This is a genomic window from Corynebacterium sp. MSK004 (assembly GCF_030232515.1).
Classification (GTDB): Bacteria; Actinomycetota; Actinomycetes; order Mycobacteriales; family Mycobacteriaceae; genus Corynebacterium; species Corynebacterium hesseae.
The window spans coordinates 112,365-227,707 of the sequence record NZ_JASPKB010000004.1 but is presented as its reverse complement, the minus strand read 5'-3'; the positions used below and the strand labels follow the sequence as shown (position 1 = coordinate 227,707).

Genomic DNA, 115,343 nt, shown 5'->3' with positions numbered 1-115,343 from the left:
CGGCCCGTCGGTATCGCGGGAGCCAAACAGGGGCTTGAAAATCGAGGACACCAGCGGGACGCGGCCGCGGCGGTAGGAGGAGTAGGCGATGGCGCCGCCGACGAGGGCGTAGGCCGCCCAGGGAGAGACACCCCAGTGGTAGTGCGCCTGAGCCATTGCTTGGTGGAGGGCTTCGACGCTGTTGCCGTCGACAGTGTGGGGAGGCGGGGTGATGTAGTGCGACAGCGGCTCCGAAGGACCGTAGAAGAAGATGCCGACGCCGATGCCGGCACCGAACATCATGGCCACCCAGCTGAACCAGCCGAACTCGGGTTCCTCGTCATCGGTGCCGAGTTTGATGCGGCCGAGGCGGGAGCAGCCGATATAGAGCATGGTGACGACGGCCATCATCATGGTGATGTTGAGCAGCCACCCGGCGTTGGTGATGGCCCAGGAAAAGGCCGTGGAGGAGGCGGCGGAGACGGACTCCGGTGAGGTGATGCCCCAGATGATGAAGGCTACGACGAAGGTCGCAGTGCTGAAGAAGGTGATTTTATCGAGGGTGAAAGCGTTGCGTTGATCCTCCACACCGATTCCGGGAACCAAGCCCGGGTGCATGTTGTGGGGATAGAGGCCAACGGGTGGACCGGTAGATTTTTCGAGTGTTCACCCTCACCATTATCGCAGGTGCGCGAAATGACAGTGGTGTGAGCTAGGATGAAGGCACTTATTTCTGCGTCGATTGGAATGCCATGCCGCTGCCTAATTTTGATGAGAATGTCCGTGAGCTGGAGGAAGCCTTTGCCCTCTTTGAGCTCGTGGAGGAACACGTCCTCGACCCGAACCTGCTGTTCACGGTGAAATAATCCGCCTCTTCTGTGCGCCCGCGAGTACTCCGCGGCGGGTGCGCACTATGAGGTCATTGGCGCATTTCCGCTGCGGTGATCTTCTCAATGAGCGTGTCGAGCTCCGCGCGGCTGGGCTGTGAGAGCGGGTTGACCACGCAGAAGTCGAGGAGGAAGTAGCCAGCGGCCTGCAGAGCCGTGTGGCGCTGCCAGAACTGGCTGATATCGGAGTGGTTGGTGGCCAGCGACTGGATGCTGCGCCGCTCCGAGAGTAGCTCGTAGTGCAAGTCGCGGCGCTGCGCCAGCGCCTCCTCCGGGGTCTTGATAAGCAGGGAGCCGAGCAAGGCTGCCATCGCCTCGAAGCAACGCGTTTGCAGGCGGTAGTGGTTGGTCATCTGAGCCCGCGGCTTCCACAGCCACAAGAAGAGCATCGCCACGACCACGGAGAGCCCAATCTCCGCCATGCGCGAGCCGATGGTGTGGGCCAAATGCTCCGAAGAATTACCCATCAGCAGCGCCAGCGGGGTGGAGAAGATAACGCACAGCGCGTAGTTCTTCACCACCAGAATCTCCGCGCAGAACTGGCAGAAGGCCAACGCGAGCACCAGCCCCCAGCCGTGCGGGCTGAAGGAAGCGATGAGAGCGAAGAGGCACACGCCCAAGACCGATCCCAGCATGCGCTGCACGCCGCGAATCGTTCCCGGCACCCGGTCGGGGCCCCACTGCAAGACCAGGAGCACCGACACCGCGCCCCAGTCCGGGCGGTTAAGCCCCAGCGCCAAGCCGATGAACGCGGTGACCAGGCCGCCGAGCGCGATTTTCTCCGCCGTCACCACCGCGTGGGAATTGCCCACCGCAGCGCGGTAGAAGCGGTAGCGCATCGTCGGCTTGGTGTGCGGGATGGCGGTGCGGTCAGGGTCGACGTAGGTGGGGGAATCAGAGAGCTGATCCGAGTTGCCGCCCACCTGTTTGTGGTGCGCCACGATGCGCTGTTGCGCGGCCAGCGCGCGGTGAACCAGCTCCGCCTGGGCGGGGCGGCGGATGCGGCGGCCGCGGATGATGCCGGCGTCGGCAAGCGCTTGCCAGGCGGTGGAGATAGCGGATTGCGCCTGGTGGTGGCGGGCCAAGAAATCGGTGTCCGAGTGAAGGAAGGCATCGGCGGCCTTCTCTAGCGCGGCCACCGCGCGCGTTTCCGGGCCGTGCGGATCCCTAAAGCGCGGCACCATGCCCAGCACGTAGCCCGCCGCCACGCCGGCCAGGCTCCACGCGGCAACCTCCCACGGGGAGACCCCGCGCAGCATGGTGGAACCACCGGCCACCATCACGATGAAGAAGGAACCCGGCGGCGGCAGCCGCAGCGCATTCTGCACGAACGCGCCGATGGTTGCCAGAGCCACCGTAAACACCGCAGACAGCGCCAGGCCATGCACGCCGACGAGGGAACCGGCCGTAGCCGCCAGCGTGAGCAGCCCGCCAGCGGTGAGGATCACGCGGCGCCGCGTGCGGTAGGGGTGCCCCTCGCCGTAGATGACGGAGAAGGCGCCGGCAGAAATGAGCAGCACCGCATCCGGGTGGCCCGTTAAAACAGCAATCCCGCCCGGGATGATGATCGCCAATGCCGCGCGCAGGGCACCGGGCCAACGGCGCGCGGAGGTGTTGAAGGCGGTAAAGAGCTGAAGGGCGTTAGGGCGTTGCGGCAGAGGGTGTTCCATATCGGGAGAACACCTTACTCGCTTCGCCGCGCTCGACCAGCCGGCCGTCCTGCAAGACCGCCACCGTGGGGCATAAGTGGCGCACGACGTCGATGTCGTGGGAGACAAACACCAGCGTCATGTCCTTCGTCACGCGCTGCAGCAGCTCCAGGACCTGGGCCCGCGAGGTGGCGTCCAGCGCCGAGACGGCCTCGTCCGCCAGCAGAATATCCGGCTTGCCTACCACGGCGCGCGCCAGCGAGATGCGTTGGCGCTGCCCGCCGGAGAAGTCCCGGGGATAGCGCTCGAAGCCCTCGATGCCGACCTCCCGCAGCACCGCCTCGGCCTCCTCGCGGGTCCCGCCGCCCTCGGCCACGATCTTCCAAATAGGCATGCGCGGGTTGAGCGAGGCTTTGGGGTCTTGGAAGACCATGTGCACGCGCTTGGCGACGTCCACCGTTCCCGAGGTCGGCTCCGCCAAACCGGTGAGCAGCTTGAGCAGCGTGGATTTGCCGGAGCCGGAGCCGCCGACGATGCCGAGGCGCTCGCCCTCGCGGACGGTGAGGGAGACGTCGTCCAGCGCGGTCACCCCGCGGTAAGTCTTGGTCACGTTCTTGAGCGTGATGACGGGCTCGCCCAAGGTAGGTACGGGTGGTGGGGTGAGATCGGGCGTGGTGAGCTCGCCGATGCGCACGACGCGGTCGCACACGCGCTTGACGACATCCTGGTCATGGCTAATAAACAGCAGCGCGGTGTCCTCGTTATCGGCGGCATCCACGATGGCGGTCAGGATTTCTTCCTGGGTGAAGGGATCCAGTGCGGTAGTCGGCTCATCGCAGATGAGGAGCTTGGGGCGGCGGGCCATGGCCATCTCGATGAGTGCGCGCTGGCGCTGCCCGCCGGAGAGCTGGTGCGGGAAGCGGTTGAAGCCGGGCACCTTCATCAGCGGGTCGAGCGCGGTCATGGGTTCTTGAAAGACCATGGCCAGCGGCAGCGTGCGCAGATCGCGGTCGCGCATGCCCAGCAGCTCCTGGCCGTTGAACTGGATGGATCCGGTGGCTTGCAGGTGATCGGGCAACAGCCCCATGATGGCCAGGGCGGTCAGGGACTTGCCGCTGCCGGAATCCCCGACGAGGCCGACGCGCTCGCCGGGTGCGATGGAAAAGGAGAGGGGGCCGACGGGGCCCACGCGCAGATCAGTGACGGTCAGCATGGCTTCCTAGAAGGTTGAATCCGAGGACGGTGCCGGCGATGGCCAGCCCGGGCCACAGCGCCTGGAGGGGGTGGGTGGCCAGGAGGGGCTGGGCGTCGTGAAGCATGCGGCCCCACGAGGCGGTCGGCGGGGCAGTGCCCAGGCCGAGGTAGGAGAGACCGGCTTCGGCGAGGACGGCCAGCGCAAAGTAGACGGAGGCCTGGATGGCCACGATGCCGCCGAGGTTGGGTAGGACGTGGCGCCACGCGATGAGCGCCGGCGGCACGCGCGAGATGCGGGCGGCCGCGATATAGTCCTGCGTCATGATTTGCAGCGTGCCCGAGCGCGTGACCCGGATAAAGGAGGGGATGCCGGCGATGCCGATGGCGATGGTGGCCGTGAGCGTCGACGAGCCCCACACCGCGCCGGCGACGATGGCCAGCAGGAGCGCGGGGAAGGCGAGCAGCAGGTCGGTGGCCGCCATGATGAAGCCACCACCGCGCATCCCGGCGATAATGCCCAGTGGTACCCCGATGAGGGCGGCGATGGCTACCGCCACCACGCCCACCAGCACGGTGATCTGGGCGCCGGCGAGGATGCGGGAGAAGGTATCGCGCCCGAAGCGGTCGGTGCCCATGAGGTGCTCCAGGCTGGGGCCGGCCAGGCGGTCTGGGGAGATGAGGTTGGGGTCATAGGGCGTCCACACCAGGGAGATAAGCGCGAGCAGGACGGTCAGGCCCACCAGAATGTAGCCGGGTTTCATCGTGCCTCCTTCAGCCGCGGGTCGATGACCCGGTAGGCCAGGTCCGTGAGCAGGTTGACGGTCAGCGTGAAGGTCACGAAAACCATGATGAGGGTCTGGACGGTGGTGAGGTCGCGGGTGGAGACGGCGTCGAGAAGCAGCGAGCCCAGACCTGGAATGACGAAGACGTTCTCGATGACCACCGCGCCCACCACCAGGGTGCTCAGCTGCACGCCGGTGACGGTGAGCACCGGCAGGGCGGCGTTGCGCAGGCCGTGGCGGATGAGCGCCCCGGTGCGGGATTCACCCAGGGAGCGGGCGGTGCGGATATAGTCCTTGTCCATTTCCTCGCGGAGGGTGCCGCGCACGTAGCGCGTGAGCATCGCGCCTTGCACCAGCGCCAGCGAGATGACCGGCAGGACCAGGTGGCTGAGGCCCTCGCGCGGCAGCTGCCAGCCGTTGGCCGGCAGCCAACCCAGGTGCACGGAGAACACGGCAACGAGCAAAATACCGACTAAGAAGCTGGGCACCGCGATGCCCAGCTGCGTGGCCGCATTGAGCACGGGGAGTTTAAAGCGGGCGAGCAGGATGCCCATGGGAATAGCCCCGGCTAGGGCGAGGACAATGGCCAGCCCGATGAGCAACAGCGTAACCTGCGCGCGGTCAATCACCAGCGGAGTGATGTCCTGCTGCGAGGACAGCGAGACGCCGAAGTTGCCGGTCAACAGCCCTTTCATCCACTCCAGGTATTGCACGAGAAGCGGGCGGTCTAGGCCCATGGCGTGGGTCAGCTCCGCCACGGATTCATCGGTGGCGTTGACGCCCAAGGCCACGCGCGCCGGGTTGCCGGGCACGGCCCGCATGAGCAGGAAGATGATGATGGAGGCGGCCCACATCGTGCCGAGGAAGCGCAGGATTCTCATTGCACACCTTTAAGCTCGATGGCATCGGTGATCTGGTTAGGCTGTAGGCCGGTCAGGCCCTCGCGGTAGAGCACGATATTGGGCATGTTCATTAAGGTCAGGGCGGGCATATCTTCCATGATCTGGTCGACCGCCCCTTTCATGTCATCCTGCTTCAACAACGTGCGGGTCTGCGGCGAATCATAGCCGATGTAATAGTCCGGGTTGCCAAAGATGGTGGGGATATCGCGCGGTTCGACGTGCGCGACGAGCGACATCTGATAATCCTTGGCCCCCATCACCTGGCTCAGCCAGACGGCTGGGAACTCGGCGGTTTCCAGCGTGACCTCGAATCCCATCTCCGTCAGCTGCGAGTAGAGGAACTCGGAGAGCGTTTGCGTATAGGGCAGGCTTGGCACGGTGAGCGTGAGCGGCGTGCCCACGGCCCCGGCCTCCTCCATCAGCGCGCGGGCGCGCGCGGGGTCGTAAGGGTAGTAGTCCTTGGCGCTAAACCACGGGTCGGTCGGCGGCACCGGAGCGCCGCCGGTGTCTTTCGCGCGGCCCTCCCAGAGGATGTCGTTGGCGGCCTGGCGGTCGATTCCATAAGCCACGGCGCGGCGCACGCGGGGATCGTCGAAAGGCGCTGCCTGGTTATTCATGGACAGCAGCACCTCGCCGTTCGTGGTGCCCACGGCGGTTTCGATGGAGTCATCGAGGGTGTCGAGCAGCTCGGGGTTCTGCACGCCCCACACGGCGTCGACTCCGCCGGAGCGCAGGGCGTTGACCGCGGTGAGGGAATCCGGGAAGTAGCGGATGGTGATGTCTTCCTTCGCCGGGGTTCCCCAGTAGTCCGGGCGGGCGCGCAGCGCGATGTACTCGTTGGGGGAGAAGCCGGCGACAGCGAAGGGGCCGGTGCCCACAGCTTCAGTGGGCGTGCGCATGGCGCCGATGACGGTACCCATGGACCACAACCAGCCGGCGGAGGGGCGGGATAGCTCGACGACGAGCGTGTGATCATCCACCGCCGTGGCGGATTCCACCACGTCCATCTGCTTCTTGAGCCCGTTGGTCCACTCCGTTTTCACCGCGTTGATGGACCACGCGGCGGTGTGCGCGGTGAAGGCCTCGCCGTTGGAGAAGGAGGCCTCGCGCAGGCGGAAGGTGTAGCGCGTGGAGTCCACCTCCCAGGACTCGGCCAGTCCCGGTTCGATGTCGCCTTGCGCGGAGATACGCACGAGGGTTTCGTAAACGTTGCTCATGAGCGCGGCCGGGATGGCGGCGCCGCCGACGGTGGTGAAATCCAGGGACGTCGCGGGCGTCGTCGTGGCCAGCGTCAGCGCGGAGGAATCAGAATCAACAAGCGCCGTGGAACCGGCGGAGCAGGCGCTGAGCGACGCCCCCAGCACCACCCCCAGCGCACCTAACCAGGCCTTCATCCTTCGGACAACTTGACCTCGAGCGGGGAGGTGGTGCCGCGCACACTCGTCATGCCAAGTGTGAGGCGGTCCCCGAGGTACAGGATTTCGGTGCACTCGACGGGATGCCCGGAGTGATCCGAGATGTCCAAGTGCAGGCGCCACAGCGGGGTGGCGGGCTCGACGTTGAGGGAGCGCGCATCCTCCTCACTGGCGGAAGCCAGCGAGAGCTCGCGGTTGACGTTGTCGAATTCCACGCCTTGCTTGCGCAGGTGATCGTGGATGGACTCATTATCGGCATCGAAGTTGAGGATGTGGCTGCCCACGTCGACTGGGAAGAACATGCGCTCGATGGCGATCGGCATGCCATTGGCGCTGCGCACGCGGTGCACAAAGATAACCGGGGAGCCGGGCTCTACCCGCAGGAACTCGGCCTCCCTTTCGGTAGCGGGGCAGCGGCCCAGCCACAGGGTGGAGGCGCCGGGCTCGAATCCGCGCTCGCGCAGCCAGTGTGTTACGGAGTAGATGGAGTCGAAGGACTCCGAGGTGAAACGGCCGAGAACGACAGAGCGGCGGCCGCGGCCGGAGGAAATGAGGCCTTCCGAGCGCAGCGCCGCGACGGCCTGGCGCACGGGACCGCGGGATGAGGAGAATTGCTCGCACAGCTCGGCCTCGCTGGGCAGAAAATCACCGGGAGAAAGCTTCTTGCTGCGGATGAGATTGCGCAGATAGTCAGCGATAATACTGTGCTGCTGTGTACCGCGAAGGGCCACGGTGATGCTCCTCTATGTAGAAAACGCTGTGATGGGTAGTGATGTGTTGAAGCGCGGATGCGCGAGGGCGCGTCCGCCTACAGCTGCCACGCTTGAGCCAGGTTAACCATGTTACCCAAGGCGGCCTCGTGGCTTGTGGATTGCAGGGAGATCATGAGTTCATCCGCCTGGGCCAGATTTTGGAATTCCGTGAGGTAGTCGCGCACGTGCTCGATACTGCCCACGGCGGAGTACTTCAGCATGCCGATGATTTGCTGGCCCTGCGGGGAATCGATGATGCGGGCAACGTCGGCGTCGCTGAGCTGCTTGCCACGACCTGCAAAGGCCTTGACGCGGCGGAAGCAGACCTTTTCAAATTCCTCGTCGGCGTCATCACCCGCGGTGACGTTGACACCCGCGATGACATAGGGCTCCGGGTGGGCTTCGGAAGGCTGGTAATTCTCGCGATAGTAGGCCGTGGCGGCCTCGAGGTGTTGCGGGGCAAAGTGCGAGGCGAAGGCATAGGGAAGCCCGTACTTGGCGGCGAGCGAGGCGCCGAACAGCGAGGATCCCAGGATGTAGATGGGGACGTTGGTGCCATGGCCGGGGATGGCCTTCACTCCGGGGATGAGGGACTTTCCGGAGAGGTAGCCCTGTAGCTCCTTGACGTCCTCGGGGAAGCGTTCGGCGGCGTGGCCATCGCGGCGCAGGGCGCGGCCTAAGGTCTGCATGTCGGTGCCGGGGGCGCGGCCCAGGCCAAGGTCGACGCGGCCGGGGTAGAGCTCGGCGAGGGTGCCGAATTGTTCGGCGATGACATAGGGCGCGTGGTTCGGCAGCATGACGCCGCCGGAGCCCAAGCGGATGCGCTCGGTCTTCGCGCCGATGTGTGCGATGAGTACTGCCGGGGAGGAGGAAGAAATGGAGGGCATGTTGTGGTGCTCGGTGTACCACATGCGCTTAAACCCCAATGCCTCCGCGCGTTGCGCCAGCTCGACCGACCTGGCCATGGACTGGGAGGGAGATTCCCCCGGGTAGATGGTGCAGAAATCGAGGACGGACAAAGCGGCGCGGGACGTCATGAGCTACTCACTTTTCTTCGACGAGCCTGTAGATACAACGTCGATGATAACGCCGATGGCAAATGCGAGGAGCGTGGGAACCACCCAGCCCAAACCAACGTCTTGGCCAGGGGCGAAATCAAGCGGCACACCGAAGGAGGTGGCGGCGGACCACAGCACGGAAACCCACAGCGCCAAGCGGAATCCCCAGTAGAAGGTGACCCACTTCTTGACCACCGGCTGCAGGAGGGTCAGCGCAATCAGCGAGATAGCCGGCGGGTACAAGAACACGATGAAGGGCACCGCGATGGCAAGCACCGTGTCAAGGCCCTGGAAAGCGAAGGCGATGGACAGCGCGGTAAACAGGCAGGCCCACAGGTGGTAGGTGGTCTTCGGCACAAGGAGGGCGAAGAACTCCGAGGTGGCGGAAATCAGGCCCACGGCGGTGGTCATGCACGCCAGGATGACGATGGCGGAGAAGACGGCCTGGCCGATGTTGCCCATGGTGAGATTGGAGGCGTCGGCAAGCAAGGCGGCGCCGGACTCATAGGAGGCACCGTTCGGCATGGTTTGGCCGATCCACGCCAGCCCCAGGTAGATGGCGGCGAGCAGGGCGCCGGCGATGACCGCGGAGAGAATGGTTCCGCGCAGCAGCTCACTGTTCTTGGAAAAACCCTTGGAGCGCAGGGAGGTCACGATGACGATGGAGAAAGCCAGGCCCGCGATGGCGTCCATGGTGTTATAGCCCTCAAAGAGGCCGGTAACGAAGGGTGCGGAGGCATACTCTTCGGTCGGGGTGCCGGGAACGCGGGGATTCGCCACGGTAGCGAGGGTGATGAGGACCGCGAGCAGGATGACCAGCGCCGGGGTGAGGAACTTGCCCAAGGTGTCGATGATGTCATTCGGGCGCCAGGCCAAAGCCAACGCGATAAGGAAGAAGACGACGTTGAAGGCGCCGTTGGCGAAGGTCCCCTCCCACCCCAGCAGCGGGGTGATGGCGGTTTCCATGGACACCGCGCCGGTACGCGGCAGGGCGTAGAAGGCGCCGATGGCCAGGTAAGCAATGACGGAAAAGGCCACGCCGAAGATCTTGCCGCCGTGGTTTCCGATGTCCCGCACGGACTGGCCGGAAATGGCCACCGCGACCACAGCCAAGACCGGCAGCGCCACGCCGGCGGCGAGGAAGCCCAAGGTGGCGGGCCAGAAGTTGGTGCCGGAGGAGACACCGACTTCCGGCGGGAAGATGAGGTTGCCCGCTCCAAAGAACATGGAGAAGAGCATGAGTGAGGCAACGATGACGATGCCGATGGGAGAACCCGTCTTCGAGGCGGACTGAGAGGGAGCCTGAGCGTCATTAATGGACATTTTTCTAAGAATAATGCCCATGACATGAGATGTAAACTCTAGCTGAAGGCCTTCTCTAGCCGATCCAGCGCTTCTTCGAGCAGCTCGCGGGAGGTGGCGAAGTTCAAACGCGCGTGGTGCTCGCCGCCCGTACCGAAGGTCACGCCCTCGTTGAGAGCCACCTTGGCGTGCTCGCGAACCCACGCTGCGGGCTTCGGGTCATCACCAATAGCGGTCTCGGAAAAATCCAACCACAGCAGGTAGGTGGCCTGCGGGTGGGAAGTCTTTAGGCCCGGCACGCGCTTGGGCAGCTCCTCCACCAGCCAGTCGCGGGTCTTCTTCAGGTACGCGATCTCCTCGTCGAGGAACTCCCCGCCGTCGCGGTAGGCGGACTCCGCCGCCAGAACGCCCAGCGTGCCGGTGCCGTCCTTGGCCACACCGGTCAGCGAATTCCAGCGCTCCACGTCCACGGAGTTGGAGAAGATCACCTGCGCGCACTTGAGACCCGCGGTATTCCACGCCTTGGACGTGGCGGTGACGGTGATGACGCGGTCGGACAAAGCACCCAGCGGGATGTGGCGGCCCTCGTAGACCAGCGGGGCATGGATCTCATCGGAGAGGATACGGGCATCATACTTATCCGCCAGTTCCACGAGCCCCCGCAGCCAGTCCTCGTCGAAGACGATGCCCAGCGGGTTATAAGGGTGGGAGAGCAGGATAGAGCCGGCGCCAGCCTTAAAGGCACGCTCGATATCGTCTAGCTCCAGCGAGGTCTCTATCTTCTCGCGCCCCGCGGTCTCCGGCAGCTCCAACAGCGGCGGGTAAGACGGAACCGGTACGGCCACCGCGCCCTCAGTAAAGTACTGCACCCCGAGCAGCAGCCCGCGCACGACGTCCCCAATCCAGAAGACGTGCTGTGGGCGCCAGCCGTAGCGCGATTCATAGAAATCCGCCAGGGCCGCGTTGAGCTCGGAGGCCTTGGGGGCTGGGGTGTAGCCGAAGGATTCGGCGTCGACAGCCTCCTGTATTGCTTCCTTCACCGCGGGGGCGGTGAGGAAGTCCGATTCAGCGATCCACAGGGGAATGATGTCCTCGTCATAGACGGTCCACTTGCGGGTGCCGCGGGCACTAAGTTCTTTCAGGCTAGGGAAATGCATGCGCCCCACCTTACTCGTCGGTGGGCTGCACAAATCCGTATTTTTTCAGCCGCTGGCGGTCGGCGGCGGAGGCGGATTGGGTCAAACGCAGCAGCTCGGCGTAGATGCCGCCGGACTGTGCCAGCTCGGCCGGAGAACCAATCTCGGAGATGCGGCCGTGGTCGAGGGTGATGATGGTGTCCACGTCCGCGATGGTGGACAGGCGGTGCGCGATGATGAGCGTGGTGCGGTCCTTCATGAGCTCGTCCAGACCGGCCTGGACGGCGCGCTCGGCCTTGGTGTCCAGCGCCGAGGTGGCCTCGTCGAGCACGAGGATGGGGGCGTCCTTCAGCATGGCGCGCGCCACGGCCACGCGCTGCTTCTGCCCGCCGGAGAGCTTGAGGCCGCGCTCACCGATGACGGTGTCATAACCATCGGGGAATTCCTCGATGAAGTCGTGCGCATTGGCGCGCTTGGCGACGTCTAAGATCTCCTCCATCGTCGCCCCCGGCTTGCCATAAGCGATGTTTTCCTTGATGGTGCCGGAAAAGAGATAGGACTCCTGGAAGACCACGCCGACCGAGGCGCGCAGGCGCTCGGCGGTAAGCTCTGCGGCGTCGTGCCCGAGCACAGTCAGCTTTCCCTCCGTAGGCTGGTACAGGCCCAACAGCAGGTTGACCAGGGTGGACTTGCCGCCGCCGGACTCGCCGACAAGCGCGACCTTATGGCCCTCCTGGGCGGCGAAGGAAATACCGGCGACGACCGGCTTATCCGACTCATAGGAGAAGGACACGTCCTCGAAGGCAAAGACCGGGCCTTGCGTTGGGCGCAGCGGCTCGGCCGGGGTGAGGTCCAGCTCGGGGACGTCGGAGGCGTCAGCGGCGGCGACCAGCTGCGGGTTTACCGTCGGCTCCGGGGTCTCCTCCATGACCTTGAAATAGTCCTTGGAGCCGGCGATGGCGCGCTGGCTGACATCCACGATCCAGCTCATCATGAACACCGGCTGCTTGGCCATGTTCACCAGCTGCAGGAGCATGACCATGTCACCGATGGAGAAGTGGCCCTCCAAAGTGCGCCAGAAGATCAGGCCATAGATCCCTAAGAAGATCAGCGCCATGGCCGCGCCACGCGCGGTATCCATGGAATGCCACCAGCGCGATTGCGGCTTCGTCGTATCCACCACTGTGCGGTAGCGCGAACCGAAGGAGGCCAACTCGCGGGCCTCGGCCACGAAGGACTTGGTCACCTTCACCTGGCCGATGACCTCTGCGAAGCGCCCATTGGCCACGTCAATGTTTTCGTTCTTGATGGCCTCGAATTTCTGCCAGCGCTCCGAGGTCAGCGCGGTGAGCCACATATAGATAGGGAAGAGCGCTGCCAGCAGGATGGCCAGCGGCCAGTAGTAGACCGTCGTGATGACCAGCACCGCTGCGGCCTGGATGAGCATGACGAAGAAGTTATTGGAGAAGGACTGCAGGAACTGCGTGATATTCGCAATCGAGCGGTCCAAGCGCGCAATGATGGTGCCGGTGACCTGGTTGTCGTAATAGCCCTGCGGTACGGAGAGCAGCTTGGCAAAGTAGCGCGTCGAAAGAATCTGGCGCAGGCGCGCCACCATGACGTCGCCGATATAGCCGCCGATATTCTTCACCACATTGCCCAGCGCGTCCGCCACAAAGAGTGCCACGACCCACCACAGGATGGTGCGCAGCGGGCCGCCCGCGACGACGGTGTCGGTGGCCTCGCGGAGGATGAAGGGAGTCAGCAGCGAGAGAATCGCGGTGACTGACGCGGTGATTAGGACGCCGAGATAGAACGGCCACAGCGCAGACGCGCTGCGGACGATGCGGAGAATAGAGTTCATCGTCGGCCGATGTTACGCCCTTAATAGGAATATCCAACCCGTCGACTAAGGTAAGGGAGAAACCGAAGTCGTGATGGAAAAGGATTCGCGGTGAAGAAGTACCTCCCCCTAGCGTGTGCCCCGCTGTGCCTGGTTGCCCTCTCAGGCTGCAGCATCCTCCAGCCGCCGGACACGGGCCCGCAGGACAACATCGTGGTGTCCAGCTCGGAGCCGCCGACCTTTGAGGCTAAAGACGTGGACGCCGAAGAGGTGACCTCTAACCTGGCGGCACCTGTCAAGGACAAGGGACTCAACGTGGAGTATGAGCTGCAGGGCCTGTACTCCGGCGGCGGTGGAACGGTGCTCACGGTGAAGATCCACAACCTCAACGAGGTGCCCATGCCTGCCGACGCCCTCCCGGAACCCACCCTCGAGCGCGCCGATGGCAACGGCGGCTGGGCCACCGTGGATTCGATTGATGTTGACCCCGCTGTCCACCCAGATGTAGCCGCGCCGGGCTTGGACCACCCGCTGGGGGCAGGCGCGTCCACCAACCTCCAGTATGTCTATGACGTTGCCCCCGGCAACCTCTGGAACGCGCGCTTTAACATCGGCAACGTGCGTTTTGTAGGAGACCTCAATCTATGACGGAACTCGTCGTTCTAGCCTCGCCCGAGGGCAAGCCCGCAGGCGTAGCTGAGAAGGCCGCCGTCCACACCGCGGATACTCCGCTGCATTTTGCATTCTCCGCCTGGGTGGTGCGCGGTGGCGAGCTGTTGCTGACTCGCCGCGCCCTGTCCAAGCTGACCTGGCCTGGTGTGTGGACCAATTCCTTCTGCGGACATCCCGGGCCGGATGAGCCGACTGCCGACGCCGTCCTGCGCCGCGCCCAGTTCGAACTTGGCCTCAGCGGCACCCCTCACTTAGTGCTGCCGAACTTTTCCTACCGCGCCGTGGATTCCTCCGGCGTGGTGGAAAACGAAATCTGCCCGGTCTATCTCTTTGAGACCACCGACGAACCCACACCTAACCCGGATGAGGTGGACTCCTTCGCGTGGGTACCGGTGCGCGATGTCCTCGCTGCCGCCGATGCCACGCCATTCGCCTTTAGCCCGTGGATGGTTGAGGAGCTGGCCCACGAGCCGCTGCGCGAGGCCCTCCTGGCCTAAAGCAGGCTGCCATCCTGGGCGAAGGCCGCCGAGATATAATCCAGGCTGGAATAGGCCACGCGGTTTTCGCCGTTATCCAGGTTGTATTCCCAGATGGCGTGCTCAGGGCGGTAGGCCTCGAAACCGGGCTCGCCGGTGCGCACGAAGTCCCGCAGCCACTGCGCTAGCTCCGTGTCCCCGAAGAGCGGGCGCAGCTCCTCGCAGTGCAGGGCCGGGCCCGAGGAGCGGGTGAACTCCACCATCCAGGTCTTACCTGGTGCCTTCTCCGCCACCTCTGCCGCCCAGCGGCGGATGATGGCATCACCCACCAACCGGCCCATAGGGCGGTCCTTATCCATGTGCTGTGCCACCTGATACCACGGCTTGAAACCATTGCGGGGAAATCCAAAGCGCGGGGCCACATAGCGCAGGATGAGGCTGCGGAAAGGGGAGCGATCGATCTTCTGCGTGGCCGGGATGTTGTAGAACTCGTCGCGGGTGCTGGCGAGGATGAGGGGGACGTCGGCAAGCTGCCCACACTCCAGTGGGGTAGGGCCCAGCGCCATATCGAGGCTGTACTTCTTGCGGAACTTGGCGTAGCCGGCCGCGAGCTCCTCTTGGCTCATCGCCGCGAGGGAGGAGCGCGTGATGGGCTTCTTCATCACCTGGCGCAGCGTGGCCTTGCGCTCCTCGAAGCTCTCCCGAGGGAAGCCCGGGGAGAGCGCCACGGCGCGGCGAAAAGCCCCGCGGTAGTGGTCGCGCCGACACAGCCAGAGAACGGCATTGGCGCCGGCGGACTGGCCCACGACGGTGACGTTGGTGGGATCGCCGCCGAAGGACTCGATGTTGCGCTGAATCCATTCCAAGCCCAGCTGTAGGTCCTCGATGGCGCGGTAGTGGTTGGGCTCATCATCGCGGAAACGGGCCAGGCCCGGCAGCCCCACGCGGTAGTCCAGCTGCACGTGGACGATGCCCGCCTCCGCGGTCGGCGTACCCTCCGCCCGGGGGTCCTCGTGGGAGCCGTGCTCGTAGCGGCCGCCGTGGATGTAGACCAGCGTGGGGGCTAGGGCGGCGGTGCGTTTGCCGGGCGCGGGGGCGGTGATGGTCAGCGCGACCTTCTCCGGATGCGGTTCGCGCGCGTCCTGGTCACGCGGCGGGGCGGGCTCGGGGTTATCGAAATCTCCCGGGATGTGGGAGTACTCGATGGAGTGGAAATGGGCCACGTCCCCATCGAGGTAGCCGGTGATGGTGCCCGCGGGGCAGGTGACGTCGAAAGGTGCACTGCTCATGGACAACAGGCTACCCTGAGGGCATGGAATGGCTCGTGCAGGCGCCAGTGTGGGCGCAGATGGCGGTGCTCGCCGTGACCGCAGTGCCGGCCGCGACCGTCATGGGGTGGGTGCTGATGTGGGTTATCGACCGTGTGAATTCGTGGCTAGCGCCCGCGACTAGGATGAAGAAACATGACTGACGATGATCACCGCGAAGGCCTGTGGGACCCCGAGCGCCCGCAGCCTCCCCACCGCAAACGCGCACTGCCTAAGTCCCGAGTGAGCGTGACCCTCTGGCTGATGATCGCGCTCATCGTCGTGGTGGCCATCGTCGGCGTCGTCGTTTAGCGCCCGGCGCCCGGCCTCGTGGCGGCCTGGGCGAGGCGCTGGTAGAGCTCCTGCTTCGGCAGATCCTCCAACAACACCGGCTTGCCGGCGGTATCGCACAGCGGGATGCACCAGTTGGGGTACTGGTCCTTCGTCGTGCCCGGCTGGTTTTGGGCGCGCACGTCACCGACCATGTCCACCAGGTTGGTCACCGTCAGCGCCGACGGGGTTCCCGCGATGTAGCGGTGCAGGGCAACGAGCATGTCCTCTTCGCTCTCGCGGTTGTCCAACATGCCATAGGCCTGCAGGTTGTCCTTGACCTTTTCCTGCCACGCGCGGTCCTCGGCTTCTTCTTCTGCCACCGGGCGGGTGAGCAGACCCAGGCGGGCGCGCAGCGCGATGTGGTCGCCGCGCAGGAAGGCGAGCGTCGGCGGCAGATCGTGCGTGCCCACCGAGGACATCGCCATCTGGCGGTATTGATCCTGCGGGCGCGGGGTGGGGCCGTCCTCGGCGTGCTCAAACCAGATGATGGTGGTGCCCAGCACCCCCATATCGCGCAGAGCGTTTTGGACCCACGGCTCCAGGGTGCCTAGGTCCTCGCCCACGAGGACCGCGCCGGCGCGCTCAGCCTCGAGCGCCAAGATGCCGAGCATGGCCTCCCAGTCATAGGACACGTAGGTGCCGTTGAGCGGGGTGGAGTGGCGCGGGATCCAGTACAGGCGGAACAGGCCGAGCACGTGGTCAACGCGCAGGCCGCCGGCGTTGCCCAACATCGTGCGCAACAAGTCACGCCACGGCTGGTAGCCGGATTCCGCCAGGCGGACTGGGTGCCACGGCGGCTGGGACCAGTCCTGGCCCTGCTGGTTGTAATCATCCGGCGGGGCGCCCACCGAGCACTGCGGGGCGAGGTATTCCGCCAGGTTGACGGCGTCGGCACCGGCGGGGTGGATGCCCACGGCCATATCGGTGATAAGCCCGATGCTCATGCCGGCGTCGAGCGCGCGGCGCTGGGCGGCATCCAGCTGCTCATCGCAGAGGAACTGCAGCCAGGAATAGAACTCGGCCAACTCGCTGACGTCGAGGCTCAGTGCGTGACGGCGGCCGCTGTGGCGTTCGAGCTCGGTCTCGGCGCACCACAGCGCGAAGTTACGCAGGCCACGGCCCTCGCGGCGCTTGTACTCGCTAAAGGCGGTGCGGCGCTCTGGGGTCATCCCCTTGTTGAAGAGCTCCTGGAGGACCTGCAGCTTGGCCTCGAAGATGGAATCACGATCAATCTCTTCTGCAGACAGGTTGCGCTCGCGGAACTCGGCGGCCAGCTCGGCCACGTCATCCTGGAGTTCCGGGCTGAGCAGTTTCAGCTCCGGGACGTCCTCGATGCGGATATAGATCGGATTGATGAATCGCCGCGTGGTGGGTAGGTAGGGTGAGTCTTCCACCGGCGGAATCGGCTCGCCAGCATGCAGCGGATTAATAAGGAGGAAGTCGTAGTCCGGTGCTAAGACCTCCGCCAGCTCTGCTAAGTCACCGAAATCACCCATGCCCCAAGACTTCTCGGAACGCACCGAATACAGCTGCGCCATCGCACCCGCCGCGGGGCGCTCAAGATAACGGTCGGCCGTGCTCAGGTGGTTCGGCACGACGATGAGCGGGCACTCGTGCTCTCCGATGCCGGGAGAGGACAGGAGCAGCCTATGGAATCCGAGAGGCAGGTCGCCGGGGACGTGGAAGCTTGCCTCGCCCCACATGGTTCCGGAGACGTCGGCAGCCGGGGCATCGTTGGGGTCCTGGTAAGTCGGGCGGGTCTCGCCGCTTTCCAATTCGATGGTGACGGCGACCGGATCCCCGTCGTGGACGTGGACGGCGAAGGACTTTTCGGTGCCTTCGTGGGCCACCACGCAGGGCGGCAGCGGGCGGGAAGCCCGAGCGAGGTAGTCCTCGAAGAGGGCTTGGGTTAGCTCCTCATCGTCCGGACGGTCGGAGATAGAGACGCCGAGTGCGCGCAGCGTGTAGGTGATTGTCTCCTCGCTGACGTACACAGGCTGTCCGTTCTGGGCGGTGTACTCGCAGGCCACACCGTGGCGTTGGGCAAGTTCTTGAAGCAGATCACGGGTAGTCACATCCCCCAATTGTGCCACGCCCTCCCCACGCGCGTAATAAATCAGGTTGGTAGAGTGGGCTGGAATTTAGTTTTTGTGGGAAAGGACACAACTGTGACTTTGAATGAAGCGCACACCAAAGCGGAATTCGAGATCAAGGACGGCGAAACGTGCCTTACCGCCATGATGGCTACGGCGCACGCCCGCCCACATGGCGTGCTGTTTACCCGCCCGGCGAATTACGAGTGGGTCAACGTCACCGCCAAGGAGTTCGTCGAGGAAGTCTACGCGGTGGCCAAGGGGCTCATCGCCTTCGGCGTGGAGCAGGGTGACCGCGTGGCGCTCATTTCCACCACCCGCTATGAGTGGTCCTTGCTGGACTACGCCATCTGGGCCGCCGGTGCGGTTTCCGTTCCGGTGTACCCCTCGTCGTCGATGTCCCAGGTTCAGTGGATCATCGAGGACTCCGGCGCAATCCTCGCCATCACGGAAACCCGCGAGCACTCCGAACTAGTGAAGCACCTGAAGCTGCAGGAGGACGGCACCCCGCAGCTACACGGTTCCCCCTCTCAGCTGCGCCGTGTTCTGGAAATCAACTCTTCGGCCATCGACACGCTGAAGTTTGAGGGACGCGACATCAGCGACGACACCGTCAACCAGCGCATCGAAGCTACGCACACTGACGACGTCGCCTCCCTGGTGTACACCTCCGGCACCACCGGGCGCCCCAAGGGTTGCATGCTGACCCACCGCAACTGGCTGGCGGAAGCACGCGGGTTGCTGACCAACCCGATTGGCGCCATCGCAGTGCCGGGTGCACACGTCCTGACCTTCCTGCCGCTAGCACACGTCTTCAGCCGCGCGGTGTCGCTGGCCGTCACCATCGGTGGTGCGTCCCAGAACCACTGGGCGGACTTCAGCACTATCACCGTTGAGTTCGCTCGTTCCCGCCCGAACCTGATTCTCGGCGTGCCGCGCGTGTTTGAGAAGGTGCGCAACGGTGCGTCCGCCAAGGCGCATGGTTCCTCCGCGTTCAAGGGCGCGATCTTCGACAGCGCGGAGAAAGTCGCCATCGAATACTCCAAGGCACTGGACACCCCGGAGGGTCCCAACCGAGTCCTCAAGGCCAAGCACAAGGCCTTTGACAAGCTGGTCTATTCCGCCATCCGCCAGGCAATGGGCGGCGAGGTCAAGTACTGCATCTCCGGTGGTTCGGCCATCTCGCAGGATCTGTTGCACTGGTACCGCGGCATCGGCGTGACCATCTATGAGGGCTATGGCCTTACGGAGACCGCAGCGGCCGCCGCCGTGGACTTCGTGGATCAGTCCATCGGCACCGTCGGCCCGCCGCTGGGCGGAACGACGATGCGCATTAACGAGGACGGCGAGATCCTGATCAAGGGCGATATCGTCTTCAAGGGCTACTGGCAGAACCCGGAAGCCACCGAGAATGCCCTGCAGGATGGCTGGTACAACACCGGCGACCTCGGTGAGATCAACGAAGAAGGCAAGCTCGTTATCACCGGCCGCAAGAAGGACCTCATTGTGACTGCGGGCGGCAAGAATGTCTCGCCCGGCCCGATGGAAGATATCCTGCGCTCCCACCCGCTGATCTCCCAGGCCATGGTGGTTGGTGACGGCAAGCCCTTCGTCGGCGTGCTGCTCACCCTGGATGAGGATGCGCTCAAGCGGTGGAAGGCCGACCACAACATCGCCGCGACCAAGGGTATGCGCGAGGTAGCTGCGGATCCGGCGCTGCGCGCGGATATCCAGGACGCCATCAACCAGGTCAACGCCACCGTCTCCCACGCGGAGGGGATTAAGAAGTTCGTCATCCTGGACCAGGACCTCACCGAGGAAAGCAACGAGCTCACCCCAACCCTGAAGGTCAAGCGTTACGTGGTGGCCCAGCGCTATGCGGCCGACATCGAGCGCCTCTACGCCGGCAAGAAATAAGGCTGGGCGGAGTCTGTGAATTCCTTCGGAGTGTCGCGCAGCCGAATCCGAGGATCTCTAATAGAGTCAGCGGGGTCAGAAAAACTCTAAACCTCAACTAGAGGTTCTCACGGGAAGGGCGGCCTATGCACAAGATCGCAGCCGAGCTGCGCCACCGTGAGCTGACCCAAGAAATCTATAACATCGGCGATGAAGTCGTCGACTACATCGAGCACCTCATCGAGGCCATCGAGGACTGGGACGATGAACTCTCCCTCGACTGCTTGGCCGAGCTGGGGGATATCGTCGAAGACGCCCGCGTGGATTCCGGGCGCTGCGTCGGCGAGCTCATCGGCCTGCGCCAGGCGCTGGTCTCCGGCCTGAAGTCCGGCACCATCTCGGCTGCCTCCTCCGGCGACAATGACGTCGAGGAACCGAAGCAGCTCACCGCCCGCGCACTCGCTGAGCGCCTGCCCATCTCCGGCCCGCCCGTCGTGGTCTCCGAGCTGGCAGAAACCCTGCGCGGCCGTACCGCCGCGGTGGCTGCCTACCTGCGCGAGCTGGTGGAGTACGTGCTGGCGCAAACCGACGCGGTGGCCCGCAACCTCGACGTGGTCTCCCTGCCGAACCTGTACAAGCGCGCGGGAGAATCCTCTCTTATTGCCGTGCAGGCCTGGCGCCACACCGTCGTCGAGGCGCACCCCGCCTTCGTGCGCACCATGCGCGGGCACAATCCGCCGCCCTTCCTCGAGGAGCGCGCGCGTATCGACGCCGTCGTCGCCCGCGTCCGGGCTAAGCGCCAGAAGCAGGCCGCCACGACCGCTTAAGGAGCCGCATCACAGACTTCCTTGTTGCCAACACACAAGGACAAAAGGAAAGCGCCACCGAGATTCCCTCTCTCGGTGGCGCTTTTCGTTGCTTAGGCGTGCCACGCCAAGCTTTCCGTGTCACTTCTTACGTTTAAACCGTTTTAGGTTTAAACCCCCGGGTTCTTGGCGGCCGGCGCGGCCTGGTCTAGCTGCTCCGTAATCTGCGGCCACAGCTGGCCCATGATGTCATCCCAGGTCAGGATCCACACCGTCTTGTCCTTGGTGGGTTTGCCCACCATGACGAGCTGCTCGTTGCGGGCGCGCATCTGATCCAGAGTCTTCTGCACGGTGGAGGAGGAGCTCACCGCTAACGCGGGGCGGGAGAATTCCAGCACCGGGGTTTCCGGATCCGCCAGCAGGGTATCGCGGACGTGGACGATGCGCGGTATGCGCGAGGCGCGTGGGTAGACAAGCACGCGCATGATGGACTTGTGCACGACGAGGTCGTGCAGCTCAGCCACCGTGGCATCGGAAGACAGCGGCAAGATTTCCGAGCCGTGCTCGCGGGCCAACTGTGCGGCGGTGGACGCTTCCAGCTCGATGACGCCGGTGATCTGGTTCGCGGAGTCGTCGTCAAGCGTGCCCGTCTGCCGCGAGTGCTCGACGAGGTGGCGCAGGGTTTCCGCGTCATAGCCGGCCGCACCGGCGCGATCGACGGGTTCCTCGCCGGTCATGAGCACCAGCTTGTTCGCCATCTTGTTGATCCAGATCAGCAGCGGGCGGAAGAGCCAGATGAAACCGCGGGCAGGAACCGCAATGAGCTGCAGGGCCGTCTCCGGGTGGGCGATGGCCCAGGACTTCGGCGCCATCTCACCGATGACCAGGTGCAGGAAGGTCACGACGAAAAGCGCAAGGAGGAAGGAGACGACGTCAGCAACGCCTAGCGGCAAACCGAGGGCCTCCAGCGGGCTCATGAGCAGGTGATGGACCCACGGCTTGGTCACGGCACCGAGGACGAAGGTTGCGGCGGTAATGCCCAGCTGGGCGCCGGCCAACATGATGGTCAGCTCGTTGAGCGAGCGAAGGCCCGCGCGCGAGGCAGCGGAGGATTCCGCGGTTTCCTCCAGACGGTTGCGGCGCGCACCCATGAGGGAGAACTCGATGACCACGAAGAAGCCGGAAGCAGCAATGATGAGAATGGTGATGAGGAGGTTGAACCACCAGGTATCAGTCATTAGTCATCCTCTCCTTCCGGGAATTCCTCCACCAGCTCTAGGGCTAGAACGGAGGGCACGTGGCGGTCGATTTCCTCGACGCGCACGTTGAGCGTGCGGGTGGGGGCTTCATCGCCGTCGACCCAGTCTTCAGGCTCTGCCTCCAGCTCGATGGCGAGCTCTTCGCCTTCCTCCGGCAACGTGCCGGAGTGGGCGATGAGCAGGCCGGCGACGGTTTCGAAATCACCCTCGGGCAGGTCGTGGCCGATGGCGCGCTCGATCTCGTCGATGGGGGTGTCACCGTCGACGATCCAGTGCGTCTCGTCCTGCTCGGTGATCTCTTCGGTCTCTTCGAGGTCGTGCTCATCGGTGACATCGCCGAGGATCTCCTCGGCCAGGTCCTCCATGGTCACGATGCCCACGAAGCCGCCGTATTCGTCGATGACGCAGGCGAGTTTTTCGTCGGCGTCGCGAAGCTCCGTGACGACGTCGGGAAGCGGCATGAGCTCCGGCACTACCACGGGTTCCTTCATGATTTCGCGGGCCGGGGTGGCCACGGGCAGCTCGGTGCCCAGCACGTCGTAGAGGTGCACCACGCCGATGGGATTGTGCTCATCGTCGATGATGGGGTAGCGGGTGTGGTTCTCCGACATCATCTCGCGCACCTCGCCGATGGTGGTCTCCGGCTCAATGACATCCACGCGCGAGCGCGGAATCATGGCGTGTCCCACGTCGTGTTCGGGGAAGTCGAGGAGGCGGTCGAGCACCAGGTAGGTGTCCTCATCCAAGTCGCCGGCCTCGTGGGAGGCATCCACGATGGACTCCAGGTCATCGGTGGTGGCAGAGGAATCGACATCCTCCACCGGTTCGATGCCGAAGACCTTGAGGATGGCGTTGGAGGAATACTCGAAGAAGTGGATCAGCCAGCCGAAGATCTTGAGGTACCACATCGTGGACGCGGACAGCCACAGCGCTGTCTTCATGGGGGCGGCGATGGTGTAGTTCTTCGGGAAGAGCTCGGCAAAGAGCATCGTGAGAACCGTCGACACGGCCAGCGCGGTCACCGTACCGATGGCAACGGACACGCCCGTGGGCACGCCCACGCCGCCGAGCAGCTGGCCCAGGCCTTGGCCCACGAGGGGCTCGGCCACATAACCAATAAGCAGGCCCGTAATCGTGATGCCCAGCTGTGCGCCGGAGAGCATGAAGGAGGTTTTCTGCGTGATTTTGAGCGCGCGCTCCGCTGGTTTATCCCCAGTCGCAGCGCGCTGGCGCAGCTGCGTGCGGTCCACGGACATGAAGGCGAATTCTTGCGCGACGAAGTACGCGTTGGCCACGATAATGAGAGCGATGACGGCGAAACCCGCCACAATCATCAGGATGGCAGATAACACGGCTTACCCCACCGCCTTAAGGAGACGGCGGGGACATCGACTCGGAGGTTCCACGAAAAAGGGGGCCTTTCTTCACTATCGGGGTTGCAAATCTGCACTATAGACTACCGCTTCAACGGTTTAGTCGGTTATTTTGTTCCCCATGGATCCCTTCGGTCTTTATATTCACGTTCCCTTCTGTGCCTCGCGCTGTGGCTACTGCGATTTCAACACCTATACGCCCGGTGAGCTGGGAGGGGATCTGACCAGCGATTATCTGGCTGCGCTGGAGAAAGAGCTGGAGATGGGGGCGGCCCAGGTAGGCCGCGAGGCCGAAACAGTTTTTATCGGTGGCGGCACGCCGAGCTTGTTGGGTGCCGAGGGGCTGGGCCGTGTGTTGAATCGGGTGCGCGACACCTTTGGCCTAGCCCCAGACGCGGAGGTCACCACGGAATCCAACCCGGAGTCGACCTCGCCGGAGTATTTCGCCGGGCTTCTCGACGCCGGCTTCACCCGCCTCTCCCTCGGCATGCAGTCCGCCTCACCGGGCGTGCTCGCAGTGCTCGAGCGAGCCCACACCCCGGGCCGTGCCTTCGATGCTGCCCGCGAGGCTAGTGCCGCGGGCTTCGAGCACGTCAACCTGGACATGATTTATGGCACGCCGACGGAAGAGGACGCCGACGTTGCCCTGACCTTGGAGCGCGCCCTGGAGACCGGGGTGGACCACATCAGTGCGTATTCGCTCATTGTGGAGGACGGCACGCGCATGGCCCGCAAGGTATCGAAGGGCCTGCTTCCGGCTCCGGACGAGGACGTTCTGGCCCGGCGCTATGAGATGATCTCCTCCACGCTCGAGGCCGAAGGCTTTGAATGGTACGAGGTCTCCAACTGGGCCAAGCCGGGTGGGGAGTGTCAGCACAATCGCATCTACTGGGTGGACGGCAATTGGTGGGGCGCGGGCCCGGGCGCGCATTCGCATTTGGGCAACGAGCGCTTCTTCAACGTGAAGAACCCGCGGACCTATATCAAGGCCGTGGGCGAGGGGGAGCTGCCCATCAAGGATCGCGAGGAGCTCAGCGCCGCCGATCGCCACACCGAGCGCATCATGCTGGGCCTGCGCCTGCGCGAGGGCATCCCCGCGTCCTGGCTAGCGCCGGCGGCGGAGCCAGTCATGGCTGACTACATCTCTCGCGGCCTGCTCGAGCGCGCCGGCGACCACCTCCGCGTGACCAAGGCGGGACGCCTGCTCGCGGATGGGATCATCACCGACCTCCTTGTCGCCGAAGATACCGCCGAAGGCACCGCTCGCTAGGGGCTTGCCCCGCCTGCGGGCCGACCTCCGGATCCGCATCAGCTGGCTCATTAGCGGCCGTACCCTGCTCGTGGCCTGTCCTCAGCCTTCCGCACATGGTTCCAGTGGAAAGGTTCTAGTCATAAGGTTTGTTTGGGGGCAAACAAACCTTCCTTAGGCTGCTAGAAGGTTCGTTTGGGGGCAAGTAAACCGTATGACCTGAACCATCTGAGTAGAACCAGCTGTGTGATGCAACCGCGAAGCTGCGAAGAAGTGGCTAGGCCTTGGCCTTTCGACGTCGAGGAGACATGGGGACTTAAAGTTAGCTCCGCCGGGAATTTGTTAGTTTTGCTCCTGTCGTCGGGAAGTTTGATAGCGGTGTTAGTCGGTGTTAGTTTCTCTCTCCACGTCGAGAAACCTGTTAGTCGTCCTCGATACGGTTAGTCTTTTTAAGGGTCCTTCTAGTTTGGTCCCGTTAATTTGGTCCCTTTACGGCGAAAAGGGACCATCTATCGCAGGAATCACGCCCGCAGATGGTCTCTTTGCTCTCAAAAGAGACCAGACTAAAGGGACCATCAGTTTTCGAGCCACCTGGAAGCGCATGATGAACCCTTTTAAAGCACATTATGGAACCACCTGGAAGTGGTGACGGACTGGCAGCGCACCGAGGCAGATTGGCACCAGCTTCCACACTTGCCCGCCAGAACGGATAGCCTTAAAGACATGTCCAGCTCCACCGATGCCCGCCGCCAAGAGGTCCTGCGCGCCATCGTCGCGGACTATATCGCCTCGCAATCGCCCGTCGGCTCCAAGGCCCTGCTCGAGCGCTACCAGCTGGGCGTGTCCTCGGCGACGATTCGCAATGACATGGCCGTGCTCGAAGCCGAAGGGCTCATCGCCCAAGAACACGCCAGCTCCGGGCGCGTGCCCACGCAGAAGGGTTACCGCCAGTTCGTCGATACGCTCCACGACGTCAAACCGCTGTCCACACCCGAGCGCCGCGCCATGCTCTCCTTCCTCGAAGGCGGGGTCGACTTGGAAGACGTTTTGCGCCGCTCCGTCCAGCTGCTGGCCCAGGTGACCAAGCAAGCTGCGGTGGTGCAAATGCCAAACCTCAAGGTCTCCCGCGTGAAGCATTGCGAGGTTGTCGCATTGTCACCGGTGCGTCTGCTCTTGGTGTTGATTACGGACAATGGGCGCGTCGATCAGCGCAATGTGGAGCTCGATGATGTCATCGACCCCGAGCAGACCCACCGCCTGCGCGATATCCTCAACACTGCTCTGGAGGGCAAGACGCTCACGGAAGCCTCGGTGGAGCTGGCCGCGCTTGTCGACGACTCCCCGGCCGACATCCGCCCCTACCTCCTCAAGGCGGCGACGACGCTGATTGAAACCCTCGTGGAGCAGCCCTCCGATCGCCTGATTATGGCCGGCACCTCCAACCTCACCCGCGTGGCCTTGCCCGAGGGCCTGCCCTCTATCATCGAGGCTCTTGAAGAGCAGGTCGTGGTGCTGAAGTTGCTGGCCCGCGTGCCGGACCTAGGCAATGTATCGGTCTCTATTGGCGAGGAAAACGAGGCCGATGAGCTGCGCCAAACCTCCGTCGTGGCCACGCGCTATGGTCTCGGCACCGGCTCGGAGGCTGCAGCACTCGGCGGGCTCGGTGTGGTGGGGCCGACGTATATGGATTATTCGGGAACAATCTCCAAGGTCTCTGCCGTTGCACGCTATGTGAGTGAAATTTTGGCGGGCGAGTAAGCTGGCCCGTCGGATTAGATTTAGTATCAACGAGATATAGAAGGATGACAGTACGTGGCTCGTGACTACTACGGCATTCTTGGTGTAGAAAAGTCGGCGTCGGATGCCGAGATTAAGAAGGCCTACCGCAAGCTGGCGCGCAAGTACCACCCGGACGTCAACCCGGGCGATGAGGAGGCCGCGGAGAAGTTCCGCGAGGCTTCCCTTGCACAGGAGGTTCTGCTGGATTCGCAGAAGCGCCGGGTTGTGGACATGGGTGGTGACCCCATGGAGGAGCGCGCGGCCCAGGGCGGCGGCTTTGGTGGTTTCGGTGGCGGCGGCCTCGGCGATATCTTCGCCGAGTTCTTCGGCGGGGGAGCTGCCTCCCGCGGCCCGCGTTCCCGCGTGCAGCCGGGCGATGATGCGCTCCTGCGCACCACCATTACCCTCGAGGAGGCCTATAGCGGCGTTAAGCAGCAGGTCAAGGTGGATACCGCTGTGGTTTGTGACCGCTGTGAGGGAACCGGTTCTGAGTCCAAGTCCAAGCCGGTGACCTGTGATCACTGCGGCGGCATGGGCCAGGTCCAAGAGGTCCAGCGCAGCATGTTGGGCAACATGATGACCACCCGCGATTGCCCGAAGTGCTACGGCTTCGGCGAAGTAGTCACCGATCCTTGTGGCCACTGCGGCGGTGATGGCCGCGTGCGCAAGCGTCGCGATATTACGGTGAATATCCCCGCCGGCATTGGTGATGGCATGCGCATCCGCATGGCGTCCCAGGGCGAGGTCGGCCACGGCGGCGGCCCCGCTGGCGACCTGTACGTTGAGGTGCACACCGAGCCGCACCCCGTCTTCGAGCGCAACGCCGATGACCTGCACCTGACCGTGCGCGTGCCCATGGTGGATGCCGCGCTGGGTGCTTCGTGCACCGTCGAGCAGCTCGACGGCGAGGAGCTCACCATCGATATCGCGCCGGGCACCCAGCCGGGCGAGTCCATCACCCTCCAAGGAAAGGGCATGCCGCGCCTGCGCACCGACGGCTTTGGCAACCTCCACGCCCACGTGGATGTTGTTGTCCCGACTGACCTGGATAAGAAGACCCGCGAGGCACTGGAGAAGGTGCGTGACGCCGGCCACGGCGGCACCGAGGTGCACCACGCCGGGGATGACCAGGGCGAGTCCCTCTTTAGCCGCTTCCGCGATAAGTTCCGCCGCTAATGTCTCTGCCCGTCTTCCTCCACCCGGACCTGTCCCACGCTGAGGTCGGCCAGCCCGTGGGCCTCGATGGTGCGGAGGGCCGCCACGCGGTCACCGTTAAGCGCATGACCCCGGGCGAGAGCCTGGTGCTTATCGACGGGTCTGGGCGCCGCGCTACCGCCACCATCACTGAAACGCAGGGCAAGGACACGCTGGTCGCGCTTGTCGACGACCTCGCGATCATCCCCGAACCCTCCCCGCGCGTCATCGTGGTCCAGGCCATCCCGAAATCGGAGCGCGCCGAACTCGCCGTCGACCTGGCCACTCAGGCAGGGGCGGATGAGATCATCGCCTGGCAGGCGGATCGCTGCGTGTCCAAGTGGGATGCGAAGAAGGCCCCGAAGGCGCTAGCAAAGTGGGAATCCGCGGCCGTGGCGGCTGCCAAGCAATCGCGCCGCGCGCGCGTGCCCGCGGTGCGTGGTCCTTTGACCACCCGCCAGTTGTGCCAGGAGATTGCGGGCGCACGAGCCTTGGTCCTCCACGAGGAAGCCGAGGTTCGGCTTAAGGACCTTGCTGACCTCGACGTCGCCGAGACCATCTACCTTCTGGTGGGCCCGGAAGGTGGCATCGGCGCGGAGGAACTAGCCCGCTTGCAGGACGCCGGTGCGACGGCGATCAAGTTGGGGCCGGAGGTGTTGAGGACGGCGTCGGCAAGCATGGTGGCGTTGGCCAGCATCGGCACCCTGACCTCGCGCTGGTAGCCTTTTGGGCGTGCCTATTATCACCACCAAGTTTGATCTCGATTCCGCCTACCTGGCCACGGTGCTCGGCCCGGCGGACGATAACCTGCGCGTTTTGGGAAACCTTCTGGGCGTGGACCTCTTTGCTCGCGGCACCACCATTACTGCCGCCGGCCCCGATTATGAGGTGGCCCGCGCGCACAAGGTCTTAGAGGAGCTCGAGGCCATCGCGCGCCGCGGCCATCCGGTGAGCACGGATACCGTGAAGCACACCCTGGACCTGGTCACGGTGGATGCCCCAGCCTCTGTGTCTGAGACGCTCGCGGCGGATATCGTTTCGCGCCGCGGTAAGGCCGTGCGCCCGAAGACGGTGGGCCAATCACGCTATGTGCAGGCCATCGATGAGAACACGATTGTCTTCGGCATCGGCCCCGCCGGTACCGGTAAGACCTACCTGGCGGTGGCCAAGGCGGTGCAGGCCCTGCGCGCCAAGCAGGTCAGCCGCATTATCTTGACCCGCCCGGCGGTTGAGGCGGGGGAGAAGCTGGGCTTTCTGCCCGGCACACTCAACGACAAGATTGACCCCTACCTGCGCCCGCTGTATGACGCTTTGCGGGACATGATCGATCCGGAGATGATTCCGAAGCTCATGGAGGCCGGCATCATTGAGGTCGCGCCGCTGGCTTATATGCGTGGCCGCACGCTCAACGATGCCTTCGTCATCCTGGACGAGGCCCAGAACACCACGCCGGCGCAGATGAAGATGTTCCTGACGCGCTTGGGTTTTGGCTCCACCATCGTGGTGACCGGCGATATTTCCCAGGTGGACTTGCCGGGCGGGCAAGTTTCCGGCCTGCGCCTGGTGCGGCGCATTCTCAAGGGTGTGCCGGATATCCACTTCGCGGAGCTGGGCGCGGCCGACGTGGTGCGCCACCAGCTGGTCGGGCGCATCGTGGAGGCTTACGATAACTTTGCTGAGCAGGAGGAGAAGAAATGAGCATCGAATTTATTAACGAGTCCGGTTATGACGGCGTGAACGAGGAGATGCTGATCGACGTCTGCTCCTACGCCCTCGGCCGCCTCGACGTTAACCCGGATGCCGAGTGCACGATTACCGCCGTGGATCTGGATACCATCGCGGACTTGCACGTGCGCTGGATGGACCTAGAAGGCCCGACCGACGTGATGAGCTTTCCCATGGATGAGCTCACCCCGGGCGCTACTGGCGGGCGCCCCGACGCCGCCGAAGCCGGACCGGCCATGCTGGGCGATATCGTGCTCTGCCCGGAATTTGCGCAGCGCCAAGCCACCGCGGCCGGCCACTCTTTGGGCCACGAGCTGGCTCTGTTGACCGTGCATGGTTGCCTGCACCTGCTGGGCTATGACCACACCACCGCGGCGGAGGAGAAAGAAATGTTCGGCCTGCAAAATGAGCTGCTGGCGGACTGGTACGAGGACCTGGCGGCGCGTGGCGTGAGCTACCAGCCCAAGCCCTCGGGCCCGAAGGCCTTCCCGGATGCCGCCGAGCGCGCGAAGCTCGATGAGGAAGTTCCCGGCGGCGGAATCTAAAGCGGCCCAAACGTTGAGGTGCTACGTGGGGCGTAGCACAATGGAGGACTATGAACATCCTCTCCATTCAGTCCCATGTCACCTTCGGTCACGTGGGCAACTCCGCAGCAGTCTTTCCACTTCAGCGCGCTGGCCATGAGGTATGGCCGATTCACACGGTGAACTTCTCCAACCACACCGGTTATGGCGATTGGGGCGGGCCGATGATCCCGGCGGAGGAGGTCACGGCGATTGTGGATGGCATCGAGAAGCGCGGTGCCTTCCCACGCATCGATGCGATCTTGTCTGGTTACCAGGGCGGACCGGATATTGCGGGCGCCATCGTGGATGCAGTGAACCGAATCAAGGCGGTTAACCCCAAGGCCCTCTATGCCTGCGACCCGGTGATGGGTAACGCTAAGTCCGGCTGCTTCGTCTCCGATGAAATCCCGCCGCTGCTGCGCGATAAGGTGGTGCCCGTTGCGGACATCATCACCCCGAATCAGTTTGAGCTGGGCTACCTGACTGATTGTGAGGTGGGCACCCTGGAGCAGACCCTCGCGGCGGTGAAGCGCGCGCAGGAGATCGGCCCGAAGACAGTGTTGGTGACCTCGGTGCAGCGCCCGGAGACCAGCGAGGACGAGATTGAGATGCTCGCCGTTGATGGCGAGCGCGCCTTCTTGGTGGCCACCCCCAAGCTGCCGTTCAAGCGCAACGGCTCGGGCGATGTCACGGCTTCGCTCTTTACGGGGCACTACGTGGAGACCAACGACGCCAAGCTGGCCCTCAAGCGAACTGCGTCCTCCGTCTTCGACCTGCTCCAAAACACCTACGAGGCGGATTCTCAGGAGCTGCTGCTCATCGAGTCGCAGGATGTCTTTGCTAACCCGCAGCTGCAGTTCCGGGTGGAGGAGCTCTAACTATCACGCCTCGGCCTCGGCCTCGCGCTATTACCTTGGCACGCCAAGGTGCCCGGCAAACGGCATTTCGCAGAAGGCATCTGTCAAAAGGCGTTTTCACGTCTAAAAACGCCTTTTGCTGCGTCTAGAAGGCGTTTTTGCGGTCAAAGACGCCTTTCGGAAGACACCATTTGCAAGATGCCATTTGGCGCAAGCTTTTTCGCAGTCGCCATGCGGCGGATAACCTCGCGTCATCAGCTTTCACCCTCACCTTTCCTCACCGCTGCTTTCGCGGCCCACCTTCAACGATGTCGTTTCCAGCCATAAGGTTCTACTCAGATGGTTCGGGTCAGAAGGTTCTCTTGGGGGCAAACAAGCCTTCTGGAGGTCGCTAGATGGTTCGTTTGGGGGCAAAGAAACCTTATGACCAGAACCGCCTGACTCAAACCATCTGCAGGCCAGACAAACCCCGCGCGAGCACAGAAGGTCCCTTTAGTCTGGTCCTTTTGAACACTAAAGGGACCATTTCGTACGCGAAAACCGCCACCAGACGGTCCCTTTGCACAGAGAAGGGACCAGAGTAGAAGGACCAAACTGAAAGGACCATTCTTAAGCGCATCGGCAGGAAGCTCTCGGGGCCGCACGTCGAGAGTCAGAGCAGGGCCATACAACAAGAACGGGACTCGGCAGCTCGTGCGTTATGATATGAGGCGATATGAGCACTGATTTCGATGCCGCCTTCGCGGACCTGCCGGCTGAGGGCGAAGCCAACGCCGCTGACTATTCGCAATACACCGACACGCCCGAGGGCTTCCGCTCCGGCTTCGTGTCCTTCGTCGGCCGCCCCAACACCGGCAAGTCCACCCTGACCAACGCCCTGGTGGGGCAGAAGATCGCCATCACCGCCGACCAGCCGGAAACCACCCGCCACCCCATCCGCGGCCTCGTACACCGCGAGGATGCGCAAATCGTCCTCGTCGACACACCCGGCCTGCACCGCCCGCGCACCTTGCTCGGCGAGCGCCTCAACGAGGTAGTTAAGGACACCTACGCAGACGTCGACGTCATCGGCCTGACCATCCCTGCCGATGAGAAGATCGGCCCCGGCGATCGCTGGATTCTGGAGAACGTCAGCAAGGTCGCCCCGAAGACCCCCATCATCGGCATCGTCACCAAGCTGGATAAGGCCTCCAAGGACCAAGTCGGCGCCCAGCTTGTAGCTCTCCACGAGCTCCTCTCCGAGGAGAACCCAGACGCCGTGGTCATCCCCGTCTCCGCCACCGAGCGCGTGCAGCTGGATGAGCTGACCCAGGTCATCGTGGACCACCTCCCCGAGGGGCCTAAATTCTATCCGGATGACCACATCACCGACGAGGATCAGGCCAAGCGCATCGCTGAGCTTATCCGCGAGTCTGCGCTGTCCGGCCTGAAGTACGAGCTCCCGCACTCCGTCGCCGTCGAGGTCGATGAGATCCTGCCCAGCCAGGAACGCCCCGACGTCCTCAACGTCCACGCCATCCTCTACCTGGAGCGTCCCGGCCAGAAGCGCATCATCGAGGGCAAGGACGGCCGCCGCTTCCGCCGCATCGTGGGCACCGCCCGCAAGGAAATCATCCAGCTGCTCGGCCAAAACGTCTACCTTGACCTGCGCATTAAGGTCCTGAAGAACTGGCAGTCGGACCCGAAGGCGCTGGGCCGCCTGGGCTTCTAGAAGCGGGGGTGCTTCTACATGCGGGAGAATTTCCGCGACCGCGCCCTCGTCATCCGCTCCTATGATTTCGGCGAGGCGGATCGCATCATCGTGCTCTTGACCCGCCACCACGGCCTCGTGCGCGGGGTGGCCAAGGGTGTTCGCCGCGCCAAATCGCGCTTCGGCTCGCGCCTGCAGCTCTTCGTCAACCTCGACGTGCAGCTTTATCCCGGCCGCAACCTCTACACCATTTCCCAGGCCGATACCGTGGACTACTTCGGCGCGCGCATCATCGAGGACTACGAGCGCTACACCGCCGCCTGCGCCGCCCTCGAATCCGCCGAGCGCCTCGCCGCCGCCGACGCCCCCGGGGACCCCTATCTCTACGATGCCTGCGTCGACGTCCTCGACAACCTTCAGCACGGCGATCCGCTCATGCTTCTCGACGCCTTCCTCCTCCAAGCCATGTCCCACGCCGGCTGGGCACCCAGCCTTTTCGATTGCGCCCAGTGCCAAAGGCCCGGCCCTCACCACGCCTTTCACCCAGCCGTCGGGGGTGCTGCCTGCCACCAATGCCGCCCGCCGGGAGCCGCGGAGGTGGACCCGGAAACCCTGCACCACATGTGGCTTATCGCCCACGGCCACCCCAGCCAGCCGACGAACACCCAAGCCCAAGAGGCCCACCGGCTGACCCGCGCCCACCTGCAATGGCACCTCGAGCGCTCCGTTGGCGCGTTGGGGATCATGGAACAGTAGACTGTAATGCGTGATTACGCCTGACCCGAACCGAGTCCTTCATCCGCCCGCTATCCCGCAGGAGTTCCTGCCGCGCCACATCGCGCTGGTCATGGACGGCAACGGCCGCTGGGCAGAGGAGCGCGGCATGAAGCGCACCGAAGGCCACCGTCGTGGGGAAGCAGTGCTTCTCGACGTCGTCGATGCCTGCCTCGCCCTCGGCGTTCCTTACCTTTCCGCCTACGCCTTCTCCACCGAGAACTGGCGCCGCAGCGCGGAGGAGGTGCGCTTCCTCATGGGCTTTAACCGTGACGTCCTGCGCCGTCAGCGCCATTGGCTCAACGATAGGGGAGTGCGCGTGGTGTGGGCCGGCCGCCGCCCGCGCCTGTGGCGCTCCGTTATCAAGGAGCTTGAGGCTGCCGAGGAGCTGACCAAGGACAACACCAAGATGACCTTGGTGATGTGCGTAAATTACGGTGGGCGCGCCGAGCTTGTCGACGGCATCCGGGAGCTCGCCGAGCAAGTCTCCCGTGGCGAGCTCGACTCGCGCTCCATCAACGAGAAGACGGTGAGCTCGGTGATGTATGACCCCGATATGCCGGACGTGGATTTGTTCTTGCGCCCCTCCGGTGAGAAGCGCACTTCGAACTTCCTGCTGTGGCAGTCGGCCTACGCAGAGATGATTTACCAGGACAAGCTTTTCCCGGACTTCACGCCGGAAGACTTGTTCGCCGCGGTGGAAGAGTACGCGCGGCGTGACCGCCGCTTCGGCGGCGTCAAATAGCCAGCATCGTTTCTAACGCCCGAAACTTTAGTTTCGGGCGCGGCACTCAGCGCAGATGCCGAAGATCTCGGCATCGTGCCCGGTGAGCTCGAAGTCGTGCTCCTTGGCTATAGAGGAGGCCCACTCTTCAATCGGGCCGCCATCGATCTCTTCGGTGCGGCCGCACTTGGTGCACACCAAGTGGTGGTGGTGCGCATCGCTCTCGCAGTGGCGGTAAAGGGTCTCGCCGGAGGGCATGTGGAGCGCGTCGACTGCGTCAATCTCCGAGAGTGATTGGAGCGTGCGATAGACGGTGGTGAGGCCGACTTTCTGGTTACCGTCGATAAGCGCCTGGTGAATGTCCTTGGCGGAGACGAACTTGTCGAGACTGCGCAGGACCTCAACGACGGCGGTGCGCTGGCGGGTATTGCGAGCGCCGAGTTTGGGAATACTGTCGTGGATGGCCATGGGGCTTAGTTTATCAACACACTTCCATTAAGAGGTGGCCAGTGAGGCGTCGCGAAGTAAAGGCAGCACCTTAGGGGCCACCAAAGAGTAACGGACTTCACGGCCGGTGCGTTCACTGTCGACGATGTTCGCGCGCTTGAGAACCCGCAGGTGCTGGCTGATAAGCGGCTGCGATTTGCCGGTCGCGGCGACCAGCTCGTGGACGTAGTGGTCGCGCTCGGAGAGGCGCTGAATGATATCGATGCGCAATGGTGAATCCAAAGCGCTAATCACGGTGGCAGCCGCCGCCAGATCAAAGGAAAGGGTGTCAGTCTGGGTGTTGGTCACGCCATTCACCTTCAGTCATATCTATTGATGGAGAGTTAAAAAGAGAGCTATCGGTACTATAGCCGAAGAATGCGGAAATGTGTATAAAATGCACCACACTTTTGGGGTGAAGGCACGCGGCGATGAGGGGCACGCTAGACTAGGCCGCACTGTATAAAGACTGTCCCCTACCAGAGGAGTCCCATTAGCTATGGCATCCGTCATTGATACCGTCGTCAGCCTGTGTAAGCGCCGCGGCTTGGTCTACCAGGCAGGTGAAATTTATGGCGGTTCCCGCTCTGCGTGGGACTACGGCCCGCTTGGCGTCGAGCTCAAGGAAAACATCAAGCGCCAGTGGTGGCGCCACATGGTGCAGTCCCGCGATGACGTCGTGGGCGTCGATACGTCCGTGATCCAGCCACGCCAGGTGTGGGTGTCCTCCGGCCACGTTGAGGTTTTCACCGACCCGCTGGTGGAGTCCAAGCACACCGGTAAGCGCTACCGCGCGGACCACCTGATCGAGGCCTACGAGGAAAAGCACGGCCACGAGCCGGCCAACGGCCTGGCTGACATCAACGATCCGGAGACTGGCCAGCCGGGTGACTGGACCGAGCCGAAGGCCTTCTCCGGTTTGCTTAAGACCTTCCTGGGCCCGGTCGACGACGAGCAGGGTCTGCACTACCTGCGCCCGGAGACCGCGCAGGGCATCTTTGTGAACTTCAAGAACGTGATGACCTCGGCGCGTATGAAGCCGCCGTTCGGCATTGCGAACATCGGTAAGTCCTTCCGCAACGAGATCACCCCGGGTAACTTCATCTTCCGTACCCGCGAGTTCGAGCAGATGGAGATGGAGTTCTTCGTCAAGCCGGGCGAGGACGAAGAGTGGCACCAGTACTGGATCGATGACCGCTTCAACTGGTACATCGACCTCGGTATCAAGGAAGAGAACCTGCGCCTCTACGAGCACCCGCAGGAGAAGCTCTCCCACTACTCCAAGCGCACCGTGGACGTCGAGTACGCCTATAACTTCAAGGGCTCCAAGTGGGGCGAGCTGGAGGGCGTGGCCAACCGCACGGACTATGACCTTTCCGTGCACACCAAGGGCTCGGGCGAGGACCTGTCCTACTTTGACCAGGAGGCTGGCGAGCGCTGGACCCCGTACGTTATTGAGCCGGCTGCCGGCCTGGGCCGCGCCATGATGGCCTTCCTTATCGATGCCTACGACGAAGAGGAGGCCCCGAACGCCAAGGGCGGTACCGATAAGCGCGTGGTGCTGCGCCTGGACCGCCGTCTGGCTCCGGTCAAGGTGGCCGTGCTGCCGCTGTCGAAGAAGGAAGAGCTGTCCACCCCGGCCCGCGAATTGGCGAACAAGCTGCGCGCCAACTGGAACGTGGAGTTCGATGTCTCTGGTGCGATCGGCCGCCGCTACCGCCGCCAGGATGAGATCGGCACGCCGTTCTGCGTGACCTATGACTTCGACACCCTCGAGGACAACGCGGTCACCGTGCGTGAGCGTGACTCCATGGAGCAGGAGCGCGTCAAGCTCGACGAGCTTGAGGCTTACCTGGCCGCCCGACTGGCTGGCTGCTAATGCATTACACCAGCTGGGACCGCAGCGACCGCAAGAACCCGGTCCTCCTCGTGGGGGAGGGGCCGGCGTCGTTGGGCATGTTCCAGGAGCGCTCGGCGGACGTGGAAGGCGAGCACTGGCGCTTGGGACTCGATGACCTGGGCGCGTCGGTGACCTTGGAAGATGACCGCGTCTACCGCCTGGCGGGCAACCCCAAGCGCGATAAGCGTTTGGAAGCTTCCCTGGATGGGCGCACGTTCGCCTTCATCAACGAGTCCGGTGGCGACTGGATTGTCGAGGACCACGAGGGGCTGAAAATCGCCCAGTTCTCCTCTAAGAATTCTGGTGTGCGTAAGGCCATCCTCGAATTCGAGGGCGAGGACAGCGATGATTCCGATGACCTCAGCCACTCGGAGATTGCTGCCCTGAGCTGGTTTACGCGCGTCATTTTGGAGGCGCGGACGCAGAAGACTGCGATTCCGATCATCGCGACGCTGCTGCTCATGACCATCGTTGCCATTGTTGCGGTGCTTCTCTGATGCAGCGCTGGGTGTGGCGCGATGAGGCGCTGGTGGATGGCGCGGGCGTGGTCATCGCCCGCGTGAGACCGACGGGCCTGCTGCTGCCCGGGACGGACACCACCATCGCCTTCGAGCACATCCCGGGCGCGCGCCGCTTTACCGTGCGCGGGCCCGACTTTTCCGCGGAACAGACCAGCTTCACAGTGAACAAGCTGCGCGCGGCGTGCGAGGGCCGCGAGTACCTGCTTGAGCGCACGAATCCATTCCGCCGCGAGCGCCGCATCCTCGCTCTGTCTGGCCCCGCCGCCGAGGTCGCCCGCACCACCCCGCGGGGCCGCGACCTCGAAGTCGCGGTGGGCGAGCTCCCCCTCACGGACGCTGCCTTCACCAGCTACTGTTGCCTGCTTCTCGACGGCTCCGTCCGCCCCTTTCGCACCTAACCTACCTTCCGCGATATAGCCAGAACTGGCGTGGAAACTTGGGTGATTTCATCAAAAGGGGAGCTCTTCTGGCATCCTTGCTCGGCTTGGTATGCCAGTAGAGGGTTCTAGTTAGATGGTTGCAGTCATAAGGTTTGTTTGCCCCCAAACGAACCATCTAGCTCGGTGCAGAAGGTTTACTTGCCCCCAGGTAAACCGTTTGACTGCAACCTTGTGAGAGAAGCCTTTTGACGAGAACCATGTGCATGACCGTGTTCCACCTACCGTGCATTCGCACCACCCCGTATCCGAGGAGCTGATTGGCCGGCTACCGAGACGCGGTCCAATCGCCGGATGCGTGCACAGGAAATCCGGCCGAAGGCATCTCGCAAACGGCATCCGACAGAAGGCATCTGGCAAATGGTGTCTGACAAAAGGCGCCTTTGGGGCTGAAAACGCCATGTGGAGGGCTCAAAAGGCGTTTTTAGCTGTGAAAACGCCTTCTAGAAGATGCCTTGTGCAAGGCGCCTTTTGTGAGATGCCATGCGGGACCGCCCCGGTTATGAGATGCCGGGTGTGGGCCGCGGGCTTCGAGGCCTAGGCGCCGGGCAGGGGAGAAGTATGAAGGCGGCTGGGGGAGCCGCCGGCGGAAAAGGGGAGAAGGCGAGGAATCGGAGCAGGGGAGGGGGCGGCTAGAAGGAGCCGCCGCGGAAACCGCCTCCGCCTCCGCCGCCCGAGAAGCCACCGCCGCCGAAGCCTCCACCACCGGAGAAGCCGCCACCGAAGCCTCCACCACGGGAGCTGCCGCCGCCGAGGATTTGGCCAATGACCATGCCGGTGAGGATGTTGCCCGCGGCATCGGTGGCCTGGCGGCGCTGCTCCCGGCGGCGATAAGCCTCCAGGTCTTCCTTCGCGCGGTTGAGCGAAGTCTGCGCAGCAGAAGCGGCATCGCGGGAATAGTTGAGCGCCGCGCGCAGGTCCTTGGAGGCGGAGTTCTGGGCTTGGGCGAAGAGGCGGGAGGCATCGGCAAGCGCGACGCGCGCATCGGGGCCCACCACGCGGCCGCGCGAGGACAGCAGGTCTTCCGCCGCCTGGATGGCGGACTCGGCCGCGGCAATCTGCTGGCGATAGAGCGCAATCTGTCGCTCGCGGGTGGCGTTGGTTTCGCGGACGGTATCGAGCTGCTCGTCCAGCTTGCTATCGAGCGCCGTCAGCGCGGTGTACTGCCCCAGCGGGTCGGCCTTGCCCTGCTGGCGAGCCGCACTGAGCGCCTCCCGCGCCTGAACGAGCAGCGACTCCAGCGCGGACCAATCGGCAGGGGAGCCCTGCGCCTTTCCTTGCTGCTCGAGTTGCTGTGCTTCGGCGATTTCTTCCTCGACCTCATCGATGAGCGCCGGCAGGTTATCCTGCGCCGCGGTGATCGAGTTCTCCGCGTTCTCCACGGCGCTGAGCAGGCGGTCGGAGACCTCGAGCGCATGCTCGGCATCGCGGATATAGCCCACCAAAGGGCCCTGCTGCCCGGCGGGCTGGGACTGCAGCTCGCGACCGCGCGACAGCAACTTCTCAGCCTCGTCGAGCGAGACCTCTGCCATCTCCGGGTTATCCGCAATCGAGGACAACGCCTCCGCGGAATGAGAAGCACTGAGGGATGACAATGTCGTGCGCGCCTGCGGCAGACGCCCGCGCAGATCGACGGTGCGCTGGGTCAGCTCATCCAGCTTGGAACCGGCGTTGATGAGCAAGTCACGCATCTTGGCAAAGTCCGCCGCCTGCTCATCCAACGCATCATCTGCCTGCCCGCAGGAAGAGATAATCTCCACCAGCATTTGACGGCGCTCCGAAGTCGATTCCGGCAGGTTGTCCTGCAGCCTCTGCTGCAGCTGGAATGCCTTCTGCAGTGTTAGCGTGGAGTGGTTCATCGCGCGCGTGAACGGGCGGGTGCGCTCGGGGCCGAACTCGGCCACCGCGATGTCGAGCTCCTCCTTGCCGCGGCGGATCGACTCATCGGTGGAGACCAGCTCCTCCTGCGCCAGTTTCTCCAACGTATCCATATCCAGGCGGTCGAGCTGCGCGGTATTGCCCGGCTCAATCTGGCGCGCGGACTCCAGAGTGGCCGCCGAGTCCTTCTTTGTCTTGCGCCTGTTGGCCACCGCGATTCCGCCACCCGCCAAAGCCAGCGCGCCTGCGCCGCCAGCTAGCCACAGGCCTCCGGAGCCATCGGAGTCAGAAGCAGCAGAAGCGCCAGAAGACGACCCCGCAGAACCGGAAGCGGCAGCGTCGACAAGCGCAAGTGCGGAGGGGCCGTACTGGTGACCTTCGGCAAGCTTGGCGTAGGCCGCGTCATACATCGCATCCAGGCGCCCACGCGGCCAGTCTTTACCCGTCTGCACGCCCACGGTGGAATCATCCACGCCCACCACATAGGCCGCGGAGTTCGGGCCCTTGGACTGCACAATCTCACCTGCATAGCTCTCCGCGCCCTCCGACAGCGAGGAGGCAAAGACCACGAAAATCACCACGTGGTTCTCCTGCTGCAGCGCGGCAATCTTGTCCTCCAACTCGGACTTCTCCGAGTCCGAGAGCACCCCCGCCTCATCCGTCACCTTGTCCTTAATGGAGGCCGCCTCGGGTGCGGCGAGAACGAAGTCCGCCGCCACGGCGGGGCTAGCAGTGGCCAACCCCAACACCACAGCGGCAAGGGCGGCGCGACCAAAACGAGCAGCAGTAGTCATGCGCACCACGATACCTTCCCACCCAGCGCTAGAGTGGTCAGACAGTGAAGTACGTTATTGTCCTCGGCGCCGCACAGTACGACGGGCGCCCCTCCCGCATCCTGTCCGGCCGCGTGCGCTGTGCCGCCGAGTACGCCGCCGCGCACGACCTGCCCATCATCACCGTGGGCGGCAAGCTGCCCGGCGATAGGTTCACCGAGGCCGGGGTGGCTAAGCGCATGCTTGACGACGATCCCCTCAACGTCACCGCCCTCGAGGAAGGCCTGGACACCCGCAGCGAGCTGATTGCCGCGCGCGAGAAGCTGGGCGTGACCGAGGCCGTCATCATCACCGATCCGCTCCACCGCCTGCGCACCTTCCTTATCGCCCGCCAAGAAGGAATCACCGCGACCGTTATGGGCACGCCCTATTATCCTTCCCCGCGTTTCTCCATCCCGTGGTGGCGCTACCTGGCCCACGAGACCGGCGGCTTGGCCTACCTGGGCCTGCGCACCCTGCTGGGGGAGGAGCGCACCGATGGCGTGCGCGCGGCCTTCTACCGCATCGAGCGCATTATTCGCCCCAACCAGGCCCTGCGCCACCGCGTCATTGGCGCGAGGCAGACCCAGGAAGGCCAGGACTCCGCCTAAACTTAAAACCCGTGAGCTATTCCTACCGCGCAGAAGACGTCGCCCGCCTCGCTTCCGAGTCCCCCAAAGGCTCGGCCCTGCTCAAATCCGAGGAGCACCGCGGCGCCTTCTCCCGGGACCGCGCCCGCGTCCTGCACTCCGCGGCGCTGCGCCGCCTGGCGGATAAGACCCAGGTGGTGGGCCCGCGCGATGGTGATACCCCGCGCACCCGGCTTACGCACTCCCTGGAGGTCAGCCAGATCGCCCGCAGCATTGGTGCTGGCTTAGGGCTGGACCCGGACCTGTGCGATATGGCGGGGCTAACCCATGACATCGGCCACCCGCCCTACGGCCACAACGGCGAGAATGCACTCAACGAGGTTGCCCTCGGCGGCTTCGAGGGCAACGCCCAGACCCTGCGCATCCTGACCAAGCTGGAGCCCAAGGTGGTCCTGGATACCCCGGCGGGCCCGCGCAGCTACGGCTTGAACCTCACCCGCGCCTCGCTCGATGCGGCCTGCAAATACCCCTGGACCAAGACCAACCCGGATGGCACCACCAACCGCAAATACGGCGCCTATGACGAGGACGTAGACATCCTGGAGTGGCTGCGCCAGGGGCACTCCGACCAGCGCAAGTCCATGGAAGCTCAGGTTATGGATTGGTCGGATGATATCGCTTATTCCGTCCACGACGTCGAAGACGGCATCATCTCCCGCCGCATCTCGCTGGGCGTGCTCTGGGATCTGGTGGAGCTGGCCAACCTCGCGGACAAGGGCGCGAAGGCCTTCGGTGGCACCGCCGACGAGCTCCTCGAGGCCGCCGACCGCCTGCGCCAGCTGGACGTCATCAACGCCATCGGCAACTTCGACTACTCCCTGCGCTCTTATGCCAACTTGAAGAAGATGACCTCGGAGCTCGTCGGCCGCTACGTGGGCGCTACTGTCTCCGCCACGCTCGCGGCTAACGACGGCCCACTCGGCCGCATGCACGGCGACCTCGCCGTCCCGCCGGGCGCGGTGGCGGAGGTAACGCTGCTCAAGACCATCGCCGTTCTCTACGTCATGGATGAGCCCGCCCACCTGGCCCGCCAGGACCGCCAGCGCGAGCGCATCTACCGCGTCTACGACTACCTGGTGGCCGGCGCGCCGGGCTCTCTCGACGCCACCTTCGCCCTGTGGTGGAAACAAGCCGACACCGATCTGGAACGTGACCGCGCCATCATCGACCAGATCGCCTCCATGACGGAATCACGCCTGGAGCGCCTGGCGCAGCGCAGCGCCGACCTCTTCGGCTTCCTCAGCTAGCCAGCACCCAGCCAGCACCCAGACAGTAGCCAGCCCAGCAGGGCAGTGTCCCACGCAACGGCGCGGCCGACCAAGAGACACCCGTCACCCGATAGTTGAACACCATTCACTTGGCCGTTACATAGCTGACAACTCTTCTTAAAACCGGCCACCTAACCTCAGGCAGGTCCGCCTGCCGCCAGGCCTTTTGATGCCTGCCCGCAGCGGAAGTCTCTTCATGTGTGTTAACTGTCAAGGAATTTTTGTGTCTCAAAAGAAGTCTCAGAAAAAGCTGCATAAAGCCGCTCTCATTGCCTCTATCAGCCTCGTAGGCTCCAGCCTTGTTGCTCCCGCATTCGCCTCCGCCCAGGACCTGCCCCAGGCAGACATCCTGGATCTCTCCTTTGAGAACGGGGTCATCAGCAACTCCGCCTCCGATGCCGAGCCGCTGAAGATCGGCGAGCCCACCGTGGAGCAAGACAGCGTGCTCGAGCGCCCCGTGGCCCACTTCGATGGCCGCAAGGATGCCGTTGGTTTCGATATAGGCGATAAGTTTGACCAGATCAAGGATGGCTTCACCGTCGAGTGCGTCTTCCGCTACGACGGGGAGTTCGACGGCAATGAAAAGAGCCTCTGCGCCAACAAGGAAGCCGGCGGCTGGGCCATGGTCATCTACGGCGACCAGCTGACCTTCACCGTCAACGGCAGCGATGGCTACAAGAAAGCCCAGCAGCAGGTGGAGCCGGGCCAGTGGTACCACGCGGTCGGCGTCTATGACGGCACCAAGAGCGAGCTCTACGTCAACGGCGCCAAGGTGGCTGAGAACACCGAGATCAACGGTGAGGTGACCAAGCCGAAGTCCAATTCCACCGCCGTGATGATCGGCGCGGATTCCGGCCGGGATAACGCCGCCCAGTTCTACTCCGATGCCGTGGTCAGCGAGGCCCGCATCTTCTCCGATCCGCTGGGCGAAGATGAGATTTCCGCCCTCTACGAGGACTCCAACCTGAGCACCGATAAGAAGGCGGAGATCACCGGCTCCACCCCGAGCGCGGGTCAGCACCTGACGGGCCCGGTGACTTTCGACGTCCAGTTCAACAACGATGCCCTCATCTCCCGCGAGCTCACCTACACCCTGGACGGCGAGGAAATCGAGCTGGGGCAGGAAATCGGCGCCGGCCTCAAAGAAGGAAACCACTCCATCCAGGCCGAGGGCCGCGATGTCTTTGGCAACCCCATCTCCCAAACCATCGATTTCACCTCCGGCAACCTCCCGGGGGCCGCCGGCACCGACTCCACGCCGAGCGGCGAGGGCATCACGATCTCCGCTCGCGCCGATAACCCGAGCGGTGGGGACGTGGAGACCACTTTCACTGAAGCCGATGTGGCTGTAGCGGAGAAGGGCTTCCAAGGCACCTTCACGGATATCCCGGAGAGCCTGGACTTTAAGTATGAAGACGGCGAGGACTTCGACAAGGCCCTCAACCCGGACAACGAGGATGCTCAGGAGACCAGCTCCACGGAGCACATGCCTTTCCAGCGCTTTGACCTGAAGCTCAAGGACGCTGAGAAGAAGGCCCACGACATCGCCTGGTCCGGCACCGTGGACCCCAAGCGCTCGGTGCGCCTCATGGCTTGGAACACCACAACCAATAGCTGGGAGAAGTTGGCAGAAACCCGCGGCGCAGCCGACGCTCAAGTAAGCCTTAGCGCGCAAGCCAACCAAGATTTCGTCGACGGTGACACCATCCACACCATGCTGGTGGGCTACGACGTCTTTGCCGATGACCTCAACGAGCCCGTCAACGAAGAGTTCGCCGACACCAGCGACTATGACTTTTCCATCGCCCACCACACCGATACCCAGTACCTCTCCGAAGGCGCGGTAGAAAAGGCCACCGCCGAGGAGCGCAAGAAGTGGGAAGAAAGCTACACCGCGGCCACCCAATGGATTGCCGATAACGCCGACGAGCGCAAGATCGCCTACTCCGCACACACCGGTGACATCATTGAGAACTGGATTGGCAAGGACAATGACCGCCCCAATGCCAAGAAGGAATTCGAGGTAGCCTCCAACGCCCAGAAGATTTTGGAGGACGCCGGCGTGGTCAACGGCGTGCTGCCGGGCAACCACGATAACCAAAGCGGCGCGGATGTCGGTGCCGGCAACCTCTACAACGAGTACTTTGGTCCGGAACGCTACGAGGCTCAGCAGGGCAAGGGTAAGTGGGCTGAGCAGGATGCCTCCTACCACCCCTATGCTGAGGGCGATAACGACAACCACTATGACCTGTTTTCCACCAACGGCATGGACTTCATCGCCCTGCACCTGGGCTATGACGTCACTGAGGAGGAAGCCGCGTGGGCGGATAAGGTGCTCAAGCAGTACTCCGACCGCAACGCCATTCTGCTCACCCACGCCTACCTCAAGCCTTCCGCGAGCCCGGATGGCCGCGGCTCGGACTTCTCCCACGACGGCGTGATGGTCTATGAGAACGTCATCCAGAAGAACCCCAACGTGGCCCTGGTGCTGGCCGGCCACGAGCACGGCGTATCCATTGTCACCCGCCAGGACGTTGGCCACACCAATAACCACGTGGTGGAGCTTCTCGCGGATTACCAGTTCTATGAGGTCGGTTCCGATGAGCTGGGCCTGACGGAGATCGGCGAGTACGACGGTGACACCGGCCTGCGCTTTGGTTCCAGCTACCTGCGCCTCCTGCAATTCGATCTGAAAAATTCGGAGATGATCGTGGATACGTATTCGCCGCTTCTCGACGACCACAACGCCACCGAGTACGACGACCGCCAGCGCTACAACGGCCACGAGGACGAGTTCCGTATTCCTATCCAGTTCCAGACCCGCAAGACCAGCTTTGCGACGAACTCCATGCTCGCCCTGACCGATACCGGCAAGGAGATTGGCAAAGACACCGCCAAGTCCGGCTGGCCCGCCAGCGTCACCTACAAGGACGTCAAGGCCGGCCAGGCTTATGGTTGGTACGCTACCTCCGCCGACGCCTCCTCCAAGGAGGACACTAAGCCCGGCATCGTGCGCCAGTTCGGCGTCTTCACCGCGCAGGAGCAGCAGGAGAAGGATAGCGAAGCCCCTGAGCTCACCGTCCCGAGCGGCAAGCTCACCATCACCAAGGGTGAAAAGGCAAACCTCCTCGAGGGGGTTAGTGCCAAGGATGATAAGGACGGTGACCTCACCGACAAGGTGAAGGTGATGGGCAACATCGACACCGCCAAGCCGGGCGTCTACTCCGTCACCTACGCCGTGACCGACTCCGCCGGCAACCAGGCCCTGGCCTCCCGCGTCGTGGAAGTCACCGCCGGCAGCGCGGACGACAACACCGACAGCAGCAGCGAGGGCAGCAGCGGATCGAGCAACAGTGGCTCCAGCGGCTCGAGCGACCACTCGAGCAACAGCTCGAGCCGCGGAAGCGTCCTCCCCGCCATCCTCGGCGCCCTCTTCGGTGCCGCAGGCGCCACCGCGGTCATCGCCGGCCTGCTGAACTACCTCGCACCGGAAGTGCGCGACACCATCAAGCGCGCCCTCGGCCTCTAAGGCCTAAGGCCCCGGCGGGCTAACCACCCGCCGGCCCATCACCGCAGCCGTCCCACAACCTCACTAGCGCACCAGCGCGACACCCTGGTCCTCCAGCACGGTTCTTACCTGCGCTAAATCTTCCTCCACCATGTCAAAATCCGCGGCGATAATCGCTACGATGTGTTGCTCGCGGAGGAAGTCCGCCAGGGCGTCGAGGTTGCGCGGGGCACCGGACTGGCAGCCGCGCAGGCGGCCGAGCGCGCTATAGAAGTCCTCGCGCGTGCGGATGGGTTCGGTGATGAGAATGCGTTGCATGTCTTAGTCCTCCGCGTCCGGGATACTGCAGAAGCTGTCGTAGTGGTCGTCGGTGTAGTACCAGACATCCGGGTCGGTCTCGCTGCCGCCGCCGGTGACGATGCGCTTTGCCCCGCGGTGCCCAATCCCCGGGGTTTCCACGGTGTATTCGCGGTAGTAATTCTTTGACTGCTGCGGCAGCGCGCCCTCATAGTTGCCGAAACGCACGTTGTCATTATCTGGATAGTCATAGGGCCCGCCGGCCAGGATATCCTCGGCGGTCTCGTGGGCCTCCTGCGGCAGGGAGTCCATGGCGCAGGTGGGCAGGTCTGACTCGCCTTGCTTTGCGACGTCCCCCTTATCCCCATCGCCGCCATCGGATGCGCCGGATGCAGCGGACGAAGCAGACGCAGCCGATGAGGGCGCTGCCTTCTGGTCAGCGCCATCGCCGGAGCCGCCGAGGTCAATGCCGAAGTAGCCCGCGACGAGGACTAGCACCGCGCCACCGATGATGGCCGGCAGCGATTTTTTGGAGGGGGAGGATTGGGACATGGCCCCCATCATTGCAGGTATAGGGCCTGAACCAGAAATCCGGACCAGGCCTTTTCCCAATCCCCACTGCAGGTTGTTTGGGGATGTGGGACTTGGCGCCACTGATCCACCCAGCCGTGGGTACCTGTAGCTCCGGCGGGCGGGGTAGTCTGTACGCATGGCACGAGGCAGAATTCCGGACAGCGACATCCAAGCTATCCGTGAACGCGCGCCTATTGATGAAATCGTGGGCGAGTACGTTCAGCTCAAACCTGCTGGCTATGACTCGCTGAAGGGCTTGAGCCCCTTCAAGGATGAGAAGACCCCATCCTTCCACGTGCGCCCGCAGCGCGGCTATTATCACTGCTTCTCCACCGGCAAGGGCGGGGATGTCTTCAGCTTCCTCATGGAGATGGAGCAGGTTTCCTTCCCGGAGGCCGTTGAGGCCGTGGCCCAGAAGATTGGCTACCACATCAACTACCAGGGTGGCTCCACCGGTGCGCGCGATGAAAAGCCCGGCACTCGCCGCCGCCTCATCGCCGCCAACAAGGCCGCGCACGAGTTCTACCGCCAGCAGCTGGAAACCCCGCAGGCCGCCGCCGGCCGCGAATTCCTCCTAGACCGCGGCTTCTCCAAGGAAATCATCTACGCCTTCGAATGCGGCTATGCCCCGGAGGGCTGGGACACGGCCACTAAGCACTTGCTGCGCATGGGCTTTTCTTTTGAGGAGCTCGACGCCGCCGGCATCTCCAAGATGGGCAAGCGCGGTCCCATCGACCGCTTCCACCGGCGCCTACTGTGGCCCATTAAGGACCTATCCGGCAATGTCATCGGCTTCGGAGCGCGCAAGCTTTACGACGATGACAAGCTGGGCAAGTACATGAACACGCCCGAAACCATGCTCTATCACAAGTCCAAGGTGCTCTTCGGGCTGGATTTGGCCAAGCGCAACATTGCGGAGCAGCACCAAGCCGTGGTGGTGGAGGGCTATACAGATGTCATGGCCATGTACGCCGCGGGCGTAAAGACCGCCGTGGCCTCCTGTGGCACCGCCTTCGGCGCGGATCACCTGCAGGTGCTGCGCCGCCTCATGTTGGATGATTCCTATTTCCACGGCGAGCTCATCTATACCTTCGACGGCGACGAGGCCGGGCAGAAAGCCGCTATGCGCGCCTTTGAGGGCGAGCAGAAGTTCACCGGCCAGTCCTTCGTCTCCGTGGCCCCCGACGGCATGGATCCCTGCGATCTGCGCCTCGCGCGCGGTGACGCCGCGGTGCGTGACTTGGTGGCGGACCGCATCCCCATGTTTGAGTTCGTAATCCGCTCTGTCATCTCGGACTTCAGTATTGACTCGGCCGAAGGCCGCCTCCAGGCCCTGCGCCGTGCGGTGCCCGTTGTGGCCCAAATCCGGGACCAACCCCTGCAGCGCGAGTACGCCCGCCGCCTTGCCGGCTGGGTGGGCTGGCCCGACCCTGAGGAAGTCCTCCACCAGGTACGCCAAGAGGCGCGCAAGCCGAAGAAGGAGCAGCGCCCGCGCTTTGCCTCCCTAGAGCAGACTTCGTCTGTGCCGGCGCAGACCAACGCCCCCGTTATGCACATCCCCGGCCCCCGCGAGCCGCACCTATGGCCGCAGCGTGAGGCCCTCAAACTGGCCCTGCAGTACCCGCAGATCGCCGGCAGCTACTTCGACGGAATCACAGACGACGCCTACTCCAACGAGGCCTACCGCACCATCCGCCGCGCTATCTCCACCCTGGGTGGCGTCACCGCCGGCGCTGAGCAACCCGGCGTGGAATGGCTAGCCGCCGTGGCGGGTGAAATGCCGGACCTCATGGCCCGCAACTTCGTCTCTGAGCTCGCCGTGGAACCCATCAAGCTAGGGGAGACCGGCAACCCCGATAACGACCTTGAGGCCTACGCCGATTCCGTGCTCTCCCGCCTCCAAGAGGCCCGCGTGGGCGACCAGGTAGCCCAACTCAAGGCGCAGCTAGGCCGCATGCGCCCCTCCGACGACGAGGAATCCTATAACTCACTCTTCGCGGACCTCGTCGCCCTCGAGCAGGCCCGCCGCGAGCTCAATGACCGTGCCTTTCGTGGCGTGCGTTAATCCTCGTCCGGCTCGTAAATCCGATCCGGTTGCACTCCATCCGTGGTGCCACGCTTGCCGCGGCGTCCCTTGTTGTAATCCTTAAGCTCGCGCATACGCGGTTCTGGGTCCAAGCGGTTGGCCACGGCCTTGCGTGCGGAGCGCACCGCGGCCTTGGTGGCGGGGGAGTTGACGGCCTTCTCGTAGGCACCCTTAATTTGGTGATAGCGCTTGCGCCCAGCCTTGGTTCCAAAGACGTATCCGGCGGCAGCACCCACAACAAATTGGATCATTGGAAACTAGTCATCCCCTTACTTCAAGCCAGCAAAAACAGCCGGCGTTTGCGTACAACGTACGGGCAACGTGCAATTCTCATGAATAGCCTACCTGCCTTGGCACACCGGCGTGGGTGGCAGTGCAGCCGCGGGGCGAATAGATATTGTGTGAACTCTTCCCAAAGACCATTCGCTTCGGTTAACTTAAGTTCTGTGGAGAGTTCGAAGCGTACGCACGCGGTCTCGGCAGCCGTGGCGATGTCAGCGCTATTAACAGCCAGCGTGGCGGCAGCGGAGTCGCGCGTGGCTGCTTTCGAAGAGCCACGGGAAGTCACCGTGAGCGAGGACTAAAAGAAGCTAGCTGCGCGAAGCTATCTACTATGTCTTAGGATCGAGATTACTACTTGCTAAAAGGGTGTCGATCAAGATGATAAGGTGCATGTAGTTTTGAACTAGGTCGTGGAAGGAAAATCCCGTTGCTTCCCGACGCCTCTGAGAATGGGATTCAGTCAGTTCCCTTCATGTGGAAGAATTGATGTGTCTTTACTTCTCTTAATCCAAGGAGAGCAATGTCCCTACCCAAAATCATGACTGTCTACGGAACTCGTCCGGAGGCAATCAAGGTTGCTCCCATCATCACGGCCTTGGAGAAGGACGAACGCTTCGAATCCATTGCTGTTTCTACCGGCCAGCACCGCGAAATGCTGGAGCAGGTCAACACCATGTTTGGCATCAAACCGAAACTGGACCTGCACCTGATGAAACCGGGTCAAGGACTAAATGAGATTGTTTCCCGCGCGCTCATGGGACTGGATGAGATTATCGATGCCGAACAGCCCGACGTCATCATCTCCCAAGGTGATACTTCCACGGCTATGGCCGCAGCACTGGCGGGTTTCCATCGTGGGGTAAAAATCGTGCATCTGGAAGCAGGCTTGCGCACCGGCGACATTTACTCGCCGTTCCCGGAAGAAGCCAACCGCAAGCTCATCGGCCAGGTCGCGGAACTGCACCTAGCGCCGACGGCGGGCTCGATGGAGAACCTGCGCCGCGAAAATGTCCGTTCCAAGGACATCGCGGTCACCGGCAACACCGTCATCGACGCCTTGCTGGAAGCTGCAAGCTGGGATACCGAGTTCGAAGACCCCGCCGTCCAAGAAGTAGCTCAGTCATCCAAGCGTCTCGTTGTGGTCACCACCCACCGCCGCGAAAACTTGGAAGCGATGAAGGAAATCGGCGGTGCGATCAAGGATTTGGCAGACGCCTACGCGGACATCAACTTTGTTCTGCCACTGCACCTCAACCCCAAGGTCCGTGAGGCCGTGCTTCCGGAGGTTGAGTCCCTACCTAACGTCATCATCACGGGTCCGCTGCACTATGACCAGTTCACCAAGCTTCTGGACCGTGCAACCATTATCCTCACCGACTCCGGTGGAGTTCAGGAAGAAGCACCAGCCTTGGGCAAGCCGGTCTTGGTCATGCGGCAGAACACCGAGCGTCCCGAAGCCGTTGTGGCCGGCACCGTGAAGCTTGTGGGCACTAACCGTAGCCTCATCGTGGCGGAGGCTAAGTTGCTCCTTGATGATGATGCCGCCTACGAGGCCATGGCCAACGCCGTCAACCCCTACGGCGATGGCAAGGCTGCTGAGCGCGCTGTGGCAGCTATCGCTGAGCTCCTTGGAGTAGGGGAGCGCCTTCCTGATTTTGTTCCCGAGATCGAGTCCTAACAAGAAACCAGGAGCCAACGAATAAGCGTGGCGAAGTGCTCAGCATCTTTTGCCGCGCTCAAAAGCGTGCTTCCACGTAAAATCAAGACATGGAATCACGAGACATCAAATGCACGAACTCTGAGCGCACCACCGCTTCACAGGTGTTGGCGGATGCGATGTCGGTGGGCCAGCTCAGCGTCACAGAATTTGAGGAACGCTCTAGCCGCTGCGCCGATGCCACGACTCGCGGCGAGCTGCTCGACCTCCTGACGGACCTTGTCGAGGCCCCAGAAGAAGTCCTCTTTGGCAGCCGCCACGTAGCACGTCAAAGCTCTAGGGAGGTCAACACCACCAACCGTGACACATCCACCACCGTTGACCGGGCTTTAGCTCAGGTAGAACCTTCTGTACACGGCGCGCAGGGACTGTCCCTCGGTATCTTTGGTGGCAGTACTGTGCGCGGCATTCCCCTCACCACTCATCACACCACGATGGGAATCTTCGGCGGCACCGATGTAGACCTTCGCGGCGCATCCCTCAAAGAACACGTCACGACAATCCAAGCGGTCGGGGTATTCGGCGGCGTCGATGTGTGGGTCCCGGAAGGATTCCGTGTTTGCGTAAACGGCATTGGTCTCTTCGGCGGCCACGACATTAAGGTCGAAGGCGGTGCCATCGACCCTGCAGACCTGCCTGCCAGCGCCCCTGAAGTAGTGGTGAACTGCTTCAGCCTATTTGGTGGGGTAGATGTGCACGTGGTGAAGCGGTAGCAGTCAGCTTGAAGCTGTTTGCCCTATTCCCAATAGGGGTAGCTTCTACTTGTGCATCTTCTTGTTTAGCTGATCCAAGCGCGCGATGATCTTGTTAGCACGGTCCTCCCCGAGAGCGTTGCGTACGTTAGCCACGATGCTCGTCCGATTCTGATAGACGTTGTCGATGGCTTGGTCGACTAAGCCACGTACGCCTTGACTTCGTGCTGATTCCCAGTCCTCAGAGTTAACGAAACGCGCCTTCCCGCCTCGTTGTTGCATGACGAGTTTTTTGACCTGTACGCCCTTGGCTTGCTCGCTTTGTGCCAGAATACGGAAGCCACGAAGGATATAGCCGTGCTCTAAATGGAGGCTCACCAAGGTCCGAAAGGCTCCGTTCTCCGTGGGAACGTATGCGAAATGCCCGATGCTCGGGTTATTGGAGGCGGCAAACCCCTCGACTGTTTTGTAGGAGGGGACGCGTCGACCACGGGAATCTTCAATCCACAGGCTCACGAGGAGCTCGTTGTCGAATTCGCCCTCTGACTCCCCGTAGATGACGAAGCTGACGTCTCCGCTGGCGGGCTGAAGAAGGTAGTGCTGACCGTTACCGACGGTGTCATCAATGCTCAGCGGTGTGCTTGTGTCTTGCATCTGCTTGGACACCGTGGGAAAAGCTGTTTCCAAGGCGGCCATGTCTGTAAATGGAGGGAACGCTGCCATGTTCTCCATTAAGCGTGCCATGACAACGCCTGGCTCATGACGCATGGCGTTGTCCTGCCCGGCGTGGATAGCGCGCAAATAGCCCACTTGGGAGGCGTCCAAAATCACAGGCGCATAGCGGTCTGATTTATCGTGCGGGCCGCTTTGGGGTTCCACAACGGTTCCGTCTTCTTTCACAGAGCAGATAGACATCAAGCCCATCGAGTTCATCGGTGTGTGGGCCTCACGCAGGTGGAAAAACTGACCATCCGCATAAACAGCCTCAACACCGAGTGGCATGCTGATCAACATGTCTTCAAACTCCGGCTTAACATAGGGGGCAGTGGTTCGGAAGTAGTGCGCGGACAGAACGTCATCATCATCAAGGCGGTAGCGGCCGAACGTGCCCTTAAACCCAATTTCCTGAACGTAGCGGCGCACCGCTGTCCACCCGCTATCACCATCTGGAAGCATATCGAGGTGCAGTATGTCGAACTTATCTGCTACCTCCTTTAACTGCGTTTTGAACTTCTGAGGTAAGGACTCAGAGAAGGAGACCACGTGCTTCACATCGAAGCCTTCGGCGGCCTTCGCAAGTGTTGGCACCGTGTGGTTCAGGAAAATGTCCGTGCGCAACGACAGGCGTGCATCGTCGTAGAGGTAGTCGCGGTACTCGTTTTCCGAGAATCCAGTCTGCTCGTTACTCGCACGCCATGACGCCGAATCGGGAACGAAGAGACTAAAGCGAGTGTGTCCAACGAACATGAAGAAACCCTTACCTCTTCCCTACGAGTGTTACCTGATGACAGTCTAGCTTTGCTTGAAGACAGGACTGAAAGGCGCCACACTAAGTATATGTAAATGGTCGTTGTGCAGGCGATTTGTGATCTCTGGAGAAGACCTTATATAGTTACATCTCGTTGCACAGGGCAAGGTCACTTGCTCGGCAGCATACGCATAATCCTCCATAGCTCAGTTGGCAGAGCATTCGACTGTTAATCGAAGGGTCACTGGTTCGAGCCCAGTTGGAGGAGCAAATAAGCCGCCTGGTGACAGGCGGCTTACTGCTTTTTGAGGGGTAAGGGCCAGAAAGTGGTCGATGTGGGCGTCGAATGTGGCAGGTCGCCCGTCTGGGTGGCCGCGTCGTGTGAGTTCTTTTTCGACCAGGCTGCGCGTGCTGCTTTCCCTTTTGCGTTCGAAGCCCGATGTCTGAGGCTTAAGGGACATTTCGTGTGGATTTGCGGCGTGTCGCGTTAAGGGACATTTCGTGTGGATTTAGGCGCGTCCGGCCCATCCTTTTCTTACGCCTAAGCTGGGGTTCCACTCATTGTCGATGCCGGTATCGAATGTGGCGGGTCGCCCGTCGGGGTGGCCGTGTCGTTTACGTTCTTCTTGTGCCCAGGCTGCGCGTGCGGCTTTTTCTCCTTGGCGTCCGAAGTCTTGATGCCTTGATAGCTCCAGTGGATGTACAGGGGCTTCGGTGCGGACGTCGCCATAGGAATTGACCTAACCGCACCAGCAGCGGTCCCCCTATCACAGACCTAGGACTATCCAGTGTTGATTTCATCGATCGGGCTGTTGGAACCGATCCAAAATCAAGATCACCGCATTATCCCAGGCTGTTCCGGGGATCTGTATCGGTTTATCCACACGAAATGTGCCTTAAGCCATGTCTGACTGGTTCCAATGGAGCTACAGGGGACTTTGGAGCGGACGTAGTGGTAGGAATGGGCCTTGCCGCATCAGCTGCAGGTTACCTACCACAGGCCCAGGACTATCGGGTGTTGATTTCGCCGATCGGGCTGTTGGAACCGATCCAAAATCAAGATCACCGCATTATCCCAGGCTGCCCTTGGAACCCGTATCGGTTTATCCACACGAAATGTCCCTTAAGCCCTGGAATCGGGGATTTTTAGGGGCTGACCTGTAGGTTCTCGCAGAGTATACGCTTTGGGAGCATATATCTGTCGTTGGGACGCCAAATCCACGGTGCGGCTACCAATCTGTGGTATTTAACGGCGGTGTGGGGATTCAATGCCAAAAATCGACCACACTAGCACTGAGGTGGAGATACAAGATGCAACGAACCGAACAGATGAGGCTTCGACCGATGGCGGTATAAACCAGGTGATTCTCCGCCAACAAGATTCACCCCGATGTCACCAATGCAGCAGTGTCGGCCCAGCCCATCTCCTGCTGCGCTGCGCCGACAATCTGAACGGAACTAGCTCAATGAAATGGCTCTAGTGTCGCGTACGTTGGGACGGTGGCGTAGTAGTTGCTGCCTGGGCGGCATTTCCTAGCGCACCGTCGGCCGTACTGGTTATCCCAACGACTAGGACTTCACTAACACCGTCGACGGCCAGTCGGCCGGCCTGAAAGCCGGCAAATTTAGCCCCAGCGACACGCCGAACTAGACACGCATTTTGACCCTTAACCCTAATCCTATACCTCAGGGCTTTAGTGTTTAGGCGAAGATTTCGTCCTCGAAGAGTCGCTCCCAATCGCCAGCTAGTGATGCTGCGTAGCCGAGAATTCCGGTGAGGAGCATTTGTGGGGCAGGGGCGTGACCTTGCCCCCAATCCCCGAGGAGAAGCCTCCACTGTTGCGGGCGCTCAGCCACGGCCTGGGACCATGGCAGATAATGCTGGGTGTAGTGCAGCTCATCATCCTTGTTCTGAAGGTAAGCCACGTAATTCTCGAAACCCTTGCCGTATTCAGTAACCAAGTCGAAGGTCATGGTGGTCTCGGAAAGCTTCCGGCTACTCCAACATTTCTTGCGGTACGCCTTTACTTGCGGCTCAAGGTAGCGTCCGATATGGGTTTGGGGGTTTGACACTACGGCTAATGAACCGGGGAAGCGATGTGAAAAATACAGCGCGGCAAAGCCACCGGCTGAAGCGCCGAAGAAGATTGCCTTCTTGCCCAGGTCCCCGACAGGTGTACCAGGATGGAAGCTAGCGAAAATATGAGTCAGGCAGGAAGTGAGGTCTTCCTGAAATGGTCGCGTCTCATCCCCTGTGAACCACCCAATATTTGTGCCTCGGTCGAGTGATGGATCGGAGATGTACACCATGTTCGCGTCAACGCCTTCAACCATCTGCCTCCCAATGAAGATAGGGAGAGTGGTCTTCGCCAGGTTAATCGCCGCGTGAAACAACACGATCGTGGTATCGGCGCCACGGTCCTCAACGAGCACATCCATGAATGCAGCGCCGTACCGAATCGAAATCGCCTCGGCTTCCTCGGAAGAGCTAGTGGGCACGGGTGAGTAGAGAAACTCCTCGACGGAATCGAAAAAAGTAGTTGAAGCGCCGTAGCGCGCGTAGTTTCTCCTCAGTGCCATAGCCATCTACTGTAGTCCTACACACAGCACACCTGGGAATGCTCACTCAGGGGAAGCAGGAATGAAATATGGGCTGAGACAAAACACTGACATCGGTCCATTCGACTGCAAGCCGGTAACCGTCACCGTGCTACCGTAATTGGCAGTGAATTAATAGAAAGGCGGACATGGTTCCGAACAAAACCGATTCCCGTGCCTTTGGCAAGGTCAGCGTCGTTGGCCTTGGCTACATCGGCCTTCCTACCGCGGCGTTCATAGCTTCCAAGGGAATCCCCGTAGTCGGCATCGACGTGAATCAGGATGCCGTGGACAGCATCAACGCCGGCACGGTGCCTTTCTTTGAACCAGGTTTCGGGGATTTGCTTGCTCGAGTCGTCGAGGAGGGAACTCTCTCGGCCCAGACGGAACAGATCGATGCCGATGCCTACATTGTCTGTGTTCCCACTCCATTTCGAGAGGACCATAGCGTAGACACCAAGTACATTCGTGCGGCATCCGAAGCACTTGCTCCTTACCTGAAACCCGGCGCACTTGTAGTGCTCGAGTCCACCTCACCACCAGGGACCACGGAGAATATGGCCAAGCATCTCATTGAGCTGCGCCCTGACCTGTCCCTCAATGACGAGGATGAGAATGCCATCTTTGTCGCCCACTGCCCGGAGCGCGTTCTTCCCGGCAAGATCATGGAAGAAATGGAAAATAATGACCGCGTCATCGGCGGCCTGACTCCGAAGGGCGCCCAACTCGCCCGTGACCTCTACGCCACCTTCTGCACCGCGGACCTGCTTCTGACTAATGCCACGACCGCTGAGATGGCAAAGCTCACGGAAAACTCCTTCCGCGATGTCAATATCGCTTTTGCCAACGAGCTTTCCCTTATCTGTGATCGCCTTGGAATCGATGTTTGGGAGCTCATCGAGCTGGCCAATCACCACCCTCGCGTTAACATCTTGCAGCCTGGGCCGGGTGTGGGCGGACACTGCATCGCAGTCGACCCGTGGTTCATAGTTTCCGCTGCACCTGAAGAAGCAAAGCTGATCCACACGGCGCGTAACGTCAATGATGGCAAGCCTCAGTGGGTCATCAACCAGGTTCTCAAGGCACTGGAGGGCAAGGAGGATCCTGTTGTTGCCGCCTTTGGCATTGCCTTCAAGAATGATATCGATGACTTGCGTGAATCGCCGTCCCTCGAGATCGTTAAACGCCTCGGCGTGGATAACCCGCAACTAGATATCCGCGTTGTCGAGCCCAACGTGGAGACATTGCCACCTGTGCTGAGCAACCTGTCAAACCTGAGAAAGCAGGACACCGAGGGGGCAATTTCGGCTGCCGACGTCGTCCTTCTCCTAGTCAACCACCAGCAGTTCGTTGACCTTGATCAGTCTCTGCTCGACGGCAAGACAGTTATCGATACCAAGGGTATTTGGCGCTAAAATAGAGCGGCTAGACTAGCCACTCACCATTACCTGAAAGCCAGGAGGAAGCACGAAGCGTGAGGATTCTCGTTCTCTCTCAATACTGGGCTCCCGAGAATGGAGTTCCGCAGCGCCGCTGGTCGTGGTTGGTCAAAATCCTTGTCCAAGCCGGACATGAGGTCCTTGTCATCGCGCCACCACCGCATTATCAGCGCCGCCTCGGGCTTCAGCAGTGGTTTTCGCGAAAGAGCATTCTTGGCACTAATGAGTTAGAAACTGGGAACTCTGGCGAAAAGATTCTGCGCTCCGGTTTCTTTCCAGCCGGCCCCTCACTGACGCACCGTATCCTCAACCAAGCCTCAGTTGCTGCCTCGATGCTGTTCATGCAAGTGACCAAGCGCCGGCGGCTCACGGACTTCAATCCAGATTTGGTTATTGGCACCGTTCCGGCTTTGCCGACGGCTGTTGTTACCCAGTTCGTTGCCAGAATTCTCCACACGCCTTACATCATCGATCTTCGTGATGCGTGGCCGGAACTACTGAAAGAAAAAGGTGACTGGAATTCAGGAACGGGCAAACGCTCTATTCGTGAGATTGTCCTGACCAAGGGGCCTTTCCAACTGCTCGCGGCGCTGACTGAGCGTGCCATGAACCACGCCTTGCACCACGCTGATGGCGTCATGACGACGTCACAGGACCTCACTGAGCACATGGAACAAGAAGATGTCAATAGGGGCATGGCTGGTGCTCGTCGCATCCGGACGGTGCGTAACGTCTTTCCACCCAAGACCGAGTTCATCGCCAGCGACAAAGGACAGCAGTCTTCCAAAGAACTGAATGTCCTCTACGCCGGCACGGTGGGACGCGCGCAGAAGATCGGCAATGCCGTGAGGGCAGTCAAGATTGCTCAAGACCGTGGTTACGACATCAACCTGCGCATCGTAGGCGATGGTGCAACGTGGCATGCCACTAAGGCCACGATTGAATCCCTGGGAATCAGCGCAACAATCGAGCATCGAGTCCCCGCCGATGAGCTTCAGAACATTTACGAGTGGGCTGATACTGCCTTAGTGCACTTGACTGATTGGGAACCGCTCAACCGCACGGTTCCGTCGAAGACCTACGAGTTGATGTCGTTGGGCGTCCACACCACTGCGGTGGTCCAAGGCGAAGCAGCACGTCTCATCGAAGAGCTCGGCGCAGGCATCGTTGTTCCTCCGGAGAACCCAGAAGCACTCGCTGAGGCATGGGCTGCGCTTATCGACGACCGTTCAAAGCTCACCGTTTCCCCTTCTGGGCGCGAGTGGGTCGCCACCCAGCGGGATGAGGTTGTGCCCGAAGCTTTTCTGGATATCGTCTATGCGGTGAACAACCAACAGGAAAAACCATAGGGCAGGAGAAAGGCTCAACGATGCGCATATCCTCTCTTGACAGGTTTCAGCCGCTGGACTCCGCCTACGCTATGTTGCTGGAGTCCTCCGAACAACCTTTTTCTTTCCCACCGGCCACATCCCCAATAACATTCTGCTTTACCGCGGAACAGCTCGCTGATATCGCTGAGCTCCCACTCGTTCTCGTCGATACCGAAACTCATGAGGCTTTGCCGATTCTCCACGAGTATGCGACGAAGAATCGCCACATTGAGTACTGGGCCCCGCGGTCGGATACGGTACGGCTCCAACAGATAGCGCTGGCGCAAAACAGCCACGATCTGTCGATTACAGGTAGCCGTCTCACCGAGAGTTGGCTCCAGCTTCGCATCGGTGCTGCCACAGAACAGGACCGCTCGTGTGCAGACTGGGTGGAAGGGCTTAAGGCTGCCACAACTCCGGTCGAATCCAAGGCCTTCCCCAGCGTCGCTGCCCCTGAAATGTCATTGAGAAGCCTTGTCATCTCTCGTATCACCCCAGTAGCCAAACCTCTGAAGAAGTACCTCCCGGGTTCTATGGTGGTTGTGGTGTACAAAGTTCTGGAGAAGATCCGATGAACAACCTCTTGCCTGGCCTATCCGTGGTCATCCCATCATTCGTCGCCGCCGCATCAGAGACGACAGGTGACATCGCCGCCACGAACCTCGGTTCTGCTCTTACTTCCCTTGCAGAGCAAAGCTTGAGAAAGGACCTCATCGAGATCCTCGTCATCCTCAATGGCACAGGAGTTTCCGATGCCGGAGGAGAGGCTACGCAGATCGCGTTGCACGACAGCTTGGCCAGCCGCTTCCCCGAGCTAAAGATTCGGGTTCTGCACAGTCTGGCTCCCGGTGCCGGACGCGCCCGTAACCTTGGAATCGCCTCCGCAAGTCGTCGCTTCATCACCTTTCTCGATGACGATGACACCATTCAACCTAGGCACCTCGAAACTGGCCTCGAGCACGCCGATGACGGCGCGATCACTCTCTTGCCCATCGTCGACACCATCGACGGAAAATCCACGCAGGACAACTCCCTCAACGCCCGCATTGCGACGTTGCGAGGTACGACGGTCCCAGTTGCCACCGCACCGTGGGCGCTTGGCTTCAATGCCAGCAAAATCATTCCAACGGCACTAGCTCAGCGCTACCGCTACGATGAGTCACTCCGTTCCGGCGAGGATGTGGCGTATTTCGCGAACTTCCTCAGCTGCCCAGAACTGCTTCTTCACACCCCAAAGGCGGAGGAGAAGGCCGCCTACGTGCGCTCGATTCGCCCCGACTCGGTTTCACGGCAGCGTGAGAGTTTCGATTTCAATGTGGTGCAGCGTCTCGAATGCATTGCTAAGCTTCGAGAAATCGAAGAAGCAGACACCAAGCCGCGCGCACTAGAAAAGCTTGAGCAAGCCCAGTTCGGTTTCGTGGAGAACTATCTCACAACACACCCGGGCGAGGTGCAACGCGCAATTGACACCGCCGTGGATGCTGGCGTTCCCGGTTTGAATTGGGAGCACCTCCGCCAGGAACGGGCTAGCCGCCTGGTGTTTTCATATTGCTTCCCTCCCTACGCTGATACCTCAGCCAATGTGACAGCGAAGGTGATCAGGAACGATGCAGAGCTTGTTGACGTTTTCTATGCCAACATGCAGCGCGTTCGAGGGCGTGATGATTCAACTAGATTGATTGTCGATCCCTACCTGGTTCACGCCGAGGAGATCGATGTCGTGCCCTCCTTCGCGCATTGGGGAGCGATTTGCTCCTACGCACGCCAGGCAGCACGCAAAGCAAGCAAACGGGCTAGAAAACAGGGCGACTATGAGTCGATGTACTCGCGCGCCCTATGGTCTGGATCCCATGTCGCTGCCGCGTTGTTCAAAGACAAGCACCCGGGTACCCGATGGGAAGCAGAATTCTCCGATCCCTTGAGCGTCGGTGTGGACGGCACGCTTCGTCCGGGCGAGCTAACGAGGGGTACTACAACCCATCGACTGCGGAAGATGGTCGAGCGCTCTGACTGGTCGGGATTCTCGTACACTACTCACTTCGAGCTCACCGAGCTTGTCGCCTTTCTTTATGCAGATGAGGTGATTTTCACCAATGCAAATCAACAGCAGGTGATGCTGGAGCGCTATCCGGAGGAATTTCAATCTTTCGTTCGGGAAAAATCGACCGTCCGGCGCCATGTTTCCCCGACAGCGGACATGTACCACTTGGTGGAGTCGGATTATGTCCTTGACCCAGAACGCATCAACATTGCTTACTTCGGAAATTTCTACGCCAACCGCGGAATAGGAGATGTCTTGACCACGCTTGGGGACTATCCACAACGCGAGAAGTTTGTCCTGCACATCTTCACATCGAAACCGGAAAAGCTAAAGCGACAGTTGTGGGGGGATCCTGCGGCAGGGCTTATCCGAATCAACGGATACGTACCCTATCTGGAGTTTCTAAACGTCGCCACTCGTTGTGATGCCTTGGTGGTCAATGACACCGATACGGTGGGATCAGCTTTCAGTGTCAATCCATTCTTGCCTTCGAAGTACGCCGACTATGTCGGCAGCGGAACGGCAGTGTGGGGAATCGTAGTTCCAGAATCGCCGCTATCCAAGCTTCCGTTGACGTACCGCACGTCTTCAGGAAATCTTGTACAAGCGGGCGGGGTGCTAGACGAACTTCTAGGGAAGTCTGAGTAGAATACGCGTTAGTAAAACTCGGTCTGCGGGGAGTAGACGCTTCTCTTGATAGACCGAGAGTGGGCACATTAGTGTCATAGCACTCGAAAATTGATGAAGGACTGGAAGGGCTGATGCATGTGGCACGCCATAAATGGCGAAGCTCCAAAACTACTCAGCGTGGAGTTGAAGAGCTCAATGCCCAGGTTGCCCGGCATGAGGGCCGGGTGCAGATAGTAAACCCCGAAGGGCTGCATCCTTTGGCTACTCGCCCGACTCTGGGTGAGTACATTTCGCAACTGAGGGCGCGCCGTTTCTTCATTGTCGCGGATGCGCGGGCAAAGGCGCTGCGGACCACCCGTGATTACCGCCTGTGGCAGCTGTGGCTCGTCCTAAACCCACTTTTCGATGTGGCCCTGTATGGTTTTTTGTTCGGAATACTGCTGAAGACTTCCAGGGGCATTGAGAACTTTATCGGTTTTCTCTTTATCGGCATTATCTTTATGTCGATGATGACGGGGCTGATGAATTCTGGCATCAGCTTAATGCAATCCTCACGCTCTATGATTCGGGCGTTCCAATTTCCGCGTGCATCAATTCCTTTTTCGATGACTTTACGGTCGATGATCGATAACGTCTTACCAGCCTTGGTTGCGTTGCTAGCCGCATTTCTGTTCCAGTGGGGAACGTGGCCTTCATGGACATTGATACTTGTAGCGCCGATTTTTGTATTGATCCATATATTCGGATGTGGGCTCATGATGATTACAGCTCGCCTTACAGCTCAGATTCCTGAAGCAAAAACCATTCTGGGGCTTGTGACGCGTGGACTTTTCTTCTTGTCTGGTGTGATGTTCTCCATTGATAGATTCGCCGAGCACTCAGCTGTTCACCAAGTTATGTCAGCCAATCCATGCTATATCTTCCTTACTGCGGTGCGTGACGCTTCTATCTATCGCACCGCACCTAGCCTTGAGACTTGGGGAGAGCTTGTGGCCTGGAGTGTAGGCGCCTTTGTGGTTGGTTTTATCTTCTTCTGGAGGGCGGAGGATAAATATGTCCGACTCGTCTAAGTTGCCCGCAGCACGTGGAGAGTACCGAGATTCGAAAAAGAAGGACAAGACTGGGCAGCGCGAGGAGCAATCGCAGGGAAGCTATATAGAAGCACCAGCAGCGGGCGAAGCAGCAGTGCAGTCGCACTCCGACCTTGACATCAATTACGTCGAGCGGGCGAATGTTGTCGTAGACAGCGTGTCCAAGCGCTACGTAATTAGTCAGGGCCGCTCCTCAGATGCGAGTATGATTCGCGTGAGTCGGGGAAAAACCGTCGTGGATGCAATCGATAATGCTTCGCTTATCGCGCTACCTGGTGAATCGATCGGCATTATTGGACTCAATGGATCAGGAAAGTCGACTCTGTTGAGCATGATCGCCGGAGGCTTAGCCCCAACATCTGGGCGGATTCTGACGCGCTCTCAACCTACGCTCATGGGCGTATCCCCGGCACTTCAGCCAGACTTGTCCGGGGAACACAATATCTATCTGGGATGCTTAGCTCTGGGAATGAGTCCTGCTGACGCAAGGGCACAAATTCCAGAGATCGCGGACTGGACCGAACTCGGTGATGCGATCAGGCGGCCGATGAAGACATATTCATCCGGTATGTCAGCGCGTCTGTCCTTCGCAATTTCGACAGCAGTGAGGCCTGACATCCTTATGATTGATGAAGCTCTGTCTACTGGCGACGCTGCCTTCGGTGCAAAGGCGAGCGCCCGAATGCACGAGCTCCTTGAACGCGCCGGAAATCTGTTCTTGGTTTCGCATGCTATCAAGGAAATTGAGAATAACTGCAACCGAGCCATCTGGATTTCAAAGGGCCGAATCATCGCCGATGGCCCAACCAATGTAGTTGCGGCACAGTATCACGAATGGGCAAAACTCATGGGCAGGGAAGAGAAGCAGCCTGCGCACGATTTTCTCGCAGAAGTCACGGCTGCTTACCGGCGACCCATGGTGCTCCTTGAAAAGCCGGTTGGCAGAGAGCCATAACATACGCTATGTCACCGGGTCGTTAATCGGCTTAGCTTTCGGTTGGTATTACTTTTTGGGTACGCAAAGGATTGACTAGTATGGTGCTTGATTTTTTTCGCCGAGGGCGAGGACTGACTTTATTGGCAGGATGCGCTGTCGTTCTGCTTCTCTTTACCTTCGTGGTAGATGACCGACGAGCTGTGAACATATTTGCCATCGGAGCAGGAGTAATAGGATTCCTCTTTGTCTCAATGTCCATTTCTGCGCGGAAGCATTCGGAGGGATTGATTAAAGAGGCTCTTCTCCGTACTGCTCGCCTCGAGACACAAGTCGCAGAGGCGTCTACTGCTATCCAAAATCAGAATCGCTTGGTTGAACGGCAGTCGCTTAGCCTGCTCACCTCAGGTACACACGATGAAATTGATAATCCAAGGCGACAACATCAAAGCATTTTTGCGCCGACCACTATTCCGGCGTCAGAAATTATCGGGCGTCCGTCGGCGCATACTGCAGGGCGTATTGCTGCAGATCAAGTAATGAATGAGGACAGTGAGGATGTGCTCTATGCCCTCATGAGAGCTCCCCGCGAAGCATGGAAGCGAAAGATTGAACTCATTGGTTCGACTTGCTTGGAGGATAGCTTATCGGCGATAGCGCAGGTACGTCGAATCGTTGCCCCGCACCTTTTGGGGAGCCCTGATCCCGATGCTAGCTACCTTATTGTGGATGAGAATCAGCTTCAGAAGGGCTTATGGGATGGGATTTTGACAACACAAAAAACTGCTGAATTCTTTCGTCTTATAAAGCACATTTCTAGGGCAAAGGAATACGGAATGGTTGTTATCGTTCAGGCAAGCGAATTTTCGGCCCATTTTACGGATGAGCTTCGCGGCGAAGCTACGGTTATATTCAACGAAGGCTCTGCCAATTGGGACTGGGAGGACGACCTTTATTTGCCGGTGCTCCGAGCAATGTACAGCAATGAAGTAAGGGTAGATAAAGAAATTCAGCCGAGCACACATTCAAAGGATTGTCTTAAATGACCGCTGTTGTAGTTTATGGAGATGTAAGCCCCAATGTTATTGACGGTTCGTCGATTTGGTTGATGTCGATTTCCGAAGTTTTTGCCAGTGTATTCGACGAGGTACATGTTCAATTAAAGACTGAATTGCAGAATCGTACCTTGCTGGAAGCGATCGATAATTTAGATAATATCTTCGTGCATGAACCGCTAGGTGTTACACAAGGCGCGACGTTAAGCACGCAGGAGGCAGCTTATGCTGTGGAAGAGCTTATAGAAAAGACTGACGCTGCCGCCGTAGTGGTCCGAGGCCTCCAAGCTGCTTGTGATTTTGGCTCGAATAAGCGAATTTCACCCAAACTATGGGCATACGTAACTGATCTTCCCTTTCCGCCGAGTAAGTTGTCCGCGTCGAAGATTCGGAGCCTCACCTATATTGCAGAGCACTCATACAAGATTTTCGCGCAAACGGAAGCAGCTCGTTCGTACTGGGAATCTCTAATTCCGCAGGCAGCGGGCAAAGTCTTACTTGCCCCTCCTATGATTCCCGAATATGCTTTTGTCGACGAAGAAGCTTTTCCGAGCACAGACACAGAAGTTTTTCGGATTGTCTACGCTGGAAAGCTAGCACGAGAGTGGCGGACGCTTGAGATGCTGAAGCTTCCACAAGCTCTAAAAGTATTGGGGGTGAATGCTCACCTTGATGTAGTAGGCGCAAAGATTAACAGTGCAAAGGGGGATCCAACGTGGGCCGGAAAAATGCGCAATGCTCTGGAGAAAGCAAATTCTGATCCAGAGAGTGGGGTGACGTGGCACGGTGCTCTACCTCGTACAGCGTCGATTGAGCAGATCAAAAGGGCCCATTTCGGGTTCGGATGGCGTTCCGTGGAACTGGATTCAAGTCTCGAAGTGTCAACTAAAGCATTGGAATATGGCGCAGCGGGTGTGATCCCAATTGTTAATGAGACAGAAGACCATCGGCGGCTTTGGGGCGAAAAGTTCCCCTTTTTTGTGAGAGCGAATGATTCTATTGAAGCCGTGGCAAGCAAAATTGCCCAGGGTTTGAATCGCATGGATGAGGCTCGTCAAAGTGCTGCAAGAGTTAGCGCCGGTTTTTCAATGCAGCAAGCGCGGTCCCGATTTAAAACCTATTTTGAGCGCTCGGGTGTATTGTCCCTAAACAAAAATAGTCAGGGGATTATGCCATGCAGACTTGTGGTGGCTTCTCATGACTTGAAGTTCATGGGCGAGCTGATGGACTTTTTAGACAGCAATCCACAATTTGAACTGCGAAAGGACGAGTGGTCTACACTGCATACCCATGACAGTGAGGTGAGTGCAAATCTTGCTGAATGGGCTGATGTAGTCTTTTGTGAATGGGCTGGCCCTTCTCTCGCGTGGTATTCAAATAATCTTCCGGAGAAGACTCGGCTGATTTCTCGACTTCATAGATTTGAGCTCAATGGTCGCTGGATGAAGGACGTTAAATGGGAAAACGTCGAAGCGCTTGTTTTCGTTTCAGATTGGGTACGTCTTGAAGCAATCAGACGATTCGGATTGCCCGAAGAAAAGACGGTTGTTTTACCAAACACGCTAGATTTGCTCGATTTTGATAGGCCAAAGACTGCATCAGCCCGATTCACTCTTGGGCTTGTAGGAATCGTGCCATTCCTTAAGCGTCCAGACCGAGCGCTCGATCTTATCGAAGATCTAGTAGCGATTGATAATCGCTATACCCTGCGTATTAAAGGGCGTATGCCTTGGGAGTATCCACATGTTTGGCAGGATCCGGTGGAAAAGCAGCTATATTTAGAGTTTTTTGGACGTATCGCCCAAAGTCAATTACTTCAAGAGCATGTAGTTTTTGATTCGTTTAGTGCAGATATCGCTTCCTGGAATCGGGGTATCGGATTTATTCTTTCCCCGAGCGAGGTAGAAAGCTTTCACCTTGCTCCTGCAGAAGGCATGGCTGGCCGTACCCTACCCGTGTTTTGGGACCGCCCAGGAGTTCGCGAAGTGTTCCGAGAACATGCTGAGGGTTGGGACAGGGAGAGCCGCGTAGGCCGAATTCTCCAAAATCGCGACTTAAGGATTTTTGAAGAGAATGGCAGAGCTGCGAGGAGTTTTGCGTTGCGGTGGGATAGTAAAACCGTTTTACCCAAATGGGAGCTCCTGTTTACGTCTGGGAATCGACGGCGGTAGCGTTCGTAGGTTCTCCCAAAATAGGGGAACTTAGATCTGATTATTCACCTCACATCGCCCTATCTGTGGGTATGTATTATCATGGGATTGTCCAAACGCTAATCCTGTCTGGCGTTGCTGTGGAACGATAATAACAGGAAGATAAGGAGAGCTGTGGCGCCACGTATCGTTGAATCCGCTGAAGTTTCTGTTGATGCTCAAATCGGTGATGGAACTTCAGTTTGGCACTTAGTGCAGGTGCGCGAGAACGCTAAGATCGGAACGAACTGTATTATTGGCCGAGCCGCATACATTGGCGAAGGCGTCGAAATTGGTGATAACTGCAAAATTCAGAATCTAGCTCTTGTTTATGAACCAGCAAAGCTTGAAGACGGGGTCTTTATTGGGCCGGCGGTAGTTTTGACCAATGATCAGTATCCTCGAGCGATTAATGAAGATGGAACATTGAAAAGCGCGAGCGATTGGGAACCAGTTGGGGTGACTGTCCGCAAAGGCGCAGCTATTGGTGCAAGAAGTGTTCTGGTGGCTCCGGTCGAGATTGGCGCTTGGGCCTTGGTGGCTGCGGGATCGACAGTCGTAAAGGACGTACCACCATTTGCTTTGGTGGCTGGAACTCCTGCGAAGCGGATTGGTTGGGTAGGAAAATCGGGCCACAAGTTAGTACCGGTGGAGGGGAAAGAAAGCATTTTTGTTTGTCCCATAACTGGACAAGAATTCATCGAGGTAGACGGAAAGTTAAAGGTTTACAATGACTAATCAGAATTTCATTCCTGCTGCAAAGCCAATCATTGGTGATGAAGAACGTGAAGCCGTAGATCGTGTGCTTCAAAGCGGCATGATTGCCCAGGGACCCGAGACAGCTCGGTTCGAAGACGAGTTTTCTCAAGATGCTTTGAACAACGTATCTGGCGTGTCGGTTAATTCTGGCACTTCGGCGTTGCATCTTGGTCTGTTAGCCGCAGGAATTGGTCCAGGCGATGAAGTTATTGTGCCGTCCTTCACATTTGCTGCAACTGCGAATTCGGTCGCGGCTACAGGTGCAACACCAGTGTTTAGCGATATTGATGAATACTTCACTTTGGACCCGAAGGACGTTTCGGAAAGGATCACCGAGCGGACAAAGGCGATTATGCCAGTACACCTTTATGGTCATCCCGCGAATATGGATGGGCTTCAAGAACTAGCACTGGAACACGATCTTCTTTTATTCGAGGACTGTGCTCAAGCCCATATGGCTACATGGGACGACAAGTATGTTGGAACAATAGGTCTCTTTGGTGCCTTTAGCTTTTACCCAACGAAGAATATGACTTCCGCAGAGGGAGGATTCATTTCTTCAAAGGATGAGGATTTTCTCCGAAGGGCACGTCTATTCCGAAATCAGGGAATGGAAGAGCGGTACCGCAACGAGGTTGTTGGATATAACAACAGAATGACTGATGTTCATGCGGCAATTGGTCGTGTTCAGTTAAAGAAATTGCCGGAATGGACTAGGATTCGGCAGGAGAACGCAGCTTTTCTAAGCGCAAATATTTCCGGAGTAGTTGTTCCGAAGGTTCATGAGAAGGCGACTCACGTCTATCATCAGTACACTATTCGAGTACCTGAAGACCGAGACGGTTTTATGAATGCTCTCCGTGATGAGTATCAGATCGGATCCGGAATCTATTACCCGATCCCGAACCATGAGCTCGATTCGTTAAGTCACTTTGCGAAGGGTTTGGAATTGCCTGAAACTGCAGCGGCTGCCAATGAATGCTTGTCTCTGCCGGTTCATCCTTCATTGTCCAAGAACGATTTGGAACGTATTGTCGGTGCAGTTAATGCGTTAGCAAAGGCAGGTGCATAATGGCGAAGAACTTGCGTTATGCGGTTATCGGCCTGGGGTCGATGGGGCGCCATCATGTACGTAATGTTCGTTCTCTCGACGGAGTCGAACTTGTTGCCCTTGCGGACCCCTTTGGAGATAAGTTTGGTGTAGCCGAAGGGCTGCCAGTATATGAAAACGTTGAACAGCTTCTCAAACATGATATCGACGCAGCAGTTGTAGCTGTACCTACCGCTCATCATTACCAAGTAGCTAGCACCTTGGCAGAGGCTGGCGTACATGCGCTAGTTGAAAAGCCGTTAGCTAATACCCTCGAAGAAGCTGAATCGCTTGTCAAAACTTTCAAAGAGAAGAAGCTAGTAGGGGCGGTTGGTTACGTAGAACGCTGCAATCCAGCTTTACTTGAGATGCGAAAGAAGATCGCAGAAGGTCTTTTGGGAGAGGTCTACCAGGTTTCTACTCGACGCCAGTCTCCGTTTCCCGCAAGAATCTCGGATGTAGGTGTCGTTAAGGATCTCGCAACCCACGATATTGATTTGACTTCTTGGGTAGCTGGTTCAAATTACGCACGCATTTCTGCAACGACTGCGTATCGCGCGGGCCGTGAATTCGAAGACATGGTCTCTGTGGCTGGTGAACTGGAGAATGGCGTTATCGTCAATCATTTAGTTAATTGGCTTACTCCCTTTAAGGACCGTCAGACAGTCGTTGTTGGTGAAAACGGTGCACTAGTAGCCGAGACCGTAATGGGGGACCTTACTTATTACGAAAACGGAATTGCCCCAATTGAGTGGGATCAAGTTAGCAACTTCCGTGGCGTGTCTGAAGGTACTGTTACCCGTTATGCACTGAATAAGCGAGAGCCGCTTGCAGTAGAGCATGAAAATTTCCGTGACGCAATTCTTGGTAATGGGGAGAATGTAGTCACCATGGAAGAAGCTTTGAACACCATGAAGGTCGTTGAAAGCATCTTGGATTCGGCACGCAACCACCGTCTAATGGAACTAAACCTGTAGGAGAGAAGATGAACATCGCAGTTGTAGCACTTGGCAAAATCGGATTGCCACTCGCCGTTCAGTTTGCGAAATCCGGGCATGATGTTGTCGGAGTAGACATCAATAAGGAGCTAGTAGACACCATTAATGAAGGACACGAACCCTTCCCCGGCGAGAGACACCTCGATGAGTATCTAAAACAACTCGTTCCAGCAGGAAAATTGCGCGCGACTACTGAATACTCAGAAGCGATTCCGCAGGCCGATGCCGTAGTTGTAGTTGTACCTTTGTTTGTCAATGACGAGACGTGGGAGCCAGACTTCAACTGGATGGATCAAGCTACACAGTCGCTAGCTGAATACCTGACTCCTAATACTCTCATTTCTTACGAAACAACTTTGCCAGTTGGTACTACGCGTAATCGTTGGAAGCCAATGATCGAAGAAATTTCGGGGCTGGAAGAAGGCAAGGATTTTGCCCTAGTCTTTAGTCCAGAGCGTGTGCTTACTGGTCGGGTCTTCGAGGATCTGCGTCGCTATCCAAAGCTTGTTGGTGGTCTGAACGACGAGGGAACACGCAGGGGAATTAATTTCTACGAAGAAGTCCTTCAATTTGATGAACGCCCCGACCTACCTCGTGCCAATGGAGTATGGGATATGGGTACCGCTGAAGCCGCGGAAATGGCTAAGCTCGCTGAGACTACCTATCGAGACGTCAATATCGGATTGGCCAATCAGTTTGCGGTGTACGCAGATACGGCTGAAATTGATGTCTACAAGGTTATTGATGCGTGTAATTCGCAACCGTTTAGTCATATCCACCGTCCAGGTATTGCGGTGGGTGGTCACTGCATTCCGGTCTACCCACGTCTCTACCTGTCTACTGATAAAGACGCCACTGTCGTCCGTGAGGCACGTAAGTTTAATTCCACCATGCCAGGATATTGTGTGAGCCAACTTGCGAACCTGCTTGGAGACCTGAGCGGTTTGAGAGTCGCCGTGCTCGGTGCATCATACCGAGGAGGTGTAAAGGAAACCGCATTCTCTGGTGTTTTTGCAACGGTAGAGGCTCTTCGCGAGCGAAAAGCAAAGGTTCTGGTTCACGACCCAATGTATAGCGCGACTGAGCTTGCAGACTTTGGCTGGGACTCCTATGAGCTTGGCGCTCCAGTAGATGCCGTTATTGTGCAGGCAGACCATGGCGAATACAAGGATATTTCGCCAGAGGACTTCCCCGGGGTCCGAGCTATTTTTGATGGTCGTAGAATCACGGATGCTAGAAAATGGATAGGCACTCCGCGACTGACTATCGGCTAACATAAATAAACACTTAATGGAGAGAAACCACACAAGCCTATCAACACAATGTATGGATCCAACGCACGTTTTGAGGATTTCGAGTACATATCTCGGCCTTTGCCACAGACAATTGATTCGCAAGAGCTGTTAACACGGTTGTTAAATGAGAATGCCTATCTCAGGAAGACTCGAAAGAAATTCAGCGTTGGCGAAGGATTGGGCAGGGTTTCCCAATCAGACCTGCAAACCAAACAAGAATACTGCTTCGTTCGACAGTACCTTAGAGAAAATATAGAAGGGCAGGCACAGCGGACCCGCCACCTTGTTCTTGCAAACGAGTATCCTTCAGCAAAGAAGCAGTACGCAAACGGTTTCATCCACCGGCGAGTGAAGTTATACCAAAAGGCAGGTCTGGACGTAGACGTAGTAGCTTTTGGAAAAAGGGTCAATCCAGACGTTTATATTCATGATGGTGTGCCTGTGCTCGCTGGGTATGTGAACGAACTAGTCGGCCTTTTATCTAGTTATGAGTTTTCCTCCATAAGTGTTCATTTTATGAACTCAGAAATGTGGTACGTCCTTAAACAGGTGGTTCCTGCTGATATACCATTTGCGGTTTTCGTTCACGGGTATGAAGTACGTAATTGGAGTCGACTACCTTATGGGATCCGTAACCCAAAAATGCTGGATGGTCGTATAGAGCGGTCTCTTCGCAATGAGGACTTATGGAAGGAACTTGTTGCTACTGACTCTAAGGTGGACAGGTTCTTTTTCGTTTCTGACTGGTGGAGAACAGCTGCTTCTGAAGACCTGGGTGTTAGGTTCGATGAGCCCCGAAGTGCAGTAGTCCATAATGTGATTGATGGAGAACTGTTCCAATATGAAGAGAAGGACGCTGGGCAGCGATTCAAGTTCTTGTGGGTCCGCAGTGCCCATGCGTTGAATTACGGTGCAGACATCGCGGCAGCTCTCCTTCGTTCTCTTAAAAACACTGACTATTGGAGCAAACTCGAAGTAACAATTGTCGGTGATGGGAACTATTTCTCGGAGTTTGACGATTTTCGTGATGACCCTAATGTGGAGATTAAGCGTGGATTCGTTTCACAAGAAGAGGTCGCAGAACTTCACAAGAAACACGGTTTTCTTTTAGTTCCCTCACGCTTTGACACCCAAGGCGTATCACGTGACGAGGGGATGAGCTCAGGATTGATCCCAGTTACTAACCCAGTTACCGCTATTCCTGAGTTTATTGATGATTCCTGTGCAATTCAATTTGAAGAATCGCGCGTTGCTGATGCAGTCGATAAGTTGATCGCTCTGTTTGAGAAGCCGGAGAAATTCTTAGAGATGTCGAAATGTGCTGCACAGCGGGTGCGTCGGCAATGTGGCCCATCAAACACCGTAGCAAAAGAATTGGAAGTACTGGAATCAAGGGCGGGATTGGAACTTAAATGAACGTCTTAGTGATGTTAGACAGAGTTGGCCCACTAGTGGGACTCGTTTTAGATGAAGTTAGAGCTGCTGGATATAATCCAATTGTCTTTAACCTGAAGGAACGTCATTTATATGGAGTCGATGTCCCAGTTCCTGCTTGGCTTGATGATGATGGCGGTTTGGAATCGGCGCGATGGTTTAACGCCTTTGTTTCTGAAAACGGGGTGGGGCTTGTCTTGGGCATCGGAATTTGGCCTAGCTGCTTTGCAGCGAGATGCGTCGAATCGCAGACCGTAATTTCGATTCTTCAACCGGGCGAACTAGACTTTTCCAAAAGGAGAAGTAGTGCTAAAGCTCAGGCTTTCGAAGAGCTTTCGACGCTGTCTGCAGGTCTAATTTTACTTAATGAATGGGAGATGAGTAAAGCAACGAGTCTAGGCTCGAAGGCTCCTCACTTCCTTTGGGACCTTTCTTCCTCTGATAGCACTATCAATATGCTAGATGACTCGGCGGAGTGCCTCGGTGTAGTCGTCGATCCGGAGGATATTAGCGTCCCATCGCCTAGCATGGAAGCTCAAATTGCGACTCTTAAAGAGGTGCTGAGTTCTCAGGGTAAGAAGGTCAAGCTCGTTTCTGCAAACTCGTTCTACTGGTACAAGGACTTCACCATGGGCAGGTCCTTCCGGAATGTTATGCGTCTGCGCGGCCAAGAGTTTTCTTCTCTCTACTTTGTTGGGGGTGGCGCTGATTCTTTGGTTGTGGCTGCGTCACAAAATGCACCGCTCGGTCGAAATTTTGCTGTGGAACGAATTGAATCGCGTTTACTAGCTAGAAATCATGTCGGCTTGTCCGTTTTTGGTATCGATAAATTAGTCGGATTTCTAGAAAATCCTGATGGGCAAGATCGAAAGTCGACTAGAAGACCGCTGGGTAAGGGACGAAGCCTGTTTTCAATCGTCGACACCTTGTTGAATAGCGACATTCCACGCTATTGGGAGGACTACGGCGACTTCGACGAGTTCAGCTTATTTTTCTCAGTAGCAGCGGTAGAAAACCGTTCAAATGGCGCTCGGCCTCAGAGAATTCGAAATCTTTACTTGGAAATGGCCGATAATTGGGTAACACTTCAGATAGCCTTTAGTGCCGAATTTCTGGGGAGACGTTCGAAGCTGGTTAAACACTGGCTAGAATCCGGAAAGCGCTGCGTGCTGATCTACGGAGAAAACTCAACCAATCCAGTGCAAGGTAGAGACGAGATTATACAGGCCTATCGCCTTTTAGACCTAGTTTCTTTTGCGTCCCAAGCGCCAAGCTTATGGTTTGTTCGCGATCTCCACTGGCTTGACCTAGAAATGTTTCCCGACGGTCCCCCTAGCGGCGTATTAGAATCTGGGCTATTTGAATTGCAACGCCTTGGAGATTCTTTCGGAGCACTCATTGCGCCGTCCCTTGAAAGTAGGGAAATGTTCGAGAGACTTCTAGCGGCCAATCGAGGAATTGTTTTTATCGATGATGAGCTTCCTCCTGGGCTAACTGACTCGTCGTGTGCTTTAGTCCGGGGGCATCAAGATGGAACCACCTTCGTTTATTCAGGTGGAATCGGCGCAGCATATCGAATGGATTCTTACCTCAAAGCCGTAGCTGCTTTCCTTGATGAAACAAACGGAGCCGTTTCGGCTTATTTCGATTTTGTCGTGCGACCGCAAGAAGAACAGGCACTTTTTGACCAGCTTGAAAGGCTTGAGATCAATGGTTCTCCCTCCATCCGCGTTTTAAACGGCGAATTCAAGGACTATCGTCCACGCACTAAGACAGCTTATGGCGTACTTCTTCTCGAATCGGATTATGGAAAGGGCGCGTTTCCTTATAAGTCCGTTTCATATCTAGAAAAGGGCTTTCCCATCTTGTGCTTTGAGGACTCTCCGGTACATCGGCTGTTCGGTGGCCTAGGCGTCACATTTGGAACTCAATATGGCGCCGCTGCAGTGAAAGCCGCGATATATTGTGCTCTGGAGAGGGAGAATTCTGTTTCTTGGCAAGAGGTTTGGAAACAACATAGCTGGGCAATGCGGTTGGAAAAAATAACTTCTCTCGCCGTAACTGCGGTCAGAGAGCTGCGGTGAAGCGGCATTTTTAGATCGGAAACGGTTGTAGCGTGAAAGCACTTACGATCAAGGACTGGCTGGGGATTGGAGAAAAATGAAACCACTCATGGTTATGGCTGTCGGTAACACGGTAGAAGGCGACTCTCGTGTTGAAAAAATGGCGGTAAGCGCTCGCAATTGTGGCTATGAGGTCGTAGTCGTAGGCATTAAGCAGCGCGATGTCAGCATGTTTGGTTCATACGAGCGTATCCCAATCTATAGGCTCGTCCCCGATTGGAGCGAATACCTTGAGTGGCGTCGTAGTCAGCCAAAAGAAGTAGTTGCGGTTGAAGATCTTATTGACCAAGAGAATAGCAGGATCAGAACTGAAGTCTTGGACTTCAAAACGCGGGCACAGGACAAGTTTGACTTTCTCATGTCATTGCGAAACCTTCCTCGCTTGGTCGCGCCGAACTACTTTAGCCAGAGTGTTGAACCAACTTTCGACTTCAGTGAAAAGTTGGCCCCCGCATTTCAACGCGTAATTGATACTAGGGAAAGTTTTGTACGCGCCAAAATAAATAAGCAAAATCTAAAATTGTGGCTTCGCAGTGGTCAACCAGGGCAGGCTACCTATCTTTGGCCTCAAATCAGCGGCTTTGAGGACTTATTTCTCAGGGCTTTTCGTGAACTAGAGCCTGATATCATCCATGTCCATGATCGCCATCCAATGTCTGCCGCTAAGTTGTACCACGAGGAGAAATTAAAGGAAGGCGTGGTTGTCCCTTGGATCTATGATGCCCATGAGTACCTGCCTGGACAGCGATTTAGCGGACCAGCGAGGCACCGTTATGGTTGGCTCGCACTTGAAGCTGAGATGATTCAGTTCGCTGATCACGTCATCACTGTCTCTGATCAACTAGCTACCAAGTTAAAAAGGCGTCACCATCTCGAAAGTGCACCGAGCATTGTAGTAAACGCCCCTAGCGGTAAGCAGTTGCAAAATGTAGACCCTCAGCGCCGCTCTCTGCGTAAAGAGCTAGGGATTGACGATGAGCCTTTGGCTGTGTATGTGGGCAAGCTTGCTGAAAGACGTGGTATTTTTACTGCGGTTGAAGCCATGCGTTTGCTGCCTGGCGTGCACTTGGCGTTTGTAGGCTCAAAAGATAAGGCTCCCCGAGCAGAGATAGTGAGTCTCGCCAAGAAGAACAACATATCAGACCGTGTTCATATTGTGGATTATGTGCCGTCGAAACACGTGACGAGCTATATTTCTAGTGCCGACATTGGGTTGAGCCCCTTATACAGTACCAGGGCACACCACCAAGCTTTGGCTACAAAGATCCGTGAGTACCTTCAGGCTGGTTTGCCAATCGTTGGAACCGACCTGCAGGCCCAAGGAACTTTTATCCGTGAATCAGCGGTGGGAAGTGTTCATGAGGATCGTAATCCCCATTCTCTCGCTAAAGCGGTACGGGAGGTTTTGCAAGATCTCCCTGCCTATAAAGAAAGAGTTGCACAGATTAGAGATGCGCACTCTTGGGAGACTCAAGAAGTTATCCTAAAGCAGATTTGGAATGGCCTTGTCGCAGTATCATCTGAAACCGAACAAGTTTCTGATATTCCTGTTGTAGTGCCGCCGTTTAGGCGAGCAAGGCTCAATCGAACGTATCCGCTGCTTAAGCTGCTGGCATCTAGTGATGAAACTGCTGCACTCGCTTGGAAGGGGAAAATCTACTTGCAGCAGGCGCCTCTTAAATGGTTGCTTTTGGGAAGTGCAAATGGTTCGATTGATGAGCAACTTCGCACGTGGACACTTCTTATCCAGATGGCCGATCGACTCGTTACCCTAGATTATGAGCCGCTATTTGAAGGAGTATTAGGGGCTGGACTAAATCTCAAGCACCAATTGAAGCGTTCGGGTATCAGCCTTTATGCATTTGAATCTGAAGATGAGCTAGCTGACCCATTTGAAGAGATGGCACTATCCCCTGGCTCCCATTGGGAATCCTTGGATAAGTCAATACTTCTGAGGCTCGCTGCAAATCGTGAATCGGCACGGGAAATTGTCCGAAAGCGTGGAGCGACAATTCTGTCTACGTCTCCGGGAATCTTGAAGCGAGACCTTCCTTCTAAGTGGCTCCCGAATTTCGATTTGTCTCGTGTGACAATTAAGAAGCAGGATCTGCAGTCTGCTGAACCAATTTGTATTGGTGTTTTGTCCGAAAATCGGCCGGGCCCGGTCCAGCTAACCTTGACCCAAATTCGAGAGAACAACAAGTTTTTCCGATTTGTCGATGTTGACGCGCAGAAGGGCTGTGACAAGCATATTTCGATGCTCATCGATAGGATTGGTAGCGGATTCCATACAACAGCAGCGTTGGCCGCGATGCAAGAGGGGATCCCAGTGCTGGCCGCATACGACCCTAGAATTCTTGACGAGCTAGAGATAACTCCGCCACATTTACCAGTGGATGTGTCAACGATTGGAGCGCAAATTAGAAGCGTTGCCAGCGCGGTTTCGAACGGCCAACTACAGGCGTCAGCAGACGCGTTTTTCCCTGAAGAGGAAAAAGCCTTGGAATACCTAGAATATTTGGCATCTCTGGAGAACTCCATTCTTTCCTCTGACTCGGAAAGATAGTTTGATTTCTAAGAAGTCCCGTGCCATTGATCCAACTTCTTAAAGGAGTATTTAATGCTGAACCTTACAATTATTCCTCGCACTTGGGCGAGTGATGCTTCTGAAGACATCGAGCGCAAATTAGCGGTCGTTTTACCAGAAATAGCTAAATATTTGGGAAGTCGGTACTCGCGCAAGCCTGAGATAGTTCGTGGTTTGGGCGTAGGAGGGACGACAGCAGTCGTATGGCAAACGGAGGCCCAGCAAGGTAAGCCATGTTTTGCACAAAAAAAGGGCCGGTGGGCCCTTGCAACAAATCCGCTTCATTCAGGGCCATTGATCGACAGCATCTCGACCCATGCCGGCGATATTCGCTACGAGAGTCCTGTGTGGGGCAGCTATGCCGCAATTACAGGTGATAAGAGTACAAACCGAGTGTTCGCTTGGAATACAGTCCCAACTCTTGAAGCAATTCATTATGGGCAGGATGATGAGTTTACCTATATTTCCAATCGTCCTCTGTTCATCGCCTTGGCAATGAGTGACGGTAATTCGTCTTTAGTCAGTCTCGAAGAGAAGTATGCGTACGAGTACTTGAACTTCGGGTACTCGATTTCGGGGGTTACGCCGTTTAGAGGGGTTAGGACCCTTGCGCCAAGATCTTCACTTCGAGTAACTGGGGGCGCTATCCATATTGGCCCTGCTCCACGCCAAGTCGAAATATCACTCGAAGAGAGAGAAAATCGTTGGTTTACTGGTGCGAACGAGCTTAGTTCCGCTTTTCTCAATGCGACGGAACGAGCGCTTGAGCGTCGGGGAACCGATCATATCCAGCTTCGCCTTTCTGGGGGTCTTGACAGCCGCATTATCTTAGGCCTGTTTAGGGAGCGCAGCGACGTAAACATTACTGCAGTCACGCAGGGCGAAGCTACATCTGAGGAAGTGATGGTTGCTGCTCAACTTGCAGATGTTGCTGGTGTGAAGCATATGGCTGTCATTCCTGGTGCCAATGACCCAAACAGTTTCGTTGGATCGATGCTTAAGTCGATTGCAGATTCGCAAGGGTTTATTCCCTCGGAAGCTCTAGTGGCTCCTTACCAAAATGCTTCTCCAATTGAAGTAGGAGAAAACTTGGTTGCGGGGCAGTGGCCTTTGTTTAAGGGGGTCATGGACAAGACCAATGCGAAATCACTTGATTATGTGTACGAGCGGTTTTCTAGAACGAACGCCAAGATACTTCGACCTGAACTAAACCAATACAGTTTCGGCGTTTTTGAAAACTGGATGGCGTCAGTTCCAGCGAAAACGAATTTGGAGTTGTTATATATGCACGGAAGGGACCTACGCTCTTCAAGGTACTTGCAAGCGCACGTGGTTCAGGCTGATGCTGACTCACAAGTTATGTATCCATTCTGTGATTCAGAAGTGGTAGCGGTTGCTGATGTTCTCCCCGCATTGAACAGAATGCAGAACGTAACTGGCTTCTTGGCACTATCTCAGATCTGGGAAGATGCTCTCAAGATCCCGACCGCCCGGGGAGGAGCTTTTAAGTTCGAAGCAACCGCCCCGTTGGAGGGCATTTCTGGCGATTTTTATGATTTACGAAGGAAACCGCCAAAGCCGTTCCGCGGGAGAATTCATAGGCTAAGCGATAATGGTCCGGGCTTTGATAGCTTTCGCTCGACCCCGATGACCTCGGTAGCAAGTTTTCTTGTTGCTAGTGACAATTGGACAGAGGTGAAATCGATTTTGGATGCTGACTTTGTGGACAAAATCCTTGTACTAAGTAAGTGTGATGAGGCGACCGCAGTGAAGTCGCATCCTTCTCGCGTCGGAAGAAAAAACGTCCTCATTCGGTTATTTAGGACCTTGCTTGTTGATCAATGGCTTTCGAAGAAGTGGTTGACTGATTAAGTGCCTGGGCTCCGATTTGTCCGATAAATGTCACCATCGAAAGGAACCCTGTGACGCTCTACACTGCCCCGAACCGCGGACGCTCCATCGTCATCTCTGGCGGACTCGGCCGTATTAATACTATTCTCGGCGTCCTCAGCGGTAAGCTGGTGATTCATTCCTATAATCCTGTTGACTTTGAACCTGCAAAGCCGTTTTGGCCCCAAATTGAAGCACAACAATTGCACCCCACTGTTCGTTTCTATGTGCATTCATTGAACTGGATTGACTTCATCGTCGACCGCGCATTAGAGCGCCCAAAGTCCGAGTGGGCTGAAGAAGTCTCTGAAGGGGTAGAGTTCACTAAGCAGGTGGCAAGGGATTGGTGGCTGATGAACTTGTCGTCGCCTGACTGGGAGGACGATGAGTATGTTTGGGGTGGGCATGCGGTGGCGATTAGAGCGGCGTCGCTTAGCGTGCTTAGTGAAGTCTTCCCTGAGGATGAATGGTTGCGGGAGGCTATTGAATACCACGGGCAGTGGCTTATGAAGCATTTTGATGGCTACTGGAACCACGGTCTTGCACAGGCACTGTCGTTGCTGGTGGTGGGAGGCAGGCTGAGCGAAGAGTCGATGCTATCAACTGGGGCCGAACGAATCTTGGCGTGTCTTGAGGTAATGATCGACGAGGAAGGCGCCATCAATGAGCAAGCGCCAGAATACGCTAGCTACATTGAGCGTCTCCGACAGACCGCCGTCCTCGCACTGGAGCTTTACGGGCGACCAGGCGTTGAGCAGCTCCGTGCTAAACAGAAACCGCTGGAGGAGTTTATTGCGCATTCCCTCACACCTGACGGGACCTATGTGGAAGTCGGTGATTCTATGCCGCGGCGTCCAGAATTCGTGCGGGGGGGAGCTCTGGAATTTGCATTGTCCAATGGAGCTAAAGGCACGGAAATCCCCCGTGTCAAAGTGTATAGCGCCGGCTATGTGTTTGGGCGCTCAGGGTTCGGGCAACGTCGACCTAGTGGGTTGGAAAGCTATTATTCATTGCGTTTTGGGCCGGCGCGCGACATACATGGGCATTTTGACCACCTTTCGTTGACTTTCTGGGATCGTGGTCGGAATATTATCGTGGATGCGGGGCATCCAGGTTACGTGCGCGGTCAGATGCGTTCTTACGCGCAGAGCCGTCTAGCGCATAATGTGCTTACCGTACGTGGAAAGGCGCATGATACCGGCGCTGCTTCGCGTTTGGTAAAACGCCAGATAGAGACTACTTGGTCCGCGTTTGATCTTGAAGACAATGCTTGGGGAGGGCTGACGTGGAAGCGCAGTGTATGTTTTACAGATTGTGGACCTTTCGTTGTAGTGGATAGTTTGCCTCCCTCTAGAACGGCAAGATACGCCGAACAACGGTGGAACGTGGCTCCAGAGTTCGAATACGTCGGGTCCCAGTATGAGACTGTGAAGTTTCGTTCTGTTGTTGATGGAACACAGTTAGTGTTTATCCGCTACGGAATAGAAGGAACGCGCTTTTACGAACATCTGGATGTAAATCTGGCTCGTGGAGACCGTGAGCAGCTTCGCGGTGTTGTTTTCAGAAATGAGCAGCCAGAGGACACTTGGACCGTGGGGTTTGGACGTGCGAGCCAAGACTTTAACCTTGTCACTGCGGTTGTGGTGGCAGGGCCCGAGGAGAAGATTGAATATACTTTCAAAGGTCAAGGGGAAGACAAAAGAGTATTGCGCATTGTTCGAGGAACACACACATATCGTTTTGAGTACGACGTAAAGAATAAATGCGTTCGTGCATTATCTGTGCCTGTTGGACGCGGATATGCAGACGGTGGACTTATTCCGCGGTGATGCGTTCCACTACAGTGCGGTTAATACGCCAGTCTGCACGGCCTTCGCTGAAACCGGAGTAGTAAAGCTCGAAGTTTAAATCCCCACCGCCTTTGTGCGGGACAAGGGCAGACTTGTAGAGATTAGGGTATCCAGACTCCTCATGGGAGATAATCGGGGTGTCAGAACGCTTCCAGGTGATTCCGTCCTTGGAACTCGCAAGATATAGGTTCCCCCGCTTAACGGTGCCGGGGATGATATGGACAAGACCAACATACTCTCCCTCGTAGAGCTGGACATCTATGTGCCACAGACGTTGGTCAGACTTGAGCGCTGGTTCAAAGCGGACGGTGGTAGGCGGCGACCAAAATTTCAAATCCGAGCTTTCATAAAACAACATTTGATTTGCTCTACCAGCACGGTTAGCTACGCCGTAGAGCCGCCAATTATGCCCAGTCCAGATGAGAGCTTGGGACATGAACTGTGGTTCACCCGACCAGATTTCTTCTTTATCAGACCAGTGAATGCCATCGGTAGATTTCATCAGGAAAATGCGGTTTGTCTTGCCGTTAGGGCGATCCACCGTACGCCACGTCAGGTACATCTCGCCGCTAGGTGCCATGACAAGCTGGGTATCAGAGTTATGCGGGTTGGGCTTGCCAAGCTGGTCGTCGAGAGGATTTGTTAGACCGTTGGGAACCTGCCACGTTGTACCGTCGTTGGAGACGACGAGGTTGGGATCTTCAGAGCTTTCATCGCTAGCCGGGTACGGGGTCATGGCCATCCAGTACTTCCAACCGTTCCAGCCTTGCTCAAAATAGAGAACTGAAGGGTGGGTGGCTTGGCCGCTGCCTTCATGAGTCGGGAGTTTGAGCTGAGGGCCGCGAGGAGCAGTCCATGCCCACAGCGGGGATTTGTCGGTACTGGTAGCTAGACGCTTTCTAATCTCAGCAACGTGTTGAATATAGCTTGGGGAAGGGATTAGGGGTGTGGTCGGTGCCGGGGTAGCGCTTTTCGTCGGCTGTGTAGAGGTAGTAGGCACCGCACTGCTGGAGGCAGTCGTGGTTGCCGTTGACCGTGAAGTAGAGCTTGACTTAGAGCTTTGGGAAGAACCAATACCTGGCAGAAGATTTGCAATGAGTGCTAGTCCGCCTACTCCTGCGGCAAGTGCGACCAGTGCGGAAATTACTTGACGTGCATGCTCTTCGTTGAACTCTGGCAGGGTAGGTGCCTGGAAAGCAGGTACTTGTTGGGCTTGCGTGGGCGCTGGCGTGGAAGCTTGGACAGCGAAAATCGAAGTTGTGACCGTAAGGGCGACTAGTGCTTTTCCGGAGCGGGATAGACGGCGCATGGGGATCCTTTTTGCATAAGAAGGTGGTGGGCTCAAATTCTAGTCCGTGGTGGCGCAGGGGGAAATGATTGGAATCCGGTGGGGTGAAAGCTCCTATGGAGTTGTCCAATTTTTTAGTTCGGCCCTTGTAGTAACTAAACGCATTTCTCAAGGGTAATCGAAAGGTAGACGGTAGTCTCGCTGTCCTTCGGAACTCAGGCGGCAAAGTGCGGCGGGGCTGACGTTGGGACCAGGTATGACGAGGTTTCGCAATGCAGTGTGGGCGGGCGGTGTTGAAGCCGACGACGAAAGGGATGAAAACAGCGCCGTCGGTAAGCATTGGTGAGGGGATCGAAATTGAGCGGTCCTGGGGACTAGGTAAAGTGCCGCAGGCGCAGCAAGACTGAGTACGAGTCATCTCGCGAGCGCACCCAGTATAATCTCTCGGCTTGCCAGAAACGCGCGCTGGGATAGTCCGCAAGCTTCTGCGCAAGCGGTGAATAGTCTGGGATTAAGCCAGCCGTCGGAGAATACGATCCTGCGAGAAACTTGCAACCCTCATGGGTCTTCGCCATGGTACTGGGCGCGACAATCGGATGAGACGCCTATATCTTGCCCTTCGACGGGATGCAGAAAGCGGGGCTTGCTGGAACGGTCATCGGCTTTGTCGTTGGTGGCCTGATGATTGCTATTATTGGGTTGAGTTACGGCTTTACTATTCGTGCGCTGCCGCTGACTGGTGGTGGGGTGGCGTTTGCTATGGCCGCGCTCGGCCGGACTCACGCGTTTATCGCAGGCTGGGCGTTGACACTGGGGTAGTCTTGCGTCGTCCCGTTGAATGCGTCGACGGTCACGCTTGTCTTCCGCGTCACGTTCCTTGAATTGGTCATGAGGGGTGCGTTTCCTGGCAAGTTTCAGTCCTTTGCCGTTGTGATCATGATTGTGGCGGTGGTGGTTGTCTTGGCGTGGATGGTGATTTATTACGTCGCCAAGCGCCCGGCGCTTGCCCCTGCTTTCCCCGTCGACGTCCCGCCGGCAGCAGCGGTTGCGACCATCAGCGCTTTTGCCCCGTGGGCCTACGTGGGCTTTGATTCCATTCCGCAGCTGGCGGGCGAGTTCAGTTTCTCGCCGAAGAAAGCACTAGGCCTTCTGATGTGGGGAGTCATTGCGGCGACCTTGATTTATTTGGCGATGATGCTCGCAACCTCCATCGCTGTGGGAACTCGTCACGATGCTTTCGAAGGGGAGGTTTGGCCGCCGGCGGCAGCTATTAGCGAGGTGATGGGACCAGCTGGCTTGGTTCTCATGGTTGTAGCTGTTAGTGCTGGAGTCCTTACTGGACTTAACGGATTCTTCACTGCGGCAAGCCGCGTGTTGTTTACTCTTGGTCGTGCCAACCTGGTCTCAAGCCGGTTGGGTGAGCTACATGGTAAGCAGCGCAGCCCACGCAATGCGATTCTCTTGGTGTGCGCGGTGTGCTTGGTGACCCCGTGGTTTGGGCGCGCATCTTTGTCGTGGGTCGTCGACATGTCCAGTGCCGGCATCACGGTGGCGTACTTCTATACCTGCTTCAGTGCATGGAAGATTGCGCGTACCGGGCAGGTTCCTGGGATGGCTAAGCCGATTGCGCCGAACAAGTTTTACGAGTACTTCGCGCTAGCCGGGTGTATTCTCTCCGTCGGGTTCTTGGCGCTGCTCTTTGTCCCGGGTTCGCCTGGCATGTTGGGAACGGCTCCGCTCATCGTGTTGGCGGTCTGGATTGTGCTGGGGCTGGTGTCGTGGGCCATCAAGAGTCGGCAGTTGAAGGATCTGCCGCCGGAGGAGACGGCGGCGTTGATTCTGGATTAGTGAGCTAAGCTAATTCCCTGTGCAGCAGAAACACCAAGAAGCAACGGTTTTCCATGCATTGCGCCGATGGAAAGGTGCGAGTCTATCGTGGATTAGTTTGTTGATCGAGTCAGTATCGGTTGCGGATGCGTCTAAATTCCTCGCTCCGCTCACGATTGCCATTCCGGTCCTTACTGCGATGTGGGAGGCGTCGGCAGTATCGGAATCCGTGCTCATCACGGCGACAATCGCTGTTGCCGTCGTGGTTGTCCTGTACTGGCTTGGGGCGGTTTCTAAGGAGAGTAAGGACCGTTATTCCTACGCTGTCCGGTCACTGAGCGCACGCACAGTTAAGGCATTGAGTGAAGCGCAGCTGTCTGAATATCAGAAGTCGGTGGGGTACAGGATGGAAGATTTTGGGGGAAGGCTGTTTCTGAAGTCGCAACACATTGATGAGTTCATTCAGAATGGCGGGCTAGAAAAACCTTGGGAATACTCGTCCTTTAAATATCGCTTACCAAGCAAGCTACAGCAGTTCAAGTACCTTAACCTGCGCCGCCACTATGCCAAAGGGCGGGCGATGTTCAACGGAAAGCTGTTGGGGCTCGCATGCGACCCAGATGAGAATAGTGCCGTGATTCAGGTACATCCCATTGGGTATTTCGATCACATCACGAGCAATCTTGTGGTGGATAATCTCTACTTCACCCCAGGATATGAGGAGCTCATTTACGACGGCAACAGCCTGATTATTAACCCTGAAACTGGTGAGCTCGTCAACTTCATCGAAAGCAATGCTGCCAACGTGATTGGCTCCTCAACTCTGGTCATCACCAAAGACAACAAGATGATCATTGGGTATCAGGGGGCGATGTCCGATAACTCACGGAACTCGCTGATCCCTTCCGGATCTGGCTCGGTGTCGTTGTTGGACGGGAAGTACTCCGCAACCTTTGCCGACATCCTCAGTCTCGCTGCTGAACGTGAGTACTTCGAAGAAGCCGCTGTTCCGGGTACAAGGAGGTACCTAAAGAAGCTTTCGAGCAACAAGCCCACGCCCTTCCGTTCTTCGGTGACGCTTCCAGTTCCAGTAGTCACCAAACCCATCGGATTCCTGCGTGATCTGACACGTGCTGGGCTGCCTGACTACTTTTGCTTGTCTTATCTTGACTTGCCGGCCGATAAAGCAATTGGGTCCAAGGAATTCCGTGAGGAGAAAGGACTGCAGCGGGGGATGCATTGCGTGGAGATTGGGGCGTCGGAAAGCGTGGCTGATGCGCTGGCGAGAGTGATCGCTGACGCCGAATCCGAGGGGCGGGGAGTGTCTATGCAAATCTTAGCTATCCGAGACATCCTGGTGGACATGGAAGAGCGAGGGGTGCTTTCTGCTTTCGTGGGCGGCTTGAAAGGCGAGGCTTCTGTTTCTGCTGACCCGGCTAAGGTTCACTCGGCCTAAACCGCGCACAGTCGGACGGTAAGCAGCGAGCTAACGATGAGTAAAGCGCAGACCGTATGAGCTGGCACTTGACTTTGCGGTAACAGTTAGGACACACACGATGGCACAAGGAATGGGGTAAGGGGCGTGGACCAAGCTGAGGTTGGAGACGTAGTTGCGTTTCGAGAAAGTGATTCTATCGAGGGGCAATCCTTGAAGGCGCAGGTGGTTGACATCGAGCCCTCTGGAAAGGCTTCATTCCGGTATAGCCTACAGCTTGAGGACGGATCCATTCGAAAGGTCTCACGTCCGCGAATAAAAGGACCATGGGCGAAGGCTGCTGAGATCGATGAACTCGTGAATCATCAGGTGAGGTTACACGCGCAACGAGGTGGGGAAGAGCAAGATAGTGCCGCAAGCTTCATGATTGAGAGTTGCCGCCTAGGAGAAGCCATGGAGCTGGGAAGCGGCGATGATTTCATAATCACCGATCCGAGAGCTCTTGAAGTACTAGTGGATTCCCCATTGGACGTGCTTTTGGAGGGTGTTCTAACCGCCCCCTGCAAAGAAGGACTGCAAATATCTCCCTTGGGCGGAGTCCGCATTGTGCAAAGATTCGCGGAAGTCTCTCCTGATGAAGTGCTTGAGGTCGTGGCAAAAGAAGAGAAAGAGTGGAAATTTAAGCTCCGAGAGCATCACGGAATTATTTCTGCGCGATGGGAATGGGAATTCTATTGTGAGCACTACCGGCCGATGTTTGAACTCTGGCGTGAATGGTGCGGTTTTGCTGCGGTGCGGAAGTACGAACGAGAAATAGCGGCTGAAGCAGAGGGAGAAAGGCTTTTTGACTTGGCTAAGCGGCTAATTGAGCATATCGAAAAGAATGAGCCAGAGATTGCCAAAATGTACCGGCACGAACTACTCGCGGAACAGATAACGCCATATACCATCCGGGAGACGCCGGACAGGCCATTAGAGCCAGACGAGATTCCAGTTCGGGTTGAGTATCGAAGGCGGCGTTGGGGGTGATAGCACTGAAGCTCTTGACTGAATGGTGTTAAATGAGGCAAAGTTTAGTCAGGAGCAGCCCTACATCATGTACAGCTGCTCGACCCTCACCGGGCTACTGGCAGGTGAGGGTCATTTAGTCTCCTTGCGCGCCGGGTAGACCGTGCGGTCGTTCAAACGAGTTGTTTCAAAAGGGGCTAGAACATCGAACTTTGAGAGCTTCTCCCATACCTTGCGGGATTGGCCGCGGTCGGTGAGGATACCGAGCTTCACACAGCGGAGAAGTACGGCTTCGGTGCTGAAGACTGTTGCTGCTTGTCGCTTGTGTATGAGCTCTTTCGCGTCTTCGTCATCAATGATGATGGCGGTACTCACCGAAGGGTCCTCCTCAAGGAGCGCTAGGCAGTGAGCGATTGCGACGTATTCTCCCAGGTTCTTTGCCATTCCACCCTGGATTGAGAATCTGGGGCCCGCGAATAGACGGATGTGTTTGAAGAGGCGATCTTTGTCGTCGTCAAGCACGTGCACGTGTCCATGCGTAATGAGTGATGCCCATGTTCGGAAGCCGGACTGGAACCGAGTCTCTTTTAGCTTTCGGTGCACTTCGTCTCTGACTGCCGTGGGCACGAGAAGCTGCTCATCGCCCACGAATTTGAAAAGGAGGTCCTGCTCGCCGGCGCAGATGAAATTCAGCAACACGCTGGTGTCCGCAAAGATGAACCTTCTAGTCATGGTGAAACTACTCGTTGGCGAAGAAATCATCCAGGTCAGCCTCAATATCGCGCTGGCCTGTGAGATTTTGGCTGACAGAACTCCGGTCGGCGTACATTGAATCCGCTACTTCTTCGGGGCTTACCTGCTCGGCGAAGGCTACAGTCGATAGGGTGATGAGTCCTTGGGAGTAGGCCTTGTAGGCATCAGCAACGAGCCTTTCGGAAGCACGTGGCAAAGCAGCAATTTTGCGTGCATGGTCATACGTGGCTTTCCATCCGAAGCGGGAGGCGAGTCCCTTGGCGGTGTGATTCTTTAGTTCTTCCTTGATGTCTTTCGAGATAAGACCTGCTTGGTGCAGCTGGATGGCTGCTACGTGTGGAGAGACTTGGAATTGTTGGACAACTGCAGACAATAGCTCTTCCGTATCTGCGTACGGAGGCAGCTCTTGCAACGCTTCTTCAGGGCAGAGTACGCAGCGCGCAAAGGTGTTCGCGCGTGTTTCGGAAGGCAGGGTCTTGTCGCATTGTAAGGAAGCGCCATCCTCCGTGATGTCTCCGGCCACGATGTGCCCGATTTCGTGGGCGACAGTGAAACGCTGTCGGAAAGGATTATTACTCGTGCTGATCCCTACGGTTAAGGCACCTGAAGCAGGATCGCGAAGAGTCAGTGCATCGAGGCCATCCGTCAAGTCGAGCACGATGAAGTCAGCGTCAACGAGCTTCATGAGATTGTTGATGTCGCCGACAGGCCCCAAGTCGAGATCGTGCTTCGCGCGAAAACCAGCAGCCAGGTCAACGCCCTGTTGAGAGGGGCTCGTTGAATTAGGCATGTGTGCTATCCAGGTTCACTCGTAGCTGGAGATAAGGCAGAAGAGTTTGTGTTGCTTCCTCGGTTTTGGCCTGGTGGCCACGGGCTGCAACGCGGACCCGCTGGGAGAGCGGGGTGGTGTCCACAAGCTCAGCGGCATCGATACCTAGAGCCCACGCGAGGGCCATGATGTGGTGGAGAGTTGGCGTAGCGGTGCCCTTCTCCAGTCGGGCCAGGGTGGGCTGGGACAGAATTTCATCGGTCATGGCGGCGAGCTCTCTTTGGCTGAGTCCGCGAAGCTGACGCTGCATGCGGACGCGCTCGCCGAAGTCGGTAGGGATGTTCATTTTGTGCTCCTTGTTGACTTCGATTAAACACGTGAATCAGGTTTGAGTCAATATGATTCAGGGTGAAGTTGGTGCGAATTGGTCGCAAACTATTGCCGCTATCGCACGCCCGGGCAAGCCTGAAATTGGCAAGCCTAAAACCTTGGTTAGTCAATCCTTTTTGAGCGGGCGCATGAGCGGAAGACCGAGACTTGTAAAAGAGACTGCGCAAAGCTGATAGGGAAGAGTTTCCCTGCCCGCTCTCGCTCCAGCGATTGCATTCGAATCTAAAAGTGCGCCGATTCATTCTGGCCTGTCATGTGGGTTTTTGATACCGGTGTGGAGGAACATTGTCGTGATTCCGTATTTTGTAAGCCAAAGAGTAGCGCGGTCAGCCTGTAAACCGATCCAATGTAAAATGAGATAAAGATTTTCGAAGTTACTTGTTTTAGTTTTTAGAAGGGGCTGGATTTGCTTTTAAAAATCCCCACCACAGAAGCCGTTCTTGAGGGGATTGTTTGGCACTACACGGATGTGCAAGGCTTCAAGGGGATTGTTGAATCCGAAGGATTATGGGCCACGAATGCTGACTTTCTTAACGATCCTACTGAGCTTAAATATGGTGTAGAACTTTTAATTGGACGCCTATCTGAAAGGCTTGCGGAAGAAAAGCGTGTTGAGGAACAGGCAAACCTCAAATATATCCTTGAGGCCTTCAAGGATTCATCTGGTTTCTTCGAGTCCCAAACCAGTCAATTTTATTTGCTTTCTGCGAGCGTCGAGGGTGATTTCTTAAACCAATGGGCGCATTATGCAGGCGGTGGCGGCGTGGCAGTAGGTATTTGCGCGCAGTACGACCTGCAGATCGTCGACCGAGATCGAAAACTCGTCCCGTTTGAATTGGGTAATTGGGAGTACATGAAACTTTGGAATCCTTGTTACATTTCGTCGGGGTGGCGAAAAGTCCTCTATGATCCTGATCTGCAGATCGATCAGCTTGATGAGCTAATCAGTTTCTATCTTCGGTCCATGCGAAAAGAGTCGCTTCCTGAATCTGCGACGGGAATTAAAGAAAATCCCTCAAAAACCGCAGACGATTTCTGGCGTACCGCTCGTTTAGTGTGCTCGTATTTGAAGCACCCCAGTTTCAAGGATGAACGAGAAGTCCGTGCAATCTATCATGATTACCGTGGTGATTTGTCGCACTTTCGTGCGACGCAAAAATCGATTGTTCCTTACTTAGAGACCCGATTTGGATCAGCTCCCGTGCGCGGTGAAGCCAACATACCTCACCTTGCGCATGTGCGGTTGGGGCCAGGTGCGACTAGAAAAGAAATTAGGGCGACGAAGGAATTCCTACAAGCGAGAGGATTTAACTCGACTAAGGTGACCATGTCGGTCTCCCCCTACTTGCCTTCTCGCTGACAATCGCACCAAGCACTCCGCCGTGCAGGTTGTAATAGTCAAGCCATAGCGACGGAGATGTAGGTGCAGCTTTAGGTTACGTCCACCTAGTTGACTTCTATCTCAACGCTGCCCATGAAATACCGGGAATGAGACTTTTTCAAGGACTCCAAGGAGGGCGCCGAGATGTGGGCGATCGCAATATCAGGATCGTCGATCGCTGCTTCGAGGCGGAGGCGTTCCTTAAGCGCTTGAGTCGAGTCCGAGAATTGTTTGAGGAAAGACTCGCCTGAGCGACGTTTGTAAGTGATTACAAATTCAGCCACTGTGCTGCTCCGATTCATCCGGCTGTCCAACAAGGATTTCAGTTGTGTACGGCCCCTAATCTAGTAGGAATCTGTCGAGCACGGGGCTCTAACTGTTGTCGCGAGTGAATCCCTGCTTGGCTATGGTCGAGCTCCTCTTCCTGAAAGCCGTGGCGAGGGCAGGGACGTTGGCATCGAGAAAGTCGTGGACGGTGGCGGAGATGTTCTCTTTGTCATCGGCATCGCGAGTGATTCGGCCAACCTGCTGAATGACAACGCCGCGGAAGCTTACTGGGGCGGCCAGCACAAGAGTGTCCAGTGCAGGAAGATCAATGCCTTCGCCAGCCACCTGGGACATGGCTAAAAGGACGAAATGCGGTGTTGCGGCAATTTGTTCACGGACGGCTTGCCGCTCAGTGGCTTTTTGCCCGCCATGAAGTTGGAGGACGGGGAAGGGGGCGTCGGTAAGCAGGGCGTTGAGGGCAGCGAGGTGTTCGCGTCGTTTCACCAGGACGAGGACCGTGTGCTCGTCCTGCGCAGCTTGTGTGATGACATCGGCGATGAGGCGGTTTCGGTCCTCATCCGCCGCCAGAGCGGTGTCGAGGTCGGGCCAGAACAGGTAAGGGGAGTTGTACGTGAACTCGGTGTTGTGGACTACGTAATCGCGGCGTCCGGGGCGTTCGAGCTCGACGGTATGGCGGATAGGGCCGCAAATGAGGGGAAGAAGCTTATCGAGGCCGTCGGAGCGGTAAGGCGTCGCGGTCATTCCGAGCATAAAGCGAACGTTGAGGTGCGCGAGGACGTTGGTTAAACCCGCAGCGCCGACTCGGTGGCATTCGTCAACGATGATGTGGCCATAGCTGGAGAGAAAGTCAGTCTTGGAATCGCTACGGCTGATGGACTGAGCTGTGACAATGTCTATCTCTCCGCTGAGCTTCTTCTTGGTGCCCGAGTATTGCCCAACCTGAACGTCTGGAAGAAACTGCTTGAGGGCTTGGCGCCATTGGGTAGCAAGCTCCCTGGATGGAACAATCACCGCAGTGGGAACTTGACGCTGGGCGATGATTGCACATGCCATGACGGTCTTCCCGGTGCCAGGAGGAGCAATGAGCATTCCAGACTTGTGCTTGAGCATCTGTTTGACGGCGGAGTGCTGGTAGGGGCGTAGTTCACCGGCGAATGACGCATCGATGCGCTGAGGTTTGGGCGTACGTCCGCGGCGTGTGACGGTATATCCGGCAGTCTTCAAGATGTCGATGACGTCATCGAGCGTGCCACGGTCGAGCGTGAGGACTTGGTCCTTCTCATCAAAACGTACGATGATCCGTGGAGTGCCGAAAGTGGAGAAACGCTGGGCCTGCTTGATATAGAACTGCGGGTTAGCAATAGCACCTAGGTGCCGCAGGGCCGTACGAGTGGTGGCGTCGACGCCCGATAAATCGACGTGGACGTGCGAATCGTGGGTGACGTGGACCTTTCCCGAGGCCTTGAGTCTCTTTAGTTCTGCGCGGGTGGGTGCCTGAGGAAGGGATGTCTCGGGATCGGGCTGAAGCGCAGCGTAGATTCTCTTGAGCTCGGAAAGCGTCGCCTTCTTCGTTCTTGCCAAAGCTTCGAATTGGTCTGGCAATGGTTGAAAATCATTGTCGACGAAGACTGTTGTGCCTTCGGATCGATGGTGGCCTGCTAATGGGAGGGCAATCAGGTTGCCGAAGCCACGGCCTTTAGCCGGCAGCGTGTCTTGGGATGGAAAGAATCGGTCGAAACTGGAGAAGTAGGAATCCGGGCTAGCCTTGGCAAGAAGCCCGATGCCCACGGACCGAGCGAGGCCGGCGGGAATAGGTTCGTCGAAGAATACCCAGACATGAGCTCCGTTCCCAGAGCGCGATACTTCTATGAGCGGGTCGAGGCCCTGGTTCTTGCATTCTTCCGCGTAGGCGCGGGCGGCTTGCTTGAAGTCGTCATCATCAAAATCGCAGACCAACAGCCGGCAACTATCATCTGTGCACAGTGGATAAAGCCCAACGTGAAAGTGATTATCACGGCGCAGATGTCCTTCGATCACCTTCGGTGTCAGGGGCTTTAGGTTGGGATTTCTTCGGTCATAGTAGCCATTGCTAGCCGGGTACCAAGCCTTCTTTCCCGCAGTATTTTTGGCTACTGCGTAGACATCTGTCCTCCCAGTGAAGTAATCCATGAAGAGGGCAATTTTCTCTTCAGGTGAGCGGTTTTCAGAGTGAACGTTCGCCGGCGGCGGTGTGACTGCAGTACTAGGGCGCGAAGGAGCATGACCGAGGGCCTGCAGTAGTTGGGCCACCTGGGACTCCAATTCGCTAACGCGAGTTTCAAGTGCTTGGAGGCGTTCCTGTTCAGTCATGGTGCGTGTTCCTTGTGTGTCGGAACTAGTTTATCGGACGGTGTGCGGGTAAGAGCCTTGTCGGCTTGGTGTTGTATTGCTTAGAATAAGCGTACGACGAGCCGGCTACCGGAACGTTGTCGCCTGGAGCCGCGTAGGCTCCAGAGCTTTGTGGAGGGCCTTCTGGGAGCAGTGATGGAGTGCGTGCTTTAACAGTCAAGCCGTGATTCTGGCAGGTGTACCGGGCATACGCAGCAAGTGGAGCATTGGAGCGGCCTCTATGCACCTCTAGGCATTCGCACACAACTCGGTTGTCCTTGAGAAGAGTCTCACTGAAAGGTGAAAGACACTTCAGGTGTAAGTGTCATGCTGGGATAGGAGGGTTGATGACTTCCTCTACGCAGATTCTCCAACGAGTGCTAATCTCTGAGATAAGCAGGTGCTGACTACTAAAGGGCGAAGGAGGGACTAAATTGACAAAGTCGACCGTTTCAAAACCTGACCACATTAATACTTCTGTAACTCAGGTCCAAGATATGGATGAGGAAGACCGTCGCCGCTACGTTGAGTACTTAGGGCGGGAGATCGCCAATTGGTCCGCGGAACTTAACCGCCGTCTAGCTTGACCATTTATCCCGACGAAGAGGAAGTCCTAATCGTCGGAGAATTGGCTTGTGGGTCCCCTCTGCAAATCCGTGATTCAAATCAGTTTAAAGCAAATGTAAACCGACCGGTGACTACTGTTCTCGGGAGAGACGCGTTTCCAACCGCTTGGGATAAAGCTGCAGCACTTCTGCATTCTTTCTGCACCACGCAAAGTCTTTTCGATGGTAACAAGCGGACTGGCTGGGCGGCTTGCTGGTTGTTTCTCAGGCTGAACTTGGCAGTAGGGCCCCTGCTTGGAAAAGTTGATGCAGATGCCTCTGAGCATCTTGTGGAAAGAATAGTCAGTGAAAAAGTTGGCGTGCCTGAAATCGCAGATGCTTTGCGGTCTTTGGTGGCACCTTTCCTAGGGAACGCCGGTAATCTACCGTCAGGGTTTAGCGTAACGAAAATAACGGATGAAGGGGAAGACTATTTTGTAGGGGTTGGAAAGACTCCTGACGGAACTCGCTTTATTTACCTGTATCTCGCGGTGAACCAGAGTACCCCTATTGAAATGGTGCTTACTCCCGATCAAGCACGCGAAGCAGCTGAAGAATTACTCCAGTATGCCGATAACCCTCTAGAGAAAAAGAGAATAAAGTTTAAAGCTCGAGCAATTCAAGCGCACTTAGACATGCATGACTGGTCTAGGTACATCTAGGCAGTTTGAAATACCAGAGCAAGCGCAATCTAGCTCATGCGCTAGCCGTGACCAGCTCCTTGAGTGCATTGAGCGTCTCGCGTGAGGCGGTGCCGTAGCGCTCGCGCAGGAAGTGGTGGGTGGCGTCGGGATTGCCCAGGGACACGGGCGCGTCGCTGAGGTTGTGCAGTTCCGATTCGCCGGCGGAGGTCTTCTCCACGGACCAGAAGCTCTCGGGGTGCAGGCCCAGCTCGCCGGCGCGCTCGAGGACGCTGAAGGTGTGGGAGGCAAAGATGAGCTGCGCGCCGTTGACGTTGATACTGGGCTCGCGGAAGGCCTGGATGATGAAGTCAAGGAGCGCTGGGCGCAGGGCGGAATCCAGCTCATCGGCCACCAGGATCCCGCCGCGGCGCAGAGTATCGAGAACCAGGGGAGCGGTGGCCATCCAGTTCTGCGTGCCACCGGATTCATCGGTCAGCTTCAGCTCGTAGAAGGAATCATCGGACTTGTGCTCCACGATGATGGCGTGCAGCAGGGATTCAATCTCCGCATCGGAGTAGGCGTTGAACTCGTCGGGGCGGCGGAGCCGGGCGTTGCTGCGGCTGAGCGCGTCGATGACCGGGCGCATCTGGCGGAAGACGTGCTCCGGGATGCGGTCCTGGTTGAGGCGTACGGAGTGGATACCGGCATCGGCCGCGCGAAGTAGGGCGGCAGCCTCATGCAGGCGCAGCTTGCCGGTGCGGATGAGGCTGGTGATGCGGGAGGCAGTGCTCATCGCGGTATGCCCGTGCGGAAGGTAGGCCACGTCGTGCACCAATGCGCGGGCCAGCGGGGCGAGGACGGGGTGCCCATCGCGCAGGCCGGCCGAGAGGATCAGCTCGGTGTCTGTCACGGGGCCGAGCTTGGCCACATCCCCCTTATCCATAAAGGAGCGCGTCCACTGCACCTCCTCACCGCGGGTGCGCACGAAACAGGGGCTCCACCTGGTTGATGGCATGCGGCTGAGCCACTCGGCATGCACGCCGGTGAAACTCCACTGGAAGCCGTAGAGATAGCGCACACCATCGAGTTCGAACTCCAGCTCAAAAGTGCTGGGCAAGCGCTGCGTGCGGGGATCCAGGCGGTAAGGGGCGTGGGGGAGTTGGTTGGGTGGGGCGTCGGCAAGCCAGGCGGTGGCAGAGGACTCGATGGCAAGCAGTGCGAAGGCGAGGGCGTTGAGGACGCTGCTCTTTCCGGATGCAGTGGGGCCGATAAGGACGGTGATGGGGTCGCTGACCTGCTCCCAACCTTCCTTCGGCGCGGTGGAGTGCTGCCAATGGTGGTACAGCGAAAGCGTCTGCGTGGCGCGGATGCTGCGGAAGTTGGACACGCTAAAGGAAAGGAGCCTCATGGTCGCGACACTACAGGCTCACGCATGCCGGATCATAGACGGCTGTTTTAGAACCGGGTGCGTGCCCGCATCCGGATTTCGGACTCATCTTAGTGGCGGCTGGTAGCGTCTGTTTACATACCGCAACTAGCAACCACAGGAGGCCATATCCTATGGACGGGGATACCACTGGGCTGCTCGTATGCGTCGGTTTAGTGCTGGTCATGGTGGCCTACTGGACCTTTTATATACGGTACGTGCGGAGGAATCCCCAATCAGAAGAGTGGTACGACTCAGCCGATGCAACAGGCGCGGAAAGCGATGGCGTCCTCTTCATTTATCCTTATGGCACACTCATTATGGGCGCGGCCGGTGTCACAGGGTTGTTGGCAAGTGCGAACCTTCCCGAGTCCGTCGAAACGGTGCTGATTGTTCCGCTCGTGGCGGCTTTTGTCATCGGGGTTATTGGGTTTACGGGGGCGATTGGGATTCCGCTTCCGTGGCCTTTTGTTCCGCGTTGGGTCGTGGACATCCGCACAGCAAAGCGCGCGCGACGCCGCGCGCGCAGGCAAGCCAGAAGGATGAAAAAGGAGGAATAAGCCTGGCAGCTTACCCAGCGTCCTAGAACCCAGCCCGACTAAAAAGTGAGCAGAAGCGTGCCTTGGCTCCTCCCTGGCGGTGAAAGGGCGGAAGAGTGCTGTCGAAGTTCAGACAGCGATTTCAGGGGCCTAAATTGTCGTTTTCTGGGCCCGCCGATTAATGTTGCTGGGAGCGGATTCGCTGTGTGCGCAAAAGCATGCAGGGAATACGCGGGGCTATAGCTCAGTCGGTTAGAGCTACGGACTCATAATCCGTTGGTCCCGGGTTCGAGCCCCGGTGGCCCCACAATTCGAAGCTTCCATTGCTCATTCCTTTTATGCTGTCCTTTTTTGGGGTGCGTTGTACGTCGTTTCGAACGTTGGGATGGTGCCGTGTCTCGGGCCTGTTGTACTCTTGGCAGGAACTGGAAGGAGGGCAGACATGGAACAATATACGGCGCGGCAAATAGCTGAATGGTTCGTGGCGTGGGCTGATGAAACTGACGATGCAGAAATTACGCAGCTCAAGCTTCAAAAGCTTCTTTACTACGCCAAGGGGCTGCATATGCGCAATTCTGATGGTCTGCCGCTTTTTCCTGAACGAATGGAAGCATGGGCACATGGCCCAGTAGTCGTAGATGTCTACCATGACGTTAAGCACTACGGAAAGCTTCCCATCGACCCCGATGAGTTCATCTCGGATGATTTCAACTGGGATGATTACCGCGACGTTGAGCAGGATTTGATTGAAGTGTGGGACAAATATGGTCCTTATTCCGCATGGGCATTGCGGAATAAAACCCACACCGAATCTCCTTGGAAGAAGAACTTCGTCGAAGGCAAACGCGGGTTGGAAATAACGGATGCCGATCTGAAGAACTATTTCTGCTAGCTGTGAGCAAGAAAAGTAAACGACGGGGGAGTAGGCCAACCAGAGGGGTGAGGAGCGCCCCAGCCTCAAGCGTCGTGGATGCTCTTCGCAGTTCTAGGGCTGACTATCCGCTCCTGTCAACGCGGTTCCTGCAGAAGGGGTGGGGCTTCGGGGAGCTAGATGACTCGATGCGCGCGGAGTTTTTGGAAAAGTGGCACAAGCGGTCAGTGCTGTCATGGAAAGAGCTGGCACAGCATCCCAAGCACGGACTTGGCTCAGAGTTTATTCCGGCAAGCGCGATCATTCCTAAGATTCCTCGGCAGTTTCAGGACGTCGAGAGGTTCCGGGTTTACCGCCACAAAGGGAATCTCCCTTTTGCGGGCTGGAAAGACGGGGAAGTGTTTTATGTCATTTGGATTGAGAAAGCCTACAACGAGCTCTACGTGCATTAGCGCCTTTTCTAAGCGTCCGTGGCCCGCCAGCCAGGCGGCGTATTTCAAGGAATAGCTCCTCAATGCGAGATATCGCACAGCACCCGATACGATGACCACCATGAGCGTTGTCGAGATGGACCCATTGATCGAGTCGCTGTACTACTGGTCCGACATCATTGGTGTCCTCCTCATGGGCATGATTGGCGGCACCATGGCCCGCCAGCGTGGCTATGACATCGTGGGCTTCTTCTTCATTGCGATGTTCTCCTCCCTCGGCGGCGGCATGATCCGTGACGTGCTGATCAACCGCGGCACCGTCGCCGCGATGAGTCAGCCGGAGTATCTCTACCTGGCGTTTGCCGGCGCAATCATCGCCCGCTTCGTCTACTTCAAAGGCAAGACGTGGGACTATGTCCAGTCCCATGGGGATGCGGTGGTCTCGGCGCTGTGGGCGTCGACAGGCGCGCTCAAGGCCATTGCCTATGGGCTGCCGCTGATTCCTTGCATCATGATGGGCGTGTTCACCGCCACGGGTGGTTCCATGATCCGTGACATCGCCATGGGGCGCGAACCCGCCGTCTTTGGGGATAACACACCCACCGTGATCCCCGCGGTGGCCTGCGCTTTGGTGGTCCTCGGCGCGGATTCGGCCGGCTACTTGGCCTGGGGAGTCATTCTTGGTCCGGTTGTCTCCTTCGTGATGACCATGCTGGGTATCTGGGCCGGGTGGCGCGTGCCCGCCCGCCAGGAGTGGGCGCCGGTTAATGACACCGCGGCCTACGTCATGGTGATGGCGCGGAAGGCGGAAAGCAAGGGCAGGGCCGTGGGGCGTCGCCTAGAGCCCTCCAAACTCCGTTCTTGGCGCCACAACCAGATGGAAAAGGCACTGCAGCGCCGTATCGAGCGCGAGGTGCGCGCCGGCAAGCGTCGTTCGGAAGCAGCCATTGATGCCACCGAGTTCCTCGACTCCTTCAATGAGGAAGTCGCGGAGATGTCGCAGATGATGAAGCCGCCCGCCGCGGAAGCGGAAACCTCCGATTTCGGCGTGGACTTGAGCGGCGATTCCTACGAGACCCCGAGCACCGAGGGGCCGACACCACGCGAGCTTTTGGATCGCATTTTGGCCGATGACCAGCTCACCGATGAGTTGGTGGAGAGGCTCATGCGCCGTTATGAAAAGAGAGATGATTAGATCCTTTAAAGTATTAGTGAGAGTGAGGTGATGAACGCGTGACTTCGAGGCGTTCTTTTCTAGGCATGCTGGCGGCGCTAGCGGTGTCGGGCGTCGTGGTGCCCACGGTGGCGGGATGCACGGCGGAGCCTGGCAACGTCGACACCTCAGACATGAACCTCATCACCACGGATATCTCGGAGCCACAGCGCACCCTCATCCCGGCTGATTCCAACGATGTGCCGGGGCAGACCATCATCAACCTTGTGTACTCGGGGTTGATGTACCTGGATGAAACCGGTGGCGCTCACTATGACTTGGCGGAATCCATCACGCAGGTCGATGACACGACATATGACGTGGTGATTCGAGATGACGCCGTGTTTTCCGACGGTTCAACCGTGGAAGCAGAAGACTTCGTCGATACGTGGAATACCGCGGTGCGCCAGTCGCTGCTCTCCGCGCATCACTTTGAACCAATCCGTGGCTTCCACGAAGGCAGGAAGTCAATGCGCGGCCTTAAGGTGACGGGGCCGAAAACTTTCCGCATTGAGCTCTCACGCCCCACGGCGGGATTCCTCGAGCGCCTGGGATACTCGGTCTTTTTCCCCATGCGCTCCGAAGACCAGGATAGGCTGAGCGATCGCGGAACAGATCCCATCGGCAGCGGGCCTTATGTGCTGGCTTCCTGGGGGCGCGAGAAAGCTGTGACCCTCGTGCCGAACCCTCGCTACAAGGGGCCGCGAACGCCGCAGAATGAAGGCATCAAGTTCGTGGTGTATTCCTCGGAGGAGCAGGCCTACCAGGACCTCGTAGATGGCAAGCTGGACGTGCTCACGCGGATCCCGGCGGAGAAGCTAGGCAGCTTTGAAAAGGAACTGGGCTCGCGCGCTCTGGCCAAGCCTGGCGGTTCCATCATGGAAATCACCATCCCCGCCAACGATGCGAACTTCCGCGGTGAGGCCGGACGCTTGCGCCGCCGCGCGTTGTCCATGGCAATCGACCGCGAAGGAATGGCCCGGGACATCTTCCACGGTATGGTGCTTCCCGCCACCGGCTTCGTCGCGCCGCTGGACGGTTCCATTCCGCCGACACCGGAGGGGGCCGACGTCTTGACCTACCAGCCGGAGAAGGCCCGCGAACTGTGGGAGCAGGCTGAAAAGCTGGAACCGTTTGATGGGATTTTCAGCATTTCCTATAACACCGACGGCGGCCATAAGACCTGGATCGACGCCGTGGCGAAGCAACTGTCGGATACCCTCGGCGTGCCGGCGGAGGGCCATGAGTTTGCCACTTTGAAGGACCTCAGACAAGAGGTGATTGCCCGTCATCTCACCGGTGCCTTCCGCACGATCTGGCAAGCGGAGTTCCCTGAGGAATCTACCTTCCTGGTGCCGCTATATGCGTCCTACTCTTCGGAAAATGAATCAGGCTTTAACAGCTCTGAATACGATGAGCTGCTGAAGAAGGCAGGTCAGGCGAAGAGCCGGGAGGAAGCCCAAAAGCATTACACGGAGGCCCAGGGCCTGTTGCTGGAGAAGATGCCGGCGATTCCGCTGTGGACGACCAAGAGTTTCTGCGCTTTCGGCGAGGACATCGTCCCCGCGGGCTACACGTGGAAGCCAACTCCGAATTACTATCTCATCCACCGCGCTTAAGGCTCCAAGGGTTCTGTCAGGCTGAAGGACTAGGCTTGGCGCAATGCTGAAGTATTACTTGTTCGCCATGTGGCAGGCCATCGTGGATCACGGCCTGCCGCTGCTGGGAATGCTGTTGTTGGCGATTCTCATCCCGCGCATCGGCCGCTTGGCAGTGAGGGTCATTGAGTCCCGTTTGGATGAGAATCAAGAGTCCACCAAGGCGCGTTTGGCGCTTGCCGGTGCACTGGTCTACGTGGCGCAGGCGGTTGCCTATTTCCTTCTTGTGTTGGCCGCGCTGGCCAACGTCGGGGTGCCACCCCTGGGCGCGGCTATCCCCGCGACAGTCGTTTCGGCCGCCGTCGGTTTCGGCGCGCAGGCCATCATCGGTGACTTCCTTGCGGGATTCTTCATCCTCTCGGAAAAGCAGTTCGGCGTGGGTGATTACGTCAGCTTCGACGGTGTAACTGGCGTGGAGGGCACCGTCGTTTCGCTGACGCTGCGCACGACGACTGTGCGCACACCTACCGGTGAAGTGGTCATGGTGCCGAATGGTTCCGCGGGCGTGGTCACGAACTTCTCGCAAGAATGGTCGCGCGCGGTGGTGGATATCGCTATCCCGGTCCACGAGGGCGAGTCCTTGCCGGAGATCACCGAACAGGTGGAAAAGATTTCGAAGCGAGCCCTTGAAGCCCCAGACATCCACGCGGATGTGGCCGGTGAGCTCGACGTTCTGCCCGCCACTGGGCTCACGGCCCCCACTGCGGCCGGCCAGCCATGGCAGGTGCAGTACCGCGTCCTTGTGCAGGTCAACCCCGCCCGCCAGTGGGCGGTGGAACGCGCGATCCGCTCGGCGCTGCTCTCCACCTTCTGGGATCTGTACAAGCTTCCCACCACTGAGGGCGTGCCGGGTGATGCCTCGCAGGAGCTTGGCGACGTCCCCGCTGCCGACGCCCCCACCACCATCATGCCGGCGGCAAATACTGCGGAGCTTTCGCACAAAGACGTGGCATCGGATGCGGAGACGGAGGCCATTGCGGCCGACGCCGTCGCTGATGCCGGCGCTATGCCCCAAGACAGCAAGGATGACGGGCCGGGCCGGCCAGCTTATGCGGACGACTCCGAGGAGGATGAAGAGGACGATTATCAGCGCGGTATCTGGCGCGACGATAAGCCGGACAACAAGTGGAACTATTTCTGGACGCTCGGCGGGCGCGTGCGGGCCTCAACCACGGGGCTCATCGTCGGCCTCGGTGTAGTTGGCCTGTTGCTGCTTTCCTCCGCTAACCCTGATGGGGTGGACGCCGGGTGGCTATCGCCCTCGCGGTGGATGGGGCAGTCCGAATCCACTTCTGAGTCGGCGCAACCTTCTGCGCCTTCCGCCGCGCCACTGACCACACCTCAGGAGGCGCCGGCAACTGACTCCACGGGCTCCGCAGAACAGGAGCCGACGGCAGAAGTTGATCCGCACACGCCAACTGATAGCACCCCGGACAGCGAAGCTGTGTATGCCCCCGCGGATCCGCAGGACGCCGAAACCCAGGCCCCAGTGGAGCAAAACTCCGAAGCACCCGCGCCCACGGCGAACGAGCAGCCTTCCGCGATCGTTTCTGAGGGAGCCGCAGAGCCGTCCACCGTGATGTAGCTCCGCGGCATCACCGAGAGGCGCCGCAAAGAAATGAGAGAGGCGCGTGGAGAGGGCGCACCAGAGATATGAGTGATAGGGAAGTGCAGCGACGAAATGCGCTACATTTTTGATATCGGCGCGGCGGGCTCATCCGTTAACTCATGCGGTGTAGCCCGCTGCTGGCTTCCAGCTCGCTGTGGCTTTCCGGCGTGATGTAGCCCTCGGATTTGTGCGATTTCCTGCGGGGTAGTGCTGCAGGATATAACTTGAGTTTATGAAGAAGTTCTCTCGCGCGGTTCTCGCCGCCTCTGTTTCTGTATCTGTCGCACTGTCCGTTGTTGTTCCTGCTCAAGCGGAGACCACGGCCCCTAACTCCGAGCCAACCGCAACGGTTTCCTCCGAGTCTGACTCCTCCTCCCAGGAAGCTGATTCCTCGAGCCAGGGTTCTGGCTCCTCCAACAAGGACGAGGATGACGCCGAATTCCAGCAGTCCTCCGAAGGCGAAATGATTGCGCTCGGCGTAGGCATTACCGCAGCGGTCCTCGCGGCTGCCGCCGGCGGCGTGTACTGGGCGGTGCAGCAGCGCATCATTCCGAACCCGCTGCCAGGCATCATCCCCTCTCCGCCGGCACCAGCTCCGGCACCTGCTCCTGCACCGCAGCCGGCTCCTGCCCCAGCCCCGGCGCCCAAGCCGGCTCCCGCACCTAAGCCGGCTCCGGCCCAGAAGCCTGCCCCCGCGTCCTTTACTCGCTGCGCAGACGTGTGGAACGCACTAGGCCGCCCGATCTATGCGGGTGAGCCAGGTTTCCGCTCCAAGTTCGACCGCGATGGTGATGGCGTAGGCTGCGAGCGCGATCCTCGTTAAGCTGGAGCGCATGAGCGCTTTTTCTTCTCTTGAGTCCTGGCCAGTCGATACCGTTGCCGCCGCCTTGTTGCACCGCGGCGAGGTAGTAGAGCAGCTGGGGGATGCCCCCCGCCGCTTCCCGGTGGCCTCCGTGACCAAGCTGGTGGCCGCCTATGGGGTGATGGTGGCCGTGGAAGAAGGGGCGGTGGAGCTGGATCGGCCGGCAGGCCCTGAAGGCTCCACGTTGCGCCATCTTTTAGCCCATGCCTCGGGGGTGGGCTTTGATACTCGGGAGCAACAAAAGCCTGTCGGCGAGCGCCGTATCTACTCCTCGGCCGGCTATGAATGGGCCGCCGAGGAAGTGGAGAAGGCCACCGAGATTCCTTTTGCTGAATACCTTGCTGAAGGCGTGTGCGCCCCGCTGGGGATGCGGGCCACTACCTTGGAAGGCTCGGCCGGGCACGGTTTGGTTTCTAGTGTGGAGGACCTCGTCGCCTTTGCTGCTGAGGTCTACTCGCCCAGCCTGCTTGATCCTTCGACGGTGGAGGAAATGCGCAGCGTTCAGTTCCCCGGTCTGCGCGGCATTGTTCCCGGCTATGGCAGCTTCAAAGACTGCCCGTGGGGGTTGGGCTTTGAAATCCACGGTGAGAAGCAGCAGTGGATGGGTGGCTTGCCCGCCGATGCCGTGGGGCATTTCGGCATGAGCGGTACCTACCTGTGGGTGGCTGGTGACTGGGCCATGGTTTCGCTGACGGATCGCGATTTTGGCGAGTGGTGCAAGCCTTTGTGGGCCGAGACCAACACGGCCATCTGGCAGGAGTGCCAGGCGGGGTAGCCAGGGTGGCATGACGGTGTTGAGCGTCGTCGCGGCGTACCGTAGGGCGCCGCAACGGGGGTAGTGGGGTAGCTGTGGCGACAACGAGTGCGTGTTGCATGCGTTGACTTATGTGACTGAAGTGATTGATGGGGCGATTTTCGGGGTGGAAGTCTCAAGTTCTTGTTGAGCCTGTGGGGGCTTAAGCGCAGGTTGAGGGTTGTTGTGGCTCAAGTGGCGGGGGAAAATTGTGGGCGCACAACGACGCACCGTGTGGCCGCATACTGCGGTCGCACCAAGCGGTGTTCGCGCCTCGGCGCGAGTGACGTGATGAAGACAAGTTCGTAGGGGAAGACGAAGCTCGTCTTGCGTCGGCGCATGCCGGCGTGCCATCACTCGCACGTCAAAGGAGTTTAAGGAGTGAATCAACGCGTTCACCCGCAGCGGGCCGGTGCCACCGCGCCGGCCGCTTCAGCCACCCCACTTGGCAGCCCGGCAGATAGCTGGCCCAACCGCGCCTGCGGTGAGGTCTGTACCGCCGTGCTGCAGATCTCGGGCATGCCGCGCAGTCTGCGCCCTGCCATCGAGCGCGCCATGGCGCGCTGCATCAGCAGCGAAAGCGAGTTCATAGTGCCTGGTGATGACCCGCTGACCGCCCAATGGTGTACCCGTTGGCACCGCGACCCAGTATGGGATCCGCTTAGCGGCCGCGTTCCTGACAACGCAGGCGGCCTCGGGATAGGCTGCCAGCAAGTTATTACGGGAACGCCCAGCGAACTGGACGCGCTGGGCCGCGCCGTGGAGATGTTGGCGGGGGAGTACGGGTTCAGGGGCGTCGTCAAGCGTGCGGTCTAAGTCCTAGTCCGCGAAAGGATCGAGGATGCGCTCCGGAAGCTCCGCCACAGAGTCGATGACGTGAGTCGGGCGGAAAGGGTAGCGCTCGATGATGCTGTCATCACTGATGCCTGAACGCACCAAGATGCTGCGCATGCCTGCCTCCAATCCCGACTTGACGTCGGTATCCATGCGGTCACCGATCATGACGGTATTTTCCGAGTGCGCGCCGATGTTATTCAACGCGCTGCGCATCATGACGGGGTTCGGCTTGCCCACGTAGTAAGGCTCGCGGTTGGTTGCCGCGGTAATCAGCGCCGCAACCGCACCCGTGGCCGGGAGCACACCCTGCGGGGCCGGGCCCGTGACGTCCGGGTTGGTGGCAATGAACCGCGCGCCGTTGCGGATGAGGTTGATAGCCGTGGTGATGGCTTCAAAAGAATAGGTGCGGGTCTCACCCAAGACCACGAAGTCCGCGTCGCGGTCGTTGAGAATCCAGCCGGCCTCGTGCAAGGCGGTGGTAAGGCCGGACTCGCCCACGACGTAGGCCGTGGACAGGCCAGCCTGGGTGGACAGGAAGGCCGCCGTGGCCGTCGCCGAGGTCCAGATGCGCTCCGCCGGGATGTCCAGACCAGTGTTCTTCAGACGTGCGGAGAGATCCCGCGGGGTGGACATCGAGTTGTTCGTGAGCACCATGTACTCGATGTTGTTATCCTTCAGCGCCTGGATGAATTTATCCGCGCCGGGAATCATCTCCCCTTCTTTGATGAGGACGCCGTCCATGTCTGAGAGATAGGAAATCACGAGTGTTCCTCCACATAATCAGCAAGTTCGCCCACCGTGGTGACGGAGAGCATGGTTTCTTCGTTGAGGCGGACTCCGCAGGCTTCCTCGAGGCGCACGGCTAATTCGATGCGCTCGAGCGATTCAACCCCCAGGTCCTCTAGTTTCGCTTCGCGCTCTAGGCCTTCCTCCACGCCGGTCACCTTCGTGATAAGGCGAGTGAGCTCGCCGTATGCGTCCCCGGCTGGGGAAGCTTCTTTTTCTTCTGCCGGCGCGGAGCCGAAGCGGGCTTGGAGTTGCGCTGAAAGGTCATTAGCCATGGGGCCCAGTCTAGTATTGAAATGTCATGGTTATTCGAGCACGTTCCTCCGCCATCGCCCGCAGCTGGTCGCGCCGGGCCCGCCCTCGCATGCGCTCCATCGAGCACACCGTCCACGGTCAGTTGCATGATCTCACGACAGAGCCGGGCCTGACCGGGGTGACGGACTCGGGCTTCGTGGACAACGACGGCGTGCGCGTGGCATGGTACGAGGTAGGCCCGCAGGACGCGGAGGTCACCGTGGTTTTCATCCACGGCTACTGCTTGTCTGCTGAGAGCTTCTACTCCCAGGTCAACGACGTGCGCCGCAACTACCCTTCGGTGCGCTGCCTGCTTGTCGACGTCCGCGGCCACGGCCAATCCACCCACGTCACTCCCGCGCAGTGCACGGTTCGGGGCGCGGCCAATGACGTGCTGGCTGTCATCGCTGAGCGCGCCGCCGAGGGGCCGTTGGTGCTGCTTGGGCACTCGATGGGCGGAATGATTGCGCTTAACCTGCTGCGGCGCGCCCCGCGGGAGGTCTTTCACCGCGTTAAGGGCATGACGCTGGTGGCTACCTCGATGCAGCGCTTTGCGGCCGAGGGGGTGGCGCGCGTCTTGGAATCGAAGACACTGGGCATGGTCTATCGCGCCTGTTTGCGGTTGCCGAGCCGGCTCAACCGCGTGCGCTTCGAGGCCGCAGCGCTTATCGCCCCGGCCTTCGCGGCGCTGCTGCAGGGCTTCCCGCAGATGGACAAGCTGCAATTCCACGTGGCGATGCTGCTAGATACCCCGATGTCGAGCTACGCAGGCTTCTTCGACGACTTGGTGGAGCACTCCGAGTTCGGCGCGGCGGCCAGACTTAGAAACGTGCCGGGCGAAATTGTGGTGGGCAGCCTGGACATCGTGACCCCGCACCGCCAATCGGAGGTCATTGCCCGCCACTGGCCGGACTCCACCCTGACTGTCATCGACGGCGCCGGGCACATGGTCATCTTGGAGGAGCCCAGCGAGGTCTCCAAGGCTTTGGGGCGCGTCCTCGATGGAGTGCTGGGCAGCTAGGGTCTGCTGTGGTGGTCGAACTGCCCGTTCTGCCAAAGTTATAGCCTCTGATTCAAGATCTGGCCCGATCTTTGGCAACAAGGGCAGTTGCCCCTCGGCTTGAACATGAGTTGAACATGAGAAAGCCCCTCCTGCTCAGGCAGAAGGGGCTGGAAAGCTTGAGGCTCTTAAGGCCTAAGCCTTAGTCCTCATCGGAGGACGTGGAGAGGGTGGACGTCGGGTCGTCGAGCTTGAGCTCGCGAGCCGCCTTCTCCACGGTGCTGCGCTCCACCTTGCCCTCGCGAGCCAAGCCCTCGAGGACTGCGACGACGATGGACTCGGCGTCGGTGTTGAAGTAGCGGCGGGCACCCTCGCGGGTATCAGAGAAGCCGAAGCCGTCTGCACCCAGGACGATGTAGTCACCCGGGACGTAGGGGCGAATCTGCTCCTGCAGGTCCGTGGCGAAGTCGGAGACACCAACGAACGGTCCCTCGAAGCCCTTGAGCTGGGAGGTGGCGAATGCCTCGGTCGGCTCAACGCCCTTGCGCAGAGCTTCCTTGTTGCGGGCAGCGCCGTCGCGCGCCAGCTTGACCCACGAGGTGACGGAGAACAGCGACGCCTTGACGTCGTAGCTTTCCGCCAGGATTTCCTGTGCACGCAGGGCCTCGTACATGCCCACACCGGAGGCCAGGATGTTGGCCGGGATGGAGCCGGACTCAGCGGTGTTGTAGTGGTAGATGCCCTTGTGCAGGCCCTCGACGTCGAGGTTCTCCGGCTCGGCAGGCTGCTTGACCGGCTCGTTGTACACGGTGATGTAGTACATGATCGGCTCGTTGTCCTCGCCGTACATGCGCTCGATACCGCGCGGGACCAGGTGCGCAATCTCGTAGCCGAAGGCTGGGTCGTAGACCTCCACGGCCGGGTTGGTCGACGCCAGGATCGGGGAGTGGCCGTCCATGTGCTGCAGGCCCTCGCCGGTCAGGGTGGTGCGGCCGGCGGTAGCGCCGATGATGAAGCCGCGGCCCAGCTGGTCGCCGGCAGCCCAGAAGGCATCGCCGGTGCGCTGGAAGCCGAACATCGAGTAGAAGATGTACAGCGGAATCATCGCCTCGCCCTGGGTGGCGTAGGAAGTAGCAGCTGCGGTGAAGGATGCGGCTGCGCCTGCCTCAGAAATACCCTCGTGCAGAATCTGGCCGTCGGCAGCCTCGCGGTAGGAGAGCATGAGGTCATGATCCACCGGGACGTAGTTCTGGCCGCGCGGGTTCCAAATCTTGAGAGTCGGGAACCAGGAGTCCATGCCGAAGGTGCGGGCCTCATCCGGAATGATCGGAACGACGCGCTTGCCCAGCTCCTTATCGCGCATGAGCTCCTTGAAGGTACGCACCAGAGCCATGGTCGTTGCCACGTCCTGCTTGCCCGAGCCCTTGCGCACCGAACGCAGCTTGGACAGATCCGGGGTGGTGAGAGTTTCGAAGTTCTCACGGCGCTCCGGCAAGAAGCCACCCAACTCGTTGCGGCGCTCCAGCATGTACTTGATTTCCGGGGCGTCCTTGCCCGGGTGGTAGTACGGCGGCAGGTACGGATCGGCTTCGAGCTGCTCGTCGCTGATCGGGATTCCCTGCTTATCGCGGAAGAGCTTCAGATCCTCCAGCGTCAGCTTCTTCATCTGGTGGGTCGCATTGCGGCCCTCGAAGTTGTGGCCCAAGCCGTAGCCCTTAATGGTGTGGGCCAGGATGACCGTCGGGCGGCCGGTGCCCGCGTAGCTCAGCGCCTTGTCGTATGCGGCGTAGATCTTGCGGTAGTCGTGGCCGCCGCGGCGCAGTGCCCAAATCTCATCATCGGACATGTCCTCAACCAGCTTGAGCGTGCGCTCATCACGGCCGAAGAAGTGCTCGCGGACGTAGGCGCCGTCGTTAGCCTTGAACGTCTGGTAGTCACCATCTGAGGTGGTGTTCATGATGTTGACCAGGGCGCCGTCCTTATCGGCTTCAAGCAGCTTGTCCCAGCCGCGGCCCCAGACAATCTTGATGACGGACCAGCCGGCACCGCGGAAGAAGGACTCCAGCTCCTGAATGATCTGGGTATTGCCGCGCACAGGGCCGTCGAGACGCTGCAGGTTGCAGTTGACCACGAAGGTCAGGTTGTCTAGCTCGTAGAGGGACGCCATTTGCAGCAGACCGCGGGACTCCGGCTCATCCATCTCGCCGTCGCCGAGGAAGGCCCAGACGTGCTGCTTGGAGGTGTCCTTGATGCCGCGCTTCTCCAGATACTTGTTGAAGCGTGCCTGGTAGATGGCGTTGATGGGGCCAAGGCCCATGGACACGGTGGGGAATTCCCAGAAGTCCGGCATCAGGCGCGGGTGCGGGTAGGACGGCAGGCCCTTGCCTTCGCCGCGCGAGTGCTCCTGGCGGAAACCATCGAGGTCTTCCTCGGTGAGGCGGCCTTCCATGAAAGCACGTGCGTAGACGCCCGGTGAAGCGTGGCCCTGGAAGAAGACCTGGTCACCGCCGGAGGGATCATCCTTGCCCTTGAAGAAGTGGTTCAGGCCCACTTCGTAGAGCGGGGCAGCACCTGCGTACGTGGAAATGTGTCCACCGACGCCAATGCCCGGGCGCTGTGCGCGGTGCACCATGATGGCCGCGTTCCAGCGGATCCAGCGGCGGTAGCGCTTCTCCAATTCCTCATCGCCCGGGAACTCCGGCTCGAGGGAGGTCGGGATGGTGTTGACAAAATCCGAGGACGTCAGGGACGGCAACGGCACGCGCTTGGCGGTAGCGCGCTCAAGAAGACGCAGCATGAGGTAGCGGGCGCGCTCCGGATCGGAAGAGTCCAGAAGACCGTCGAGGGAGTCCATCCACTCGCGGGTTTCTTCCGGGTCGGAGTCGTGCAGGTATGCTGCCACGCCATCGCGAACGATGGGGAAGTTGGAGTCGCCGTTGTGGGCGTCCAAGTCGGCCATTAAATCCTCCTGGTTCGTAGTACAAAGATCTGTTCCTAGGATACGCGCCGCTTTCACGGCGGGGCATTTGGAGGCCCCCAGGAGTGGTTTCATGGGGGAAAATGTCCACCACTGGGGAAGATCGGGGGAGGTTCGTCGCGAAAAAGTGCACCGTAGACGTTAAAATACTCTGCATGACATCAACTACTTCATCGGAAGGAACTCAGCGAGTGACGGGATTTGCAGCCAAGCTCGGTATCGAGGAGGGCCAGATTGCTCTGGAGCTTGGCTGGGACGAGGACTGTGACTCCACGATTTCTGAGTCCATCGAGGACGTGTTGGGGGAGGATTTCCTCGATGAGGAGACCGACGAGCTGTGTGACCTCGTGCTGCTGTGGTGGCGCGCGGAGGACGGCGATTTGGTCGATGGGCTGGTGGATGCCACCCGTCCCCTGGGTGATTCCGGCCGTATCTGGCTGCTGACCCCAGGCGCTGGAAAGCCGGGCAACCTCGAGCCCGGTGAGATCTCCGAATCCGCACAGCTGGCTGGTCTGGTGCAGACCAAGGCTGAGCGCCTCGGTGAGTGGCAGGGCTCCTGCCTTGTAGCCCGCGGCTACACCAAGAAGCCTTAAGGCAAACGCAGGTTATGCCTGCTCACGCGGCATTCGCAGCGACTAGTTACACCCTGATTTGTTGCTGCGGGTGCCCATAGGCTAATCTTGTGCGAGCACACAGTGCACTGCGGCTTTAGCTCAGCTGGAAGAGCAACTGGTTTACACCCAGTAGGTCGGGGGTTCGATCCCCTCAGGCCGCACCATTTCAGACCCCCTTTTCGAGGAATCGAAAAGGGGGTCTGTCGCATATCCACGGCAATCCCACGACGCCCCAGTGGGCCCGTGGAACTAGGAAGGCTAGTAGCGCTCCTGACCGCGCTCACGGATCTTCTCGTAGAAGTCCGGCTTGGCGGAGCCATATCGCGAGCGGGAGCGGCGCGAAGGCTGCGTGGCAGCCGCAGGCGTCGAAGGCGGGGCAGCAGGCATCGTAGCATCAGAGTGCTCGCCGGAAGGAGCCTCGTGCGCGGAGCTATCGACGTCCGCAGCCGCATCGGGGGAGCTGGTACCGGCACCGGTGGCGGCCGCAGTGGCCTCAGCAATCAGGGCATCCTCATCGCGGGCGCGGCGGCGCTCCCGGATCTCAGACCACACGAAGTAGGCAAAGCCCAGCGGCGCCATCACACCGAAGGCAATCCACTGGTAGCCATAGGACAAGTGGTTGCCGCGGTCCAGCTTTGGAACCGGCAGCGCATGCAGCTCACCTGGCTGCTCGGGGGAGAGTTGGAGGTAGTCGTGGGCGAGGGGGACGTCGACAAGCTCTGCAATCTGCTCCGTATTGATGGAGTAGACCTGCGTGTATCCCTGTTCCTCAATGGGTGCGGAGGTGTGCTTGCGTTCGTCGTAGCGCGCCATGGCCACGATGGTGACCTCGCCCTGCGGGGCCGGGTCGATGTGGGGGACGGAGTTGCCCTCGTCCGTGGGCATCCAGCCGCGGTTGACCAGGAAGGTTTCACCAGACTCGGTTTCAAAGGGGACCAGCGACTGGAATCCCGGGGCGGATTCCACCGGGCGCAGGCGCAGGAGCACCTCATCTTCTGAGAGGTAGTGGCCGGTTAGCTCCGCGCGTTCCCACTCCTTGTGCAGGGAGCCATCAGCAGAAAAGACTTCGGTGACCGGCTGGGGGTCGGCGTCGTAGGCCTCCTCAATGAGGTGGTTGCGCTCCACAATCTGCGCGTCCTTATTCAGCTGCCACGGAGCGAGCACCGTGAAAGACAAATAGGAAAACGCGACGATGAAGATGAGAGAGAGCACCCACCCAGGCTTGAGGAATGTCTTAAGCATGATGACCAGTCTAGTAGCCGCGCAGAATTATCTAGCCGTGGTTTTCTTTAATCCAGTCGAGCAGCCCCGGAACGGAAGCATCGATCTCACTGCGGGTGCGGGCGAAGTCCTCCTCCGTGCCGTAGAAAGGATCCTCCACGCTGGCATCCTCCGGTGAGTTCGGATCGAAGCTGCGCATGAGGCGCACCTTGTCTTCCGGGATGCCGCGCTCGATGAGGGCATCGCGGTGGCCGGTGTCCATGGCCACGAAGAGGTCCGCGTCCATATGGTCCGGACCCAGCTGGGCGGCCTGGTGGCCGGCGCCATCGTGGCCGCCGCGGCGCAGCTCAGCCACGGCGCGCTCGTCCGCGCCCTGGCCCACGTGCCAGCCGCCGAGGCCGCAGGAAGAAACTCGCGCGAGGAGATCGAGCATGTCGGTCTCCATGGCGTCGCGTGTAATGATTTCCGCCATGGGTGAGCGGCAAATGTTGCCCGTGCACACGAAGACGATGTGGAGCTGGTTGTCGTTCTCCGGAGGCGTCATGCAAAGGCTCCTTAAGCTAGAGGGGTGCGCTGGCGAACGAAAGCTAGGATATAGCAGCGACGCGACTGACGTGAAACCTCAAGCCAACAAGGAGCATACGAGATGGCAGAACGAACGACCGTTGGCGAGATCCGCCGCGTAATCCACGAGGCCTACCCGCCGCAGCTGGCCGAGTCCTGGGATGCCGTTGGCCTGGTGTGCGGCGACCCCACAGACGAGGTGAGCACCGTGGCCTTCGCTCTGGACTGCACCCAGGAAGTGGCAGACAAAGCCGTGGAGCTCGGCGCGCAGATGCTCGTGGTGCATCACCCGCTGCTGCTTCGCGGGGTGACCTCGGTGGCGGCGGATACGCCGAAGGGCAAGGTCATCCACACTCTGATACGCAATGGCGTGGCCCTGTTGGCCGCGCACACCAACGCGGATAAGGCCCGCCCGGGTGTCAACGACAAGCTGGCTGAGCTCGTCGGTATCACGCCCGGCCGCCCCATCGTCCCGGTGGAGCCCTATGAGAACCTCGACGAGGCCTTAGGGCTAGGGCGCGTGGGCGAGCTTGAGCAGCCGGTGACTCTGCGCGAATTCACCCAGCGCGTGGCCGATGCCCTTCCGGAAACCGAATGGGGAGTGCGCGCGGCCGGCGATCCGGAGCGCATGGTGAAGAAAGTTGCCGTCTCCAGTGGCTCGGGGGATTCCTTCCTGGACCACGCGGCGGCTCTCGGCGTGGACGTCTACGTCACCTCCGATTTGCGCCACCACCCAGTGGATGAGCACCTGCGCGCCGCGCACCTGGCGGAGCCGGAGGGCCCGGCCGTGGTGGATACCGCTCACTGGGCCAGCGAGTTTCCCTGGACTGCCCAAGCGCGCGATATTGTGGAGGACGCATTGCGCGTGAACACCGAGATCATCGATGTCCGCACCGACCCATGGACGATTTCTGCGCATAAGGAGAACTAAATGAAACTGCCACAGGACCTGCAGACCATCCTGCTGGAGCTGGCCACCCTCGAGCGCTCCCAGGCGCTAGGTGGGGCAACCACCATCCCGGAGCAAGAGGAGTACGAGAAGGCCCAGGCCGCACACGCCCGGCTTGTCGACGCCTCCGGCTCCGCCCAGCTCGCCGTCGACGACATGGAGATGGAGATCTTGCGCATTCAGGCTGACGAGCGCAAGCTACGCCAGCGCGAGCGCGATGACAAGGCGCAGCTTGGTGCTGCGACCGACCCGGAGACCCGCAAGGACCTGCAGCACGATCTCTACGCGGCCAAGTCCCGCATCGCGGACCTCATGAGCGAGCTACAGGAAGCCCACAACGAAATTCACGCACTGCGCGCCAACCTGGATGTCCACGGCGCGAAGGTCTCCGATTCCGAGCGCAAGCTCGAGGTGCTCAAGCGCGCGGCCGAGGCAGCCCAAGAGGCCGCGGCGAACCGCCCGGACCCGCAGGTGCGCATCGGCGAGCTGCGCGAGCAGCTGCCCGCGGATGTCTTGGAGGAGTACGAGACCGTGCGTGAAGAAAACGGCGTCGGTGTCGCTGCCTTCACCGGCCGCGGCTGCGGCGGTTGCTTCATCGTGCTGCCGCCGGCCGAGCAGAACGCGGTGCGCAACGCGGCGGCCGACGAGGTTCCGCAGTGCAGCGACTGCGGCTCCTACCTGGTGCGCCCGGCCTCATGAAGCTAGTCATCTTTGCTGACGGCGGATCCCGCGGCAACCCCGGGATCGCCGGGTCTGGCACCGCGGTCTACAACGCGGACCGCTCGCAACTGCTCAAAGAAATCGCCTACGTCGTGGGCCAGAAGTCCACGAATAACGTGGCCGAATACCACGGGTTGCTGCGCGGCCTGGAGGCCGCGGTGGAACTGGGCGCGGATGAGGTGGAGTTCTATATGGACTCCAAGCTCGTGGTGGAGCAGATGAACGGGCGCTGGAAGATCAAGCACCCGGATATGCAGAAGCTGGCCATCGAGGCGCGCCGCCTGCTCAACCAGATTCCTAGCTTCAGCCTCGAGTGGGTCCCGCGCGCGAAGAACTCTGTGGCCGATGCGCTCTCCAACGTGGCGATGGACGCCGCCGCGAAGGGCGATCCTGCGGGCATCCTCGACATGGGTTCCGGCGACGGCGCTGAGGCCGCCGCTGCGGATAGTCAGGATGCCAGCGGGGAGGTCGGGGGGACGTCGGCAAGCACGGCGTCCTCTACCGCAGCCGACTGGCGCCCCGAGACCGGACAGGCCACCCGCTTCATCCTGCTGCGCCACGGGCAGACGGCGATGTCCGCCGCCAAGCAGTACTCCGGGCGTGCAAACCCCGAGCTGACCGAGCTGGGCAAGAAGCAAGCGCTCGCCGCTGCCCAAGCCTTGGCCGATACCCACATCGATGCCGTCGTGTGCTCACCGCTGCGCCGCTGCCAGCAAACAGCCGCGGCCGTGGTGGAGGGCAGGGACCTGCGCGTGGAAACCGTCGACGACCTCATCGAGGTGGATTTCGGACGCTGGGAAGGCAAGACCTTCGCGGAAGCCGATGCCGCCGACCCTGAGCTCCACGCGCGTTGGCTGAAAGATACGTCCGTGGCCTGTCCGGGCGGGGAGTCCCTGCGCGCCGTGCACCGCCGTGTCAGCGCCGCGCGCCGCGAGCTGCAGCAGCGCTTTGAAGGGCAGACCATCCTCGTGGTCTCCCACGTCAACCCCATCAAGTCCTTCGTGCGCCAAGCACTCGATTCCGGACCGCAAACGCCCAACCACCTCTTCCTTGAGCTGGCTTCCTTGAGTGAGGTCGAGTTCTTCGAGGGCGGCAGCACCCTGCACCGTTTCAACGATGTGGGGCATCTGGGCGCGCTGCGATAAACTAACAGGCGCGAATGAGCCGACCGGGCAAACGCGTTCCGTCGAACCGGCCCCTTCATGGGGCTAGGCGCGGGCCGAGGAAAGTCCGGACTCCACAGAGCACGGTGGTTGCTAACAGCAACCCGGGGTGACCCGCGGGAAAGTGCAACAGAGAGTAGACCGCCGCGTACCTCCGCTGCGTTTCGGCGCGGCGAAAGGGAAGCGGTAAGGGTGAAAGGGTGCGGTAAGAGCGCACCAGCACTGTCAGCGATGGCGGTGGCTGGGTAAACCCCACTGGGAGCAAGGCATCACGGCCCGCCACGCTTGCGGGCCCGATCAGGCGTTAGTAGGTTGCTCGCCGAAGCCTGAAGGTAGCTGCTTGAGCCAACTGGCAACGGTTGGCCTGGATGGATGTTTGCCACCGCGCCACGCGCGCGGCACAGAATCCGGCTTATAGGTTGGCTCATTCGCACCCACACTTTTATTTTTTGGAACAATGGGGCGGCATGAAACTGTATGCCGCGCCCTTGGACTTTCGGCCCATCGCCGAGGAGTTTTCCGTTCCGACAGATTTCCCGGAGGACGTCACCGCACAGGCCGCTTCCGCGCAGGACCGCTATGCCGAACAGCGCCGCGATGCCCGCGACATCCCGCTGGTGACCATCGACCCGGCTGGCTCCATGGACTTGGACCAGGCCGTCTTCATCGAGGCGCGCGATGGCGGCTACCGCGTGCTCTATGCCATCGCGGATGTCGCCGCGTTCATCGAACCGGGCTCCGCGCTGGAGCAGGAATCCCTCAAGCGCGGCCAGACCATCTATCTGCCGGATGAGCCGGCGCGGCTGCACCCGGCAGAGCTCTCCGAAGATAGGGCTTCGCTGCTTGCCGACGTCGACCGCCCCGCCGTCCTCTGGACCTTCGACCTCGACTCCGCGGGTGAGGTGGAGGACTTCTCGGTGGAGCGCGCACTCGTGCGCAGCCGCGCGCGGCTGGACTACGACCAAGTGCACGCCGACTTGGAGAAGGGCACGCTGCATTCCTCCATCGCCTTGCTGCCGGAGGTGGGAAAGCTGCGCCAGGCTTCTTCGCTGCGCCGCGAGGCGATTAACCTGCGCATTCCCTCGCAGCGCGTATCCGAAAGCAGCGATGGGGAGAAAGGCCACTACGAGCTGGTCATGGAGCCGCGCCATGAGGTGATGGACTATAACTCGGAGATTTCCTTGCTCACCGGGATGTGCGCGGGGCGGCTGATGGAATCACACGGTGTTGGTTTCCTGCGCACACTATCGGCGGCCACCTCGGAGGCTGAGGCCACCTTCCGCTCTGAGGCGGAGGCCCTGGGTTTTGAGCTGGGGGAAAGTAGTATCTCTGAATTCCTGCATTCCGTGGATGCGGATTCACCGCGCGGGATGGCGGTGATGCGCGAGGCCCAGCGTTTGCTTCGTGGTGCTGACTACGTGTGGCTGGAGGATGGCCAGGCGGACGTGCACGCGGGAATCGGCGGCTACTATGCGCACGTGACGGCCCCGCTGCGGCGTCTAGTTGACCGCTTCGCCACAGAGGTCTGCCTGGCGCTCAGCGGCGGCTACGAGGTTCCGCAGTGGGTACGCGAGCGCGCCGGGGATGTCGTTTCCACGATGCGCTCGACATCGCAGCTGGCCTCCCAGGTGGATAAGGCCTGTTTGAACCTTACGGAGGCGACGGTCTTGGCGCCGTGGGTAGGCACCAACTTCGAAGCCGTGGTGGTCGATGGCGGGGAACAGCGCGAGAAGGCGCGCCTCTTCGTCCTAGACCCGCCGGTGATGGGGCAGGCCGTAGGCCACCCGGAGACCGGCAAGGAGACGATGGTGTCCTTGGTCAAGGCCGACGTTGAGGAGCGCGATGTGCTCTTCGCGTGGCCTGCGGACTAGTCCTCGGTGATTGCCGGGCTGCCAGCACTAAGCGGGACGACAAGCAGGCCGTCCTCGGCCAAGTCGGCCGCAAAGTTTGCGGCCTTGGTGCTCGGCACGTAGGCGATGACCGCGGAGGACGTGCCCGCGTGGGCGGAGCGTGCCGCGACGGCGCCGCGCGCGGTGGCCAGCTGCGCGAGTTTCTCCGCGGAGCTGAATTCATACACGGTGGACAAGGCTGACTGCGACTGCGTGAGGAGCGGGAAAAGCTCGGTGCCGCGGCGCGAGCGCAAAGCGCGGGCAACTCCTTCGGCGCGCTCGGTTTCCTCTGAGTAGAAGGTCAGCCACGCGGTGGCTTGCGCGATGGTCGGCTGATTCTCGGTGCCGTGCACCTTGTGGACAGCGGCGAGCCACTCGAGGACGCGTTGGGGTGCATCCGGCAACAGGCGCAGCGAAGGCGTGCCGAAGGCGCGGCAGGCGGCGTCGATGAATCGCTCGCGGGTGCGAATCTCTGCGACGGCTTCTAAGGAATCGGCATCACTTGGCACGGCCAGCGCGAAAGCCGCGATGTCTTTGTTGACCATGTGCGGTGTCTGGGTGACGGAGCCGTCG

99 protein-coding genes, 3 tRNA genes, 1 other RNA gene and 2 pseudogenes (2 of these 105 cut by a window edge) are annotated in these 115,343 nt (G+C 59.2%); 68 read left to right on the top strand and 37 right to left on the bottom strand.

Features of this window, described 5'->3' with window-relative positions:
• The 11 genes and pseudogenes from QP999_RS06670 to QP999_RS06620 all read right to left on the bottom strand — a co-directional run.
• A pseudogene (locus QP999_RS06670) lies at positions 1–597 on the bottom strand (BCCT family transporter) (it extends 1,205 nt beyond the left edge of the window).
• Positions 598–898: 301 nt separating this feature from the next.
• Positions 899–2,536, bottom strand: coding sequence for an FUSC family protein (locus tag QP999_RS06665; protein WP_284847932.1), 1,638 nt, complete (start codon positions 2,534–2,536; stop codon positions 899–901).
• Positions 2,508–3,728 (bottom strand): ABC transporter ATP-binding protein, encoded by a 1,221-nt coding sequence (locus QP999_RS06660; protein WP_284847931.1) that lies wholly within the window; start codon positions 3,726–3,728, stop codon positions 2,508–2,510. Before QP999_RS06660 ends, QP999_RS06665 begins: the two co-directional genes overlap by 29 nt.
• The gene (locus tag QP999_RS06655; RefSeq protein WP_284847930.1) at positions 3,712–4,470 is read right to left on the bottom strand and encodes an ABC transporter permease; all 759 of its coding nucleotides are present in this window, start codon (positions 4,468–4,470) and stop codon (positions 3,712–3,714) included. The genes QP999_RS06660 and QP999_RS06655 overlap by 17 nt, the downstream gene beginning before the upstream one ends.
• Positions 4,467–5,372 carry an ABC transporter permease gene (locus tag QP999_RS06650; RefSeq protein ID WP_284847929.1) on the bottom strand — a complete coding sequence of 302 codons (906 nt, stop codon included), beginning with the start codon at positions 5,370–5,372 and terminating at the stop codon, positions 4,467–4,469. Before QP999_RS06650 ends, QP999_RS06655 begins: the two co-directional genes overlap by 4 nt.
• On the bottom strand, positions 5,369–6,787 hold the full coding sequence (locus QP999_RS06645; RefSeq protein WP_284847928.1) for an ABC transporter substrate-binding protein: 1,419 nt from the start codon (positions 6,785–6,787) through the stop codon (positions 5,369–5,371). The genes QP999_RS06650 and QP999_RS06645 overlap by 4 nt, the downstream gene beginning before the upstream one ends.
• Positions 6,784–7,539, bottom strand: a complete 756-nt coding sequence (locus QP999_RS06640) for a GntR family transcriptional regulator (protein WP_070561454.1) — start codon at positions 7,537–7,539, stop codon at positions 6,784–6,786. The genes QP999_RS06645 and QP999_RS06640 overlap by 4 nt, the downstream gene beginning before the upstream one ends.
• Before the next feature lie 77 nt (positions 7,540–7,616).
• On the bottom strand, positions 7,617–8,597 hold the full coding sequence (locus QP999_RS06635) for an LLM class flavin-dependent oxidoreductase (protein WP_070561456.1): 981 nt from the start codon (positions 8,595–8,597) through the stop codon (positions 7,617–7,619).
• A gap of 3 nt (positions 8,598–8,600) precedes the next feature.
• Complete coding sequence (gene brnQ, locus QP999_RS06630; RefSeq protein WP_284847927.1) at positions 8,601–9,941, bottom strand: branched-chain amino acid transport system II carrier protein; 1,341 nt, start codon at positions 9,939–9,941, stop codon at positions 8,601–8,603.
• 38 nt (positions 9,942–9,979) lie between these two features.
• Complete coding sequence (locus tag QP999_RS06625; protein WP_284847926.1) at positions 9,980–11,077, bottom strand: MalY/PatB family protein; 1,098 nt, start codon at positions 11,075–11,077, stop codon at positions 9,980–9,982.
• Positions 11,078–11,087: 10 nt separating this feature from the next.
• Complete coding sequence (locus tag QP999_RS06620) at positions 11,088–12,920, bottom strand: ABC transporter ATP-binding protein (RefSeq protein WP_167595635.1); 1,833 nt, start codon at positions 12,918–12,920, stop codon at positions 11,088–11,090.
• 90 nt (positions 12,921–13,010) lie between these two features.
• Here QP999_RS06620 and QP999_RS06615 point away from each other — a divergent pair, with 90 nt between their 5' ends.
• On the top strand, positions 13,011–13,547 hold the full coding sequence (locus tag QP999_RS06615; protein ID WP_070564733.1) for a hypothetical protein: 537 nt from the start codon (positions 13,011–13,013) through the stop codon (positions 13,545–13,547).
• On the top strand, positions 13,544–14,068 hold the full coding sequence (gene idi, locus QP999_RS06610; protein ID WP_154762233.1) for an isopentenyl-diphosphate Delta-isomerase: 525 nt from the start codon (positions 13,544–13,546) through the stop codon (positions 14,066–14,068). Before QP999_RS06615 ends, idi begins: the two co-directional genes overlap by 4 nt.
• Here the strand turns inward: idi and QP999_RS06605 are convergent.
• The gene (locus tag QP999_RS06605) at positions 14,065–15,336 is read right to left on the bottom strand and encodes a carboxylesterase family protein (protein WP_070561464.1); all 1,272 of its coding nucleotides are present in this window, start codon (positions 15,334–15,336) and stop codon (positions 14,065–14,067) included. The two genes, idi and QP999_RS06605, sit on opposite strands and share 4 nt — an antisense overlap.
• A 23-nt stretch (positions 15,337–15,359) precedes the next feature.
• Between QP999_RS06605 and QP999_RS06600 the strand changes: the two genes are divergently transcribed.
• Together QP999_RS06600 and QP999_RS06595 are read left to right on the top strand one after the other, a co-directional pair.
• Positions 15,360–15,518 (top strand): hypothetical protein, encoded by a 159-nt coding sequence (locus QP999_RS06600; RefSeq protein WP_168164014.1) that lies wholly within the window; start codon positions 15,360–15,362, stop codon positions 15,516–15,518.
• Positions 15,511–15,666, top strand: coding sequence for a hypothetical protein (locus QP999_RS06595; protein ID WP_185963341.1), 156 nt, complete (start codon positions 15,511–15,513; stop codon positions 15,664–15,666). Before QP999_RS06600 ends, QP999_RS06595 begins: the two co-directional genes overlap by 8 nt.
• Here the strand turns inward: QP999_RS06595 and malQ are convergent.
• Positions 15,663–17,762: a 4-alpha-glucanotransferase gene (gene malQ, locus QP999_RS06590; RefSeq protein WP_284847925.1), complete on the bottom strand. Its 2,100-nt coding sequence runs from the start codon at positions 17,760–17,762 to the stop codon at positions 15,663–15,665. The genes QP999_RS06595 and malQ overlap by 4 nt on opposite strands.
• Before the next feature lie 93 nt (positions 17,763–17,855).
• On the opposite strand from malQ, the gene QP999_RS06585 reads away from it, so the two are divergent.
• Together QP999_RS06585 and QP999_RS06580 are read left to right on the top strand one after the other, a co-directional pair.
• A complete protein-coding gene (locus tag QP999_RS06585) occupies positions 17,856–19,697 on the top strand; it encodes an AMP-dependent synthetase/ligase (RefSeq protein ID WP_070530199.1) in 1,842 nt (613 codons plus the stop codon).
• Between the two features lie 125 nt (positions 19,698–19,822).
• Positions 19,823–20,503 carry a hypothetical protein gene (locus QP999_RS06580; protein WP_143334691.1) on the top strand — a complete coding sequence of 227 codons (681 nt, stop codon included), beginning with the start codon at positions 19,823–19,825 and terminating at the stop codon, positions 20,501–20,503.
• Between the two features lie 149 nt (positions 20,504–20,652).
• On the opposite strand, the gene QP999_RS06575 is transcribed toward QP999_RS06580, so the two are convergent.
• The gene (locus tag QP999_RS06575; protein WP_070561466.1) at positions 20,653–21,720 is read right to left on the bottom strand and encodes a CNNM domain-containing protein; all 1,068 of its coding nucleotides are present in this window, start codon (positions 21,718–21,720) and stop codon (positions 20,653–20,655) included.
• The gene (locus QP999_RS06570; RefSeq protein WP_284847924.1) at positions 21,720–23,093 is read right to left on the bottom strand and encodes a hemolysin family protein; all 1,374 of its coding nucleotides are present in this window, start codon (positions 23,091–23,093) and stop codon (positions 21,720–21,722) included. The genes QP999_RS06575 and QP999_RS06570 overlap by 1 nt, the downstream gene beginning before the upstream one ends.
• A 142-nt stretch (positions 23,094–23,235) precedes the next feature.
• On the opposite strand from QP999_RS06570, the gene hemW reads away from it, so the two are divergent.
• The 10 genes from hemW (at position 23,236) to QP999_RS06520 (ending at position 33,693) form a co-directional block, all read left to right on the top strand.
• Complete coding sequence (hemW, locus tag QP999_RS06565) at positions 23,236–24,384, top strand: radical SAM family heme chaperone HemW (protein ID WP_070519587.1); 1,149 nt, start codon at positions 23,236–23,238, stop codon at positions 24,382–24,384.
• 702 nt (positions 24,385–25,086) lie between these two features.
• Positions 25,087–26,121, top strand: coding sequence for a heat-inducible transcriptional repressor HrcA (gene hrcA, locus QP999_RS06560; RefSeq protein ID WP_070624489.1), 1,035 nt, complete (start codon positions 25,087–25,089; stop codon positions 26,119–26,121).
• A 54-nt stretch (positions 26,122–26,175) separates the two neighbouring features.
• Complete coding sequence (gene dnaJ / locus QP999_RS06555) at positions 26,176–27,318, top strand: molecular chaperone DnaJ (protein WP_070519590.1); 1,143 nt, start codon at positions 26,176–26,178, stop codon at positions 27,316–27,318.
• Positions 27,318–28,058, top strand: a complete 741-nt coding sequence (locus QP999_RS06550) for a 16S rRNA (uracil(1498)-N(3))-methyltransferase (RefSeq protein WP_284847923.1) — start codon at positions 27,318–27,320, stop codon at positions 28,056–28,058. Before dnaJ ends, QP999_RS06550 begins: the two co-directional genes overlap by 1 nt.
• A gap of 10 nt (positions 28,059–28,068) precedes the next feature.
• Positions 28,069–29,034, top strand: coding sequence for a PhoH family protein (locus QP999_RS06545; RefSeq protein ID WP_070561478.1), 966 nt, complete (start codon positions 28,069–28,071; stop codon positions 29,032–29,034).
• Complete coding sequence (gene ybeY, locus QP999_RS06540; RefSeq protein WP_070530222.1) at positions 29,031–29,606, top strand: rRNA maturation RNase YbeY; 576 nt, start codon at positions 29,031–29,033, stop codon at positions 29,604–29,606. Before QP999_RS06545 ends, ybeY begins: the two co-directional genes overlap by 4 nt.
• Positions 29,607–29,656: 50 nt before the next feature.
• Positions 29,657–30,505: a pyridoxal kinase PdxY gene (gene pdxY, locus QP999_RS06535; protein ID WP_070564760.1), complete on the top strand. Its 849-nt coding sequence runs from the start codon at positions 29,657–29,659 to the stop codon at positions 30,503–30,505.
• Between the two features lie 694 nt (positions 30,506–31,199).
• Positions 31,200–32,195: a GTPase Era gene (era, locus tag QP999_RS06530; RefSeq protein ID WP_070561482.1), complete on the top strand. Its 996-nt coding sequence runs from the start codon at positions 31,200–31,202 to the stop codon at positions 32,193–32,195.
• Positions 32,196–32,213: 18 nt separating this feature from the next.
• Positions 32,214–32,930, top strand: coding sequence for a DNA repair protein RecO (recO, locus tag QP999_RS06525; RefSeq protein WP_167595629.1), 717 nt, complete (start codon positions 32,214–32,216; stop codon positions 32,928–32,930).
• A gap of 10 nt (positions 32,931–32,940) precedes the next feature.
• A complete protein-coding gene (locus tag QP999_RS06520; RefSeq protein WP_284847922.1) occupies positions 32,941–33,693 on the top strand; it encodes an isoprenyl transferase in 753 nt (250 codons plus the stop codon).
• Positions 33,694–33,720: 27 nt separating this feature from the next.
• Here QP999_RS06520 and QP999_RS06515 read toward each other — a convergent pair whose 3' ends face one another.
• Both QP999_RS06515 and QP999_RS06510 read right to left on the bottom strand, forming a co-directional pair.
• Positions 33,721–34,140, bottom strand: coding sequence for a Fur family transcriptional regulator (locus QP999_RS06515; protein ID WP_070519604.1), 420 nt, complete (start codon positions 34,138–34,140; stop codon positions 33,721–33,723).
• A gap of 27 nt (positions 34,141–34,167) precedes the next feature.
• Positions 34,168–34,467: an ArsR/SmtB family transcription factor gene (locus QP999_RS06510; RefSeq protein WP_070519606.1), complete on the bottom strand. Its 300-nt coding sequence runs from the start codon at positions 34,465–34,467 to the stop codon at positions 34,168–34,170.
• Between the two features lie 190 nt (positions 34,468–34,657).
• Here QP999_RS06510 and QP999_RS06505 point away from each other — a divergent pair, with 190 nt between their 5' ends.
• From QP999_RS06505 to QP999_RS06495, 3 genes are read left to right on the top strand one after another with little or no spacing between them, the layout of a single operon-like run.
• A complete protein-coding gene (locus tag QP999_RS06505; RefSeq protein ID WP_070519608.1) occupies positions 34,658–36,037 on the top strand; it encodes a glycine--tRNA ligase in 1,380 nt (459 codons plus the stop codon).
• Positions 36,037–36,555 (top strand): hypothetical protein, encoded by a 519-nt coding sequence (locus QP999_RS06500; RefSeq protein ID WP_070517870.1) that lies wholly within the window; start codon positions 36,037–36,039, stop codon positions 36,553–36,555. The genes QP999_RS06505 and QP999_RS06500 overlap by 1 nt, the downstream gene beginning before the upstream one ends.
• A complete protein-coding gene (locus tag QP999_RS06495; RefSeq protein WP_070517869.1) occupies positions 36,555–36,977 on the top strand; it encodes a hypothetical protein in 423 nt (140 codons plus the stop codon). Before QP999_RS06500 ends, QP999_RS06495 begins: the two co-directional genes overlap by 1 nt.
• A 671-nt stretch (positions 36,978–37,648) precedes the next feature.
• Here the strand turns inward: QP999_RS06495 and QP999_RS06490 are convergent.
• Positions 37,649–39,688 carry a TPM domain-containing protein gene (locus QP999_RS06490; protein ID WP_070624488.1) on the bottom strand — a complete coding sequence of 680 codons (2,040 nt, stop codon included), beginning with the start codon at positions 39,686–39,688 and terminating at the stop codon, positions 37,649–37,651.
• Between the two features lie 44 nt (positions 39,689–39,732).
• On the opposite strand from QP999_RS06490, the gene QP999_RS06485 reads away from it, so the two are divergent.
• The 3 genes from QP999_RS06485 (at position 39,733) to QP999_RS06475 (ending at position 45,153) form a co-directional block, all read left to right on the top strand.
• Entirely contained in the window at positions 39,733–40,317 is a 585-nt protein-coding gene (locus tag QP999_RS06485) for a YdcF family protein (protein ID WP_070597387.1), read from the top strand.
• A gap of 11 nt (positions 40,318–40,328) precedes the next feature.
• Positions 40,329–41,603, top strand: a complete 1,275-nt coding sequence (locus QP999_RS06480) for a deoxyguanosinetriphosphate triphosphohydrolase (protein WP_284847921.1) — start codon at positions 40,329–40,331, stop codon at positions 41,601–41,603.
• A gap of 244 nt (positions 41,604–41,847) precedes the next feature.
• Entirely contained in the window at positions 41,848–45,153 is a 3,306-nt protein-coding gene (locus QP999_RS06475) for a LamG-like jellyroll fold domain-containing protein (RefSeq protein ID WP_284847920.1), read from the top strand.
• Between the two features lie 63 nt (positions 45,154–45,216).
• Here the strand turns inward: QP999_RS06475 and QP999_RS06470 are convergent, their stop codons facing one another.
• Positions 45,217–45,450, bottom strand: coding sequence for a barstar family protein (locus QP999_RS06470; protein ID WP_284847919.1), 234 nt, complete (start codon positions 45,448–45,450; stop codon positions 45,217–45,219).
• A gap of 3 nt (positions 45,451–45,453) precedes the next feature.
• The gene (locus tag QP999_RS06465) at positions 45,454–45,981 is read right to left on the bottom strand and encodes a guanyl-specific ribonuclease (protein ID WP_070597379.1); all 528 of its coding nucleotides are present in this window, start codon (positions 45,979–45,981) and stop codon (positions 45,454–45,456) included.
• 157 nt (positions 45,982–46,138) lie between these two features.
• On the opposite strand from QP999_RS06465, the gene dnaG reads away from it, so the two are divergent.
• Positions 46,139–48,067, top strand: a complete 1,929-nt coding sequence (dnaG, locus tag QP999_RS06460; RefSeq protein ID WP_284847918.1) for a DNA primase — start codon at positions 46,139–46,141, stop codon at positions 48,065–48,067.
• Here dnaG and QP999_RS06455 read toward each other — a convergent pair.
• Entirely contained in the window at positions 48,064–48,339 is a 276-nt protein-coding gene (locus QP999_RS06455; protein ID WP_144676894.1) for a hypothetical protein, read from the bottom strand. The two genes, dnaG and QP999_RS06455, sit on opposite strands and share 4 nt — an antisense overlap.
• A gap of 195 nt (positions 48,340–48,534) precedes the next feature.
• Here QP999_RS06455 and QP999_RS06450 point away from each other — a divergent pair, with 195 nt between their 5' ends.
• From QP999_RS06450 to QP999_RS06440, 3 genes are all read left to right on the top strand, one after another.
• Complete coding sequence (locus QP999_RS06450; RefSeq protein WP_284847917.1) at positions 48,535–48,672, top strand: hypothetical protein; 138 nt, start codon at positions 48,535–48,537, stop codon at positions 48,670–48,672.
• Between the two features lie 218 nt (positions 48,673–48,890).
• Complete coding sequence (gene wecB / locus QP999_RS06445; RefSeq protein ID WP_284847916.1) at positions 48,891–50,048, top strand: non-hydrolyzing UDP-N-acetylglucosamine 2-epimerase; 1,158 nt, start codon at positions 48,891–48,893, stop codon at positions 50,046–50,048.
• An 89-nt stretch (positions 50,049–50,137) separates the two neighbouring features.
• Entirely contained in the window at positions 50,138–50,800 is a 663-nt protein-coding gene (locus QP999_RS06440) for a DUF1707 SHOCT-like domain-containing protein (protein WP_284847915.1), read from the top strand.
• A 45-nt stretch (positions 50,801–50,845) separates the two neighbouring features.
• Here QP999_RS06440 and QP999_RS06435 read toward each other — a convergent pair whose 3' ends face one another.
• Complete coding sequence (locus QP999_RS06435; RefSeq protein WP_284847914.1) at positions 50,846–52,246, bottom strand: glycosyltransferase; 1,401 nt, start codon at positions 52,244–52,246, stop codon at positions 50,846–50,848.
• Between the two features lie 196 nt (positions 52,247–52,442).
• Between QP999_RS06435 and QP999_RS06430 the strand changes: the two genes are divergently transcribed.
• Positions 52,443–52,515: transfer RNA gene (locus QP999_RS06430), tRNA-Asn, on the top strand.
• A gap of 241 nt (positions 52,516–52,756) precedes the next feature.
• Here QP999_RS06430 and QP999_RS06425 read toward each other — a convergent pair.
• Positions 52,757–52,963 (bottom strand): annotated as a pseudogene (locus QP999_RS06425) (IS256-like element ISCau1 family transposase); the annotation flags it as partial.
• A gap of 985 nt (positions 52,964–53,948) precedes the next feature.
• Entirely contained in the window at positions 53,949–54,827 is an 879-nt protein-coding gene (locus QP999_RS06420) for a hypothetical protein (protein WP_284847913.1), read from the bottom strand.
• A gap of 167 nt (positions 54,828–54,994) precedes the next feature.
• On the opposite strand from QP999_RS06420, the gene wecC reads away from it, so the two are divergent.
• The 17 genes from wecC (at position 54,995) to QP999_RS06335 (ending at position 79,599) form a co-directional block, all read left to right on the top strand.
• Positions 54,995–56,260 (top strand): UDP-N-acetyl-D-mannosamine dehydrogenase, encoded by a 1,266-nt coding sequence (gene wecC / locus QP999_RS06415; RefSeq protein ID WP_284847912.1) that lies wholly within the window; start codon positions 54,995–54,997, stop codon positions 56,258–56,260.
• Positions 56,261–56,319: 59 nt separating this feature from the next.
• Complete coding sequence (locus QP999_RS06410) at positions 56,320–57,633, top strand: glycosyltransferase family 4 protein (protein WP_284847911.1); 1,314 nt, start codon at positions 56,320–56,322, stop codon at positions 57,631–57,633.
• Between the two features lie 20 nt (positions 57,634–57,653).
• Positions 57,654–58,229 (top strand): hypothetical protein, encoded by a 576-nt coding sequence (locus QP999_RS06405; RefSeq protein WP_284847910.1) that lies wholly within the window; start codon positions 57,654–57,656, stop codon positions 58,227–58,229.
• Entirely contained in the window at positions 58,226–60,343 is a 2,118-nt protein-coding gene (locus QP999_RS06400) for a glycosyltransferase family 2 protein (RefSeq protein ID WP_284847909.1), read from the top strand. The genes QP999_RS06405 and QP999_RS06400 overlap by 4 nt, the downstream gene beginning before the upstream one ends.
• Before the next feature lie 113 nt (positions 60,344–60,456).
• The gene (locus QP999_RS06395; protein ID WP_284847908.1) at positions 60,457–61,395 is read left to right on the top strand and encodes an ABC transporter permease; all 939 of its coding nucleotides are present in this window, start codon (positions 60,457–60,459) and stop codon (positions 61,393–61,395) included.
• Positions 61,379–62,371, top strand: coding sequence for an ABC transporter ATP-binding protein (locus QP999_RS06390; RefSeq protein ID WP_284847907.1), 993 nt, complete (start codon positions 61,379–61,381; stop codon positions 62,369–62,371). Before QP999_RS06395 ends, QP999_RS06390 begins: the two co-directional genes overlap by 17 nt.
• An 80-nt stretch (positions 62,372–62,451) precedes the next feature.
• Positions 62,452–63,396: a hypothetical protein gene (locus QP999_RS06385; protein ID WP_284847906.1), complete on the top strand. Its 945-nt coding sequence runs from the start codon at positions 62,452–62,454 to the stop codon at positions 63,394–63,396.
• Entirely contained in the window at positions 63,393–65,576 is a 2,184-nt protein-coding gene (locus QP999_RS06380) for a glycosyltransferase family protein (RefSeq protein WP_284847905.1), read from the top strand. The genes QP999_RS06385 and QP999_RS06380 overlap by 4 nt, the downstream gene beginning before the upstream one ends.
• A gap of 153 nt (positions 65,577–65,729) precedes the next feature.
• The gene (locus QP999_RS06375) at positions 65,730–66,332 is read left to right on the top strand and encodes an acyltransferase (RefSeq protein ID WP_284847904.1); all 603 of its coding nucleotides are present in this window, start codon (positions 65,730–65,732) and stop codon (positions 66,330–66,332) included.
• The gene (locus QP999_RS06370; RefSeq protein ID WP_284847903.1) at positions 66,325–67,425 is read left to right on the top strand and encodes a DegT/DnrJ/EryC1/StrS family aminotransferase; all 1,101 of its coding nucleotides are present in this window, start codon (positions 66,325–66,327) and stop codon (positions 67,423–67,425) included. The genes QP999_RS06375 and QP999_RS06370 overlap by 8 nt, the downstream gene beginning before the upstream one ends.
• The gene (locus QP999_RS06365; RefSeq protein WP_284847902.1) at positions 67,425–68,420 is read left to right on the top strand and encodes a Gfo/Idh/MocA family protein; all 996 of its coding nucleotides are present in this window, start codon (positions 67,425–67,427) and stop codon (positions 68,418–68,420) included. Before QP999_RS06370 ends, QP999_RS06365 begins: the two co-directional genes overlap by 1 nt.
• 8 nt (positions 68,421–68,428) lie before the next feature.
• Positions 68,429–69,715, top strand: coding sequence for a nucleotide sugar dehydrogenase (locus tag QP999_RS06360; RefSeq protein WP_284847901.1), 1,287 nt, complete (start codon positions 68,429–68,431; stop codon positions 69,713–69,715).
• A gap of 48 nt (positions 69,716–69,763) precedes the next feature.
• On the top strand, positions 69,764–71,152 hold the full coding sequence (locus QP999_RS06355) for a glycosyltransferase family 4 protein (RefSeq protein WP_284847900.1): 1,389 nt from the start codon (positions 69,764–69,766) through the stop codon (positions 71,150–71,152).
• Positions 71,149–73,254, top strand: a complete 2,106-nt coding sequence (locus QP999_RS06350; protein WP_284847899.1) for a glycosyltransferase family protein — start codon at positions 71,149–71,151, stop codon at positions 73,252–73,254. Before QP999_RS06355 ends, QP999_RS06350 begins: the two co-directional genes overlap by 4 nt.
• A 76-nt stretch (positions 73,255–73,330) precedes the next feature.
• Positions 73,331–75,859 (top strand): glycosyltransferase family 4 protein, encoded by a 2,529-nt coding sequence (locus QP999_RS06345; RefSeq protein ID WP_284847898.1) that lies wholly within the window; start codon positions 73,331–73,333, stop codon positions 75,857–75,859.
• Positions 75,860–75,913: 54 nt separating this feature from the next.
• Positions 75,914–77,752, top strand: coding sequence for an asparagine synthase-related protein (locus QP999_RS06340; protein WP_284847897.1), 1,839 nt, complete (start codon positions 75,914–75,916; stop codon positions 77,750–77,752).
• A 50-nt stretch (positions 77,753–77,802) separates the two neighbouring features.
• On the top strand, positions 77,803–79,599 hold the full coding sequence (locus QP999_RS06335; RefSeq protein ID WP_284847896.1) for a heparinase II/III domain-containing protein: 1,797 nt from the start codon (positions 77,803–77,805) through the stop codon (positions 79,597–79,599).
• On the opposite strand, the gene QP999_RS06330 is transcribed toward QP999_RS06335, so the two are convergent.
• On the bottom strand, positions 79,586–80,356 hold the full coding sequence (locus QP999_RS06330; RefSeq protein ID WP_284847895.1) for a hypothetical protein: 771 nt from the start codon (positions 80,354–80,356) through the stop codon (positions 79,586–79,588). The genes QP999_RS06335 and QP999_RS06330 overlap by 14 nt on opposite strands.
• Before the next feature lie 1,179 nt (positions 80,357–81,535).
• On the opposite strand from QP999_RS06330, the gene QP999_RS06325 reads away from it, so the two are divergent.
• The 4 genes from QP999_RS06325 (at position 81,536) to QP999_RS06310 (ending at position 85,199) form a co-directional block, all read left to right on the top strand.
• The gene (locus tag QP999_RS06325) at positions 81,536–81,727 is read left to right on the top strand and encodes a hypothetical protein (RefSeq protein ID WP_284847894.1); all 192 of its coding nucleotides are present in this window, start codon (positions 81,536–81,538) and stop codon (positions 81,725–81,727) included.
• A 69-nt stretch (positions 81,728–81,796) separates the two neighbouring features.
• Positions 81,797–82,756 carry an APC family permease gene (locus tag QP999_RS06320; RefSeq protein WP_284847893.1) on the top strand — a complete coding sequence of 320 codons (960 nt, stop codon included), beginning with the start codon at positions 81,797–81,799 and terminating at the stop codon, positions 82,754–82,756.
• Positions 82,757–82,775: 19 nt separating this feature from the next.
• Entirely contained in the window at positions 82,776–84,191 is a 1,416-nt protein-coding gene (locus tag QP999_RS06315; RefSeq protein WP_284847892.1) for a hypothetical protein, read from the top strand.
• A gap of 126 nt (positions 84,192–84,317) precedes the next feature.
• The gene (locus QP999_RS06310) at positions 84,318–85,199 is read left to right on the top strand and encodes a hypothetical protein (RefSeq protein ID WP_284847891.1); all 882 of its coding nucleotides are present in this window, start codon (positions 84,318–84,320) and stop codon (positions 85,197–85,199) included.
• 111 nt (positions 85,200–85,310) lie between these two features.
• Here the strand turns inward: QP999_RS06310 and QP999_RS06305 are convergent, their stop codons facing one another.
• Genes QP999_RS06305 through QP999_RS06295 form a run of 3 tightly spaced genes read right to left on the bottom strand, consistent with a single transcriptional unit; the run spans position 85,311 to position 87,046 of the window.
• Positions 85,311–85,910, bottom strand: a complete 600-nt coding sequence (locus QP999_RS06305) for a PIN domain-containing protein (RefSeq protein WP_284847890.1) — start codon at positions 85,908–85,910, stop codon at positions 85,311–85,313.
• Positions 85,911–85,917: 7 nt separating this feature from the next.
• Entirely contained in the window at positions 85,918–86,721 is an 804-nt protein-coding gene (locus QP999_RS06300; protein WP_284847889.1) for an ImmA/IrrE family metallo-endopeptidase, read from the bottom strand.
• Positions 86,714–87,046 carry a helix-turn-helix domain-containing protein gene (locus QP999_RS06295; RefSeq protein WP_143334713.1) on the bottom strand — a complete coding sequence of 111 codons (333 nt, stop codon included), beginning with the start codon at positions 87,044–87,046 and terminating at the stop codon, positions 86,714–86,716. Before QP999_RS06295 ends, QP999_RS06300 begins: the two co-directional genes overlap by 8 nt.
• 450 nt (positions 87,047–87,496) lie before the next feature.
• Here QP999_RS06295 and QP999_RS06290 point away from each other — a divergent pair, with 450 nt between their 5' ends.
• Positions 87,497–88,450, top strand: a complete 954-nt coding sequence (locus QP999_RS06290; protein ID WP_284847888.1) for a DUF2971 domain-containing protein — start codon at positions 87,497–87,499, stop codon at positions 88,448–88,450.
• An 86-nt stretch (positions 88,451–88,536) separates the two neighbouring features.
• Here the strand turns inward: QP999_RS06290 and QP999_RS06285 are convergent, their stop codons facing one another.
• Entirely contained in the window at positions 88,537–88,755 is a 219-nt protein-coding gene (locus tag QP999_RS06285; protein ID WP_143334715.1) for a hypothetical protein, read from the bottom strand.
• 88 nt (positions 88,756–88,843) lie between these two features.
• The gene (locus QP999_RS06280; RefSeq protein ID WP_284847887.1) at positions 88,844–91,108 is read right to left on the bottom strand and encodes a DEAD/DEAH box helicase; all 2,265 of its coding nucleotides are present in this window, start codon (positions 91,106–91,108) and stop codon (positions 88,844–88,846) included.
• A 601-nt stretch (positions 91,109–91,709) separates the two neighbouring features.
• On the opposite strand from QP999_RS06280, the gene QP999_RS06275 reads away from it, so the two are divergent.
• Complete coding sequence (locus tag QP999_RS06275; RefSeq protein ID WP_141752571.1) at positions 91,710–92,393, top strand: type II toxin-antitoxin system death-on-curing family toxin; 684 nt, start codon at positions 91,710–91,712, stop codon at positions 92,391–92,393.
• 34 nt (positions 92,394–92,427) lie between these two features.
• On the opposite strand, the gene QP999_RS06270 is transcribed toward QP999_RS06275, so the two are convergent.
• The gene (locus QP999_RS06270; RefSeq protein ID WP_284847886.1) at positions 92,428–93,762 is read right to left on the bottom strand and encodes an AAA family ATPase; all 1,335 of its coding nucleotides are present in this window, start codon (positions 93,760–93,762) and stop codon (positions 92,428–92,430) included.
• A 152-nt stretch (positions 93,763–93,914) separates the two neighbouring features.
• Between QP999_RS06270 and QP999_RS06265 the strand changes: the two genes are divergently transcribed.
• The 10 genes from QP999_RS06265 (at position 93,915) to QP999_RS06220 (ending at position 102,572) form a co-directional block, all read left to right on the top strand.
• Positions 93,915–94,340 (top strand): hypothetical protein, encoded by a 426-nt coding sequence (locus tag QP999_RS06265; protein ID WP_201827660.1) that lies wholly within the window; start codon positions 93,915–93,917, stop codon positions 94,338–94,340.
• 212 nt (positions 94,341–94,552) lie between these two features.
• Positions 94,553–94,626 (top strand) — tRNA-Ile (locus QP999_RS06260).
• A gap of 135 nt (positions 94,627–94,761) precedes the next feature.
• Positions 94,762–95,211, top strand: a complete 450-nt coding sequence (locus QP999_RS06255) for a Panacea domain-containing protein (protein WP_070711510.1) — start codon at positions 94,762–94,764, stop codon at positions 95,209–95,211.
• A 74-nt stretch (positions 95,212–95,285) separates the two neighbouring features.
• Positions 95,286–95,642 (top strand): hypothetical protein, encoded by a 357-nt coding sequence (locus tag QP999_RS06250; protein WP_083303775.1) that lies wholly within the window; start codon positions 95,286–95,288, stop codon positions 95,640–95,642.
• Between the two features lie 100 nt (positions 95,643–95,742).
• Positions 95,743–96,816, top strand: a complete 1,074-nt coding sequence (locus QP999_RS06245) for a trimeric intracellular cation channel family protein (RefSeq protein ID WP_070532747.1) — start codon at positions 95,743–95,745, stop codon at positions 96,814–96,816.
• A gap of 38 nt (positions 96,817–96,854) precedes the next feature.
• Positions 96,855–98,453, top strand: a complete 1,599-nt coding sequence (locus QP999_RS06240) for a peptide ABC transporter substrate-binding protein (RefSeq protein ID WP_284847885.1) — start codon at positions 96,855–96,857, stop codon at positions 98,451–98,453.
• 43 nt (positions 98,454–98,496) lie between these two features.
• Positions 98,497–100,077, top strand: a complete 1,581-nt coding sequence (locus QP999_RS06235; protein WP_284847884.1) for a mechanosensitive ion channel domain-containing protein — start codon at positions 98,497–98,499, stop codon at positions 100,075–100,077.
• A 256-nt stretch (positions 100,078–100,333) separates the two neighbouring features.
• Positions 100,334–100,924, top strand: coding sequence for an excalibur calcium-binding domain-containing protein (locus QP999_RS06230; protein ID WP_143334722.1), 591 nt, complete (start codon positions 100,334–100,336; stop codon positions 100,922–100,924).
• A gap of 10 nt (positions 100,925–100,934) precedes the next feature.
• A complete protein-coding gene (locus tag QP999_RS06225; RefSeq protein ID WP_284847883.1) occupies positions 100,935–101,738 on the top strand; it encodes a serine hydrolase domain-containing protein in 804 nt (267 codons plus the stop codon).
• 399 nt (positions 101,739–102,137) lie between these two features.
• Complete coding sequence (locus QP999_RS06220; protein ID WP_193634016.1) at positions 102,138–102,572, top strand: hypothetical protein; 435 nt, start codon at positions 102,138–102,140, stop codon at positions 102,570–102,572.
• 3 nt (positions 102,573–102,575) lie between these two features.
• On the opposite strand, the gene QP999_RS06215 is transcribed toward QP999_RS06220, so the two are convergent.
• Both QP999_RS06215 and QP999_RS06210 read right to left on the bottom strand, forming a co-directional pair.
• Positions 102,576–103,355 carry an HAD-IIA family hydrolase gene (locus QP999_RS06215; protein ID WP_070562692.1) on the bottom strand — a complete coding sequence of 260 codons (780 nt, stop codon included), beginning with the start codon at positions 103,353–103,355 and terminating at the stop codon, positions 102,576–102,578.
• Entirely contained in the window at positions 103,352–103,654 is a 303-nt protein-coding gene (locus QP999_RS06210; protein WP_070519714.1) for an acyl carrier protein, read from the bottom strand. The genes QP999_RS06215 and QP999_RS06210 overlap by 4 nt, the downstream gene beginning before the upstream one ends.
• Before the next feature lie 26 nt (positions 103,655–103,680).
• Between QP999_RS06210 and QP999_RS06205 the strand changes: the two genes are divergently transcribed.
• Positions 103,681–104,694 (top strand): alpha/beta fold hydrolase, encoded by a 1,014-nt coding sequence (locus tag QP999_RS06205; RefSeq protein WP_284847882.1) that lies wholly within the window; start codon positions 103,681–103,683, stop codon positions 104,692–104,694.
• Positions 104,695–104,875: 181 nt separating this feature from the next.
• Here the strand turns inward: QP999_RS06205 and aceE are convergent, their stop codons facing one another.
• Entirely contained in the window at positions 104,876–107,632 is a 2,757-nt protein-coding gene (aceE, locus tag QP999_RS06200; RefSeq protein WP_070532701.1) for a pyruvate dehydrogenase (acetyl-transferring), homodimeric type, read from the bottom strand.
• Between the two features lie 173 nt (positions 107,633–107,805).
• Here aceE and QP999_RS06195 point away from each other — a divergent pair, with 173 nt between their 5' ends.
• Together QP999_RS06195 and QP999_RS06190 are read left to right on the top strand one after the other, a co-directional pair.
• Entirely contained in the window at positions 107,806–108,243 is a 438-nt protein-coding gene (locus tag QP999_RS06195; RefSeq protein WP_070517365.1) for a DUF3052 domain-containing protein, read from the top strand.
• 109 nt (positions 108,244–108,352) lie between these two features.
• Positions 108,353–108,428 (top strand) — tRNA-Val (locus QP999_RS06190).
• Positions 108,429–108,522: 94 nt separating this feature from the next.
• Here the strand turns inward: QP999_RS06190 and QP999_RS06185 are convergent.
• Entirely contained in the window at positions 108,523–109,506 is a 984-nt protein-coding gene (locus QP999_RS06185; protein ID WP_070562701.1) for an SURF1 family cytochrome oxidase biogenesis protein, read from the bottom strand.
• Positions 109,507–109,537: 31 nt separating this feature from the next.
• Positions 109,538–110,029, bottom strand: a complete 492-nt coding sequence (locus QP999_RS06180; protein WP_070519723.1) for a low molecular weight protein-tyrosine-phosphatase — start codon at positions 110,027–110,029, stop codon at positions 109,538–109,540.
• 102 nt (positions 110,030–110,131) lie between these two features.
• Here QP999_RS06180 and QP999_RS06175 point away from each other — a divergent pair, with 102 nt between their 5' ends.
• The 5 genes from QP999_RS06175 (at position 110,132) to QP999_RS06155 (ending at position 114,752) form a co-directional block, all read left to right on the top strand.
• Positions 110,132–110,980: a Nif3-like dinuclear metal center hexameric protein gene (locus QP999_RS06175; RefSeq protein ID WP_070519725.1), complete on the top strand. Its 849-nt coding sequence runs from the start codon at positions 110,132–110,134 to the stop codon at positions 110,978–110,980.
• Positions 110,981–111,697 (top strand): zinc ribbon domain-containing protein, encoded by a 717-nt coding sequence (locus QP999_RS06170; protein ID WP_193629236.1) that lies wholly within the window; start codon positions 110,981–110,983, stop codon positions 111,695–111,697.
• Entirely contained in the window at positions 111,694–112,863 is a 1,170-nt protein-coding gene (locus tag QP999_RS06165; RefSeq protein WP_284847881.1) for a bifunctional RNase H/acid phosphatase, read from the top strand. Before QP999_RS06170 ends, QP999_RS06165 begins: the two co-directional genes overlap by 4 nt.
• A gap of 15 nt (positions 112,864–112,878) precedes the next feature.
• Positions 112,879–113,312: RNase P RNA component class A (gene rnpB / locus QP999_RS06160), an RNA gene on the top strand.
• Positions 113,313–113,348: 36 nt separating this feature from the next.
• On the top strand, positions 113,349–114,752 hold the full coding sequence (locus tag QP999_RS06155) for an RNB domain-containing ribonuclease (RefSeq protein WP_284847880.1): 1,404 nt from the start codon (positions 113,349–113,351) through the stop codon (positions 114,750–114,752).
• On the opposite strand, the gene QP999_RS06150 is transcribed toward QP999_RS06155, so the two are convergent.
• On the bottom strand, positions 114,749–115,343 hold the final stretch of the coding sequence (locus tag QP999_RS06150; protein ID WP_284847879.1) for a galactokinase family protein. It continues 677 nt past the right edge of the window; the window shows 595 of its 1,272 coding nt (coding positions 678–1,272); its start codon lies off the right edge, out of view; it ends in the stop codon at positions 114,749–114,751. The two genes, QP999_RS06155 and QP999_RS06150, sit on opposite strands and share 4 nt — an antisense overlap.

Coding starts and splice junctions, on each gene's coding strand:
- QP999_RS06665 (WP_284847932.1), bottom strand. CDS start 2,536: ATGGAACACCCTCTGCCGCAACGCCCTAACGCCCTTCAGCTCTTTACC.
- QP999_RS06660 (WP_284847931.1), bottom strand. CDS start 3,728: ATGCTGACCGTCACTGATCTGCGCGTGGGCCCCGTCGGCCCCCTCTCC.
- QP999_RS06655 (WP_284847930.1), bottom strand. CDS start 4,470: ATGAAACCCGGCTACATTCTGGTGGGCCTGACCGTCCTGCTCGCGCTT.
- QP999_RS06650 (WP_284847929.1), bottom strand. CDS start 5,372: ATGAGAATCCTGCGCTTCCTCGGCACGATGTGGGCCGCCTCCATCATC.
- QP999_RS06645 (WP_284847928.1), bottom strand. CDS start 6,787: ATGAAGGCCTGGTTAGGTGCGCTGGGGGTGGTGCTGGGGGCGTCGCTC.
- QP999_RS06635 (WP_070561456.1), bottom strand. CDS start 8,597: ATGACGTCCCGCGCCGCTTTGTCCGTCCTCGATTTCTGCACCATCTAC.
- brnQ (WP_284847927.1), bottom strand. CDS start 9,941: ATGTCCATTAATGACGCTCAGGCTCCCTCTCAGTCCGCCTCGAAGACG.
- QP999_RS06625 (WP_284847926.1), bottom strand. CDS start 11,077: ATGCATTTCCCTAGCCTGAAAGAACTTAGTGCCCGCGGCACCCGCAAG.
- QP999_RS06620 (WP_167595635.1), bottom strand. CDS start 12,920: ATGAACTCTATTCTCCGCATCGTCCGCAGCGCGTCTGCGCTGTGGCCG.
- idi (WP_154762233.1), top strand. CDS start 13,544: ATGACGGAACTCGTCGTTCTAGCCTCGCCCGAGGGCAAGCCCGCAGGC.
- QP999_RS06605 (WP_070561464.1), bottom strand. CDS start 15,336: ATGAGCAGTGCACCTTTCGACGTCACCTGCCCCGCGGGCACCATCACC.
- QP999_RS06600 (WP_168164014.1), top strand. CDS start 15,360: ATGGAATGGCTCGTGCAGGCGCCAGTGTGGGCGCAGATGGCGGTGCTC.
- QP999_RS06595 (WP_185963341.1), top strand. CDS start 15,511: ATGACTGACGATGATCACCGCGAAGGCCTGTGGGACCCCGAGCGCCCG.
- QP999_RS06580 (WP_143334691.1), top strand. CDS start 19,823: ATGCACAAGATCGCAGCCGAGCTGCGCCACCGTGAGCTGACCCAAGAA.
- QP999_RS06575 (WP_070561466.1), bottom strand. CDS start 21,720: ATGACTGATACCTGGTGGTTCAACCTCCTCATCACCATTCTCATCATT.
- hemW (WP_070519587.1), top strand. CDS start 23,236: ATGGATCCCTTCGGTCTTTATATTCACGTTCCCTTCTGTGCCTCGCGC.
- hrcA (WP_070624489.1), top strand. CDS start 25,087: ATGTCCAGCTCCACCGATGCCCGCCGCCAAGAGGTCCTGCGCGCCATC.
- QP999_RS06550 (WP_284847923.1), top strand. CDS start 27,318: ATGTCTCTGCCCGTCTTCCTCCACCCGGACCTGTCCCACGCTGAGGTC.
- ybeY (WP_070530222.1), top strand. CDS start 29,031: ATGAGCATCGAATTTATTAACGAGTCCGGTTATGACGGCGTGAACGAG.
- pdxY (WP_070564760.1), top strand. CDS start 29,657: ATGAACATCCTCTCCATTCAGTCCCATGTCACCTTCGGTCACGTGGGC.
- era (WP_070561482.1), top strand. CDS start 31,200: ATGAGCACTGATTTCGATGCCGCCTTCGCGGACCTGCCGGCTGAGGGC.
- recO (WP_167595629.1), top strand. CDS start 32,214: ATGCGGGAGAATTTCCGCGACCGCGCCCTCGTCATCCGCTCCTATGAT.
- QP999_RS06515 (WP_070519604.1), bottom strand. CDS start 34,140: ATGGCCATCCACGACAGTATTCCCAAACTCGGCGCTCGCAATACCCGC.
- QP999_RS06505 (WP_070519608.1), top strand. CDS start 34,658: ATGGCATCCGTCATTGATACCGTCGTCAGCCTGTGTAAGCGCCGCGGC.
- QP999_RS06500 (WP_070517870.1), top strand. CDS start 36,037: ATGCATTACACCAGCTGGGACCGCAGCGACCGCAAGAACCCGGTCCTC.
- QP999_RS06495 (WP_070517869.1), top strand. CDS start 36,555: ATGCAGCGCTGGGTGTGGCGCGATGAGGCGCTGGTGGATGGCGCGGGC.
- QP999_RS06490 (WP_070624488.1), bottom strand. CDS start 39,688: ATGACTACTGCTGCTCGTTTTGGTCGCGCCGCCCTTGCCGCTGTGGTG.
- QP999_RS06470 (WP_284847919.1), bottom strand. CDS start 45,450: ATGCAACGCATTCTCATCACCGAACCCATCCGCACGCGCGAGGACTTC.
- QP999_RS06465 (WP_070597379.1), bottom strand. CDS start 45,981: ATGTCCCAATCCTCCCCCTCCAAAAAATCGCTGCCGGCCATCATCGGT.
- dnaG (WP_284847918.1), top strand. CDS start 46,139: ATGGCACGAGGCAGAATTCCGGACAGCGACATCCAAGCTATCCGTGAA.
- QP999_RS06455 (WP_144676894.1), bottom strand. CDS start 48,339: ATGATCCAATTTGTTGTGGGTGCTGCCGCCGGATACGTCTTTGGAACC.
- wecB (WP_284847916.1), top strand. CDS start 48,891: ATGTCCCTACCCAAAATCATGACTGTCTACGGAACTCGTCCGGAGGCA.
- QP999_RS06440 (WP_284847915.1), top strand. CDS start 50,138: ATGGAATCACGAGACATCAAATGCACGAACTCTGAGCGCACCACCGCT.
- QP999_RS06435 (WP_284847914.1), bottom strand. CDS start 52,246: ATGTTCGTTGGACACACTCGCTTTAGTCTCTTCGTTCCCGATTCGGCG.
- QP999_RS06420 (WP_284847913.1), bottom strand. CDS start 54,827: ATGGCACTGAGGAGAAACTACGCGCGCTACGGCGCTTCAACTACTTTT.
- wecC (WP_284847912.1), top strand. CDS start 54,995: ATGGTTCCGAACAAAACCGATTCCCGTGCCTTTGGCAAGGTCAGCGTC.
- QP999_RS06405 (WP_284847910.1), top strand. CDS start 57,654: ATGCGCATATCCTCTCTTGACAGGTTTCAGCCGCTGGACTCCGCCTAC.
- QP999_RS06400 (WP_284847909.1), top strand. CDS start 58,226: ATGAACAACCTCTTGCCTGGCCTATCCGTGGTCATCCCATCATTCGTC.
- QP999_RS06395 (WP_284847908.1), top strand. CDS start 60,457: ATGCATGTGGCACGCCATAAATGGCGAAGCTCCAAAACTACTCAGCGT.
- QP999_RS06390 (WP_284847907.1), top strand. CDS start 61,379: ATGTCCGACTCGTCTAAGTTGCCCGCAGCACGTGGAGAGTACCGAGAT.
- QP999_RS06385 (WP_284847906.1), top strand. CDS start 62,452: ATGGTGCTTGATTTTTTTCGCCGAGGGCGAGGACTGACTTTATTGGCA.
- QP999_RS06380 (WP_284847905.1), top strand. CDS start 63,393: ATGACCGCTGTTGTAGTTTATGGAGATGTAAGCCCCAATGTTATTGAC.
- QP999_RS06370 (WP_284847903.1), top strand. CDS start 66,325: ATGACTAATCAGAATTTCATTCCTGCTGCAAAGCCAATCATTGGTGAT.
- QP999_RS06365 (WP_284847902.1), top strand. CDS start 67,425: ATGGCGAAGAACTTGCGTTATGCGGTTATCGGCCTGGGGTCGATGGGG.
- QP999_RS06360 (WP_284847901.1), top strand. CDS start 68,429: ATGAACATCGCAGTTGTAGCACTTGGCAAAATCGGATTGCCACTCGCC.
- QP999_RS06355 (WP_284847900.1), top strand. CDS start 69,764: ATGTATGGATCCAACGCACGTTTTGAGGATTTCGAGTACATATCTCGG.
- QP999_RS06350 (WP_284847899.1), top strand. CDS start 71,149: ATGAACGTCTTAGTGATGTTAGACAGAGTTGGCCCACTAGTGGGACTC.
- QP999_RS06345 (WP_284847898.1), top strand. CDS start 73,331: ATGAAACCACTCATGGTTATGGCTGTCGGTAACACGGTAGAAGGCGAC.
- QP999_RS06340 (WP_284847897.1), top strand. CDS start 75,914: ATGCTGAACCTTACAATTATTCCTCGCACTTGGGCGAGTGATGCTTCT.
- QP999_RS06330 (WP_284847895.1), bottom strand. CDS start 80,356: ATGACCCCGTACCCGGCTAGCGATGAAAGCTCTGAAGATCCCAACCTC.
- QP999_RS06325 (WP_284847894.1), top strand. CDS start 81,536: ATGCAGAAAGCGGGGCTTGCTGGAACGGTCATCGGCTTTGTCGTTGGT.
- QP999_RS06320 (WP_284847893.1), top strand. CDS start 81,797: ATGAGGGGTGCGTTTCCTGGCAAGTTTCAGTCCTTTGCCGTTGTGATC.
- QP999_RS06305 (WP_284847890.1), bottom strand. CDS start 85,910: ATGACTAGAAGGTTCATCTTTGCGGACACCAGCGTGTTGCTGAATTTC.
- QP999_RS06300 (WP_284847889.1), bottom strand. CDS start 86,721: ATGCCTAATTCAACGAGCCCCTCTCAACAGGGCGTTGACCTGGCTGCT.
- QP999_RS06295 (WP_143334713.1), bottom strand. CDS start 87,046: ATGAACATCCCTACCGACTTCGGCGAGCGCGTCCGCATGCAGCGTCAG.
- QP999_RS06280 (WP_284847887.1), bottom strand. CDS start 91,108: ATGACTGAACAGGAACGCCTCCAAGCACTTGAAACTCGCGTTAGCGAA.
- QP999_RS06270 (WP_284847886.1), bottom strand. CDS start 93,762: ATGAGGCTCCTTTCCTTTAGCGTGTCCAACTTCCGCAGCATCCGCGCC.
- QP999_RS06265 (WP_201827660.1), top strand. CDS start 93,915: ATGGACGGGGATACCACTGGGCTGCTCGTATGCGTCGGTTTAGTGCTG.
- QP999_RS06255 (WP_070711510.1), top strand. CDS start 94,762: ATGGAACAATATACGGCGCGGCAAATAGCTGAATGGTTCGTGGCGTGG.
- QP999_RS06245 (WP_070532747.1), top strand. CDS start 95,743: ATGAGCGTTGTCGAGATGGACCCATTGATCGAGTCGCTGTACTACTGG.
- QP999_RS06235 (WP_284847884.1), top strand. CDS start 98,497: ATGCTGAAGTATTACTTGTTCGCCATGTGGCAGGCCATCGTGGATCAC.
- QP999_RS06230 (WP_143334722.1), top strand. CDS start 100,334: ATGAAGAAGTTCTCTCGCGCGGTTCTCGCCGCCTCTGTTTCTGTATCT.
- QP999_RS06225 (WP_284847883.1), top strand. CDS start 100,935: ATGAGCGCTTTTTCTTCTCTTGAGTCCTGGCCAGTCGATACCGTTGCC.
- QP999_RS06210 (WP_070519714.1), bottom strand. CDS start 103,654: ATGGCTAATGACCTTTCAGCGCAACTCCAAGCCCGCTTCGGCTCCGCG.
- QP999_RS06205 (WP_284847882.1), top strand. CDS start 103,681: ATGGTTATTCGAGCACGTTCCTCCGCCATCGCCCGCAGCTGGTCGCGC.
- aceE (WP_070532701.1), bottom strand. CDS start 107,632: ATGGCCGACTTGGACGCCCACAACGGCGACTCCAACTTCCCCATCGTT.
- QP999_RS06195 (WP_070517365.1), top strand. CDS start 107,806: ATGACATCAACTACTTCATCGGAAGGAACTCAGCGAGTGACGGGATTT.
- QP999_RS06185 (WP_070562701.1), bottom strand. CDS start 109,506: ATGCTTAAGACATTCCTCAAGCCTGGGTGGGTGCTCTCTCTCATCTTC.
- QP999_RS06180 (WP_070519723.1), bottom strand. CDS start 110,029: ATGACGCCTCCGGAGAACGACAACCAGCTCCACATCGTCTTCGTGTGC.
- QP999_RS06175 (WP_070519725.1), top strand. CDS start 110,132: ATGGCAGAACGAACGACCGTTGGCGAGATCCGCCGCGTAATCCACGAG.
- QP999_RS06170 (WP_193629236.1), top strand. CDS start 110,981: ATGAAACTGCCACAGGACCTGCAGACCATCCTGCTGGAGCTGGCCACC.
- QP999_RS06165 (WP_284847881.1), top strand. CDS start 111,694: ATGAAGCTAGTCATCTTTGCTGACGGCGGATCCCGCGGCAACCCCGGG.
- QP999_RS06155 (WP_284847880.1), top strand. CDS start 113,349: ATGAAACTGTATGCCGCGCCCTTGGACTTTCGGCCCATCGCCGAGGAG.